At 60.7% G+C, this 109,295-nt stretch carries 121 protein-coding genes (1 of these 121 running past the window's edge); 65 read left to right on the top strand and 56 right to left on the bottom strand.

Annotation, left to right across the window (positions count from 1 at the left end; genetic code table 11):
* Window positions 1–632, top strand: a 632-nt coding sequence (locus QQJ98_RS03525; RefSeq protein ID WP_284323948.1) for a uracil-DNA glycosylase, incomplete at its 5' end; no start/stop codon positions are given.
* Window positions 633–830: 198 nt separating this feature from the next.
* On the opposite strand, the gene QQJ98_RS03530 is transcribed toward QQJ98_RS03525, so the two are convergent.
* Window positions 831–1,616 (bottom strand): protein-disulfide reductase DsbD domain-containing protein, encoded by a 786-nt coding sequence (locus tag QQJ98_RS03530; protein WP_284323949.1) that lies wholly within the window; start codon window positions 1,614–1,616, stop codon window positions 831–833.
* Window positions 1,617–1,748: 132 nt separating this feature from the next.
* On the opposite strand from QQJ98_RS03530, the gene QQJ98_RS03535 reads away from it, so the two are divergent.
* Window positions 1,749–2,303, top strand: coding sequence for a YqgE/AlgH family protein (locus QQJ98_RS03535; protein ID WP_284323950.1), 555 nt, complete (start codon window positions 1,749–1,751; stop codon window positions 2,301–2,303).
* Window positions 2,304–2,394: 91 nt separating this feature from the next.
* Here QQJ98_RS03535 and ccoS read toward each other — a convergent pair whose 3' ends face one another.
* The 5 genes from ccoS to QQJ98_RS03560 form a co-directional block, all read right to left on the bottom strand.
* The gene (gene ccoS / locus QQJ98_RS03540; RefSeq protein WP_284324586.1) at window positions 2,395–2,553 is read right to left on the bottom strand and encodes a cbb3-type cytochrome oxidase assembly protein CcoS; all 159 of its coding nucleotides are present in this window, start codon (window positions 2,551–2,553) and stop codon (window positions 2,395–2,397) included.
* Window positions 2,553–4,736, bottom strand: a complete 2,184-nt coding sequence (locus tag QQJ98_RS03545; protein WP_284323951.1) for a heavy metal translocating P-type ATPase — start codon at window positions 4,734–4,736, stop codon at window positions 2,553–2,555. Before QQJ98_RS03545 ends, ccoS begins: the two co-directional genes overlap by 1 nt.
* A 3-nt stretch (window positions 4,737–4,739) precedes the next feature.
* Window positions 4,740–5,207: a FixH family protein gene (locus QQJ98_RS03550; protein ID WP_284323952.1), complete on the bottom strand. Its 468-nt coding sequence runs from the start codon at window positions 5,205–5,207 to the stop codon at window positions 4,740–4,742.
* Entirely contained in the window at window positions 5,208–6,659 is a 1,452-nt protein-coding gene (gene ccoG, locus QQJ98_RS03555; protein WP_284323953.1) for a cytochrome c oxidase accessory protein CcoG, read from the bottom strand.
* A gap of 90 nt (window positions 6,660–6,749) precedes the next feature.
* Window positions 6,750–7,637, bottom strand: coding sequence for a LysR family transcriptional regulator (locus tag QQJ98_RS03560; RefSeq protein ID WP_284323954.1), 888 nt, complete (start codon window positions 7,635–7,637; stop codon window positions 6,750–6,752).
* A 94-nt stretch (window positions 7,638–7,731) separates the two neighbouring features.
* Here QQJ98_RS03560 and QQJ98_RS03565 point away from each other — a divergent pair, with 94 nt between their 5' ends.
* Window positions 7,732–7,881: a hypothetical protein gene (locus tag QQJ98_RS03565; RefSeq protein WP_284323955.1), complete on the top strand. Its 150-nt coding sequence runs from the start codon at window positions 7,732–7,734 to the stop codon at window positions 7,879–7,881.
* Window positions 7,882–8,055: 174 nt separating this feature from the next.
* Here the strand turns inward: QQJ98_RS03565 and ccoP are convergent, their stop codons facing one another.
* From ccoP to ccoN, 4 genes are read right to left on the bottom strand one after another with little or no spacing between them, the layout of a single operon-like run.
* Entirely contained in the window at window positions 8,056–8,934 is an 879-nt protein-coding gene (gene ccoP / locus QQJ98_RS03570) for a cytochrome-c oxidase, cbb3-type subunit III (protein WP_284323956.1), read from the bottom strand.
* Between the two features lie 3 nt (window positions 8,935–8,937).
* Window positions 8,938–9,129: a cbb3-type cytochrome c oxidase subunit 3 gene (locus tag QQJ98_RS03575; RefSeq protein ID WP_284323957.1), complete on the bottom strand. Its 192-nt coding sequence runs from the start codon at window positions 9,127–9,129 to the stop codon at window positions 8,938–8,940.
* 9 nt (window positions 9,130–9,138) lie between these two features.
* Complete coding sequence (ccoO, locus tag QQJ98_RS03580; RefSeq protein ID WP_284323958.1) at window positions 9,139–9,864, bottom strand: cytochrome-c oxidase, cbb3-type subunit II; 726 nt, start codon at window positions 9,862–9,864, stop codon at window positions 9,139–9,141.
* Window positions 9,865–9,873: 9 nt separating this feature from the next.
* Window positions 9,874–11,481, bottom strand: a complete 1,608-nt coding sequence (ccoN, locus tag QQJ98_RS03585) for a cytochrome-c oxidase, cbb3-type subunit I (protein WP_284323959.1) — start codon at window positions 11,479–11,481, stop codon at window positions 9,874–9,876.
* Window positions 11,482–11,722: 241 nt separating this feature from the next.
* On the opposite strand from ccoN, the gene QQJ98_RS03590 reads away from it, so the two are divergent.
* Entirely contained in the window at window positions 11,723–12,571 is an 849-nt protein-coding gene (locus QQJ98_RS03590) for a universal stress protein (protein WP_284323960.1), read from the top strand.
* A gap of 135 nt (window positions 12,572–12,706) precedes the next feature.
* Here the strand turns inward: QQJ98_RS03590 and QQJ98_RS03595 are convergent, their stop codons facing one another.
* Complete coding sequence (locus QQJ98_RS03595; protein ID WP_284323961.1) at window positions 12,707–13,459, bottom strand: DUF1013 domain-containing protein; 753 nt, start codon at window positions 13,457–13,459, stop codon at window positions 12,707–12,709.
* Between the two features lie 179 nt (window positions 13,460–13,638).
* Here QQJ98_RS03595 and QQJ98_RS03600 point away from each other — a divergent pair, with 179 nt between their 5' ends.
* Entirely contained in the window at window positions 13,639–14,277 is a 639-nt protein-coding gene (locus QQJ98_RS03600; protein ID WP_284323962.1) for a ribonuclease T2 family protein, read from the top strand.
* A gap of 105 nt (window positions 14,278–14,382) precedes the next feature.
* Here QQJ98_RS03600 and QQJ98_RS03605 read toward each other — a convergent pair whose 3' ends face one another.
* The 3 genes from QQJ98_RS03605 to nth all read right to left on the bottom strand — a co-directional run bounded on the left by QQJ98_RS03605 (window position 14,383) and on the right by nth (window position 16,539).
* Window positions 14,383–14,550: a hypothetical protein gene (locus tag QQJ98_RS03605; protein WP_284323963.1), complete on the bottom strand. Its 168-nt coding sequence runs from the start codon at window positions 14,548–14,550 to the stop codon at window positions 14,383–14,385.
* 364 nt (window positions 14,551–14,914) lie between these two features.
* Complete coding sequence (locus tag QQJ98_RS03610) at window positions 14,915–15,898, bottom strand: adenosine kinase (protein WP_284323964.1); 984 nt, start codon at window positions 15,896–15,898, stop codon at window positions 14,915–14,917.
* Window positions 15,895–16,539 (bottom strand): endonuclease III, encoded by a 645-nt coding sequence (gene nth, locus QQJ98_RS03615; RefSeq protein ID WP_284324587.1) that lies wholly within the window; start codon window positions 16,537–16,539, stop codon window positions 15,895–15,897. Before nth ends, QQJ98_RS03610 begins: the two co-directional genes overlap by 4 nt.
* A 287-nt stretch (window positions 16,540–16,826) precedes the next feature.
* Between nth and QQJ98_RS03620 the strand changes: the two genes are divergently transcribed.
* From QQJ98_RS03620 to QQJ98_RS03630, 3 genes are all read left to right on the top strand, one after another.
* Window positions 16,827–17,657 carry a methylated-DNA--[protein]-cysteine S-methyltransferase gene (locus tag QQJ98_RS03620; RefSeq protein ID WP_284323965.1) on the top strand — a complete coding sequence of 277 codons (831 nt, stop codon included), beginning with the start codon at window positions 16,827–16,829 and terminating at the stop codon, window positions 17,655–17,657.
* A gap of 135 nt (window positions 17,658–17,792) precedes the next feature.
* The gene (locus QQJ98_RS03625) at window positions 17,793–18,446 is read left to right on the top strand and encodes a YiaD family glycine zipper/OmpA-like lipoprotein (protein WP_284323966.1); all 654 of its coding nucleotides are present in this window, start codon (window positions 17,793–17,795) and stop codon (window positions 18,444–18,446) included.
* A 117-nt stretch (window positions 18,447–18,563) separates the two neighbouring features.
* On the top strand, window positions 18,564–19,331 hold the full coding sequence (locus tag QQJ98_RS03630; RefSeq protein ID WP_284323967.1) for a FadR/GntR family transcriptional regulator: 768 nt from the start codon (window positions 18,564–18,566) through the stop codon (window positions 19,329–19,331).
* Window positions 19,332–19,380: 49 nt separating this feature from the next.
* On the opposite strand, the gene QQJ98_RS03635 is transcribed toward QQJ98_RS03630, so the two are convergent.
* The 5 genes from QQJ98_RS03635 to QQJ98_RS03655 form a co-directional block, all read right to left on the bottom strand.
* The gene (locus tag QQJ98_RS03635) at window positions 19,381–19,938 is read right to left on the bottom strand and encodes a F0F1 ATP synthase subunit B (protein WP_284323968.1); all 558 of its coding nucleotides are present in this window, start codon (window positions 19,936–19,938) and stop codon (window positions 19,381–19,383) included.
* Window positions 19,939–19,942: 4 nt separating this feature from the next.
* The gene (locus QQJ98_RS03640; protein WP_284323969.1) at window positions 19,943–20,488 is read right to left on the bottom strand and encodes a F0F1 ATP synthase subunit B'; all 546 of its coding nucleotides are present in this window, start codon (window positions 20,486–20,488) and stop codon (window positions 19,943–19,945) included.
* An 83-nt stretch (window positions 20,489–20,571) separates the two neighbouring features.
* Complete coding sequence (locus QQJ98_RS03645; RefSeq protein WP_284323970.1) at window positions 20,572–20,808, bottom strand: F0F1 ATP synthase subunit C; 237 nt, start codon at window positions 20,806–20,808, stop codon at window positions 20,572–20,574.
* Window positions 20,809–20,858: 50 nt separating this feature from the next.
* Complete coding sequence (locus tag QQJ98_RS03650; protein WP_284323971.1) at window positions 20,859–21,611, bottom strand: F0F1 ATP synthase subunit A; 753 nt, start codon at window positions 21,609–21,611, stop codon at window positions 20,859–20,861.
* A gap of 1 nt (window position 21,612) precedes the next feature.
* Window positions 21,613–21,942, bottom strand: coding sequence for an AtpZ/AtpI family protein (locus QQJ98_RS03655; RefSeq protein WP_284323972.1), 330 nt, complete (start codon window positions 21,940–21,942; stop codon window positions 21,613–21,615).
* Between the two features lie 207 nt (window positions 21,943–22,149).
* On the opposite strand from QQJ98_RS03655, the gene QQJ98_RS03660 reads away from it, so the two are divergent.
* A complete protein-coding gene (locus tag QQJ98_RS03660; protein ID WP_284324588.1) occupies window positions 22,150–22,500 on the top strand; it encodes an ArsR/SmtB family transcription factor in 351 nt (116 codons plus the stop codon).
* 176 nt (window positions 22,501–22,676) lie between these two features.
* On the opposite strand, the gene tal is transcribed toward QQJ98_RS03660, so the two are convergent.
* Both tal and QQJ98_RS03670 read right to left on the bottom strand, forming a co-directional pair.
* Window positions 22,677–23,621, bottom strand: a complete 945-nt coding sequence (gene tal, locus QQJ98_RS03665; protein WP_284323973.1) for a transaldolase — start codon at window positions 23,619–23,621, stop codon at window positions 22,677–22,679.
* A gap of 136 nt (window positions 23,622–23,757) precedes the next feature.
* Window positions 23,758–25,266, bottom strand: a complete 1,509-nt coding sequence (locus QQJ98_RS03670; RefSeq protein WP_284323974.1) for a malonate--CoA ligase — start codon at window positions 25,264–25,266, stop codon at window positions 23,758–23,760.
* A gap of 183 nt (window positions 25,267–25,449) precedes the next feature.
* On the opposite strand from QQJ98_RS03670, the gene QQJ98_RS03675 reads away from it, so the two are divergent.
* The gene (locus QQJ98_RS03675) at window positions 25,450–25,617 is read left to right on the top strand and encodes a hypothetical protein (RefSeq protein WP_284323975.1); all 168 of its coding nucleotides are present in this window, start codon (window positions 25,450–25,452) and stop codon (window positions 25,615–25,617) included.
* Here QQJ98_RS03675 and QQJ98_RS03680 read toward each other — a convergent pair.
* The 3 genes from QQJ98_RS03680 to rplS all read right to left on the bottom strand — a co-directional run bounded on the left by QQJ98_RS03680 (window position 25,586) and on the right by rplS (window position 27,130).
* On the bottom strand, window positions 25,586–26,395 hold the full coding sequence (locus QQJ98_RS03680; RefSeq protein WP_284323976.1) for a division plane positioning ATPase MipZ: 810 nt from the start codon (window positions 26,393–26,395) through the stop codon (window positions 25,586–25,588). The genes QQJ98_RS03675 and QQJ98_RS03680 overlap by 32 nt on opposite strands.
* A 127-nt stretch (window positions 26,396–26,522) precedes the next feature.
* On the bottom strand, window positions 26,523–26,744 hold the full coding sequence (gene rpmE, locus QQJ98_RS03685) for a 50S ribosomal protein L31 (RefSeq protein ID WP_284323977.1): 222 nt from the start codon (window positions 26,742–26,744) through the stop codon (window positions 26,523–26,525).
* An 11-nt stretch (window positions 26,745–26,755) separates the two neighbouring features.
* The gene (gene rplS, locus QQJ98_RS03690) at window positions 26,756–27,130 is read right to left on the bottom strand and encodes a 50S ribosomal protein L19 (protein ID WP_284323978.1); all 375 of its coding nucleotides are present in this window, start codon (window positions 27,128–27,130) and stop codon (window positions 26,756–26,758) included.
* A gap of 504 nt (window positions 27,131–27,634) precedes the next feature.
* Between rplS and QQJ98_RS03695 the strand changes: the two genes are divergently transcribed.
* Entirely contained in the window at window positions 27,635–28,129 is a 495-nt protein-coding gene (locus QQJ98_RS03695) for a hypothetical protein (RefSeq protein WP_284323979.1), read from the top strand.
* A 111-nt stretch (window positions 28,130–28,240) separates the two neighbouring features.
* Here the strand turns inward: QQJ98_RS03695 and trmD are convergent, their stop codons facing one another.
* From trmD to ffh, 7 genes are all read right to left on the bottom strand, one after another.
* Complete coding sequence (gene trmD / locus QQJ98_RS03700) at window positions 28,241–29,059, bottom strand: tRNA (guanosine(37)-N1)-methyltransferase TrmD (protein WP_284323980.1); 819 nt, start codon at window positions 29,057–29,059, stop codon at window positions 28,241–28,243.
* A gap of 31 nt (window positions 29,060–29,090) precedes the next feature.
* Window positions 29,091–29,993 (bottom strand): hypothetical protein, encoded by a 903-nt coding sequence (locus QQJ98_RS03705; protein WP_284323981.1) that lies wholly within the window; start codon window positions 29,991–29,993, stop codon window positions 29,091–29,093.
* Window positions 29,994–30,190: 197 nt separating this feature from the next.
* Window positions 30,191–30,700, bottom strand: a complete 510-nt coding sequence (gene rimM / locus QQJ98_RS03710; RefSeq protein WP_284323982.1) for a ribosome maturation factor RimM — start codon at window positions 30,698–30,700, stop codon at window positions 30,191–30,193.
* Between the two features lie 53 nt (window positions 30,701–30,753).
* Entirely contained in the window at window positions 30,754–31,107 is a 354-nt protein-coding gene (rpsP, locus tag QQJ98_RS03715; protein WP_284323983.1) for a 30S ribosomal protein S16, read from the bottom strand.
* Between the two features lie 42 nt (window positions 31,108–31,149).
* Window positions 31,150–31,446 (bottom strand): chorismate mutase, encoded by a 297-nt coding sequence (locus QQJ98_RS03720; RefSeq protein WP_284323984.1) that lies wholly within the window; start codon window positions 31,444–31,446, stop codon window positions 31,150–31,152.
* Complete coding sequence (locus QQJ98_RS03725) at window positions 31,443–31,973, bottom strand: GNAT family N-acetyltransferase (RefSeq protein WP_284323985.1); 531 nt, start codon at window positions 31,971–31,973, stop codon at window positions 31,443–31,445. The genes QQJ98_RS03720 and QQJ98_RS03725 overlap by 4 nt, the downstream gene beginning before the upstream one ends.
* The gene (gene ffh / locus QQJ98_RS03730; RefSeq protein ID WP_284323986.1) at window positions 31,970–33,478 is read right to left on the bottom strand and encodes a signal recognition particle protein; all 1,509 of its coding nucleotides are present in this window, start codon (window positions 33,476–33,478) and stop codon (window positions 31,970–31,972) included. Before ffh ends, QQJ98_RS03725 begins: the two co-directional genes overlap by 4 nt.
* A gap of 396 nt (window positions 33,479–33,874) precedes the next feature.
* On the opposite strand from ffh, the gene QQJ98_RS03735 reads away from it, so the two are divergent.
* The 14 genes from QQJ98_RS03735 to ureG all read left to right on the top strand — a co-directional run bounded on the left by QQJ98_RS03735 (window position 33,875) and on the right by ureG (window position 45,348).
* A complete protein-coding gene (locus tag QQJ98_RS03735) occupies window positions 33,875–34,756 on the top strand; it encodes a LysR family transcriptional regulator (protein ID WP_284323987.1) in 882 nt (293 codons plus the stop codon).
* A 60-nt stretch (window positions 34,757–34,816) separates the two neighbouring features.
* A complete protein-coding gene (locus QQJ98_RS03740; protein ID WP_431307796.1) occupies window positions 34,817–35,689 on the top strand; it encodes a DMT family transporter in 873 nt (290 codons plus the stop codon).
* 63 nt (window positions 35,690–35,752) lie between these two features.
* Window positions 35,753–37,189 (top strand): xylulokinase, encoded by a 1,437-nt coding sequence (gene xylB, locus QQJ98_RS03745; RefSeq protein ID WP_284323988.1) that lies wholly within the window; start codon window positions 35,753–35,755, stop codon window positions 37,187–37,189.
* Window positions 37,186–38,487 (top strand): xylose isomerase, encoded by a 1,302-nt coding sequence (xylA, locus tag QQJ98_RS03750; RefSeq protein WP_284323989.1) that lies wholly within the window; start codon window positions 37,186–37,188, stop codon window positions 38,485–38,487. Before xylB ends, xylA begins: the two co-directional genes overlap by 4 nt.
* Before the next feature lie 269 nt (window positions 38,488–38,756).
* Complete coding sequence (locus QQJ98_RS03755) at window positions 38,757–39,572, top strand: urease accessory protein UreD (protein ID WP_284323990.1); 816 nt, start codon at window positions 38,757–38,759, stop codon at window positions 39,570–39,572.
* A 9-nt stretch (window positions 39,573–39,581) separates the two neighbouring features.
* Entirely contained in the window at window positions 39,582–39,884 is a 303-nt protein-coding gene (locus QQJ98_RS03760; RefSeq protein WP_284323991.1) for an urease subunit gamma, read from the top strand.
* A gap of 9 nt (window positions 39,885–39,893) precedes the next feature.
* Window positions 39,894–40,451, top strand: a complete 558-nt coding sequence (locus QQJ98_RS03765) for a HupE/UreJ family protein (RefSeq protein WP_284323992.1) — start codon at window positions 39,894–39,896, stop codon at window positions 40,449–40,451.
* A 9-nt stretch (window positions 40,452–40,460) separates the two neighbouring features.
* Window positions 40,461–40,766, top strand: a complete 306-nt coding sequence (locus QQJ98_RS03770; protein WP_284323993.1) for an urease subunit beta — start codon at window positions 40,461–40,463, stop codon at window positions 40,764–40,766.
* On the top strand, window positions 40,767–42,473 hold the full coding sequence (gene ureC / locus QQJ98_RS03775; protein ID WP_284323994.1) for an urease subunit alpha: 1,707 nt from the start codon (window positions 40,767–40,769) through the stop codon (window positions 42,471–42,473).
* Window positions 42,474–42,596: 123 nt separating this feature from the next.
* Window positions 42,597–42,821, top strand: a complete 225-nt coding sequence (locus QQJ98_RS03780) for a DUF1127 domain-containing protein (protein ID WP_284323995.1) — start codon at window positions 42,597–42,599, stop codon at window positions 42,819–42,821.
* A gap of 118 nt (window positions 42,822–42,939) precedes the next feature.
* A complete protein-coding gene (locus QQJ98_RS03785; protein WP_284323996.1) occupies window positions 42,940–43,581 on the top strand; it encodes a hypothetical protein in 642 nt (213 codons plus the stop codon).
* Between the two features lie 3 nt (window positions 43,582–43,584).
* Complete coding sequence (locus tag QQJ98_RS03790; protein WP_284323997.1) at window positions 43,585–44,067, top strand: urease accessory protein UreE; 483 nt, start codon at window positions 43,585–43,587, stop codon at window positions 44,065–44,067.
* The gene (locus QQJ98_RS03795) at window positions 44,060–44,701 is read left to right on the top strand and encodes an urease accessory protein UreF (RefSeq protein WP_284323998.1); all 642 of its coding nucleotides are present in this window, start codon (window positions 44,060–44,062) and stop codon (window positions 44,699–44,701) included. The genes QQJ98_RS03790 and QQJ98_RS03795 overlap by 8 nt, the downstream gene beginning before the upstream one ends.
* Before the next feature lie 26 nt (window positions 44,702–44,727).
* A complete protein-coding gene (gene ureG / locus QQJ98_RS03800; protein ID WP_284323999.1) occupies window positions 44,728–45,348 on the top strand; it encodes an urease accessory protein UreG in 621 nt (206 codons plus the stop codon).
* Window positions 45,349–45,439: 91 nt separating this feature from the next.
* Here the strand turns inward: ureG and QQJ98_RS03805 are convergent, their stop codons facing one another.
* From QQJ98_RS03805 to ade, 3 genes are all read right to left on the bottom strand, one after another.
* Window positions 45,440–46,207 (bottom strand): pyrroline-5-carboxylate reductase dimerization domain-containing protein, encoded by a 768-nt coding sequence (locus QQJ98_RS03805; protein ID WP_284324000.1) that lies wholly within the window; start codon window positions 46,205–46,207, stop codon window positions 45,440–45,442.
* Entirely contained in the window at window positions 46,204–47,523 is a 1,320-nt protein-coding gene (locus QQJ98_RS03810) for an aspartate aminotransferase family protein (RefSeq protein WP_284324001.1), read from the bottom strand. Before QQJ98_RS03810 ends, QQJ98_RS03805 begins: the two co-directional genes overlap by 4 nt.
* Before the next feature lie 274 nt (window positions 47,524–47,797).
* A complete protein-coding gene (gene ade / locus QQJ98_RS03815) occupies window positions 47,798–49,498 on the bottom strand; it encodes an adenine deaminase (RefSeq protein ID WP_284324002.1) in 1,701 nt (566 codons plus the stop codon).
* An 84-nt stretch (window positions 49,499–49,582) separates the two neighbouring features.
* Here ade and QQJ98_RS03820 point away from each other — a divergent pair, with 84 nt between their 5' ends.
* Complete coding sequence (locus tag QQJ98_RS03820; protein ID WP_284324003.1) at window positions 49,583–50,530, top strand: DMT family transporter; 948 nt, start codon at window positions 49,583–49,585, stop codon at window positions 50,528–50,530.
* A 230-nt stretch (window positions 50,531–50,760) separates the two neighbouring features.
* Here the strand turns inward: QQJ98_RS03820 and QQJ98_RS03825 are convergent, their stop codons facing one another.
* From QQJ98_RS03825 to QQJ98_RS03840, 4 genes are all read right to left on the bottom strand, one after another.
* Window positions 50,761–51,369: a nucleoside triphosphate hydrolase gene (locus QQJ98_RS03825; RefSeq protein ID WP_284324004.1), complete on the bottom strand. Its 609-nt coding sequence runs from the start codon at window positions 51,367–51,369 to the stop codon at window positions 50,761–50,763.
* The gene (locus QQJ98_RS03830; protein WP_284324005.1) at window positions 51,366–52,151 is read right to left on the bottom strand and encodes an ATP-binding cassette domain-containing protein; all 786 of its coding nucleotides are present in this window, start codon (window positions 52,149–52,151) and stop codon (window positions 51,366–51,368) included. The genes QQJ98_RS03825 and QQJ98_RS03830 overlap by 4 nt, the downstream gene beginning before the upstream one ends.
* Window positions 52,148–53,224, bottom strand: a complete 1,077-nt coding sequence (locus QQJ98_RS03835) for an ABC transporter permease (RefSeq protein WP_284324006.1) — start codon at window positions 53,222–53,224, stop codon at window positions 52,148–52,150. Before QQJ98_RS03835 ends, QQJ98_RS03830 begins: the two co-directional genes overlap by 4 nt.
* A 116-nt stretch (window positions 53,225–53,340) precedes the next feature.
* Window positions 53,341–54,354: a substrate-binding domain-containing protein gene (locus tag QQJ98_RS03840; protein ID WP_284324007.1), complete on the bottom strand. Its 1,014-nt coding sequence runs from the start codon at window positions 54,352–54,354 to the stop codon at window positions 53,341–53,343.
* 220 nt (window positions 54,355–54,574) lie between these two features.
* On the opposite strand from QQJ98_RS03840, the gene QQJ98_RS03845 reads away from it, so the two are divergent.
* The 12 genes from QQJ98_RS03845 (at window position 54,575) to QQJ98_RS03900 (ending at window position 67,173) form a co-directional block, all read left to right on the top strand.
* Entirely contained in the window at window positions 54,575–55,000 is a 426-nt protein-coding gene (locus tag QQJ98_RS03845) for an RbsD/FucU family protein (RefSeq protein WP_284324008.1), read from the top strand.
* An 8-nt stretch (window positions 55,001–55,008) separates the two neighbouring features.
* Window positions 55,009–56,232, top strand: coding sequence for an ROK family transcriptional regulator (locus QQJ98_RS03850; RefSeq protein WP_284324009.1), 1,224 nt, complete (start codon window positions 55,009–55,011; stop codon window positions 56,230–56,232).
* 577 nt (window positions 56,233–56,809) lie between these two features.
* The gene (locus tag QQJ98_RS03855; RefSeq protein WP_284324010.1) at window positions 56,810–59,596 is read left to right on the top strand and encodes a monovalent cation/H+ antiporter subunit A; all 2,787 of its coding nucleotides are present in this window, start codon (window positions 56,810–56,812) and stop codon (window positions 59,594–59,596) included.
* Complete coding sequence (locus tag QQJ98_RS03860; RefSeq protein WP_284324011.1) at window positions 59,596–59,970, top strand: Na+/H+ antiporter subunit C; 375 nt, start codon at window positions 59,596–59,598, stop codon at window positions 59,968–59,970. The genes QQJ98_RS03855 and QQJ98_RS03860 overlap by 1 nt, the downstream gene beginning before the upstream one ends.
* Complete coding sequence (locus QQJ98_RS03865) at window positions 59,967–61,391, top strand: monovalent cation/H+ antiporter subunit D (RefSeq protein ID WP_284324012.1); 1,425 nt, start codon at window positions 59,967–59,969, stop codon at window positions 61,389–61,391. Before QQJ98_RS03860 ends, QQJ98_RS03865 begins: the two co-directional genes overlap by 4 nt.
* Window positions 61,388–61,879, top strand: coding sequence for a Na+/H+ antiporter subunit E (locus QQJ98_RS03870; protein WP_284324013.1), 492 nt, complete (start codon window positions 61,388–61,390; stop codon window positions 61,877–61,879). The genes QQJ98_RS03865 and QQJ98_RS03870 overlap by 4 nt, the downstream gene beginning before the upstream one ends.
* Entirely contained in the window at window positions 61,879–62,148 is a 270-nt protein-coding gene (locus QQJ98_RS03875) for a K+/H+ antiporter subunit F (protein WP_284324014.1), read from the top strand. The genes QQJ98_RS03870 and QQJ98_RS03875 overlap by 1 nt, the downstream gene beginning before the upstream one ends.
* Window positions 62,145–62,498, top strand: coding sequence for a Na+/H+ antiporter subunit G (locus QQJ98_RS03880; protein WP_284324015.1), 354 nt, complete (start codon window positions 62,145–62,147; stop codon window positions 62,496–62,498). The genes QQJ98_RS03875 and QQJ98_RS03880 overlap by 4 nt, the downstream gene beginning before the upstream one ends.
* Before the next feature lie 181 nt (window positions 62,499–62,679).
* Complete coding sequence (gene deoC / locus QQJ98_RS03885; RefSeq protein WP_284324016.1) at window positions 62,680–63,666, top strand: deoxyribose-phosphate aldolase; 987 nt, start codon at window positions 62,680–62,682, stop codon at window positions 63,664–63,666.
* 123 nt (window positions 63,667–63,789) lie between these two features.
* Window positions 63,790–66,135 carry an aldehyde dehydrogenase family protein gene (locus tag QQJ98_RS03890; protein WP_284324017.1) on the top strand — a complete coding sequence of 782 codons (2,346 nt, stop codon included), beginning with the start codon at window positions 63,790–63,792 and terminating at the stop codon, window positions 66,133–66,135.
* Between the two features lie 179 nt (window positions 66,136–66,314).
* Complete coding sequence (gene mscL, locus QQJ98_RS03895) at window positions 66,315–66,725, top strand: large conductance mechanosensitive channel protein MscL (RefSeq protein ID WP_284324018.1); 411 nt, start codon at window positions 66,315–66,317, stop codon at window positions 66,723–66,725.
* 130 nt (window positions 66,726–66,855) lie between these two features.
* On the top strand, window positions 66,856–67,173 hold the full coding sequence (locus QQJ98_RS03900; protein ID WP_284324019.1) for a DUF8617 domain-containing protein: 318 nt from the start codon (window positions 66,856–66,858) through the stop codon (window positions 67,171–67,173).
* A 94-nt stretch (window positions 67,174–67,267) separates the two neighbouring features.
* Here the strand turns inward: QQJ98_RS03900 and ald are convergent, their stop codons facing one another.
* Window positions 67,268–68,386 carry an alanine dehydrogenase gene (ald, locus tag QQJ98_RS03905; protein WP_284324020.1) on the bottom strand — a complete coding sequence of 373 codons (1,119 nt, stop codon included), beginning with the start codon at window positions 68,384–68,386 and terminating at the stop codon, window positions 67,268–67,270.
* Window positions 68,387–68,528: 142 nt separating this feature from the next.
* Here ald and QQJ98_RS03910 point away from each other — a divergent pair, with 142 nt between their 5' ends.
* Entirely contained in the window at window positions 68,529–68,993 is a 465-nt protein-coding gene (locus QQJ98_RS03910) for an Lrp/AsnC family transcriptional regulator (protein WP_284324021.1), read from the top strand.
* Here the strand turns inward: QQJ98_RS03910 and QQJ98_RS03915 are convergent.
* Both QQJ98_RS03915 and rpsU read right to left on the bottom strand, forming a co-directional pair.
* Window positions 68,990–69,793 (bottom strand): transglutaminase-like domain-containing protein, encoded by an 804-nt coding sequence (locus QQJ98_RS03915; protein ID WP_284324022.1) that lies wholly within the window; start codon window positions 69,791–69,793, stop codon window positions 68,990–68,992. The two genes, QQJ98_RS03910 and QQJ98_RS03915, sit on opposite strands and share 4 nt — an antisense overlap.
* A 256-nt stretch (window positions 69,794–70,049) precedes the next feature.
* Complete coding sequence (gene rpsU, locus QQJ98_RS03920; RefSeq protein WP_054008279.1) at window positions 70,050–70,256, bottom strand: 30S ribosomal protein S21; 207 nt, start codon at window positions 70,254–70,256, stop codon at window positions 70,050–70,052.
* Window positions 70,257–70,363: 107 nt separating this feature from the next.
* Here rpsU and QQJ98_RS03925 point away from each other — a divergent pair, with 107 nt between their 5' ends.
* Window positions 70,364–71,062, top strand: coding sequence for a COQ9 family protein (locus QQJ98_RS03925; protein ID WP_284324023.1), 699 nt, complete (start codon window positions 70,364–70,366; stop codon window positions 71,060–71,062).
* A 12-nt stretch (window positions 71,063–71,074) separates the two neighbouring features.
* A complete protein-coding gene (locus QQJ98_RS03930) occupies window positions 71,075–72,079 on the top strand; it encodes an NAD(P)H-quinone oxidoreductase (RefSeq protein WP_284324024.1) in 1,005 nt (334 codons plus the stop codon).
* Between the two features lie 110 nt (window positions 72,080–72,189).
* Here QQJ98_RS03930 and QQJ98_RS03935 read toward each other — a convergent pair whose 3' ends face one another.
* Window positions 72,190–73,008, bottom strand: a complete 819-nt coding sequence (locus tag QQJ98_RS03935) for a sulfotransferase family protein (protein ID WP_284324025.1) — start codon at window positions 73,006–73,008, stop codon at window positions 72,190–72,192.
* A 140-nt stretch (window positions 73,009–73,148) separates the two neighbouring features.
* Between QQJ98_RS03935 and QQJ98_RS03940 the strand changes: the two genes are divergently transcribed.
* From QQJ98_RS03940 to QQJ98_RS03950, 3 genes are all read left to right on the top strand, one after another.
* Entirely contained in the window at window positions 73,149–74,726 is a 1,578-nt protein-coding gene (locus tag QQJ98_RS03940; protein ID WP_284324026.1) for a DUF5928 domain-containing protein, read from the top strand.
* A 3-nt stretch (window positions 74,727–74,729) separates the two neighbouring features.
* Complete coding sequence (locus tag QQJ98_RS03945) at window positions 74,730–75,098, top strand: HIT domain-containing protein (RefSeq protein WP_284324027.1); 369 nt, start codon at window positions 74,730–74,732, stop codon at window positions 75,096–75,098.
* A 156-nt stretch (window positions 75,099–75,254) separates the two neighbouring features.
* Window positions 75,255–75,716: a DUF1203 domain-containing protein gene (locus QQJ98_RS03950; RefSeq protein WP_284324028.1), complete on the top strand. Its 462-nt coding sequence runs from the start codon at window positions 75,255–75,257 to the stop codon at window positions 75,714–75,716.
* An 86-nt stretch (window positions 75,717–75,802) separates the two neighbouring features.
* Here QQJ98_RS03950 and QQJ98_RS03955 read toward each other — a convergent pair whose 3' ends face one another.
* From QQJ98_RS03955 to QQJ98_RS03975, 5 genes are all read right to left on the bottom strand, one after another.
* Window positions 75,803–76,366, bottom strand: a complete 564-nt coding sequence (locus QQJ98_RS03955; RefSeq protein ID WP_284324029.1) for a YdeI/OmpD-associated family protein — start codon at window positions 76,364–76,366, stop codon at window positions 75,803–75,805.
* Window positions 76,363–76,710, bottom strand: coding sequence for an MmcQ/YjbR family DNA-binding protein (locus QQJ98_RS03960; RefSeq protein WP_284324030.1), 348 nt, complete (start codon window positions 76,708–76,710; stop codon window positions 76,363–76,365). The genes QQJ98_RS03955 and QQJ98_RS03960 overlap by 4 nt, the downstream gene beginning before the upstream one ends.
* A gap of 61 nt (window positions 76,711–76,771) precedes the next feature.
* The gene (gene polA, locus QQJ98_RS03965; protein WP_284324031.1) at window positions 76,772–79,567 is read right to left on the bottom strand and encodes a DNA polymerase I; all 2,796 of its coding nucleotides are present in this window, start codon (window positions 79,565–79,567) and stop codon (window positions 76,772–76,774) included.
* Window positions 79,568–79,763: 196 nt separating this feature from the next.
* Window positions 79,764–80,438, bottom strand: coding sequence for a TIGR02117 family protein (locus QQJ98_RS03970; protein ID WP_284324032.1), 675 nt, complete (start codon window positions 80,436–80,438; stop codon window positions 79,764–79,766).
* A 3-nt stretch (window positions 80,439–80,441) separates the two neighbouring features.
* Window positions 80,442–80,627 carry a zinc-finger domain-containing protein gene (locus tag QQJ98_RS03975; protein WP_284324033.1) on the bottom strand — a complete coding sequence of 62 codons (186 nt, stop codon included), beginning with the start codon at window positions 80,625–80,627 and terminating at the stop codon, window positions 80,442–80,444.
* A 339-nt stretch (window positions 80,628–80,966) separates the two neighbouring features.
* On the opposite strand from QQJ98_RS03975, the gene QQJ98_RS03980 reads away from it, so the two are divergent.
* Entirely contained in the window at window positions 80,967–81,569 is a 603-nt protein-coding gene (locus QQJ98_RS03980; RefSeq protein WP_284324034.1) for a LolA family protein, read from the top strand.
* Here the strand turns inward: QQJ98_RS03980 and QQJ98_RS03985 are convergent.
* A complete protein-coding gene (locus QQJ98_RS03985; protein ID WP_284324035.1) occupies window positions 81,566–82,147 on the bottom strand; it encodes a transglycosylase SLT domain-containing protein in 582 nt (193 codons plus the stop codon). The two genes, QQJ98_RS03980 and QQJ98_RS03985, sit on opposite strands and share 4 nt — an antisense overlap.
* Window positions 82,148–82,390: 243 nt before the next feature.
* On the opposite strand from QQJ98_RS03985, the gene hspQ reads away from it, so the two are divergent.
* From hspQ to QQJ98_RS04040, 11 genes are all read left to right on the top strand, one after another.
* Complete coding sequence (hspQ, locus tag QQJ98_RS03990) at window positions 82,391–82,717, top strand: heat shock protein HspQ (protein WP_284324036.1); 327 nt, start codon at window positions 82,391–82,393, stop codon at window positions 82,715–82,717.
* 91 nt (window positions 82,718–82,808) lie between these two features.
* Window positions 82,809–83,144, top strand: a complete 336-nt coding sequence (locus tag QQJ98_RS03995) for an STAS domain-containing protein (RefSeq protein ID WP_284324037.1) — start codon at window positions 82,809–82,811, stop codon at window positions 83,142–83,144.
* A gap of 4 nt (window positions 83,145–83,148) precedes the next feature.
* A complete protein-coding gene (locus tag QQJ98_RS04000; RefSeq protein WP_284324038.1) occupies window positions 83,149–83,601 on the top strand; it encodes an ATP-binding protein in 453 nt (150 codons plus the stop codon).
* 233 nt (window positions 83,602–83,834) lie between these two features.
* Entirely contained in the window at window positions 83,835–85,406 is a 1,572-nt protein-coding gene (locus tag QQJ98_RS04005) for a gamma-glutamyltransferase family protein (RefSeq protein ID WP_284324039.1), read from the top strand.
* Between the two features lies 1 nt (window position 85,407).
* A complete protein-coding gene (locus tag QQJ98_RS04010; RefSeq protein ID WP_431307790.1) occupies window positions 85,408–85,854 on the top strand; it encodes a GAF domain-containing protein in 447 nt (148 codons plus the stop codon).
* Entirely contained in the window at window positions 85,851–86,210 is a 360-nt protein-coding gene (locus tag QQJ98_RS04015; protein ID WP_284324040.1) for a GFA family protein, read from the top strand. Before QQJ98_RS04010 ends, QQJ98_RS04015 begins: the two co-directional genes overlap by 4 nt.
* A 21-nt stretch (window positions 86,211–86,231) precedes the next feature.
* Window positions 86,232–86,855, top strand: coding sequence for a LysE family translocator (locus tag QQJ98_RS04020; protein WP_284324041.1), 624 nt, complete (start codon window positions 86,232–86,234; stop codon window positions 86,853–86,855).
* Window positions 86,856–86,858: 3 nt separating this feature from the next.
* On the top strand, window positions 86,859–87,752 hold the full coding sequence (locus QQJ98_RS04025; RefSeq protein ID WP_348523124.1) for a homocysteine S-methyltransferase family protein: 894 nt from the start codon (window positions 86,859–86,861) through the stop codon (window positions 87,750–87,752).
* Window positions 87,749–88,402 carry an RluA family pseudouridine synthase gene (locus QQJ98_RS04030; protein ID WP_284324043.1) on the top strand — a complete coding sequence of 218 codons (654 nt, stop codon included), beginning with the start codon at window positions 87,749–87,751 and terminating at the stop codon, window positions 88,400–88,402. Before QQJ98_RS04025 ends, QQJ98_RS04030 begins: the two co-directional genes overlap by 4 nt.
* An 88-nt stretch (window positions 88,403–88,490) precedes the next feature.
* Window positions 88,491–90,119, top strand: coding sequence for an FMN-binding glutamate synthase family protein (locus QQJ98_RS04035; RefSeq protein WP_284324044.1), 1,629 nt, complete (start codon window positions 88,491–88,493; stop codon window positions 90,117–90,119).
* Window positions 90,120–90,243: 124 nt separating this feature from the next.
* A complete protein-coding gene (locus QQJ98_RS04040) occupies window positions 90,244–91,122 on the top strand; it encodes a MurR/RpiR family transcriptional regulator (RefSeq protein ID WP_284324045.1) in 879 nt (292 codons plus the stop codon).
* 3 nt (window positions 91,123–91,125) lie between these two features.
* Here QQJ98_RS04040 and QQJ98_RS04045 read toward each other — a convergent pair whose 3' ends face one another.
* From QQJ98_RS04045 to iolD, 3 genes are read right to left on the bottom strand one after another with little or no spacing between them, the layout of a single operon-like run.
* Window positions 91,126–91,947: an SDR family oxidoreductase gene (locus QQJ98_RS04045; RefSeq protein WP_284324046.1), complete on the bottom strand. Its 822-nt coding sequence runs from the start codon at window positions 91,945–91,947 to the stop codon at window positions 91,126–91,128.
* Window positions 91,944–92,837: a myo-inosose-2 dehydratase gene (gene iolE, locus QQJ98_RS04050; RefSeq protein ID WP_284324047.1), complete on the bottom strand. Its 894-nt coding sequence runs from the start codon at window positions 92,835–92,837 to the stop codon at window positions 91,944–91,946. Before iolE ends, QQJ98_RS04045 begins: the two co-directional genes overlap by 4 nt.
* A 4-nt stretch (window positions 92,838–92,841) precedes the next feature.
* On the bottom strand, window positions 92,842–94,728 hold the full coding sequence (gene iolD, locus QQJ98_RS04055) for a 3D-(3,5/4)-trihydroxycyclohexane-1,2-dione acylhydrolase (decyclizing) (RefSeq protein ID WP_284324048.1): 1,887 nt from the start codon (window positions 94,726–94,728) through the stop codon (window positions 92,842–92,844).
* 126 nt (window positions 94,729–94,854) lie between these two features.
* Here iolD and iolG point away from each other — a divergent pair, with 126 nt between their 5' ends.
* From iolG to QQJ98_RS04095, 8 genes are all read left to right on the top strand, one after another.
* On the top strand, window positions 94,855–95,862 hold the full coding sequence (iolG, locus tag QQJ98_RS04060) for an inositol 2-dehydrogenase (RefSeq protein ID WP_284324049.1): 1,008 nt from the start codon (window positions 94,855–94,857) through the stop codon (window positions 95,860–95,862).
* Window positions 95,863–95,865: 3 nt separating this feature from the next.
* A complete protein-coding gene (locus QQJ98_RS04065) occupies window positions 95,866–97,302 on the top strand; it encodes an NAD-dependent succinate-semialdehyde dehydrogenase (RefSeq protein ID WP_284324050.1) in 1,437 nt (478 codons plus the stop codon).
* A gap of 10 nt (window positions 97,303–97,312) precedes the next feature.
* The gene (locus QQJ98_RS04070) at window positions 97,313–98,125 is read left to right on the top strand and encodes an HpcH/HpaI aldolase family protein (protein WP_284324051.1); all 813 of its coding nucleotides are present in this window, start codon (window positions 97,313–97,315) and stop codon (window positions 98,123–98,125) included.
* Complete coding sequence (locus QQJ98_RS04075) at window positions 98,125–99,108, top strand: hydroxyacid dehydrogenase (protein ID WP_284324052.1); 984 nt, start codon at window positions 98,125–98,127, stop codon at window positions 99,106–99,108. The genes QQJ98_RS04070 and QQJ98_RS04075 overlap by 1 nt, the downstream gene beginning before the upstream one ends.
* The gene (locus tag QQJ98_RS04080; protein ID WP_284324053.1) at window positions 99,105–100,214 is read left to right on the top strand and encodes a phytanoyl-CoA dioxygenase family protein; all 1,110 of its coding nucleotides are present in this window, start codon (window positions 99,105–99,107) and stop codon (window positions 100,212–100,214) included. The genes QQJ98_RS04075 and QQJ98_RS04080 overlap by 4 nt, the downstream gene beginning before the upstream one ends.
* 63 nt (window positions 100,215–100,277) lie before the next feature.
* Window positions 100,278–101,234 (top strand): sugar ABC transporter substrate-binding protein, encoded by a 957-nt coding sequence (locus QQJ98_RS04085; protein WP_284324054.1) that lies wholly within the window; start codon window positions 100,278–100,280, stop codon window positions 101,232–101,234.
* A 73-nt stretch (window positions 101,235–101,307) separates the two neighbouring features.
* Window positions 101,308–102,429: an ABC transporter permease gene (locus QQJ98_RS04090; protein WP_284324055.1), complete on the top strand. Its 1,122-nt coding sequence runs from the start codon at window positions 101,308–101,310 to the stop codon at window positions 102,427–102,429.
* Window positions 102,429–103,208: an ATP-binding cassette domain-containing protein gene (locus QQJ98_RS04095; protein ID WP_284324056.1), complete on the top strand. Its 780-nt coding sequence runs from the start codon at window positions 102,429–102,431 to the stop codon at window positions 103,206–103,208. Before QQJ98_RS04090 ends, QQJ98_RS04095 begins: the two co-directional genes overlap by 1 nt.
* Before the next feature lie 113 nt (window positions 103,209–103,321).
* Here the strand turns inward: QQJ98_RS04095 and QQJ98_RS04100 are convergent, their stop codons facing one another.
* The 3 genes from QQJ98_RS04100 to QQJ98_RS04110 form a co-directional block, all read right to left on the bottom strand.
* Complete coding sequence (locus QQJ98_RS04100; protein WP_284324057.1) at window positions 103,322–104,296, bottom strand: Gfo/Idh/MocA family protein; 975 nt, start codon at window positions 104,294–104,296, stop codon at window positions 103,322–103,324.
* A gap of 118 nt (window positions 104,297–104,414) precedes the next feature.
* Window positions 104,415–104,726, bottom strand: coding sequence for a MocE family 2Fe-2S type ferredoxin (locus QQJ98_RS04105; protein WP_284324058.1), 312 nt, complete (start codon window positions 104,724–104,726; stop codon window positions 104,415–104,417).
* A gap of 33 nt (window positions 104,727–104,759) precedes the next feature.
* Window positions 104,760–105,884, bottom strand: a complete 1,125-nt coding sequence (locus QQJ98_RS04110; protein WP_284324059.1) for a fatty acid desaturase family protein — start codon at window positions 105,882–105,884, stop codon at window positions 104,760–104,762.
* A gap of 145 nt (window positions 105,885–106,029) precedes the next feature.
* Between QQJ98_RS04110 and QQJ98_RS04115 the strand changes: the two genes are divergently transcribed.
* A complete protein-coding gene (locus QQJ98_RS04115; RefSeq protein ID WP_284324060.1) occupies window positions 106,030–107,061 on the top strand; it encodes a LacI family DNA-binding transcriptional regulator in 1,032 nt (343 codons plus the stop codon).
* 96 nt (window positions 107,062–107,157) lie between these two features.
* Here the strand turns inward: QQJ98_RS04115 and QQJ98_RS04120 are convergent, their stop codons facing one another.
* Together QQJ98_RS04120 and QQJ98_RS04125 are read right to left on the bottom strand one after the other, a co-directional pair.
* Window positions 107,158–107,940, bottom strand: coding sequence for a 3-methyl-2-oxobutanoate hydroxymethyltransferase (locus QQJ98_RS04120; protein WP_284324061.1), 783 nt, complete (start codon window positions 107,938–107,940; stop codon window positions 107,158–107,160).
* Window positions 107,941–108,212: 272 nt separating this feature from the next.
* Window positions 108,213–109,295: the 3' portion of an oxidoreductase gene (locus QQJ98_RS04125; RefSeq protein ID WP_284324062.1), read on the bottom strand. Its footprint extends 894 nt past the window's final position; only the last 1,083 of its 1,977 coding nucleotides appear in the window; its start codon lies beyond the right edge, outside the window; its stop codon occupies window positions 108,213–108,215.

Genomic DNA, 109,295 nt, shown 5'->3' on the forward strand with positions numbered 1-109,295 from the left:
CGCCCCCAGAACCCGAAGCCCCCAACCCCGACGCCGCAATCTTTGAGGCCCGCGCGGCAGCCAGCCAATGTGAAACCCTTGAAGCCCTGCGCGAAGCCATCGCAGCGTTCGAGCATTGCGATCTCAAGCGCGGCGCGCGCAATCTGGTCTTCGCCGACGGCAACCCCAAGGCCCGCGTGCTGATCCTCGGCGAAGCACCGGGCGTCGAAGAAGACCGCGAAGGCCGCCCCTTCGTCGGTCGCGCCGGGCAACTTCTGGACAAAATGTTCGCCGCCATCGGCCTGTCGCGCAGCGCGCCCGACCCCGAAGCCGCGCTTTATATCACCAACACCCTGCCATGGCGTCCACCGCAAAACCGCGACCCCTCGCCCGCGGAAATCGCCATGATGCGCCCGTTTGTGGAACGCCACATCGCCCTGATCAATCCCGATGTGATCGTCTTGGTCGGCAATACCCCGTTGCAAACCATCCTGAACACCAAAGGCATCTTGCGGGCGCGCGGCACTTGGGCCGAAGCACTCGGCAAGCCTGTGCTGCCAATGACCCACCCGGCATACCTGCTGCGCAACCCGGTCGCCAAGCGCGAGGCTTGGGCCGACCTGCTGTCGCTGCAGGCCAAACTGCGCAGCTAAACCAGCCAGCGCATCAACCTATTGTGGCCCGAAAATGCAAATCCACATCCTACAGAAATTTGTCCCAGCTGGGACAAAATTAGGCCCAAGTACAGCCCTGAAACCGCGCCAACCAAAAGCGCCCTTCGGTCATCCTCTCTGCAAAAATATCCCCGCCGGAGGCATCCCGCAGCCCCACCAAAACGGGCCCCTCAAGCCTCACGGCGCAGGGCAGCCTGCAATCTCGACAGACCCACCCGCGCCCAACACGGTCACCACCACGCCCGAACGGTCCAGCGCGAATGGCGCACCACTCTGCGCCACCAGATCCACCGCCGCCGTCAGCCGCCCGCCCTTGCGCACAGCAACAGCCTCACCCACCCAGACGCTGGCATCGGCGGTTTCAAACACCACCGTCTCGGCCCCGCGCTGCGGCAAATCCAGCACCGCCGTCAGCCGCAAGCCATCGTCAATCGGCGTGACTTCACAAGAAATCGCCCGCAACCCCGCCGCCTTGGCGCCCGCAGGCTGCGCCTTCAACGCGGCTTTGATCGACGCATCCGGCCCGCCCTGATCCAAAACCGCCGACAATTGCACCGCCGCAGGCATGCAGATCTGATTGCACACCCCCAGATCGACGCCCGCGCGCAACTTCACAGGCTTGGACGCATCCAACGGCACCACCTCTAACGGCAATACCACGCCGTCATGATAGCCAATCGTCTGCATGCCATTGGTGTGAAACACCACCGGGCTCGGCCAATGCACCCGCACCGATTTCACATTCACCGATCCCGCCCAGTTGAGCAGCGGTGGAATCCCGGCCTCACCGGGGCTGCGCCAATAGGTTTTCCAATCGGGGGCCAACTGCAACCGCAACCCCGCCATGTGATGCCCGTTCTGCATCTGCCAACCGGGAAGCAGATCGGCCTGCAAGACATCATCTTGCGTGGTCGCCCAAGCGGGCGCTGCGAAACTAAGGGCGGCGATCAGAATTTTCCACATGCCCCCGTCATAAGCAAAGCCTCGCCTCTGGGGAAATCACGATGCGGCGAGAGGCTTGTAACCAAATCCCGCTTTGCCCATCTTGAAGCCAAGCGGCAGCAAAGGGCGCGATTCGATAAGGGGCGCGATTCGATGGATCTGTGTGGAAAGCTATTGGTGGCGATGCCCGGCATGGGGGATTCCCGGTTCGAGCATAGCGTTATTCTGGTCTGCGCCCATACGCCCGAAGGGGCGATGGGCCTGATCATCAACAAAACGCTGCCCGATATGTCGTTCTCTGGCCTGCTCGAACATCTGAAAATCCCGCTGGGCGAAGACAGCCGCAAGATCGCGGTGCATTTCGGCGGCCCGGTCGAACGCGGTCGCGGCTTTGTGCTGCACTCGCCCGATTACATCGGCGGCCCGGCGACCCTGCAGATCGAGGGCGGCTACGGCATGACCGCGACGCTGGATGTGCTGGAAGCGATGGCGCAAGGCCAAGGCCCTGACAAAGCGCTGCTGGCCTTGGGGTATTCCGGCTGGGGTCCGGGTCAGCTAGAGGCCGAGATCACCCGCAACGACTGGCTGACCGTCGATCCCAGCGCGGCGCTGATCTTCGCCGAAGATGCCAGCACCAAATGGTCCGCCGCCCTGCGCGGCATGGGGATAGAGCCGCTCAGCCTCTCGGCCACATCGGGCCGCGCCTGAACCGCCCCCCCCCGGCCGCGTCTGATACGACCACACAGCGCAACCGATTTTCGCCCCGAAAATCGTGCACGAATTCCGCTGCGGAATTCGCTTACCGCTTGGGCCGCTCGTCCCAATCCTTCATCAAGATCCGATTGGCATCGCCCGACGGATCCTCAAACTGCCTGCTGCTCAGCGCCCAGAGAAACCCGATCAGCCCGGCCCCGCCCAAAGCCAATGACACCGGAATAAGCACCGACAATATCTGCATCACTTCAACCTCATCGCATTCAGCGACACCGAAATCGACGACAAAGACATCGCCAAAGCCGCAGCCAAGGGCGTCGCCGACCCAATCAACGCCAAAGGCACCGCGATCACGTTATAGCCCGCCGAGATCGCAAAATTCTCGACCATCCGCCGCGTCGCTTGCCGCGCGATCCGCACCGCATCGCCAATCGCCGCCATATCCTGCCCCAGCAGCACAATGTCCGACGCCACGCGCGCCGCATCCAACGCCGTCGCGGGTGAGATGCTGACATGCGCCACCGCCAGCGCCGCCGTGTCGTTCAACCCATCGCCAACCATCAGCACGCGCTGCCCCGCCTCGGTCAAGTCCCGCACCAGTGCCAGCTTTTGCGCAGGCAAAGCCCCCGCCACCCAATCGGCAATCCCCAGCCGCGCCGCCAGCTCCGCCACAGCCGCCTCAACATCGCCCGAGATCAGCTTGATCCGCAGCCCCTGCGCTTTCAGCGCCGCAATCGCCGCCTCTGCCCCCGGTCGCAGATGGTCGGCAAACCCAAAACCACGCACCGCATCCCCCACCCGCAGATAGGTCGCCGTCACCGCCAGCGGCTCGGCCCCGCACCAATCCGCGCGGCCCAACCGCACCACCTCGCCCCGCCAGATGCCCTCGATGCCGTAACCCGGCACCTCACGCAGGTCCGAAATCTCGGCCGCAGCAATGCCCTGCGCACGCGCCGCCGCAGCCAATCCCTGCGCCAACGGATGCGACGATGCTGCCGCCAGCCCTGCCGCCACCGCCACCAACCCCACCGGATGCGCCGCCAGATCCACCACCTCGGGCGCGCCCAAAGTCAGCGTGCCGGTCTTGTCAAACACCACCGTGTCAACCTCGGCCAACCGCTCCAAAGCCGTGCCGTGCTTGATCAGCAGCCCCTTGCGAAACAGCCGCCCAGAGGCCGAAGTGACCACCGCAGGCACCGCCAATCCCAAGGCGCAGGGGCAGGTGATGATCAGCACCGCAGCCGAGATATTGACCGCAAAGCGCAGATCACCCGCCGTCGCCCACATCCAATACCCAAAGGCAGAGGCCGACAGCAGATGCACCAAGGGCGAATAATATCGCGCCGCCCGTTCCGCCAGCGTCGTGTATTTCGTCTTGGCACCTTCAGCCACCGCCACCAGATCAGCCATCCGGTGCAGACTGGAATCACGCCCCGCCGCCGTCACCCGCAGCGTCAAGGGCCCGGTCAGATTGACCTCTCCCGCCGCCACCGTGCTGCCCGCCCCCACAAATACCGGCAGGCTTTCCCCGGTCAGCAAACTGCGATCCACCTCTGATGCACCCGCCTCCACCACCCCATCCACCGGCATCCGCCCCCCCGGACGCACCCGCACCAGATCGCCCGCCGCCACCTCGGAAATCGCCCGCACCACCTCGACGCCCTCCACCAGCACCATAGCCCGAGGCACCTCCAACGCCGCCAATTCCTCGGCAGCCGACCGCGCCACCGCCCGCGTGCGATGATCCAGATAGCGCCCCAGCAGCAGGAAAAAGCACAGCATCACGGCGGCATCGAAATAGGCGTGATGGCCCGATTTGATCGTCTCAAACACCGAAATCATCGACGCCAACACCAAAGCCAGCGAGATCGGAAAATCCATCCCAAACCGCCCGACACGCAGCCCCGCGGCAGCCGAGCGGAAAAACGGCTGGCCACAGAACACCACTGTCGGCACCGCAATCGCCGCCGAGATCCAGTGGAACATATCGCGCGTCGCCCCCTCTGCCCCCGACCACACCGCGACCGATAGCAGCATCACGTTCATCATCGCAAAAAACGCCACCCCCAGCCGCATCAGCAGGTCGCGGCCCTGCCGATCGGTCTCGGTGGCAGACAAAAGCCCGGCGTCCAGCTCATGCGCCTCAAAGCCCACCCGCGCCAAGGCCGCGACCAGATCGGCGGCGCTGACGCCAGCGGCCTCGACCGACACCCGCTTCATCGTCAGATTGACCCGCGACGATGCCACCCCCGGCACCGCCGCCAATGCGCCCTCGACGGTTGAAATACAGGCCGCGCAATGCGCCGCAGGCAGCGACAACATCAGCCGCCCCGCCGCCGCCACCGCAGCCAAATCCCGCGCTGCAGGCACCACAACGCAGGCCGGGCACGCCACCAAGCCGCCATGTTCAAACTCGACCACCGCCATCGCCTAGCCCTTCACAAACAGGTTCAAGCGCTGCTGAAACAGCACGCCATCGCCGGAGCGCGCCGTGACATGCAGCATCCATTTGCCAGGTTGCAGCTGCACTGCGGCGACATAGGCCCCGGCCTTGTAGGCAAATTGCGGCGTCTGATCCTCGCGCGCCTCGGTCACGCGCCCCAGCAGCACCGTCAGCGCCTCTACCACCACCGGCTTGGCCGCCGCGTCGGTGAAGGCCAAGCTCAACGCCCCTGCAGCGCCGTCATAGCGGGGCGCAACCTGCCAGCCCAAGGCCAGCTGCGCGCGCCGATCCGCGTCAAAGCTTTGGCTTGCGACGTAAGAATTCGCCACCTCCAACCCCGGAAATGTGCTGATCGCCTTGTATGCCATCAGCACATTCACCGCGATGATCAGCCCAAACGCTGCTAAGGTAAAGGCCAGCACATGCCGCCCAGTGATTTCATGCGCTTCTGCCATCTATTCGGCCTTTCCTTCAATATCGCCCCGGCCATTGAACACACTGTCATAATGCACGCGGTCGTTGCTTGGGTTGGCTTGTGTTCCCAGATCCTGCACCCAGAACCGCAGATCAGTCCTTGCGGCCTGCGCAGCACTTGACCCTGCAGCAGCCGTCACAAACAGCCGCTGGGTCTTGGTTTCATTGGCAGGCACCAAGACCTTCAGCCCTGCCGCACCCTCCAGCGCCAACCCGAACGCCGCATCCGAGGTGGCAGCAAAGGTGAACCAACGATCCTCGCCATGCTTGTTGCGCAACCGCAGCTCGTAAGTGTTGCGGATCGCACCATCCGACAGCGTCACAAACAGCGGATTGCGCAGCGGCGTCACATTCACATCAATCGAGGCGCGCAGGAACAAAGCCGCGACCAGCGCCACTCCGATCCCAGCCCATAGCACCGCGTAAAGCATGGTTCTGGGCCGGAACACATGGCTCCAGATCGACTTGGGCGCTGCTCCGGCACGCTCGCGCACCTCATCGGTCAAAGCCATATAGCTGATCAGGTTCAGCGGCTTGTCGATCTTGGCCATCACATCGTTGCAGGCATCAATGCACAAACCGCAAGTGATGCAGGCCATCTGCTGCCCGTCCCGAATATCAATCCCCATCGGGCAGACGTTGACGCAGGCCATACAATCAATGCAATCGCCGTGGCCTTCGACACTGGCCTTGCCCCGAGGCTCGCCACGCCAGTCGCGGTAGCCAATCGTCAGCGTATCCTCATCAACCATCGCCGCCTGAATCCGTGGCCACGGGCAGGCGTAAATGCAGATCTGCTCGCGCGCAAAGCCGCCAAACACAAAGGTCGTCGCGGTCAGAATAGCCATCGTGGTATAGGCCACCGGATGCGCTGTGCCCTGAATCAGATTGGCCGCCAAAGTCGGCGCATCGGTGAAATAGAAGACCCAAGCCCCGCCGGTGGCCAAACCAATCAGCAACCAGACCGCCCATTTCAACAGCCGCTTGCGCGCCTTTTCCAGATCCCAAGCTTGCCGATGCAGCCGCAGCCGCGCATTGCGGTCGCCCTCAATCCAACGCTCCACCAGAATGTAAAGATCAGTCCAGACCGTCTGCGGACAGGCATAACCGCACCAAACCCGCCCTGCGGCGCTGGTGAACAAGAACAGCCCCAACCCCGCCATGATCAAAAGGCCCGCGACGAAATAGAATTCGTAGGGCCAAATCTCGATCATGAAGAAAAAGAACCGCCGATGCGCCAGATCGACCAGCACCGCCTGATCCGGCAGGCTTGGCCCACGATCCCAGCGCAGCCACGGCGTGACGTAGTAGATCGCCAGCATCAGCCCCATCAACGCCCATTTCAAGCTGCGAAACGTGCCTTTCACCCGGCGCGGAAAGATCGGCTCGCGGGCGGCATACAGGCTGGGCGGTGGGACATCAGGGCTTTGCACGGGGTTCTCGGATGGCTGGCGTTGCGCCCGCTATGCGCCGATCCTGCGCGTCAGACTTTGACCTGTATCAATAAACCCTGCGACAGTTTGTCAGCCAACAGCCCCGCGCCCGCTTGCCTGCTTCAAGACCCAATCGCAAAACAGCTGCAAGGATGGCCGCAGCATCCCCGACCGCGTCACCATGAAATAGCCCTCGCGGCCATGATCCTCATGCAGCAAGCGCAGCCGTCCAGCGGCCAGATCGGCCTCCATAAAGGTGCGCACTGCGATGGCCACGCCATGCCCATCCCGCGCCGCATCCAACAGCAAAGTGCCCGGCATCGTGGTCATGCCCACACCCTGATCGCGCTGTAGCCCATGCCGCTGCAAGAACGCCGTCGCTTCCGACGTGCCCAACTCTTGCAACCACGGCAGTTTCGCCAGATCAGCCAACGAGGATGGCGCGCCATCAGGCACCAGTTTGGGCGCAGCCACCACCACAACCCCGGCCCGCAACACCAGCTTTGCCACCAGCCCCGGCCAATCGCCATTGCCATAGCGGATGCCCAGATCCGCCTCGCGGCCAATATCGCGCGACTCAGAGGTCGGGTCGATCACCAGATCAATCGCCGGATGCCGCGCCCGGAAATCCGCCAAACGCGGCAACAGCCAGCCACTGGCAAAGGTCGAAGTGGTGGTGATCCGCAACACCCGCGCCGCATCCGCCCCGGTCAATTCAGCGATCGTGCTGGCAATCGCGGCAAAACTGCCCTGCAAGGTTTCCGCCAACCGCCGCCCCTCGGCTGTCAGACTTAACCGCCGCCCGCCACGTTCCACCAAAACCAAGCCCAGATGCGCCTCAAGCCCCCGGATCTGCTGACTGATCGCGGCATGGGTCACGCCAATCCGCGCGCCCGCTTCCTCTACCCCGCCCGCCTGCGCAAAAGCCGAGAACGCCCGCAGTGCCGAAAGCGGAGGCATATGCCGCCATTCGTTCATGAAACCCCACCTTACATGGAAAAAAGCTTGCTGTGTGGAAACCTGCGCAATCATGGCAGATATTACCAGCATCAAGCAACATCAGGAGATCATCATGTTAGGAATTCTTGCCGCCGCCTTCGGCTATGCCACCCGCACCGACACCCGCAGCAGCCGTGAAAGAATCGCCGCTCAGCGCCGTTGGGAGGAAGAGTATTTCTGGCAAGGCCGCACCACCCTGCCCCGCGACGGGTCTGGGGATTGAAGGGGCGCTTGGTCATCCTCTCTGTCTAAATATCCCCGCCGGAGGCTCACTACGCATAGGGAGGATGCCTCCGGCGGGGATATTTAGACAGAGAGGATGACCAAAACAGCCAAAAGCCCGTGGCGCGATCTGCCACGGGCTTTTGAGATTTCGGGATGTGTCGTGCCGATAGGGTTACTCTCCACCGCCCAGACTGTGCACATAGACCGCCACCGCGCGGATTTCATCCTCGGACAGCTTATCCCCCCAAGCGGGCATCACGCCGAAGCGGGCTTTGCTGACGGTTTCCGTCAAGGTCGCCACATCGCCGCCATAAAGCCAGATCGCATCGGTCAGATCAGGGGCACCCTGTGTGCGGTCGCCCTTGCCCGCCTCGCCATGACATGACGCGCAGTTATCGGCGAAGACCGTGACCCCCGACGCAGCCAACGCGGCGTCAAAATCCTGACCCGAGATGCGCCGCACAAATTGCACCACTTCGGCGATCTGCGGCTTTTCCAGAATCCCATCCACGCCAAACGCTGGCATCTGGCTATAGCGCGCATCTTCGTCGGCGCTGTTCCTGATGCCATGCGTCACCGTTGCATGGATCGCCGCCATATCACCGCCCCACAGCCAATCATTGTCCAGAAGGTTTGGATAGCCCTTGCCCTGCACCCCCGCCGCCCCCGCACCATGACATTGCGCGCAGTTATTCTTGAACACCGACGCCCCGGCGGAAACCGCGAAGGTTTTCAGCTCGTCCTGCGTGGGAATAGCCGCCAGATCTGCCGCCACCAGCTTGGCCTTGATCCCGGCATTGGCATCATCAAACCGCTGAATCTCTGCCGCCACATCGGCCCGCTGATCCGATCCGATCAAACCTTGGGTATGCCCCGAGATCAACGGCCAAGCCGGATAGGCGATGGTATAAGCCACACCCCAGAGGATCGTCAGATACAACACCCACAGCCACCAGCGCGGCATCGGATTGTCATATTCCTGAATACCGTCCCAGACATGCCCTGTCGTCGGCACATCTTTGGCCGCCGGTTTCACTTGCTTGGCGCACATGGCTTACGCCTCCTTGGTTTGCGACGCGACGGCCGCAGGTTTCAGATCATGGCGAAAGATGGACTGGGCGATATCATCATGCGTGGCCCGCGATCCGGGCCGCCACGCCCAGACAAACACCGCCAGAAACACCAAGGTCAGGAACAACAGCACCCAGCTGTCGGCAAATTCGCGCAGCAAAGAATAGGTATCCATGCCCACCCCCTAGCGCTTCGGGTCGGGAATAAAGGTCGAGAAATCGACCATCGTGCCCAACACTTGCAAATAGGCCACCAGCGCATCCATCTCGGTCAGTGCAGGCTGGCCATCGAAATTCGACACCACAACCTTGCCATAGCGCTCTTCCAGCCCCGCGCTATCGGCGTTCGGGTCGGCTTGCGCTGCGAAATCCGCCTTTGCATTGGCCATGTCATCATCGGTGTAAGGCACGCCGACCATCCGATGCACCGCCATGATGTCGGCGATATAGCGGCCATCAATCTCGGCATCTGACAGGAAATTATACTTCGGCATCACCGATTCCGGCACCACCGCCTGCGGGTCGATCAAGTGATCCACATGCCAGGCGTCAGAGTATTTGCCGCCCACCCGCGCCAGATCCGGCCCGGTGCGCTTTGATCCCCATTGAAACGGGTGGTCATACATGGACTCGGCGGCGAGGCTGTAATGGCCGTAACGCTCCACTTCGTCGCGCATCGGGCGGATCATCTGGCTGTGGCAGTTGTAACAGCCCTCGCGGATGTAGATATCCCGCCCCGCAAGTTCCAGCGGCGTGTAGGGTCGCACGCCTTCCACCTTTTCAATCGTGTTCTGCAGATAGAACAACGGGGCGATTTCCACGATGCCGCCGATGCTGACCACCAGCAGGCTGAGAACCAACAGCAGCGTTGCATGGGTTTCGATCTTCTTGTGTTTGTCCAGAAAAGCCATCGCTGCCCCCTATTCCGCCGGAACCAAATTATTGGCGTTCTGTGGGGCCCGCGCCTCTTGGCCGCGCACCGTCATCCACAAATTGTAAGCCATGATCAGCGCGCCCAGCAGGAACATGCCACCGCCCAAGCCGCGCACCACATACATCGGGAACTTCGCCGCCACCGTGTCGGAGAACGCGTTGACCAAGAAGCCGTTGGCGTCAACCTCGCGCCACATCAGCCCTTCCATGATGCCCGACACCCACATCGAGGCCGCGTAAAGCACGATGCCAATTGTCGCGAGCCAGAAGTGCCAGCTGACCAGCTTGAGGCTGTAAAGACCGCTGCGGTTCCAAAGCCTTGGCGTCAGGAAATACAAAGCGCCAAAGGTGATCATGCCGTTCCAGCCCAAAGCGCCGGAGTGAACATGGCCAATGGTCCAATCGGTGTAATGGCTTAGGCTGTTGACCGCCTTGATGCTCATCACCGGGCCTTCAAAGGTCGACATGCCGTAGAACCCGATCGACACAACCATCATCCGCACCACAGGATCGGTGCGCAGCTTGTCCCAAGCGCCTGAAAGCGTCATCAGCCCGTTGATCATGCCGCCCCAGCTGGGCATCCACAGGATGATTGAGAACACCATGCCCAACGTCCCCGCCCATTCCGGCAAAGCCGTGTAGTGCAAATGGTGCGGCCCGGCCCAGATATACAGGAAGATCAGTGCCCAAAAGTGAATGATCGACAGCTTGTAGCTGTAGACCGGACGCTCCACCTGTTTGGGGACGAAGTAATACATCATGCCCAGAAAGCCCGCCGTCAGGAAAAAGCCGACCGCATTATGGCCATACCACCATTGCGTCATCGCATCTTGCACGCCGGAAAACACCGGCACTGATTGCGAAGACAGGATGCTGACAGGGATCGCCATGTTGTTGACCAGATGCAGCATGGCCACGGTGATGATCATGCTGAGCAGGAACCAGTTGGCGACATAGATATGCGGTTCGCGGCGCTGCCAAAGCGTGCCGATGAACACAAGAAGGAACGCCACCCAAACCACCGTTATCACGATGTCGATGTACCACACCGTCTCGGCATATTCTTTGCCCTGCGTGCCGCCGGTGACATAAGACGTCGCTGCCAGCACGATCATCAACTGCCAGCCCCAGAACACGAACCACGCCAGATTGCCGCCCCACAGCCTTGTGCCACAGGTGCGCTGCACGATGTAGAAGGCTGACATGATCAACGCGTTGCCGCCAAAGGCAAAGATCACGGCGCTGGTGTGCAGCGGGCGCAGGCGGCCAAAGTTCAGCACACCATCGGTGATATTGCCCAGGTTCAGCGCCGGAAACGCCAGCTGAAACGCGATCACCACGCCAACCAGAAAGCCGACAATCCCCCAGAACGTCGTCGCAATCACCCCGGCGCGCACCACGCCATCCATATATTCATCCGCCGGATGCAATCTGGGCTCTCCGACATGACGGATCTCCCAGACAAAGGCCGCCGCAGCCGCCAGCATCACCACCCAGGCATTGACCATATAGGCCAGATCATGCGCGAAATTGGCTGCAATCGCCGCCAGAACCGCGCTGATCCCCAGCACAATCAGTTTAATATAATCCCACATTCCGCACCCTTTCGGCTGTGCCCCGCAGCACCGCAGCGCATGCGACAAATCAGGCGCACAGCGCCCTCGACTGCGCTCTTTTGCCCAAGCGCGCGGCAAGCGGCCTTGATCCATGTCAAGAACCCGGGGGCAAAAGCAGGGAACCAGAGTTTTGTTGGCGCGTTTGATCAGGGTCAAAGCGGCGCACGCGCGCCACAGTGCATCGTCGCACCGGAACACCACCGCAAAGGGAGATTCTGTGATGGGCTACAAAACCATTCTGACCGTTCTCACCAACCCCGCACAAGCCAAGCTGTCGATCAGTGCGGCGGCGAAACTCGCCCGCCAGCAAGACGCCCATCTTGATGTGCTGGTGCTGGGGGTCGACCGCACCCAAATGGGCTATTCCTACATCGGCACCGGCGCCGTGATCATGCAGGTCGGCATCGACACCGCCGAGGCAGATTCCGCGGCATTGGAGCTTGAGGCCCGCGCCGCCCTTGCCGTCGAAGGCGCCGACCTGCGCTATGGCTTGGAAACCGTGATCACCCAACTGGGTGCTTTGACCGATGTTGTTGCCGCACGCGCCCGCTTTGCCGATCTGGTGGTGCAGCCGCTTCCTTACGGCGACGCCGTTGGTGCGGAAGCCGAAGCTGCAGTCGAAGCGGCCCTGTTTGAGGCCAAAGCCCCGGTTCTTGTGCTGCCCGCCACGGGTCTGGCCGAGAACATCCAGCCCAAACGCATAATCATCGCATGGAACCGCAGCACCGAAGCCCTGACCGCCGTGCGCCGCGCCTTGCCGTTCCTGAAAGCCGCCGACAGCGTCACCATCACGTTGATCGACCCGCCAAGCCAATCCGAAACCCGGCCCGAGCCCGGCACCATGCTGTGCCAGATGCTGACCCGCCACGGTGTCCATGCCGAAATCTCGGTTCTGGCGCGCAGCTTGCCGCAGGTTTCTGATGTGTTGAACCAGCAGGCCCGCGATCTGAATGCCGATCTCTTGGTGATGGGGGCTTACGGCCATTCGCGCCTGCGCGAGGCGATCTTGGGCGGTGCCACCCGCAGCATGCTGGAAGCCGCAGCGGTGCCGGTGCTGATGGCGCATTGACGCCAGCTTCACCCCTGATTTCACGCCCCCGATTTTACCCCCGGCGCTTCACGCCCGGCGGCAAAACAAAACCCCGGCCTATTAAGGGCCGGGGTTTTCATTTCTGTGCCGTTTCAGGCTGCTTGCGCCAAAAGCTCAACGACGGATATCGTCGTCCTCTTCCTCGTCATCATCGCCATGCGGCAAGTTGAAAAAGCTGTCAGCATCCGAGAAATCTGCCGGCTTTTCTTCCTGCTCATCGCGGCTGAACTGTGCCAGCGCGCCCAGACCCGACGGCATCTTGGCCTCGGTATCCATGCCCAAGGATTGCTCGGTCGAGACCAGCTTGCGCCGCTCATCATCCGACATCACCCCGCCTTCCGCCGCTTTCTTGCGCACAGCGATCTGCACCGCAGCGTCCAGTTCGGATTGCTTGCACAGCCCCAAAGCCACCGGATCAATCGCGGTGATGTTGTTGATGTTCCAATGCGTCCGCTCACGGATCGCGGCAATCGTCGGCTTGGTGGTGCCGACCAGCTTGCCAATCGCGCCGTCCGACAATTCCGGGTGGAACTTGACGAGCCACAGGATGGAGGCCGGACGATCCTGACGCTTGGACAAAGGCGTATAACGCGGCCCGCGGCGCTTTTCCTCGCCGACGGCGCTGGCGTTGAACTTCAACTTCAGCTTGTACAGCGGATCTTTCTGGCCGCGCTCAATCTCGATCGCATCCAGCTGGTTGTTGCCAACCGGATCGAATCCCTTCACCCCGGTCGCCACATCGCCATCGGCAATGCCCTGCACTTCCAATTCGTGCATCCCGCAGAACTCTGCCACCTGACGGAAGGTCAGCGTGGTATTGTCCACCAGCCAAACGGCGGTCGCTTTGGACATCAAAGGCTTCGACATCGGAAATCCTTTCAGCATCTGCCCGTCTACACGGGCGGGTCAACATTTGCCCGCAGACAGACGGGACTTTACAAATCTTCCCCGAGCCGGGAAAACGGCTGCGACCGAGGCCGCGAAGTTTTCGTTTTCAGGGAAATCTTGGCCCATATACTGCGGTTTGTCGTAAAGGGAAAGTGGTAATGCGTCTGGCTTGGTTGGTGTTCACAGCAATATTTATAGGCTCTGCCGCACAAGCCCAAGGCGAAAAGGCCGGTGATTTTGATTATTATGTGATGTCGTTGGGCTGGTCATCAAACTGGTGCGCGCTGACCGGGGACGCCCGCCGCGACCCGCAATGCGACGCAGGGCGCGGTCTGACCTGGACGCTGCACGGGCTTTGGCCGCAATATGAACGCGGCTACCCGTCCGATTGCCGAACCGTGCACACCGACCCAAACCGCAGCGATTCCGCGCAGATGGCCGATATCATGGGCGGCGCAGGGCTGGCGTTCTACGAGTGGAAAAAGCATGGCCGCTGCTCGGGGCTGTCGGCAAAATCCTACTACAGCACCATGCGCAAAGCCTACCAAGCCGTGGTGATCCCGCCGATTTTCGCCAAGATCAGCAAGGATTTGCGTGTCCCTGCTGCGGTGATCGAGGATGCGTTTTTCGAATCGAACCCCGGCATCGCCCGCGATCAAATGACCGTCACCTGCAAATCCGGCATGATCCAGGAACTGCGGATCTGCTTGACCAAAGACCTGGAGCCGCGCCGCTGCGGTGCCGACACGATCAAAGACTGCAGCCTGAAAGACGCGGGCCTGGACGCTGTGCGTTGACACCCACTTGCCGCCCCGGACTTGATCCGAGGCCCGTTCCCGCAGCCCAGAGGCCCCGGATCAAGTCCGGGGCGGCGTGCGAGCGGGTTCGGCCTACAGCGACGCTTATTTGACCGCCTTGGCCGCCGCCGCTGCCTTCATGCGTGCCACCAATTCTTCCTTGCTGGCCTTGCCGCCCGTCGCCGAACGCTCGGCACCAAGCCCCTTCTTGCCAACCTTGCGCTGCGGCTCGTTCTTGTCGGCTTTGGGATTGCCCGATTTGCCATAATCCATCGTAAATCCTCACATTCCGGCGGTCATAGCCCGCCATCCATAATCCGCCGTCATGCCCCAATCCGCGCCCGCCTGCAAGTCACGCCACCCGGATCACCACCGTGATGGTGCAAACAGGAGTAAAATTTGCGTCCCGCCCCAGCAGCCTCGCCCCTTCGGGTCTTGGCTGCTGAAGGGGTTTCATACTGGCTTAAATACTCCCGCCGGAGGCTCTTGCGGCCCATGCAGTGAGCCTCCGGCGGGAGTATTTAAGCCAGTATGAAATGCCGGTGCCCTTTAACGTCAACGTGTAACGGAAGGTGAAAGGCTGCCGTTAGCGCATCGATTTTACAGACGACCAGTATCTGTCCAGGGTGGAGGCTCGTCAGATCAGCCCTTCAGCGGCAAACAGATCCGCCAAATTCGCCTCTGGCCGCGCCCCGAAATGGCCGATCACCTCAGCCGCCGCCACGCAGCCCATCCGGCCCGAAATCTCCAATGACCGCCCCGTGGCTATGCCATAGAGGAATCCTGCCGCGAACTGATCGCCGGCCCCGGTGGCATCAACGGGCACGACGCGGCGCACCGGGACCACGGCGCGTTCTTCGCCGCGGATCACGATCACCTCATCGCCAGACCGTGTGCAGGCCACCAGCCCGACCTCGGCTGCGGCCTGTTTCAAGGCAGAGTTCAGATCGGTCTGGTACAGGCTGGACCATTCGTGTTCGTTGCCGATCACGTAATCCAGATCCTTGACCAAACGGCGGAAGTCGTCGCGGTGGCGGTCTACGCAGAACGGGTCTGACAGGGCGATTCCCGCCTGCCCGCCAGCGGCCTGACACAGCTTGGCCGCGCGTTCAAACGCCTGCATCCCCTTTGGTTTGTCGTAAAGATAGCCTTCAAGAAACAGCACCGCCGCATCGCCTGCGACCGCGTCCGAGACATCCTCTGGCCCGAGTTCCGAGGAAATCCCCAGATAGGTGTTCATCGACCGCTCGCCATCCGGGGCCACGAAAATCATCGAGCGCGAGGTCGGAAGCTCGCCCCCCGGCACCGGCGCGTTGACAAAATCGGTGCCGCCAGCCGCCATCGTCGTCGCGTAGAACCGCCCCAAGGCATCGTCATGCACCCGGCCAATGAATGCCGTGGTCAGCCCCAGATTGCCCAGACCGGCCAGCGTGTTCGCAACCGAGCCGCCCGGCGCCTGCACGCGGTCTTTCATCGCCGCATAGAGCAATTCGCCACGCTCGCGCTCGACCAGCTGCATGATGCCTTTCTCGATGCCCATAAGTTCGAGAAAGCTGTCATCGGCTTGGGCGAACACGTCGACAATCGCATTGCCGATGCCGACAACCTGATAGCGTTTCATTGAGTCTTTTCCTCGAACAGGCAGTCATCAGCGATCGGGCAGATGCCGCATTTGGGTTTGCGCGCGATGCAGATATACCGCCCGTGCAGAATTAGCCAGTGATGCGCGTGGCGTTGAAATTCGGCGGGAACGTTGTCTTCGATGGCACGCTCTACCGCTGTCTCGTCTTTCCCCGGAGCAATCCCCGAACGATTTCCCAACCGGAAGATATGGGTGTCGACCGCTTGCGAGGGTTGGCCGAACCACATGTTCAGTACCACATTCGCGGTTTTGCGCCCCACGCCCGGCAACGACACCAAGGCGGCGCGACTGGAGGGCACCTCGCCGCCGAAATTGTCGATCAAAAGCTGGCTCAGCTTGATCACATTCTTGGCCTTGTTGCGGTAAAGCCCGATCGTCTTGATGTGTTCGATCACGCCGTCCTCGCCCAAGGCCAGCATCTTGGCGGGCGTATCGGCGATTTCAAACAACTTGCGCGTCGCCTTGTTCACGCCGACGTCGGTCGCCTGCGCCGACAGCGCCACGGCCACCACCAGCGTGAAAGCATTGGTATGATCCAGTTCGCCCTTCGGCTCGGCTTCCAGTGCCTGAAACCGAGAGAAAATGCGCTGCATGGCGGGGTAGTCGAGCTGGCGTGTCATGGCTTGGATATGCCCGATTGCCCGAGAGCGGGCAAGCATCTCGGTTTCGCGTCTTGAGGTCAAACTTTTGTCCCAGCGGGGACAGACTTGTGTTTTTTGGCGCATTTTGGCCATAATTACACAACATGTAGTGGTTTTTGCGAAATATCGCAAATATTGGCTTTGCCGATCTTGGTTATCGCAGCACATAGGGCCCACAAACTTACCCCCCGCTTTGCGATGTAAGCCGCAGGATCCGGGTCGATTGCAGCGTCCTTCCGGCCTATGATCCCGGCAAGGAGACCGACATGACCGACCAGACCAGCTATCATTACGCCGTCATTGCCCGCGCCCTGAAGATCATTGACGCGGGTGGCCCCGGGCAAAGCCTTGATGATCTGGCCGCCCAGATGGGGATGAGCACTGCGCATTTCCAGCGCACGTTTTCGCAATGGGTCGGGGTCAGCCCGAAACGCTATCAGCAATATCTGACGCTGGATCACGCCCGCCGCCTGCTTGCCGACCGTTTTACCGTGCTGGACACCGCGCTTGCTTCGGGCCTGTCAGGGGGGGGCCGCCTGCACGATCTGTTTCTGACTTGGGAGGCGATGAGCCCCGGCGAATATGCCACGGGCGGCGCAGGCCTGCTGATCCGCTGGGGCTATTTCCAGACCCCGTTTGGCGAAGCTTTGGTGATGGCGACCGATCGCGGCATCTGCGGTTTGGGCTTTACCGAGGAGTTTGGCCGCGATTGGTCGATGCACGATTTGACGCGCCGCTGGCCCAACGCCACCTATATCGAGGATCACAGCATCGCGCCTTTGGTCGAGGATGCGATGGCCGGGCGGGCTGCCCGCCTGCATCTGATCGGTGCGCCGTTTCAGCTGAAAGTGTGGGAGGCCTTGCTGCAAGTGCCGTCGGGCCATGTCACCACCTATTCCGAACTTGGCAAGGTCGTGGGCCACCCCACGGCACAGCGGGCGGTTGGCACGGCAGTGGGGCGTAATCCGATCAGCTTTCTGGTGCCATGCCACCGGGCGTTGCGCAAATCCGGCGGGCTTGGCGGCTATCACTGGGGGCTTCCGGTCAAGCGCGCGATCCTTGCATGGGAATCCGCGCGCGAGGATGCAGGGGGTTAGGCGGACGGTTCTGACAGCGTTTCACAACTGCGCGATAAATTGCCAATCTTGCGCGGGAACCATCCCGCGCGATCTGCGTTACTGTATAGAGAGGTTGAGGCCAAAGCGGCCCAATCAGACATTTCAGAGGCAGTCATGAAGTTCAAAACCCCGGTTATCATCTCCACCGCCGCACTTATGGCGCTGACCGCTTGCGTCAATCCCGATGCCTACCCGAATGATCCGAACGCCCGCGCCAAGAATGGCGCTATCGTGGGCGGTTTGCTGGGTGCTGTGGCTGGTGGCACCAGCAAAGGCGATGACCGTCTGGCGAAAGCTGTGATCGGCGGCGCTTTGGGTGCAGCTGTTGGTGGCGCGATTGGCTCTAGCCTTGACGCACAGGCGGCTGATCTGCGCGGTTCGCTGTCGTCGAACATCGGTGTGACCAACAACGGCTCTTATCTGACCGTCAACATGCCGCAGGATCTGCTGTTTGCGTCTGACAGCGCCAACCTGCGCTCGGATCTGACGTCGGATCTGCGCGCCGTTGCGGCATCGCTGAACCGTTACCCGAATTCGACCATCGAGGTGATCGGCCATACCGACAACACCGCCTCGGCAGCCTATAACCAAGACCTGTCGCAGCGTCGCGCTTCGGCTGTGGCCAACGTGCTGCGTGACAGCGGCGTGCCGGGCGGTCGTATCTCGGCCTATGGTCGCGGCGAGGATCAACCGATTGCGTCGAACCAGACCACTTCGGGCCGCGCACAGAACCGTCGGGTTGAGATCATCATTCGCCCGACGCGGTAAGCTTTCAACATCGCGCAAAGGGCCGGGGGAAACCTCGGCCCTTTTGCTATTCGGGCTTTGTCGTTTGCGGCACCTCGCGATTGGTCATATATTCACACCAATCAGCCGGAGCCGCCCATGCCTTTCCTGAAAATAGACGCCGAAAAACTGTCGCAATCGGTGGTGCAGCAGATCGAATTGTTGATCCTGCGCGGCATCCTGCGCCCCGGAGAACGCCTGCCGTCCGAGCGCGAGCTGTCCGAGCGTATGGGCGTGTCGCGGCCCAGTTTGCGCGAGGCTGTGGCCGATTTGCAAAGCCGTGGGCTGCTCAGCAGTCGTCCCAATGCCGGGATCTTCGTGGCGGATGTGTTGGGTTCGGCTTTCTCGCCTGCGCTGATCGGGCTGTTTTCGGCCCATGACGAGGCGGTGTTTGATTACCTGGACTTTCGCCGCGATATGGAAGGTTTGGCGGCCGAGCGGGCGGCGCGGCTGGGATCTGACACCGATCTTGCGGTGATCGCCGCGATCTTCACCAAGATGGAGGCCGCCCATTCCAAGCGTGACCCATCGGACGAGGCCGAGCTTGATGCCAATTTCCACATGGCGATCATCGAGGCCAGCCATAACGTGGTGATGCTGCATATGATGCGCTCGATGTATGATCTGTTGCGGCAAGGCGTGTTCTACAATCGGCAGGTGATGTTCAAGAACCGGCTGACCCGCGATCACTTGCTGGACCAACACCGCGCGATCAATGCCGCGATCCAAAGCCGCGATCCGGTGGCTGCGCGCGAGGCTGTGACCGCACATCTGGGCTTTGTCGAAACGGCGATGGCGGATCAGATCAAAGCCAACCGGAATGAAGCGATAGCCCGCCAGCGGCTGCAACACGAACAGTCAAAATGAAAAGGCCCGGCGCAGCGCACCGGGCCTTTTTCCGAAGAGTGTCACAGCCTTAGTGGAACTTCGCATCCACCGTGGCAATCGCCGCGTCAATCGAAGCCGACGCGGATTCCGCTGTGGCTTGCTTGGCCAGAACTTCACCAGCTGCGGCTACTGCCACCGAAATCGCGCTTTCGCGGACTTGGCGCAAAGCCGAGGCTTCTGCCGAAGCAATCTGATCCTCTGCCGCAGCCAGACGGCGCGCGATCGAGTCTTTCAGATCAGCCTTGGCTTGCTTTGCAGCGGCCTCGGCCTCTTCCTTGGCGGAAGCGATGATGCGGGCAGATTGCTCGATCACTTCCTGATGCTTGGCATCGTAAGATGCCAGCAGGGCGCGGGCTTCGTCGCGCAATGCTTTCGCTTCGGCCAGATCAGCTTTGATCTGCGCCGCGCGCGCATCAAGCATGCTTGCGATTTTGCCGGGCACGCCGAATTTCAGCAGGATGCCAACAAACAGCAGGAACGCCAGCAACACGATGAAGTTGGTGTTGTGCAGCGAAAAGAACGCGCCGCCTGCGGCCAAAGCCGGGGTAGCCGACAGCATAAGGATGGTTGCGATCAGTTTTTTCATCGCTTTACCCTTTCAACCGAGCGGTTACAGCAGCGGTGATGGTGCGGGCATCTGCCTTGCCACCCAACGCTGCCACCAGTTCTTTGGCAGTGTCTTTTGCCACTTCCGCGATGGCCTCTTGAGCGCCAGCCCGGATTTCATCAATGCGCCCAGCCGATTCAGTCGCTTTGGCGGCGATCTGCGCATCTGCCTTGGCAATCGCTTTGTTCAGGTCAGCCTGAATGTCAGCCTTGGCAGCGGCGGCGATCTTGCCAGCCTCTGCGCGGGCAGAAGTCAGTGCGTCTGCGTAAGCTTTCTCAGCCGCCACGACTTTCAGCTTCAGCTCTTCAGCTGCGGCAAGGTCGTTGGTGATGGTGCCGCGCCGCGTTGCAAGCGTGCCACCAATGCGCGGCAAAGCGATCAGCTTCAGCGCGAGAAAGATCACCAGCAAAGTGACGACAAGCCAGAAAATCTGGTTCGGGAAGTGCGAGAATTCCAGCTGCGGCATCCCTGCCTTAGCGGTCTCGTGTGCGCCAGTTACGGCGGCTTCAGTGGTGGTCGTGGTCGCCATTTTGCCCTCCGCCGGACCCTTTTGAAAGTTCAGGGACGCCGCACTGTGGCGCCGTCCCTGACCGTAAGGATGCGAACGTCAGATCAGACTGCGAACATCAACAGCAGAGCGACGAGGAACGAGAAGATCCCCAGAGCTTCTGCGAATGCCAGACCGATGAACAGGGTCGCGGTTTGCGAGCCAGCTGCCGACGGGTTGCGCAGAGCGCCAGCCAGGAAGTTGGAGGCCACGTTGCCCACGCCGACAGCCGCGATGCCCGAACCGATTGCAGCGAGACCAGCGCCAAGGAACTGGCCGAGTTCTGCGATATTGCCTTGCATGGTATTCTCCTTAAGGTGGTATGAGTTAGGGTGATTTACAGACGTGCGGATCAGTGACCCGGATGCAGCGCATCCTTGAGGTAAACGCAGGTCAGCATGGTGAACACATAGGCTTGGATAAAGGCGACAAGCACCTCAAGCCCATACATAGCGGTGATTGCGACGATGGCGGCGGGCGAGATCGCAGCAATCGCGGCAAAGCCTGCGAACACTTTGATCACGGCATGGCCTGCCATGATGTTGCCAGCCAAACGAATGGAATGGGTCACAGGACGCACGAAGTAAGAGATCACTTCGATGATCGCGATGACCGGGCGCAGCGCCAAGGGCGCGTCTTTCATCCAGAACAGGCCGAGGAAGCCGAAGCCGTGTTTGAACAGGCCCAACAGGGTGACAAACAGGAACACGCCAAAGCCCAGCACCGCCGTGACAGCGATATGCGAGGTGGTGGTGAACGACATCGGCAGCAGGCCAAGCATGTTTGCCGACAGGATGAACAGGAACAGGGTCATCACAACGGGGAAGTATTTCGCGCCGTCATGGCCCGCCACATCTTCAACCATCTTGTAGATGAAATCGTAAGCAAGCTCGCCAACCGACTGAATACGCGAAGGAATAAGTTTGCGGCCCGACGAACCAATCACGAAAACCGCGATGATCAGCAGCGCTGCAAGGCCAAGCCACAGGGTGACGTTGGTGATTGTGTACCAATGCACCGGGCCGTCGCCGAACAGCGGATAGACGTTAAACTGGTCGAACGGGTGAAAAACCAATCCGCCTTCGCTGTGTTCTTCGGTTGCCACGTCAGTCTTCCTTTTGCTGGTCGACCACCACGGCGGCCGCTTTTTCCTGCATCTCTTTTGCCGACAACAGCATGGTTTTCACCCCTGCCGCAAAGCCAGCCAACACGAACAGCACCAGAAAGATCGGCATGGTCCCAAACAGGGTATCCAGACCGTATCCGATGCCGAAACCGATCATCAGACCGGCCACAAGCTCTAACACCATCCGCCAAGCCAACTGGGCCTGAAAATGGCGATCATCCTGAGTGCGCTCACGCGGCGCATACGCGCCTTTTGCCTGATCAATCCGCTTTTCCAGCGCCGCAAGGCGGTCTCGATCTGCGTCCGACACTGCGGCAAAGCCCCCAGATGGTTCGAGCGATACCTACGGATTGGGGGCCACTGAGTCAAGCGGGGAAAGCTGTCGGTAAATCACTGAAATTACAGCCATTTCCTGCAAGGCGACACAGTGCCGCGCCTGAAATTAGCTGATCTGACGGGGCTTTGCATATTCAACCATTTGGTTGACGATCTTGTGATGCAGCCCGATACTGTCGCCATGACAGCAAATCTCGACACGGTTTTCTCGGCACTGGCCGACCCGACGCGGCGGAGCATTCTGGCGATGTTGCTGGAAGATGATATGGCCGTGACCGATGTGGCAGAGCCGTTTCAGATGAGTTTGACGGCGATTTCAAAGCATCTTGGGATTTTGGCCGAGGCCGGTTTGATCAGCCGCGAAAAGCGGGGGCGGGTGATCTGGTGCAAGCTGGAGCCGGATGCGATGCGCGCGGCTTCGGTCTGGATGCAGGGATTTGGCCAGTTTGAACCCGTCGATCTGGACGCGTTCGAGCGGTTTTTGGAGGGCGAGTTGACAGACTCCGAAACCCCCGTTGAAACGCAGGGTTAACCTTTGAAAATACTGGGATTTTGTCTGTCTGGAAAACGGCCATAAACCGTAAGGAAAGCGGCCATACGCGCGACGGGGGAAATCGGCGTTAACCTTGCTGCCAGAAATCGTGAGGTTACCGCAAGAAAGGTGGTGGTCAGCGCAGCCAAAGCCGCGCTGACCCGGTTCAAATCAGCTTAGGCCAGCTTTTGACGCACGATGTCGCGCAGCTTGCCCAGATCTTTGGCAAAGCCACGGATGCCAGATGCCAGCATTTCGGTCGCCATCGGGTCTTCGTTCATCGCCCAGCGGAAAGCGCGCTCGTCCATTTTGACTTTGGGCTCTGCGGTGAAGCTTTCGGGTGAGAGTTTGCGCGCCAAGGTGCCTTCGGCCTCACCCAGCTGTTGCAGCAAGGCGGGGCTGATGGTCAGACGGTCGCACCCTGCCAAAGCCTCGAGTTGGCCGGTGGAGCGGAACGAGGCCCCCATCACCACAGTCTTGATGCCGTGGGCTTTGTAATAATTGTAGATCTCGCGCACCGATTGCACACCCGGGTCTTCATCCGGGGTGAAAGTGCGGTTTTGGGCTTTGCTGTACCAATCGGTGATCCGGCCCACGAAAGGCGAGATCAGGAACACGCCCGCATCGGCGCAAGCGATGGCTTGGGCTTTGGCGAAAATCAGCGTCAGGTTGCAATCAATGCCATCTTTTTGCAGCACTTCGGCGGCACGGATACCTTCCCAAGTGGCGGCGAGCTTCACCAGAATACGCTCGCGCCCGATGCCGCGATCGGCATAGGCTTGGATCATCTTGCGCGCGCTGGCGATCGAGGCTTCGGTGTCAAACGACAGATCGGCGTCCACTTCGGTCGAAACCCGGCCCGGCACCAGACCCGCCAAAGCCGCACCAACCGAAACCGCCAGACGGTCAGCGATCTGCTGTTCGCGGTCGCCCGACTGTTTGGCGCCCCAAGCGACCGCTTCGGTCATCGCTTCGGCGAAATCGGGTGATTCGAGGGCCTTGAGAACAATGGACGGGTTGGTGGTGCAATCGACCGGCTTCAGGCGGCGAACAGCCTCGATATCGCCGGTATCGGCCACCACGGTGGTCATGCTGCGCAATTGGTCTAGTTTCGATGACATTTGAATCTCGTCTCCCATAACAATCAGTCATTCCGGTGGCATGTGCGCGCGGGTGGTTCCCGCCCGTTGCTGCCGTGGCCCGCAAACAGTCTGGCATTTTTCAGCGCCAGATCACAGACCGCTTTTCGGGTTGCGCTCAGCTTTGCTGAAACCAATCCGCATATTCAGCGCGCAGCAGGTTCTTTTGCACCTTGCCCATGGTGTTGCGCGGCAGGTCGGCAACAACAACGGCGGCTTTCGGGTGTTTGAAGCGGGCAAGGCTGGGGGCGATGGCGGCCAAGACCGCGGCGGGATCAAGGCGCGCCCCCTTGCGCGGGGTTAGCACGGCAAAGACCGCCTCGCCGAAATCGGGGTGCGGCAGGCCGATCACGGCAGATTCCAGCACGCCGGGGACGTCGTCCAGCAACAGTTCCAACTCTTTGGGATAGACGTTGTAGCCGCCGGTGATGATCAGATCCTTGGCGCGTCCAACGATGCTGATATAGCCATCGGCGTCGCGGGTGGCGAGATCGCCGGTCAGGAACCAGCCGTCGGGGGTCAGTTCCTCGGCGGTTTTCTCGGGCATTTGCCAATAGCCTGCGAACACATTCGGGCCGCGCACCTCGATCATGCCGACCTCGCCTTGTGCGACCTCGGCCCCTTGGGCGGTGATGCGGATGTCAACGCCGGGCAAGGGCAAGCCAACGGTGCCAGCGCGGCGGTCGCCATCATAGGGGTTCGAGGTGTTCATGTTGGTTTCGGTCATGCCGTAGCGTTCAAGGATACGGTGGCCGGTTTGCGACTGAAACGCGGTGTGGGTTTCGGCCAACAGCGGGGCCGAGCCAGAGATGAACAGGCGCATGTGCCGGGCGGCCTGCGCCAGACCGGGGCTGTCGAGCAGCCGGGTGTAAAAGGTCGGCACCCCCATCAGCACCGTGGCTTTCGGCAGCAGGCGCAGGGTGGTTTCGGCATCGAACCCCGGCAGAAAGATCATCTGCGCGCCCGAAAGCAGGCTGACATTCGAGGCGACGAACAGGCCATGGGTGTGGAAGATCGGCAAGGCGTGCAGCAAAGTGTCATTGGCGGTGAAGCGCCAGAGCTGCGCAAGGCTTTCGGCGTTGGACAAAAGGTTGCGATGGCTGAGCATCGCGCCTTTCGAGCGGCCCGTGGTCCCCGAGGTATACAGGATCGCCGCGAGATCATCCGGGGCGCAATCGGTAGGCGTGAAGCTGGGGCTGTGCTGGGTGGCAAGATCGGGCAAGTTGCCCTCGCCCTTGGCACCCAAAGTCAGCAGTTGCGCGTCATGGTCGGTTGCAATGGTGGCAAGCGCTGCGGCATGGGCGGGATCACACAGGAACACCCGCGGCGTGGCATTGCCGATGAAATATGCCAGCTCGGCTGCGGTATAGGCGGTGTTCAGGGGCAGAAAGACCGCGCCGATGCTGACAGTTGCCGCATAGACTGCCAAAGCGGCGGGGGATTTGGCGATCTGCACCGCGACACGATCCCCCGGCCGCACGCCAAGCTGGCGCAAGGCATGGGCAAAGCGGGCGATGTCTGCGTGAAACGCCGCCCCGCTGATCTGGCTGCCATCCGCCAGCAACAAAAGCGGGCCGCTGCGCTGCTGCAAGGCGGCGAAAAGCGCGTCATAAAGCGGGTTTGCCATGGTCTGTCCTCGGCTGATTTGCGGCATTTATCGCCCAAGCGCCGCGCCAAAGCCAAGGCCGAAACCGGGTGTGTGGTTTTCCCTCACCGTGAAAAGGGCCCGAAACCACCCTAGAGCGGCCTTTTTGCTGCCGCGATTCAACTCCAGATTGGGCGTATCGAAATGAGATCGCAGGAGATCGCCATGAAATTCGGATACGCCCTGTTCGCCCGCTTTGGCCTGTTCACTGGCAAAGCAGAGGCTGGCCCGGATATGTTTGAGATGCGGCTGGAGCGTACACGCACCCGCGAAGCGCGCCGGGAAGCCATCCCGATGCTGTTCAAAACGAGACTGTCACCCCTGGAAGCCTAAGCTCTTTCATCAGATCGCGCAGCTCTTGCCGCGCGGCGATGTTCGACAGGTTCAGCTGATCGACACCGGTATCTTTCAGATCCAGCAGGGTCAGGCCACGCGGAAACAGCTCGCGGAAGATCACCCGTTCCGAAAAACCGGGCGAGACGCGGAAGCCGATGCGCTTGGAAAGCTCTTCCAAGGCAGCCCCCACCTTCTTTTTGTTGTGCATCTGTTGCGCGCCCAAACGATTGCGCAGCACGATCCAGTCGATGGGCTTCAGCCCCGCCTGCGCGCGCAACTGCCGCGCATTCCACACCATTTCCGAATAGATCGACGGACCTTTGACCTTTCCGGTTTCAGCATCGACGCGGGCCAGCAGGTCAAAGTCGATAAAGCTGTCGTTCAGCGGCGTGATCAGCGTATCGGCCAAGGAGTGTGCCACCTGCGACAGCCGGGTATGGCTGCCGGGGCAGTCGATCAGGATGAAATCCGACACAGACTCCAGCTGCGCCACAGCCGCCGACAGGCGGGCGTCAAAGGCGTTTTCGCCCTGCGCCAGCGATCCGGCTTCTACCTCGGGCAGATCGCGGTAATCGGGGGTGGGCAGATCAAGACCGGCGCGGGCAAGGAATGCTCGGCGGTTTTCGACATAGCGACCGAAGGATTTCTGCCGCAGATCAAGGTCCAACGCCCCCACCCGATGCCCCATGCGGCACAGCGCTGTCGCGACATGCATGCAGGTGGTCGATTTGCCCGAGCCGCCCTTTTCATTGCCGACAACGATGATATGCGCCATGCCACGTCCCCTTTGGTCTTTGGTGCTTCCTATACGGATAGCGGCGGAGAGGGGAAGTGGGTTTGCAGGCGGCAATGAAAAAGGGCGCATCCGAAGATGCGCCCCAATCCTTGCCAGTGGTCTAAGATCAGAAACCCAGACCGGCGTATTTGTTTTTGAACTTCGACACGCGGCCGCCGGTGTCCATCAGTTTGGCCGAGCCGCCGGTCCATGCCGGGTGTGCCAGCGGGTCGATGTCCAGCGCCATTTGGTCGCCTTCTTTGCCCCAGGTGGTTTTGGTCTGGAACAGGGTGCCATCGGTCATTTTGACGTTGATGGTGTGATAGTCGGGGTGAATTCCGTCTTTCATCGCTCTGCTCCTTACTCGGACTTGGGTTTGTAGTTGGTATCTTCGACGATCCGGGCCGATTTGCCGCGACGATCGCGCAGGTAATACAGCTTGGCGCGACGCACGCGGCCACGACGGACCACTTCGATGCTGTCGATGTTGGTCGAATACAGCGGGAACACACGCTCCACACCTTCGCCAAACGAAATTTTGCGGACGGTGAACGAAGCCGCGATGGTCGAGCCGCCTTTACGGGCGATGCACACACCTTCGTAGTTCTGCACGCGCGAGCGGGTGCCTTCGGTCACTTTGAAACCGACTTTCACGGTATCACCGGCTTTGAAATCCGGGATTTTCTTGCCAAGCGCAGCGATCTGCTCGGCTTCGATGATGGCGATCAAGTTCATCGCAGTTCCTTTATATGCAGGGTTTTCCCTGACGTGATGCAGCCGTAGAGCTTCTGGTCTTCGATCGGGTCGCTACCTGTCCGGCCTAAACCCGGATGTGATAACCCCGCCAGAGATGCGGCTTGCGTTTATAGTCCGCGCCTTTGTCCAGGCTTGCAGAAGAAGGCAAGCATTGCGGCAAAAGGAATCGGGCCCGATGGGCTTTTGACCCCGGACAGGCGGCGTATAGGCGGCGGCCAAGGGGGTGTCAAGGTAAGGTCAGCCGGACCCTGCTGCGGCGTTCAAATTGCACGCAATGCTTGTGTGAAAATCAGCTCTGCCGTATGTTTATGGCAATTATTCAGCGCCAATGCGCGCCTATTCTGTTTGCACTTGACCGATCTGCACCTTGCCCACGGCCTTTGCGCCGAACTTTGTAACCGCCTGTTTTCGATTTCTGGCAGAGCCAGAGTGACCGCACTTTACATATCCATTGGATAAAATTGCATAAAAAGGAGTTTTCTTATGGCGACTTATCGACATGACTGGGAGCTTGGACCCGTCTCTCCCACCGTTACGGCGCTGCGCGCGATGGCCATTCTGCAAGCGCGCCCGAACGATATTTTTCCGTTTACTGTCTCGGGGCGTGGCGGGGTTTCGTCGATTCGGTTGGGGATCATCTATGATTTGATTGATACGGTCGGGCCGTTCAACAACATGGGCACCGGGTCAGATCCGGTTCAGGTCAGCGTTGTGACAAGCCTGATGTTCACCTTCAATACCTTGGCCGGGCATCACCGTGGCGCGGGGCAGACGATTTCGTTTGAATGTGCCGAGGTTGGCGGCAACGTCCAGCTGTCGCAATACGGCACCTATGTCAGCACCTTGGCGCATCCGCTGACGTCGCTGTTCAATCTGGGGGCCAATGCGGGGGCATCGGGGGCTTGGGCCTTGCAGGCCCATAATCTGCGGCTGGCCTTGGGCATTGCGACGGTGCCGGTGCGCTTTACGGTCTGGTAACGGCCGCTGGCGGCGCTGCCGAAGCCTTTCGTGGGGATATCCTTACACAGAGGATGACCGAAGGATTTGCTCTTTTTGAAATACTCGCCGCGGAGCGTTCAACAGCAGCCGTCAGGCCTTGCGCCGCAAGTAGGCTTGCCACAGATCGGGGCGGCGGGTCTTCGTAATCTCCTCGGCCTGAGCCTGCCGCCATTTCGCGATGGCGGCGTGGTTGCCCGATTGCAGAACCTCGGGGATCGGCAGATCGTTCCAGATGGCAGGGCGGGTGTATTGAGGGTGCTCTAGCAGGCCATCCGAGAACGATTCCTCGACCGTCGATTCGTGGTTGCCCAGCACCTTTGGCAGCAGCCGCACGGTGGCGTCGATCAGCGCCGAGGCCGCAATTTCGCCCCCGGTCAGCACGAAATCACCCAAAGAGACTTCTTCGATGTCGTGGTGATCAAGCAGGCGTTGATCGACACCTTCAAACCGACCACACAGCAGCGTCACGCCATCGCAGGCGGCAAAGCGGCGGGCCATCGCCTGATTGAACGGCTTGCCGCGCGGCGACAGGTAAATCACTGGCCAGCGGTTGCGGTCGCGCGGCGTGTGCTGGGCCGCTTCACCCAGCGCCGCGTCCAGCACATCGGCGCGCAAAACCATGCCCGCGCCACCGCCTGCCGGGGTGTCATCGACGTTCAGGTGCTTGCCCTGCCCAAAGCTGCGCAGATTGATCACATCCAGCGCCCACAGGCCCAGATCAAGCGCCTTGCCGGTCAGCGAAATGCCCAGAATACCGGGAAAGGCATCGGGCATCAGGGTGATGATCTTGGCCCGCCACGCATTTTTGACATGCAACGGATCTTCCATCAGATCGCGTGGCTTGAGGCTGGCGCGGATCGAGATGCGGCCATGCGATTTGTTCGGCGGGGTTTCAAAGCTGTCGGTCATGGGGGCTTTTAGCCTTTGGCTCGCAAGATCGCTAGGCCAATCCATCTTCGGGCTCGGCGGCATTGGTGGCATTGATCAGATCGCGGAGCGGGGCTTCGGCCTCGGAATTGTCAAAGCGGGCGGCAAGCTCGGTCAGATAATCGACGCTGGGCGATTTGCCCCAAAGATCGGCATCCTGTTGCAACGCGGCGGTCAGGCGGGTGGCGAACAAGGCAATCAGGCCGGGGTCTTCGGGCAGCAGCCTCAACACCATGGTCGGGCCATCGCCGGGCACAATTTCGGCCAAACGGCCATCGGTGGCATGCAGGATCAGCGCGATCGTCTCGGCGCGGCTGGGGTTCGCATCGCGCATCCGCTCGAACAAGGCGCTGCGGATATGGTCGGGATGCGCATGGGCGGACAAGGCCACCAGATGCTGCGCGATCACACCGGGGTCGGTCTCATCGGGCAGATCCGCCAGCGGCGCGATCATCCGGCGGGCGGTCTCAAGCCCCGCGCCCCCGGTCGAGGTTTCGGGATGCGAGATTTTGCGGATCGCGTCATCGAGGAAATTGTTCATCTCAATGGCTTGCCACGGATTCCAGATCATCCGCGCCAAAGGGATCGACAGAAAGGAAATCGCGACAGGCAGCATTTCAGGATAGGGCGGGATAAAGCCCAAGGCCCCGCCGATGCCACGACCAACCCCGAACAGCAGCGCCACGAACAGCGTCTGGATTGCGGCATTGCTGCCAAGGGTGGCCCAAGCCTGATACTGCGTCCATTCGTGAAAGGTGCGCGGCCATTGATGCGGGCGCAGGATGAATTGCCACAGCACGAACAGCACCACGAACACCGGCACCAAGGGCCAGCCATAGCCGCCCAAACCCGCCAACAGCGGGCCGATATACAGCAGGGCCGTGGCTCCCATCAGCCAGCGCAAGCGGTTGTGCATGTGATCCCCTTTTTCAGCGCAGAGTGGCGCGGCGGCTTGCTTTAGTCCAGCCCCTGCGGGTGCAGCGCCGCCCAAACTCGGCGGCACAGAAACACGCAAAGAGGGCTGCGCACGAGAAAGGAGAGGCACCCATTTGGCGTCTGCTTCCGCAATCGCCTTTGTCTATGGACCAAGCGAAAAAGGATTGGCCCGAGCGCTTACTCAAGCCCTTCTGGCGGGTCGATGATGATGCGCCCGGCGGTCAGATCGACGGTCGGCACAGCGGCCAGCGTGAACGGCAGCAATAGCGAGGTTTTCAGGCCCGGCCCTGCGACTTCGATCAGATCGCCCGCGCCATGATTATGCACCGCCTGCACACGGCCCAATTCCGCGCCGCCAGTATCGAACACCGCAAGGCCGATCAGATCGGCATGGTAGAATTCATCATCGGGCAGGTTCGGCAGCTTTTTCTTGTCAACATAAAGGCTTACGCCTTTGAGGGCATCGGCCTGTTCTTTGGTCTCAACGCCGCTGATGCGCGCGCCAAGGCCGCCTGCGACTGGCTTTGTCAGTTTGATTTTATAGCTGGTCTGGCCATCTTCGGTGAACAAGGGGCCGTAAGAGGCAATCGCCTCGGGGTCGGTGCAAAAGCTTTTCAGCCGCACTTCGCCCTGCACGCCGAAAGAGCCTGCGATGGCGCCGACGCAGATATGGTCTGGGTTGGGCATAGGCTTCTCCGGGGTGAAGGGTGGCGGCCTTGTTACCAAGGCCGCCGACAGGATTATTCTGCAGCCGGTGCTTCAGCGCGCGCGGCTTTCTTCTTCGCCAGCTCGGCCATACGCTTGCCGGGGACTGCCGATTTCGGGTTCGAGCGGACCTTTTTGGTCAGCACGCCAGCGGCTTCCAGCATACGCGAAATACGGTCGGTCGGCTGTGCGCCTTGGCCCAGCCAGTACTGCACGCGCTCCATGTTCATTTTCACGCGCTCTTCGCTGTCTTTGGCCAGCAGCGGGTTATAGGTGCCCAGCTTTTCCAGAAAGCGGCCATCGCGCGGGTTGCGGCTGTCGGTGGCGACGATCGAGTAGTGCGGGCGCTTTTTGGAACCACCACGGGCGAGGCGAATTTTCATGGACATAGTGTAGTCTCCTTCAGGTTTTGGTTGGAACCGGATGTCCGGTTATTTCTGTAGTTGTTCGTGATGCCTGATGACTTCCGAGATGATGAAGGTCAGGAATTTCTTGGCAAATTCGGGGTCGAGTTCGGCTTCTTTGGAAAGCCACTCCAGCCGCTCGATCTGGCGCGCTTCGCGGGTCGGATCGGACGGGGGAAGATCGTGTTCCGCTTTCAGGCGGCCCACAGCTTGGGTGCGCTTGAAGCGTTCGGCCAGCGTATAGACCAGAATAGCATCCAGACGGTCGATGCTTTCGCGGTGGTCTTTCAGCACTTCGGCGGCGATGGCGGTGGCGTCGGTCATTGCAGATACTCCGGGGCTGGGTGACGCCAGATCTGGCTGGCACCGAAGGTTTCGTGGCTAAAGCTGCCGTCGCGGGTGCAGCCCAAGCGGCGGGCAAGCGCTTGGCTGCGCAGGTTGTCGTCGGCGATCAAGCTGATCGCGGTTTTCCAGCCAAGCGCGTCATAGGCATGGGCGCGGGCGGCAACGGCTGCCTCATGCGCAAGGCCGTGGCCTTCGCTGTCAGCGTCCCAGATCGACCAGCCGAGTTCGGGTTCGGGCCAGCCTTCGGGGAACCAAGGGCCCGCCATGCCAAGCGCGGCATCGGTGGATTTGTCAGCCAGAATGAACATTGAATAGCCGCGATGCAGCCAATGCCCGGTCAGATGGCAAAAGCTGCGCCATGCCTGCCCCGAAGATACTGGGCCGCCGACAAAAGCGCTGCGGGGAGAGCCGAGGAACGCCGCCATCGCGTCAAAATCAGACGTTTTCGGTCCGCGCAAGCGCAGCCGATCCGTCTCAATCTCTGGGATGCCGACGAGGGTGATCATTTCTTTTTCATCAACCCCGACAGGCCAGCCGGCAGCTGCAATCCGCGCGGCATGCCGGGGAAACCGCCGCCCATGCCAGAGCCGATGCCAAGACCTTGCTTCATGCCCTTGGCGGCTTCTTCCATTTGTTCGGGCGACAGGTTGGCAAGATCAGCGGCGCCTTTGCCGCCGATCATCTGCTTGATGGCATTTTTCATCATGCCACCTTTGCCCATTTTCTTCATCATATCGGCCATTTGCTTGTGCTGTTTCAAAAGCTTGTTCACTTCGGAAACCTCAAGCCCCGCCCCTGCCGCGATGCGCTTTTTGCGGCTGGCGGCCAGCAGATCGGGATTGGCGCGTTCTTTCTTGGTCATCGAGTTGACCAAGGCAATCTGATGCACCAGCATTTTGTCATTGAAACCAGCGGCTTCGGCTTTCTTGGCCATGCCGCCCATGCCCGGCATCATGCCCATCAGGCCCTGCATGCCGCCCATTTTCTGCATCTGTTCCAGCTGCGATTTCAGGTCGTTCATGTTGAACAAACCCTTGGCAAAGCGCTTGGCCATGCGTTCGGCCTGTTCGGCCTCAAACGTCTCGCGGGCCTTTTCGACCAGCGCCACAATATCGCCCATGCCAAGGATGCGGCCTGCGACACGTTCAGCCTCGAACGTCTCGAGCGCGTCCATCTTTTCGCCAAGACCGACAAAGCGGATCGGTTTGCCGGTGACAGCGCGCATCGACAGCGCCGCACCGCCGCGACCGTCGCCGTCCATCCGGGTGAGGACGACGCCGGAAATCCCGACTTTGGCGTTGAACTCCGACGCCACGTTGACCGCGTCTTGCCCGGTCAGACCATCAACGACCAGCAGGGTTTCGCGCGGCTGCGCAATATCGCGCACCGCCTGAATTTCGTCCATCAACACTTCGTCGATGTGCAGACGGCCCGCGGTGTCAAAGAACACCACATCATAGCCACCCATCGCAGCCTGCGTTTTCGCGCGTTTGGCGATCTGCACCGCGCTTTCGCCCTTGACGATCGGCAGGCTGTCGACACCGACTTGCGCCGCCAAAATCGCCAACTGTTCCATAGCTGCCGGGCGGTTGGTGTCCAGAGACGCCAGCAACACGCGCTTGCCGTTGCGGTCTTTCAGGCGTTTCGCAAGCTTGGCCGTCGTCGTCGTCTTACCCGACCCTTGCAGACCCACCATCAGGATGGCGGAGGGCGGGTTGTCGATCTTCAGCGCTTCGGGCTCGCCGTCGCCCGCCAGCACCCGCACCAATTCATCATGCACGATCTTGACGACCTGCTGACCCGGCGTGATCGACTTGGTGACAGCTTGGCCAATGGCGCGGACTTTGACCGCCTTGACGAAGTTGCGCGCAACCTCCAGCGACACGTCGGCTTCCAGCAGGGCGACGCGCACTTCGCGCAGCGCGGTATCGACATCGGCTTCGGACAGCGCACCGGCTTTGGTCAAGCGGTCGAAGACGCCACCAAGGCGTTCTGACAGGCTTTCAAACATCGCGCTCTCCTAGATCAAAACCCCAAGATGGGGGGCTACGGCGGGTTTCCCAAGGCCAATGCGAAACGGCACCTGTGGGCGCAACGCGCTGACAGGTGGCGATCCCAGGCTATGGCCTAAGGGACCGGAAGCGTTTGCCTCCGGGGGAATTGGGTCGGGCGATACGCGCTTGGGGGGTGAGAGTCAAGCAGGGTTGGTCGTGGCGACGGGTTCTTAGGCATTTGCGAACAGTGCGGGTCTGGCGACCTTGGCTGCTGCCCGGATGCGGAGCCCTGTGCTTGTTAGCGCAAACCTAACCATTGCTTCGGGCAACCCTAAGCTCAAATTCGACAAATCCCTTGCTATATCGCCGCTATTTTCCGATTTATGTGCGCAAATGCACAAGGGGTCTGCAAGATGGACAACTGGGACGAGATCAGGACTGCCTTTCAGGTTGCGCGGATGGGCACGGTTTCGGGCGCAGCCGAGGTGATGGGTGTCCACCATGCGACCGTGATCCGCCATATCGACAGCCTTGAGAAACGCTTGGGGGCCAAGCTGTTTCAGCGCCATGCACGCGGCTATACCCCCACCGAATCTGGCCGCGATCTTTTGTCTGTGGCGCAGACCACCGATGATCAGTTCGGCCAGCTGGCCAGCCGCATCAAGGGTCAGGGCGAAACCGTGGCGGGCGAATTGGTGGTCACGTCAATCACCGGCATCGCGCATCTGCTTGCGCCCGTGTTCGCCACGTTTCAGGAAGCGCATCCGGCGGTGGTGATCCGTTTTCTGACCGATATGCGGCTGTTCCGGCTGGATTACGGCGAGGCGCATGTGGCGATCCGCGCCGGGGCTGCACCGCAGGAACCCGACAACGTGGCGCTGCCCTTGGTGAAATTGCAAACCGGGCTTTATGCGGCGAAATCCTACATCGCCCAGCACGGCATGCCGAACAACGAGGCCGAACTGATGCAGCACCGCTTCATCGGGCTGGATAACCCCGACAACCGCGCGCCGTTCTATCGCTGGCTGCGCGAAAGGGTGCCGCAAGACCGCATGACCTTCCGCGTCAACGAACCTGCCGCGTCAGAAGCCGCGTTGAAAGCCGGGATGGGTCTGGGCTTTATGCGGGCGCACGAAGCCCAGCTTGATCCCGATCTGATCGAGGTGATGGCCCCGATCCCGGAATGGGACGCGCCTTTGTGGATCGTCACCCATGTCGATTTGCACCGCACCTTGAAGGTGCAGAGCTTTCTGAACTGTCTGCGCCATGCTGCGGCAAGCTGGTGCAGTGCTTAGGGCGGCAGGCATGACGGACGGATTGCAGCCGTGAAACTTTGGGCGCAGCTGAGCCAGCCGATGCGCGGCCATGTGGCGATGCTGGCGTTTTCGGCACTGGTGGCGGGCAGCTTTAGCCTTGGGGCTGCCGCGGCGCGCTATGTCTCGCCCTCGGCATTGACGGTGGCGCGGTTTGCCTTGGCGGGCGCGCTGGTGGGCTTAGCTGCGTTTGTCACGGTGGGCGTGCCGCGCAAAACCTGGGTCGCCCCTTGGCGCTATGTCATCTTGGGCGGGCTGCTCGCCTGCTATTTCGTGCTGATGTTCTGGGGCCTGCAAACCGCAACAGCCGTGCCAATGGCCGCCGTCTTCACCCTGACGCCACTGATGGCCGCAGGATTTGGCTGGCTGCTGCTGGGCCAGATCACCACGGCGCGGATGGCCTTGGCCTTGGGGCTTGGCGCGACGGGGGCGTTGTGGGTGATCTTTCGCGGTGATCTTGCCGCCCTGACGCGGCTAGAGGTTGGTCGGGGCGAGATTATCTATTTCTTCGGCTGCGTCGCGCACGCCGTCTACGCCCCGATGGTGCGCAAACTGAACCGAGGCGAACCTGCCTTGGTGTTCACCTTTGGCATGATGCTGGCTGGCTTTGGTATTCTGTGCCTTTGGGGTTGGCGCGATGTTTTGGCCACCGATTGGGCGGCCCTGCCCGCGATCGTTTGGGTTTGCCTGATCTATGTCTCGGTTGCGGCCAGTGCGATGACCTTCGTTTTGCTGCAATTCGCCACGCTGCGGCTGCCATCGGCCAAGGTGATGGCCTACACCTATCTGGTGCCAGCTTGGGTTATCCTGTGGGAAATCGCCAGCGGCAGACCCGCGCCGCCGATAAATGTTCTGGGTGGCGTAATTCTAACCGCTTTGGCACTATTCCTGCTGTTGAAGGATGAAACGGCATAGCGTAAACGTTTTCATGGCTGACATGTTAGCGCAAACTGCGGCCAGGTTCTGGGGAGGACATATATGTATATCGGGCTTGATCTGGGCACATCCGGGCTGAAAGGCATCTTGATGGATGACCGTCAGCAGGTGCTGGCCGAAGCCACCGCCCCCCTGACGGTTGAGCGCCCTGCCGAGGGGTGGTCTGAACAAGCCCCGGCCAGTTGGATTGCCGCTGCTGAGATTGTGATGGGCAAACTCGCCGCCCATGGTTTGGGCGCGGTGAAGGGCATTGGGCTGTCGGGCCACATGCACGGCGCGACCTTGCTGGACGCCTCTGACGCCGTGCTGCGCCCCTGCATCCTGTGGAACGATACCCGCAGCTTTGCCGAAGCCGCCAGTTTGGACGCCCGCCCGGAATTCCGCCGCCTGTCTGGCAATATCGTGTTTCCCGGCTTTACCGCGCCGAAACTCGACTGGCTGCGCAAGCACGAGCCGAGCTTGTGGGACAAGGTGGCGATGGTCTTGCTGCCGAAAGATTACCTGCGGCTGTGGTTGACCGGCGAGCATGTATCCGAGATGTCGGATGCCGCAGGCACCGCGTGGCTGGATACCGGCAAGCGCGATTGGTCGGAACAGTTGCTGGCTGATTGTGGACTAAGCCGCGCGCAGATGCCGCGTCTGGTCGAAGGGTCCGAGGTTTCCGGCCAACTGCGCCCCGAGCTTGCCAGCCGTTTCGGCATGGCGGCGAGCGTGGTGGTGGCAGGCGGCGGCGGGGACAATGCGGCCTCGGGCGTCGGTGTCGGTGTGGTGCGCGCGGGCGAGGCGTTTGTGTCTTTGGGCACTTCGGGCGTGCTCTTCGCCGCCAATGACGGCTATCAGCCCGACCCTGCGACGGCGGTGCATACCTTCTGCCACGCGCTGCCGAACACATGGCATCAGATGGGCGTGATTTTGGCCGCCACTGATGCGCTGAACTGGTATTCCAAACTGGTGGGTGCCGATGCAGCCACCCTGACCGGCGAATTGGGCGCGCTGCAAGCCCCCGGCAAAACCACCTTCCTGCCCTATCTGGGCGGCGAGCGCACACCGTTGAACTCTGCCTCGATCCGGGGTGCGTTCACCGGGCTGGAACATGCCACCGACCGCGCCGCAGGCACCCGCGCCGTGCTGGAGGGCGTGACCTTTGCCTTCCGCGACAGCCGCGACGCCTTGGCCGCAACCGGGACCAAACTGCAACATCTGCTGGCGGTGGGCGGTGGCTCGCGCTCTGACTACTGGCTGCGCGCGATTGCGACGGCGCTGGATTGCCCGGTCAGCCTGCCCGTCGCGGGCGACTTTGGCGGTGCTTTCGGTGCCGCCCGGCTTGGCCTGATGGCCGCCACCGGGGCGGGTGCCGAAATCGCCAGCCTGCCTGCAATCGCGCGGGAAATCCTGCCCGACCCTGCCCTGAAAGACGCCTTTGATGCGGGCTACGCCCGTTATCGCGCTGCACAAACTGCGATTAGGAGCCTCGCATGACCGATTTCTTCAAGAACATCCCTCAGATCAAATACGAGGGCGAAAACAGCACCAATGAATTCGCCTTCCGCCACTACGACCCCGAGGAAATCATCCTTGGCAAGCGGATGGAGGACCATCTGCGCTTTGCAGTCGCCTATTGGCACTCTTTCGCATGGCCGGGCGGCGACCCGTTTGGCGGGCAGACCTTTGACCGCCCGTGGTTCGGCGACACTATGGCGCTGGCCAAACTGAAGGCCGATGTGGCGTTTGAGATGTTCGATATTCTAGGCGCGCCGTTCTATGCCTTCCACGATGCCGATGCGCGGCCCGAGGGCGCGACTTTCGCGGAATCCCTGCGCAATCTGGAAGAAATCGTCGACTACCTTGGCGAAAAGCAAGCAACCCATAAGGCCAAGCTGCTGTGGGGCACCGCCAACATGTTCAGCCACAAGCGCTGGATGTCGGGCGCTGCCACCAACCCCGACCCGGAAGTCTACGCCTATGCCGCCGCCACGGTGAAATCCTGCATGGATGCCACGCATAAACTCGGCGGCGCGAACTATGTGCTCTGGGGTGGCCGTGAGGGCTATGAGACGCTGCTGAACACCGACCTGAAAGCCGAGCGCGCCCATGCTGGCCGCTTCCTGCAATCGGTGGTCGAGTATAAGTATAAAATCGGCTTCAAAGGCGCGATCCTGATTGAACCGAAACCGCAAGAGCCGTCAAAGCACCAGTATGATTACGACGTGGCGACGGTTTACGGTTTCCTGAAAGATTTCGGGCTGGAGAAAGAAGTTCAGACCAATATCGAGCAGGGCCATGCGATCTTGGCGGGCCATAGTTTCGAGCATGAAATCGCCACCGCTGCGGCCTTGGGGATTTTCGGCTCGATCGACATGAACCGCAATGATTACCAATCCGGCTGGGACACCGACCAGTTCCCGAACAACCACGCCGAGAAAGCCGTGGCGTTCTATGAGATTTTGCGCGCGGGCGGCTATACCACGGGCGGCACCAACTTTGACGCCAAGGTGCGGCGTCAATCGCTGGACCCGGAAGATCTGATCCTCGCGCATGTCGGCGGCATGGACACCTGCGCGCGGGCGCTGAAAGCGGCGGCCTATCTGTTGGAAGACGACACGATGGAAGCCGCCCGTCGCGCGCGGTATGCAGGGTGGGAGAAGGATGGCGCGAAGGCCATGCTGACGCAGCCGTTGGAGGTGATTGCCGAAGCGGTGATTGCGAACAACATCAACCCGCAGCCGCGCTCGGGCCGTCAGGAACGGTTGGAGAACTTGTGGAACCACTACATCTGAGGTGCTTCTTGCCACGGCTGGGGGTTTCACCCCCCCCCCAGACCCCCGTGGGATATTTAGAAACAGATGAAAACTTTTAGATAAGTTTTAGGCAAATTGAAGCGGGCGTCGGGAAACGGGCGCCCGTTTTCGTTTTGCCTATCGGTTGGGCGTTACGCGCGAAAATCGTGCGATTTTCGGGCGGATTGCGGTAATTTTGGGCGGTTCTGGGGGCGGAGCATTTCGGCTTGGCCGGGGCAGGTGTTGAAGTTGCGGGCAAGGAGACTCTGATGCTCGCCAGCCAAGCTACCCCAATGCAGCGCAGCCGTGGCTCGGCTTTCGCCAGCTTTCGCTGTCTGGATGGGCGCGCGCGGTTGGTGGATCTGGCACAGAGCGGCTCGGCCAAGGCGATGCTGCCACGGGTGTCGGGCGTGCCAGAGGTGGTGTTTCTGAATACTTCTGGCGGGCTTACTGATGGCGATGCCTTGTCTTATGGCTTGGATTTGGCGGCGGGGTGCCGGATTACCGCAACAACGCAAACCGCCGAGCGGGTCTATGCCAGCAGGGGTGCCCCCGCGCGCGCAGAGGTGCGCTGCGTTGTCGGTGCGGGCGGCCATCTTGATTGGTTGCCGCAAGAGACAATCTTGTTTGAAAACAGCTATTTGGCTCGTGACACCCAGATTGATATGGCCGCCGATGCCAGCTGTCTGTTGTCGGAAACCGTCACTCTGGGTCGTCACGCGATGGGCGAAACCCTGAGTGATGCGCGGCTGACAGATGCCCGCATGGTGCGGTGCGCAGGCGTTCCGGTCTGGGCCGAGACCTTTCATCTTGACCCCAATGTGCTTGCCGATGCGCAGGCGGCTTTGCTGGGCGGGGCCCGCGCCTTTGCGGTGATCGCCTTGGTGGCACAGGGGGCCGAGGATGCCTTGCCGCGTCTGCGCGCCGCTTTGACGGTGGTGGGCTGCGAGGCTGCGGCCTCGGGTTGGGATGGAAAATGTATTGCCCGGATTGTGGCCCGTGATGGCTGGCCACTGAAACAACAAATAGCGCTGGCACTGGCGGCTTTGCGGGCTGGCCCGCTGCCCCGCGTCTGGCAGATGTAGGAGAAGCCGATGAACCTGACCCCGCGAGAGCGTGAGAAACTGCTGATCTCTGTTGCCGCTATGGTCGCGCGGGGACGATTGGCGCGGGGGGTGAAGCTGAACCACCCCGAGGCGATTGCTTTGATCACCGATTTCGTCGTCGAAGGCGCGCGCGATGGCCGCACGGTGGCTGACCTCATGCAGGCGGGCGCGCATGTGATCACCGCCGAGCAATGCATGGATGGCATCCCGTCGATGATCCATTCGGTGCAGGTTGAGGCGACCTTTCCTGATGGGACAAAGCTTGTCACCGTCCACCACCCCATTCGCTAAGAGGTTCAGATGAAACGTATTCTTTCGATAGTGCCACTTCTGCTGATCCCTACGACAGCCCTCGCGCATCCGGGCCATGGCGTCGGATTTGAGGCCGGATTCCTGCACCCTTTCACCGGGGCAGATCACTTGCTGGCGATGGTCGGAGTTGGGCTTTGGGCGGCGATTCTGGGCGGGCGGGCGCGGATGGCGCTGCCCGCAACTTTCCTGACCGCGATGGCGATAGGTGGCGCATCTGCGGTGAATATCGGCCTTGGCGCAGGCGCTGTGGCGGTGGAGCCTGCCATTCTGGCCTCGGTGATCCTGCTGGGGGCCGTGGTGGCGCTGGCCCTGCGCGCGCCTTTGGGCTTGGCCGTGCCGCTGGTCGGGCTGTTCGGTCTGGCGCATGGTGCGGCGCACGGGGCCGAGATGGTTGGCAATGGCTTGGCGTTTGGCGCGGCGATGCTGACGGCGACGGCGCTGCTGCACGCTGCGGGGCTGGGCTTGGGTCTGGCGCTGAATGGAAAGATCGCCCGCGTTTTCGGTGGGGTTTCTGCACTGGCGGGCCTTGCGCTCGCGCTTGCATAGGGGGCCGCGATGATCCCCGGAGAAATCTTCCCCGCCGAAGGCACGATAGAGTTGAACGCAGGCCAGCCCAGCATCACGCTGATGGTCGCCAACACTGGTGACCGTCCGGTGCAGGTGGGCAGTCACTACCACTTTGCCGAAACCAACCCCGGCCTGAGTTTTGACCGCACCGCCGCGCGCGGCATGCGTCTGGACATCGCCGCAGGCACGGCTGTGCGGTTCGAGCCGGGGCAAAGCCGCGAAGTCCGCCTGACGCCTTATGGCGGTTTGCGCCGGGTGTTCGGCTTTAACTCTGCCGTGATGGGAGATCTGTAAATGGCCACACGCATCGCCCGCGCCGATTATGCCGCCATGTATGGGCCGACCACCGGAGATCGCATCCGGTTGGGCGACACTGATCTGATCATCGAGGTGGAACGCGATCTGACCACCTACGGCGAGGAAGTGAAGTTCGGTGGCGGCAAGGTGATCCGCGATGGCATGGGGCAATCGCAGATTCCACGCGCTGGCGGGGCGGTCGATACCGTGATCACCAATGCGCTGATCCTGGATCACTCCGGCATCTACAAGGCTGACGTCGGCCTGCGCGATGGCTTGATCCACAAGATCGGCAAGGCGGGCAACCCCGACACCCAGCCGAATGTTGATATCATCATCGGCCCGTCCACCGAGATCATCGCAGGCGAGGGCCGCATCCTGACCCCCGGCGGCATGGATGCACATATTCATTTCATTTGCCCGCAGCAGGCCGAGGATGCGCTGCACTCCGGCGTCACCACCTTGTTCGGCGGCGGCACTGGCCCGGCGCATGGCACGCTTGCCACCACCTGCACCCCCGGCCCGTGGCATATCGGGCGGATGCTGATGGCGCTGGACAGCATCCCGATGAACTTCGGGATTTCTGGCAAGGGCAATGCCAGCCAGCCCGCTGGCCTGATCGAGATGGTCAAGGCGGGCGCGTCTGCCCTGAAGCTGCACGAGGATTGGGGCACTACCCCCGCCGCCATCGACTGCTGCCTGTCGGTGGCGGATGATATGGATGTGCAGGTGATGATCCACACCGACACACTTAATGAGTCGGGCTTTGTCGAGAACACCTTGGCGGCGATCAAGGGCCGCACCATCCACGCCTTTCACACCGAGGGCGCGGGCGGCGGTCATGCCCCGGATATTCTGCGGGTGGTCGGCCACGCCAATATCATCCCGTCCTCGACCAACCCCACCATGCCCTACACCCGCAACACGGTGGAAGAGCATCTGGATATGCTGATGGTCTGCCATCATCTGGATAAATCCATCCCCGAGGATGTGGCTTTTGCTGAATCCCGCATCCGGCGTGAGACGATTGCGGCAGAAGATATCCTGCACGACATGGGGGCGCTTTCGATCCTGTCGTCGGACAGTCAGGCGATGGGGCGGATTGGCGAGGTGATCATCCGCACCTGGCAAACCGCGCATAAGATGAAAGTCCAGCGCGGTCGCCTCGCCGATGAAACCGGGCAAAACGACAATATCCGCGCCCGCCGCTATGTGGCTAAATACACGATCAACCCGGCGATCACCCATGGGGTTTCCGCGCATATCGGCAGCATCGCCGAAGGCAAACGCGCCGATCTGGTGCTGTGGAACCCGGCGTTTTTTGGGGCCAAGCCGGAAATGGTGCTGATGGGCGGCATGATTGTGGTTGCACAAATGGGCGACCCCAATGGCTCGATCCCGGTGCAGCCGATGTATTCACGGCCGATGTTCGGGGCCTTGGGCCGCGCCATGCACGCCAGTTCCGCGACCTTCGTCAGCCAAGCTGCTTTGGCCGATGATGTCGGCAGCAAATTGGGACTTGGCAAGACGGTGCTGGCGGTGAAGAACACCCGCACGATTGGCAAGGCCGACATGATCCTGAACAACGCCCGCCCCGAGATCACCGTGAATCCCGAAACCTACGAAGTCCGCGCCGATGGCGAGTTGCTGACCTGCGAGCCCGCCAGCGAACTCCCCCTCGCCCAGCGCTATTTCCTGTTCTGATGCACGCCCGTAGCCATGCAAATGCTGCAACGCAGCAATACCCAATAGGGCGTTGTTTCATCACGCATTTGCCCCCAACTTATAGCCAGGGAGGAAGCACTCCGATCATATCAGAGGTTTCCAATGACACAGACAGCAACACTGACCACAAGCCCCAGATCGCTGCGCCTCATTCTGGCAGCACCCTTTGCAGGCTTTGCAAAGAGCTTGGCGAAATTGGTCGCGGCCAATCCGCGCCTGCAACAAGCCGAGCGTCTGAGCGCCACGACCGACGCGCAGCTTGCAACCATCGGCAAGACCCGCGCCAGCGAGATTTACCGGATTTTCGGGCCGCAAATGTATATCTAAACTTTGGTGAAAACCCAAAGCAGACTGGTGGCTTTCCGCCCGCCCCCACCCCTGCGTTGCGTTGCAGCGCGGGCTATTCCGGCATAGGTTTTCGGCATTTCCGCTTAAAGGAACTGCCATGAAACACCTCGCCCTCTGCGCTTTGCTGCTGACAGCCCTGCCCGCCGCTGCCGAATGTGTCACCCCGGCAAACCTTGCCAAGGGCGTGAGCTTCACGCGCGATGACGGTCGCCAAGGTCTGATCCGCAGCGAAGATAAGCGCTTTGCCATTGATTATGCCGTGAATTCCAACACCGCTTGGGCTGACAAGCGCCAGTCGTGGCTGGGGATTTACGATGCCGAATGGACATGGGTGCCCACTGACACCTATCAGGCCGAGGGCGGCCCCGGCGGCACCTACAGCTACCGCTTCGCCACCAAACCGCCGATGCCTGCCGCTGGCACCACATGGGACACCACCGTCACCGAGCGTGGCGCGCAAGCGGTGCGCTTCAAGCTTGGCCCCGTCGCGATCTCACAACGTGACCGCACCAGCTATACCGTGAACTACCGCTTCATGGCCGAAACGGCGGCGAAAATCTCGGGCTGCACCTATCGCGTCATGCCCATCGAGGCGATTTTCAAGAACCAGACCACCGACCTCACCCGCCGCTGGATCTACTTCCCCGATCTGGGCTTTGGTCTGGAAACCCAAGTCACCGACCGCAAAGGCGCGACCAGCCGCGCGCTGGGTCTGACCTCGCTTACCCCGAAAGGCTAAACCATGCTGCCAGCCCGATCCCTTTTGCGAAATGCCTCTGTTGGCGCGATAGATCGGGTGATCCTGTCCTATGACGAACGCTTCCTGCGCCGCAAACGTCTGACTTGCGAGAGTGGCGCCAGTTTCATGGTCGATCTGGCCGAGACGATTTCGGTCGAGGATGGCGATGCCTTCCTGCTGGACGATGGCCGCAAGGTGGCGGTGGTGGCCGCCGAAGAACCCGTGGTGCGGGTAGAGGGCAATCTGCCGCGTTTGGCATGGCATATCGGCAACCGCCACACCCCCTGTCAGGTGGCCACGGGCCATCTGGTGATCCGCCGCGACCCGGTCATCGAGTCGATGTTGAAGGGCCTTGGCGCGAACCTGACCCTGCACATCGCACCCTTCCGCCCCGAAGGCGGCGCCTATGGCCACGGCCGCACCATGGGCCACGACCACGGCCCCGCAGGCCATTTCGCGCTGAACTTTGGGGGCGCGCATGGTTGATGCAACCGACCGCTTGCGGCTTGTGCAATGGCTTTCGCCCGCCTTCCCAATCGGCGCTTTCGCCTATTCGCAGGGGCTAGAGGTCGCCATAACCGACGGTGACATCAAAACTGCCACCGACCTAGAGGCTTGGATCGCCGCCATCCTGCGCCACGGATCAGGCCGCATCGACGCGATCCTGCTGGCCCATGCCCGCAAACCCGGTGCCGATCTGGCGGGCCTGACTGCCCTGATCCTCGCCCTCGCCCCCAGCGCCGAGCGGTTGACCGAACTGCAAGAACAAGGCCGCGCTTTCGCTTTGGCGATTTCAGCGATCACAGGCACCGATCACCCCGCCCGCCCCTACCCCATCGCCGTCGGTGCCGCCACCGCCGCCCTGAACGTGACCACCGCCGAAGTCCTCACCCTTTGGCTGCAGGGGCTCGCGGCCCAACTCACCTCCGCCGCCGTCCGCTTTGTGCCTTTGGGTCAAACCGATGGTCAAAAGGTGCTGGCGCGCCTTGCCCCCCGCATCACCGCCCTTGCCGCCGAATATGCCGAAGCCCCGCTCTCAGCCCTCCATTCCAGCGCCATCCGCGCCGACATCGCCGCGATGCGCCACGAAACCCTTCCCGTGCGGATTTTCCGCACATGAACGCCACACCACAGGATTTTCCACACATGACAAACCCAAACGGCCCCCTGCGCGTCGGCATCGGCGGCCCGGTCGGCGCGGGCAAAACCACGCTGACCGAACATCTCTGCCGCGCTTTGGCCAACCGCTGCTCGATGGCCGCGATCACCAATGACATCTACACCCGCGAAGACGCCGACTACCTGACCCGCGCCCAAGTCTTGCCCGCCGCCCGCATCCGTGGGGTGGAAACTGGCGGCTGCCCGCACACCGCGATCCGCGAGGATGCCAGCATCAACCTCGCCGCCATCGCCGATCTGCGAGCGAACTTCCCCGATCTGGACCTGATCCTGATCGAATCCGGCGGCGATAACCTTGCCGCCACCTTCAGCCCCGAACTCGCCGACATCACCATCTACGTCATCGACACTGCCGCAGGCCAAGACATCCCGCGCAAACGCGGCCCCGGCGTGACGCGCTCTGATCTGCTGGTCGTCAACAAAACCGACCTCGCGCCCTATGTTGGCGTCGATCTTGCCCTGCTGGAGTCCGACACCAAAACCGCCCGGCAGCACCGCCCCTATGTGTTGGCACAGTTGCGCAACGGCAAAGGCATCGAACAAGTGGTGGCATTTTTGGAACGCGAAGGCGGGCTGGTGCTGAGCTGACACCCGCGCCCCGCCGCGCCGGACTTGATCCGGGGCGGCGGGGCGTGATCAGATGCCCCGGATCAAGTCCGGGGCGGCTTGGGGATTGCTTTCAACGCCCCGGCACCATCCGCGACAGCACCGCATCCATCGCCTGATCCCAAGCCAGCAGCGCCCCCCGGCTGTCCAAAATGCCCACCAACTGTTCGGTAATCCCACCCGGAGTCGTCACCCCCACCGCGATTGCGTCCAGCCCCAGATCAGACTGCAACAACACCTCGGCATTGCCGCGCAAAGTCTCGGCCACCAAGGCGCGCGCCATCCCGGGCTCCAAGCCTTGCCGCTCATACCAGCGCACCAGATGCCGCAGGAAATAGATCGACGCCCCGGACATCGCGCCAAACACCGCCGCCGTCTCGAACGCCTCTGCCTCGGCAAAGCAATGCACCGGGCCAAGCAGCGCCAAAAATGCCTGCCATTCCACATCGCCGGGATAAAGCAAACTTGGCCCTGCCGAGAACGCATTGGCAAACCCCGGCATCATCGCGCAAAACGCCTGCGCCGGGGCCACCGCCGCCCGCAGCGGCGCAATCAAAGCCCCCGCCATTGCCGAACACACCGATTGACCATCGCGAAACCGCAATCCCTGCAACACCGACAGCCCCTCTGCCGCTGGCAGGCAGACCAGCACCAGATCGCACTGATCGACCACCGCCTGATTGCTTTCCGCCACCGCACAGCGATAGGTTTCGGCCAGTCGCGCCGCCTTTGCGCCCGAGCGCGGGCTCAGCACAAACTCCACCGCGGCAGGATCTGCCCGACTGGCACCTTGCACCAGATATTCCGCCAGATGCCCGACGCCAAGGAGACCGATCTTCACGGCATCTCCTCCAACACCTGCGCAATCGCCACGCCCGTCGCCGCAATATCCGCCTCGGTATGCACCACCGACGACAGCGAGTGCAAAGTGGCAGACGGGTTCATGTAAATCCCCTTGTCCATCAGCCGCAGCGCGAAATCGCGGAACTTCGCCCGATCCACATGGCCGCAGAAATCGCGGTAGTCCGTCACCTCATCCAGATCGGTGAAGAAAATCTGGAACATCGAATTCACCCCCTGCACCACGATCTTGTGCCGGTTGGAGTGTTTGGCGACCTTGCGCACCTCATCCGCCATTGCCTTGCCAAGGTTTTTGATGCGCCGGAACCCGGCCTGATCATCGGCCAGCATCGTCTGCAACATCACCTTGGTCACATGCAACGCCAGCCGCCCGGCATTATGGGTGCCAAAGTGCAAAACCTTGCCCCACTCCAGCCCCGCCATCACATCAGCCCGCCCGCCGATCATCGCCATAGGCAAACCGCCCCCCAAAGCCTTGCCATAAGTGACAATATCGGGGGTCAGCCCGTACAACTCGGCACAGCCCCCCGCCGCCAGACGGAAGCCCGTCACCGTTTCATCCAGATAGAACAGCGCGCCATACTGCTGGCACAGCTCTTGCATCCGCATCAGATAGCCCGGCGCGGGCGGGATCACCCCCATGTTTGACATCACCCCTTCGGTGACAACACAGGCCGCTTGCGCCCCGTGCAGCGCCATCACCCGCTCCAGCGCTTCCACATCATTCCAGCGGCAAACGATGGTATCCGCCTGCGCCTCTGGTGGGATACCTGACGAGTCACAAATACGAATAGGATCATTCGGATGCCCCAAAGCCGCAATCGGCATCGGGTTGGTGTTCAGCAGGATATTGTCGGCCCAGCCGTGATAATGCCCCTCAAACTTGATGATCTTGCGCCGCCCGGTATGGCCGCGCGCAAGGCGAAACGCCGCCATACAGGCCTCGGTCCCGGTGTTGGCAAAACGCACCTTGTCAACATGCGGCAGCATGCCGACAAGGATCTCGGCCACCTCCACCTCAACCTCCAGCGCTGTGGCGAAATGACTGCCGCGCAGGATTTCGCGGCTGACCACCTCGACAATCGCCGGATGCGCATGGCCCAAAGGCAGCGCGCCAAATGCCATCATCCAATCAATATATTCCCGGCCATCGACATCATACAGCCGCGCCCCCGCACCATGGCTCATATAGCGCGGGGCCCCGCCAAAGGTCGCAGGCCCCCGCGACGCCGAGGATACCCCCTCGACCAAAACTTTCATCCCGCGCTCGAACAGGCTTTGCGATGTATTGGCCATATCTATCTCTCCAGATTTTTGCGCAACTATCGCGCCGCAGACAGGGATAAATCAACACCACCAGCGACGGCGGACGCGCCGCATTTGAGTATTTAAGAAAGAGCAAATCCCAGAACGCAGCACGCTTTCTTGTCGTTGCTCTTTTGGAAATACTCCGGGGTCCGGGGCTGGCCCCGGCGGCCTCAAGCGGGCGCAAAGGTTAACAATGTGTTACTGACACCATGCTAACCCATTGATTTCATATACATCCGGTCCCTGTCCACGCGTGGACATCTTACGGCATCACCTCAAACCGGTCCACGTCCACCATGCCATGATCGGTGATTTTCAGATGCGGGATCACTGGCAGGCACAGGAAAGCCAGCTGCAAAAACGGCTCTTCCAGCGTCACCCCCAACGATGCCGCCGCCGCCCGCAGCGCCACCAGATCCGCCCGCACGTCCTCAAAGCTTTTCAGGCTCATCAGCCCCGCCACAGGCAGCGCCAGTTCAGCCAGCACGCGGCCATTTTCAACCACCACAAAGCCGCCCTCAATCTCACCCAAACGCTGCACCGCCAGCGCCATATCGCCATAATCCGCCCCCACCACCGCGATATTGTGGTGATCGTGGCAGACCGTCGATCCAATCGCGCCCCGTTGCAGACCAAAGCCTTTCACGAAACCAGTGGCGCGGTTCCCATTCACCCCGTGGCGTTCAATCACCGCGATTTTCACCAGATCGCGGGCAATATCGGGCCGCTTGTCGCCATCTTCGGGGGCAATCTGATAGGTCAAATGTTCGGTGATGATCTTGCCGGGCAATATCCCGATCACCGGGGTTTCCACCCGATTGCCGCCGGTGCGGAAGTGGTGCGGCTCGATCTTGGGGGCCTTGACCGAGTGGCGGGCAACAGGCGCAATCTCTTGCCGCCCCGCAAACGCCGCCTCATTGATCTCAACGCCCCCGGTAAACACGCGCGCCACACGGCAGCTTTCCAGACTGTCGATCACCGCAATATCGGCGCGTTTGCCGGGCGCGATCAGGCCACGATCTTTCAACCCGAACGCCTCGGCTGCAGACAGGCTGGCCGCGCGATAGACCGCCAAAGGCGGCGCGCCCAAAGTAATTGCGGTGCGGATCAGGTAATCCATATGGCCATGCTCGGCAATATCAAGGGGGTTGCGATCATCGGTGCAGAAGCACAGATAGGGCGCGTGCCGCTCGGTCAGCAGGCCAACCAGCGCATGCAGATCCTTGGAAACCGAGCCTTCCCGGATCAGCACCCGCATGCCCTTGCGCAGCTTTTCCAAACCCTCGTCATACGAGGTCGCCTCGTGCTCGGTCCTGATCCCAGCCGCGATATAGCCGTTCAGATCGCGGCCCCGCAACAACGGCGCATGGCCGTCGATATGCCTGCCCTGAAACGCCTCTAGCTTGGCCATGCAGCCGGGGTCTTTGAACAGAACACCGGGGTAGTTCATGAATTCTGCCAGCCCGATCACCCGCGGATGATCCATCAGCGGCACCAGATCGGCAGCCTCCAGCCGCGCCCCGGTCGTCTCCATATGGGTCGAGGGCACGCAGGACGACAGGTTGACGCGAATATCCATCAGAGTGCGCGCAGAAGCTTCAAGGAAATAGGTGATCCCGGTCAGCCCGCAAACATTGGCGATCTCATGCGGATCGCAAATCGCCGTGGTCACGCCATGCGGCGACACGCAGCGGTCAAACTCAAAGGGCGTCACAAGACTGGATTCGATGTGCAGATGGGTGTCGATAAACCCCGGAACCAGCACTTGGCCCGAGACATCAATCTCAACCCGGCCCGCGTAGTCGCCAAACACGCCCACAATGGTATCGCCGCAGATCGCCACATCTGACGCTACCAACTCGCCGCTGATCAAGTCATAGACAAGGCCACCTTTCAGCACGATATCGGCGGGCGCGACGCCTCGGCCCTGATCAATTCTGTCGGCAAGCGCTGCTTTCGGCATGGTAATCCCCTTTCGGATAGGGAAGCTTAAGCCACAGGCTTCGTCCAGTGCCGATTTGCCGATATGCCAAAACCCGAGGCTGCCATGACCCAACCCGCCCCACCGCCAAGCCGCCCTTTGCATGGTATCGCACTGAAACTTGGCTCGGTGCTGGTGTTCATCGTGATGTCGTCGTTGATCAAGGTGACCGCCCAGCATGTGCCGCCGGGGCAAACCGTGTTCTTTCGGTCGTTCTTTGCGATGCCGGTGATCGTGGCCTGGCTGGCGATGCGGCATGAACTGGCCACCGGCTTTCGCGCGCATAATCTGTTTGGCCATTTCTGGCGCGGGCTGATGGGGACGATGGCGATGGGGCTTGGCTTTGCCGGGCTGGCCTATCTGCCGCTGCCCGAGGTGACGGCCATCGGCTATGCCTCCCCCCTGTTGGTGGTGGTGTTCGCGGCGATGTTTCTGGGCGAGGATGTCCGGCTGTTTCGCATCGCCTCGGTGGCTTTGGGGCTGACCGGGGTGATGGTGGTTTTGTCGCCGCGGCTGACGATGGTGTCGGGCGATGCGGCCTCTACGCGCGAGGCTTTTGGCGCGATGCTGGTGTTGTGCGGCGCGTTTTGCGCGGCTTTGGCGCAGGTGTTTGTGCGCAAGCTGGTGCAGAACGAAAAGACCGCCGCGATCGTGTTTTACTTCTCACTGTCGTCATCCCTGCTGGCGCTGCTGACAATTCCGTTCGGCTGGGTGATGCCAACGCCGTTGGAGTCGGCGCTGCTGATTTCTTGCGGGCTTTTGGGCGGGGTCGGGCAGATCTTGCTGACATCCAGCTACCGCGAGGCGGATGCATCGCTGGTGGCACCGTTTGATTATGCCTCGATGCTGTTCGCGCTGCTGATCGGCTATTTCGCCTTTGACGAGGTGCCAACGCAGACCATGCTGCTGGGCGCGGGGCTGGTGATCTTCGCCGGAATTCTGATCATCTGGCGCGAGCGTAAACTGGGGCTGGAACGCGCCAAGGGCCGCAAGGCGATGACGCCGCAGGGATGAGGCTCTGTTTCGAGCCGAAAGAAAACTCTGCGGGGCAGAGTTTTCCGGTTCGTCGCGCGTAAGGCCGCAGGCCGTCGTGCAAGGGGAGTTGCCACGCAAACCATCGCCTGCCAATCTGGCCGCGCCTGACTGGGCTGGCGCAATCGCGCCTGCCTCAGGGCAGGCAGGCGCGGCCAGATTTGTCTGCGGCCAATTCTGGCAAGACAAAAAGCGTCGTGATTAATGTCCGCTCAACCCCAGCGGATATTCAAATCAGCCGCCCGACTGTTCTGAGTTACCCGGCGGATATTCGGCATGTCATTGCTGTCGATCCACGCCCGCGCTTCGGCAGGGGTCTTGCCGTAATGCGCCCAGCGGGCTTGCAGGCGGCGGTCGAGTTCATGCTCGGCCACGTCGATCCACACCGTCAGATCGAACAGCGGGGCGGCTTCGGGCCACGGCGCTTCGTTCAGCAACAAATAGTTGCCTTCGACCACCAGCAGACGATCCGCCGCCGTGACGATATCCGCGCCGGCGCGGCTGATTTCCAGATCGCGGTCGAACAGCGGGATCGCCACTTCATCCTCTACCCGCAACCGCCGCAGCAAATGGAAAAAGCCCTGCGCATCAAAGGTATCGGGGGCACCCTTGCGATCTCGGGCCCCACGCGCAAGCAAAACGGCATCGTCATAATGAAAGCCATCCATCGGCACGGCCTTGGCACCCTGCCCCAAGGCCGCCACCAGCTCTGCCGCCAAAGTCGATTTCCCCGCACCCGGCGGGCCAGCAAGGGCGGTCAAAAACCGCCCCTGCCCTTGGGCCTTGGCCCGGATCACCTCTGCCAGTTCTGCCGGAGTCATGCCTGTTCGGTCACGCCTTCGGGCAGCTTTGCCCCGGTCATGAACGCCACCGCATCAGACATCGAATAGTCCTTCGGGCTGATCTCGCACAGCCGTCGCCCCAGACGGTGGATGTGGATACGGTCCGCCACCTCGAACACATGCGGCATGTTGTGGCTGATCAAGATGATCGGAATGCCGCGCGCCCGCACGTCGCGGATCAACTCCAACACCCGGCGGCTTTCCTTGACGCCCAGTGCAGCCGTCGGCTCATCCAGGATCACGACTTTCGAGCCAAACGCCGCCGCACGCGCCACCGCCACGCCCTGACGCTGACCACCGGACAGGGTTTCCACCGCCTGATGGATGTTCTGAATCGTCATCAGCCCCAGTTCAGACAGCTTGTCACGGGCGAATTTCTCCATCCGGGGGCGGTCCATCTGGCGGAACACCGATCCCATGATGCCGGGCTTGCGCCATTCGCGGCCCAGAAACATGTTGTCGGCAATCGACAGCGCCGGCGACATCGCAAGGTTCTGATACACGGTCTCGATGCCTTCGGCGCGCGCATCCTCTGGCCCACGGAAATGCACCGGGCGGCCATCCAGCTCAATCGTGCCGTGGTCCGGGGTGACGGCCCCCGACAAAGCCTTGATCAGGGTCGATTTGCCCGCGCCGTTGTCACCGATCACGGCGACAATCTCGCCCGCGTTCAGATCAAAGTCGGCCCCGTTCATGGCGACAACCGTGCCATAGCGCTTCATCAGCCCGCGTGCGCGCAGGATAGGAGTTCCAGTCGTCATTGCGAAGCCCTCCGCAGCCATTGATCCAAAGCAACGGCGATGATCACAAGGCAACCTGCCGCGAACATCTGCCAGTAGTCATCGACGCCCGCAAGCGACAGGCCAGTGTTGAACACGCCCACAATGAACGCCCCCAGAACCGAGCCGATGATCGAGCCACGCCCGCCGAACAACGAGGTGCCGCCAATCACCACAGCGGTGATCGAGCCCAGATTTACCGTCTCAAACGCGATGGGCGAGATGGAGCCCACCCGGCCAATCGCAATCCACGCCGCAAAGCCGCAGATCAGACCAGCCGCAGCATAGACCGAAATCAGGGTGCGGTTGACGTTGATACCCGACAGCATCGCAGCATCCTGATCATCGCCGATGGCATGAACATGACGCCCCCAAGCGGTGTGGTTCAACACATACCACAGCACCGCAGCCAGCAGGATCAACGTGATACCGCCGTAGGAAATCGACGCCCCGCTGACGTTGAACCCATTGCCGAACCACAAAAGCCCCGGTGCGGATTTTTCAATATCGACGTTGCGGATCGATTCAGACTGCGAATACCACAGCTTCAACGCATTGAAGATCGACAAAGTGCCAAGCGTCACGATGAACGGCGGCAGCTTGACCTTTGCCACCAGCACGCCATTCACAAAGCCCATCAAGGCACCAAAGAACAGGCCGATCAGCACTGCGATTGCCACCGGCAGCCCCGAGACCACCGCCATGTTGCCCATGATCAGCGAACAGACCACAAGGATCGCGCCTACCGACAGATCAATGCCAGCCGTCAGGATGATCAAGGTCTGCGCCAAGGCAACAAAACCCGTGACCGTCACCTGTTTCAGCACGATGGACAGCGCACCCACACCCAGAAAACGCGGCGCGATGATGCTGAAACCGATCACCGAAACCAGCAGCACAAGCGCCGGGATCATGGTGGGATAGTTGCGCAGATAGCCGCGCAGCATTGGAATGAAAGATCTGTCGTCCCGCTCGAAGGCCGCGACAGCCGTATCGGCTTTGGTCAGCGTCGCCTCGTAGTCCGAGATGGTTTTGGTCGGTTTATCTGTGCTCATCGCTTCGGCTTCCCCTCCGGTGATGATCTCCGAAACCTGCTGACAGGTTTCGCTTAAGAAGAGGGGCGACTGTAAAGCCGCCCCGCTTTTAATCAACTTATATCAGCCGATGTGGCTTAGCCCCAGCACAGCTCGGTGCCTTTGGTGCTGTCGATCGACTCGACACCTTCAACCGGCTTGTCGGTGACAAGGTTCACGCCGGTGTTGAAGAAGGTCAGCCCGTCGGTCGCCGCCGGTTTGGTGCCGTCTTTGGCGAAAGCCACGATAGCCTCAATGCCTTTCGACGCCATCAACAGCGGGTATTGCTGCGAGGTCGCGCCAATCGTGCCAGCCTTGACCGAAGCGATGCCCGGGCAGCCGCCGTCAACCGAAACGATGATCGCCTGGTTTTCTTTGCCAGCGTTTTTCAGCGCTTGATAAGCGCCTTCAGCGGTCGGCTCGTTGATGGTGTAGACCACGTTGATATCCGGGTCTTTCGCCAGCAGGGTTTCCATGCCGCGCAGACCGCCCTCGGGGCTTGCATCGGTCGATTCGTGGCCGATGACGCGCGGATCGGTTTCCGACGCCAGCACGGTCAGATCCGGCACTTCAACGCCAAAGCCCTGCAAGAAGCCGGTGTCGCGCTGCACGTCAACCGACACGTTGTCTTTGTTGATGTCGAGCATGGCGATCTTGGCGGTTGCCGCGCCTTCGCCCATCGTGGCTTTGGCCCACTGACCGATCAGGATACCGGCTTGAAAGTTGTCGGTCGCAAAGGTCATGTCTTGCGCATCGGCATCACCCAAAGCGGTGTCCAAAGCAATCACCAGCACGCCAGCCGCGCGGGCGTCTTTCAGTGCCGGACCAACCGAGTCGTTCGATGCGGTGATCAGGATACCTTTGGCACCAGCCGCCACGCAGTTTTCAATCGCGTTGATCTGGGTTGCCGAGTCGCCGTCTTTTTCGCCAGCAAACGCTTGGAAATCAAGGCCAGCGTCCGCAGCGGCTTTCTCAGCGCCTTCTTTCATCTTCACGAAGAAGGGGTTGGTGTTGTTCTTGGTGATCAGGCAAGCCAGATCAGCCGCAGATGCCGAACCCGCGATCAGCGCGATGGCAGCAGCACCCAGCAAAGCTTTGGTGTTGAATTTCATTGGTCGTCCTCCCAAGGATTTCGGGGTTTATTCCCCTGTCGCAAACAGTCGCCAAGAGCCTCTCCTGCCCGGCGATGGCGCTAGATGGCCTGATTCCCCCCCCTGCGTCAAGATAAATAAATCAGAGTGATTTATTATTGACAGAGCCGCTGACAGGCCGCAGTCTCGCGACCAAGAGCGGGATAAATACCCGTGGAATCGCTTGGGAGGCGGCCTTGTTATGTTGATCGGAATTTCTCCTCTGTTGGGGCCGGAACTGCTGCACACATTGCGCGCGATGGGGCACGGCGACGAGATCGCTTTGGTCGATGGCAACTACCCGGCGGCGGAACATGCGCGCCGGCTGATCCGCGCCGATGGTATCCTGCTGATGCCAATGCTGCGCGCGATGCTGAAAATTCTGCCGGTCGAGGCCGGCTTCCGCGCCAGCCTGCACAATGATGCCGCCCAGCGCGGCGTGATCCATCAGGCGGTCGATGATCTGTGCCACACCTGCGGGCAGAAATTCACCATGACACCGCTGAATGGCGATCAGCTTTACCCGCGCATCAAATCCGCCTACGCGATTGTTGCCACCTCTGAAGCCGAGTTTTTCGCCAACGTCATCCTGCGCAAGGCAGCCTTGCCTCCCTCTGTTACAGAATAGGGTCCAAAATGCCCTCGGGCGCTGACATCCTCTCTGACCGCACCAGCGACGATTTAGGTCTGCGTGGCTCCAATCAATCGGGGATGCGCGACCATAATGAACGCTTGGTGTTGTCCTTGGTGCGCCAGCAGGGCGGGCTTGCGAAATCCGATATTGCGCGGATCACCGGGCTGTCGGCGCAAACCGTGTCGGTGATCATGCGCGCGCTGGAACAAGACGGGCTGTTGCTGCGCGGCGAGCCTTTGCGTGGCCGCATCGGCCAGCCCTCGGTGCCGATGTTTCTGAACCCCGAGGGCGCTTTCTTCGTGGGGCTGAAGATCGGGCGACGCTCGGCTGATCTGACTTTGGTGGATTTCATGGGCCGGGTGCGCGCCAGCAAACGTCTGGTCTACCGCTATCCCGCGCCCAGCGCCGTGGTCGATTTCGTCGCCCAAAGCCTGCCCGAGATCATCGCGACCCTGTCGCCGCCCGAACGCGCCCGCGTCAGCGGCATGGGCGTGGCGATGCCATTTCAGCTATGGTCATGGGTGCAACTGATCGGTGCGCCCAAAGCAGATATGGAGGCGTGGCGGCACGTCGATATTCAGGCAGAGCTTGCCGCTGTCACCCGCCTGCCGGTCTATGTGCAAAACGACGCCACCTCGGCTTGCGGGGCCGAGTTGGTGTTCGGCACCGGGGATCGCCCGAAAGATTTCATGTATTTCTACTTCGGCTATTTTGTCGGCGGTGGCTTGGTGCTGAACGGTCAGCTTTTCCTTGGCCGATCCGGCAATGCCGCAGGCGTCGGCCCGATGCCGGTGCCGGGCCGCGATGGCAAGATGGATCGCCTGATTTCGGCGGCCTCGATGTCCACGCTTGCCGCCGCGATGGAGGCCGCAGGCGAATCCTCGGATCATCTGTTCCAGCAACATGAACATTGGAACGTCTCGCCGCAGATCCTGTCCGATTGGTTGGATCAGGCCGCAAACGGTCTGGCTTGGGCCGCCCTGACCGCCGCCTCGTTGCTAGAGATCGAGGCCGTGATGATCGACGGCTGGATGCCCACCGAGATCCGGGCTGAGATCACCCGCCGCACCCATGCCGCTTTGCATGCGCTGGATCTTGATGGCATCGACCCGCCCGCGATCCGCGAAGGCAGTCTCGGCGCGCAGGCCCGCGCCTTGGGCGCAGCCGCGATCCCACTGTCACAGCGCTACCTGATCGACCAAAACGCCGCAGGCCGCGAAAGCTGATCCAGCCCCAAACCGCAGGCTGTTGCGACATTGATTCGGCAAACACGGTTAACCGCGAAATCCTGCTGCAAAACGTGACACAGCTATGGCCGCTTTCCAGATCAAAAATGGCCGCTTTCTGGGTCATTAACCTTCGCTTAATCTGCCAATTAACAATGCGTTCTCAAGCTGTTAGCGTATAGCTGCAAGCCATCCCCAAAATAACCCTGTCACACCCACAAGACCGCCTGTCACCCTCCACCGCCGCAAACCCCAAACCTTCAAAAACACCCCTCCTCTCTGCACAAATATCCCACGGGGAACGGCCAGATTTGCCCTGCCAAAATCAGGCCTCGGCGGTGTGAAACCCCCATGCAACCGCACGACCAAAGCACGGCCTTCCCGCTTTAGCCTTGATCCCCAATTCAAAATCCCTATCTTTGAACCCGCAGACATCCTGCGTCCAGCGCCCATCTCGCTACGCAAATATCGCATAAGTCCAAGGGCTTGGCATTTTCTAACCTGATAGCGGCCTCATCCCCGCCATCGCCCGAACCGACACCAAGCGGCCCGCCGCACCAACGCCGAAGGGCAAAACATGTCACTCGCGTTGATCGCAAGCCTGCCCTTCGTCGCAGCCCTGACCCCGGCGCTGACCCAGCGCTTTGGCCGCAAGATAGCCACCCTGATCGTCGCGGCCTTCACCGCATCAGCCTTGGCCCTGATCCTACAACACCTGCCCGCGATCATGGCCGGAGAGGTCGTCACCACCCAGATCAACTGGCTGCCAAATCTGGGGCTGAACGCCAACTTCCGCCTTGACGGCCTGACCCTGCTGTTCGCCCTTCTGATCCTTGGCATTGGCCTTCTGATCCAGACTTACGCCTGCTTTTATCTCGATAAATCCGAGCCTTACGCCCGCTTCCTGATATACCTCATGCTGTTCCAAGGGGCGATGTTGGGCATCATCCTGTCCGATAATATCCTGCTTTTGCTGGTGTTCTGGGAGCTGACCTCGCTCTCATCTTTCCTGCTGATCGGGTTCTGGAGCCACCTGCCCCAAGCCCGGCAAGGTGCCAGAATGGCGCTGGCCACCACAGGCGCAGGCGGCCTTGCAATGATCGCGGGCATGATGATTTTGGGCGATATTGCAGACAGTTACGACATCTCAACCATCCTCACCCAGAAAGCCGCGATCCAAGCCAGCCCGCTCTACCTGCCCGCTCTCATCCTGATCCTGCTGGGCGCTTTCACCAAATCCGCGCAATTCCCGTTTCATTTCTGGCTGCCCCACGCCATGGCCGCCCCCACCCCGGTCTCGGCCTATCTGCACTCGGCAACGATGGTAAAAGCCGGGCTTTTCCTGCTTGCGCGGCTGTGGCCGGTGCTGTCGGGCACGCCGGAGTGGTTCTGGATCGTCACCAGCGCAGGGCTGATCACCATGGCTTTTGCCGCCAAAGTGGCCCTGTTCAAGGATGATCTCAAAGCAATCCTTGCCTATTCCACCGTCAGCCATCTGGGCCTGATCACCTTCCTTTTCGGCCTTGGAACGAAGGCCGCAGCCACCGCCGCGATCTTCCATATCCTCTGCCACGCCACGTTCAAAGCGGCCCTGTTCATGCTGGCAGGCATCGTTGATCATGCGACCCATACGCGCGATATCAAACACTTAGGCGGATTGCGCCGCGCCATGCCTATCACCTTTGCGCTGGCAAGCATCACCAGTTTGTCGATGGCAGGCATCCCGCCGCTGAACGGGTTTTTGTCGAAAGAGATGATGCTGGAAGAAGCCGCCCATAGCGCGCCGTGGATCATTCCGCTTCTGGCCACCCTTGCGGCCCTGCTGTCGGTTGCCTATTCGCTGCGGTTCCTAAGCTACACATTCCTTGGCGCCGCCCCCGCCTATGCCCATGCGCCGCACGACCCCGGCCCCGGCCTGTGGGCACCGCCTGCGCTGCTTGCCGCATTGGTGGTGGCGATCGGACTTGCGCCGATGCCAATGGCCGCTTGGCTGGTCGATGCCGCCGCGTCTGCGACCACAGCCCAGCCAGTTCACGCCCATATCGCGCTGTGGCATGGCCTGACATCCCCTGCGCTGTGGATGTCGCTGGCGGCGGTGGGTGGCGGTCTTGCCGCGCTCGGTCTTTACCCTGCATTGCGCCGGATCTGGGATGCCTCCCCGAAACCGCAAGCCAAACCGATCTTTGACAACTGCCTGAGTGCGCTGACAAAAATCGCGCAGGGTATCACCGCTGTCCATAATGGCAGCCTGTCGCGCGGCTTTGTGCTTGCGCTGCTGAGCGTGCTTGGCCTTGGGCTTTATGCCTTTCAAACCGCCCCTCACCTGCCCGGCAGCCGTGCCCTGACCCCCATCGCCCTTGCCCCCGCCACAGGCTTTGCCCTGTTGATGGCCGCAACACTTGCCGCCACGATCCTGCACCGCCAACGTCTGCTGGCGCTGCTGCTGGTCGGCATTGTCGGTCTGATCCTGTCAGCAAGTTTTGCTTATCTTTCTGCCCCCGACCTTGCCCTGACTCAGATCACGGTCGAGGTGGTGACCGTCGCCCTGATGCTGCTTTGCCTGAACTTCCTGCCGAAAACCTCGCCACGCGAAACCGTCGCGCTGCGCAAAATCCGAGACGGCGCCATTGCCGCAAGTCTGGGGATCGCCACCGCAGCGCTGGCCTATGCGCTGATGCTGCGCGATGCGGTTTTCCCGCCGATCTCGGCCTTTCATCTGGCGCAATCGCTGCCGGGTGCGGGGGGACATAATGCGGTCAACACCATCATTGTCGATTTCCGCGGCTATGACACCTATGGCGAGATTATCGTGCTGGGCATCGCCGCGCTGTTGATCTTTGCGCTGACCGAAAGTCTGCTGGCCAGCAAATGGGCGGTCGGCCCCGATCATGTGACTGGCGATGCCGGCGACCCGCATCCGATCATGTTGCAAACCGCCACCCGGCTGATCCTGCCGATGGCGATGCTGGTCGGCACCTATCTCTTTTTGCGCGGTCACAACGCGCCGGGTGGCGGCTTTGTCGCCGGGTTGGTGTTCGCCATCGGTCTGGTGATGCAATATATCGCCAGCGGGCAGGACTGGGCAGCCGCCCGCCGCCGCATCCCTTTTCATGCGATGATTGGCGCGGGCGTGCTGATCGCCAGCGCCACTGGGATCGGATCTTTCATCGCGGGCCGCCCCTTCCTGACCTCAAACTACACCCATGTCCACTTGCCGCCATTTGAGGATTTTGAGCTTGCCACCGCCGCCTTGTTCGATCTTGGCGTGTTCCTCTGCGTGTTTGGTGCGGTAATGCTGGCACTGGATGCGCTGGCCCGGTTGGCCAAATCCAATGCCCAAGCCCAGCGCACGGAGACCACCTGATGGAGGTTTTGATCGCCATTGCCATCGGCACTCTGACCGCTTGCGGCATCTATCTGATGCTGCGCGCCCGCACATTCCCGGTGATCTTGGGATTGTCACTGCTGTCTTACGCGGTGAACCTGTTCATCTTCATCTCGAGCCGGATCAGGCTAAACGCAGCCCCCTTGATCACCGAGGGCGGCCAGTATTCCGACCCGTTGCCGCAAGCCTTGGTGCTGACCGCCATCGTGATATCCTTTGGCATGACGGCGGTGTTGGTGATCATGGCGCTGGGCGGCTATCTGACCTCTGGCCACGACCGGATTGATACCGAAGATCAGCACGCGGATCGGCCCGAAGACCCGATTGCCCGCCAGATCGGGGATCAGCCATGAGCCAGCTGCTGATCCTTCCCGTAGTCTTGCCCGCCGTGCTTGCCGGGGTGATTATTCTGTTTGCGGGCAAAACATTGGCGGTGCAGCGCGGCATCTCGGTGCTGGGCACTTTGGCGCTGCTGGCTTTGGCAATCACCCTGATCCAGGCCCCGACCCAAGCCTATTTCCTTGGCAATTGGCCCGCACCATTCGGCATCGTTCTGATGTTGGACGGGTTGTCGGCGCTGATGCTGCTGCTGACTGCAAGCCTTGCGCTGATCATCCTGATCCACACGATCCGCACCGGATGGGACGCCAAGGGCCGCCACTTTCACGCGCTTTATCTGTTCCAGTTGATGGGGCTGAACGGCGCTTTCCTGACCGGCGACGCCTTCAACCTGTTCGTCTTCTTCGAGGTGCTGCTGATCGCCTCATACGGGCTGATGGTGCATGGCGGCGGGCAGGCCCGCATCCGCGTCGGGGTGCAATATGTGGCGTTCAACCTGCTGGGATCGACTCTGTTCCTGTTCGCGCTGGCGACGATTTACAGCACCACGGGCACGCTGAACATGGCCGACCTTGCGCTGAAATTGCCGCAAATTCCCGCCGAGGATAGCGCGCTGATCCGCGTGGCAGCGGTGCTGCTGATGCTGGTTTTTGCGATCAAGGCAGCGCTCGTGCCCCTGCAATTCTGGCTGCCCGGCACCTATGCCAACGCCCCCGGCCCGGTCGCGGCATTGTTCGCAGTGATGACCAAAGTGGGGGCCTATGCTCTGATCCGCTTTGGCACATTGGTGTTCCCGACCGACCTGCCCGCCACCACCACCCTGCTCGCCAACCTGATCTATCCGGCAGCGCTTGCCACCATCGCGGTCGGCGCGTTTGGCACGCTTGCCAGCCGCAACCTGCCGCGCCAGATCGCCTTTGCCGCCATCGGGTCGATGGGCACGCTGCTGCTGGCTGTGTCGGCCTTTACCCCACCTGCAACCAGCGCGGCGCTTTACTACCTGATCCACTCCACCCTCGCCACGGCGGCGCTGTTCCTGATCTCGGACCTTGCCCGCACCCGCCGCGACGGGCTAACTGCGGCCCTGTTCATGATCGCCGTCATCGCCATGGCTGGGATGCCACCCCTTTCAGGTTTTGTCGGCAAGCTGCTGATCTTAGATGCCCTGCGCACCGATCCGCTGGCTTGGGCCGCAATCCTGCTGGCATCGTTGCTGACGATGATCGGCTTTGCCCGCGCAGGCTCTGATCTGTTCTGGAAATCGCCCGATACCGAGGCCCCCGCCCAAAGCCAAGCCGCAGTGCTTTTGTGCCTGACCGCGCTGATTGCCCTGACCCTTGCCGCTGGCCCCGTCACAACCGCGCTGGATCAGACCGCACAAGCACTGCACAACCCAACCGCCTATATTGCGGCAAACCAGCTTGGAGGCCGATGATGCGCCATCTGTTTCCGCATCCGATGCTGTCTGCGACGCTGCTGCTGGCGTGGCTGCTGCTGGCGGGCAGCCTGTCGCTGAACTCTGTGCTGATGGCCGCCATGCTCGCCATGCTGATTCCGCTGCTCACCCGCGCCTATTGGCCAAATCGCCCGCAGATCCGCCATCCGTTGCGGATGGTCAGCTATCTGGCATTGGTGCTTTGGGATGTCATCATCGCCAACATTCAGGTCGCCCGCATCATCTTGTTCATGCCCGCCGCCCAGATCAAATCTGCATGGATCACTGTTCCGGTAGATCTGCCCTGCCCCGAAGCGCTGACCCTGCTGGCAGGCACCATCACCCTGACCCCCGGCACCCTGACGGCCGAGTTTTCCGCCGATAACAAGGCATTGCTGATCCACGCTCTGCATGCCCCCGACCCCGACGCCACCCGCGATGAGATCAAATCCCGCTACGAAAGCCGCTTGCAAAGGATATTCCGCTGATGCTGAGCTATGCGCTGACCTTCGCCATTGCCTGCTTTGCGATGGCTTTGATCCTCAACCTGATCCGGCTTGCCACCGCCCCGACCAAGCCCGACCGCATCCTGACCATTGATACAATGGTGATCAACGTCATCGCCTTGATCGTGCTTTATGGCGTGCAAACCCAGTCTTCGGTCAACCTTGATGCCGCGCTTTTGCTGGCGATGACCGGGTTCATCTCGACAATCGCCTTCTGCAAATTCCTACTGCGCGGAGGTATCATCGAATGAGCCTTGGCATTGAAATCCTGATCTCGGCCCTGCTGGTGATTGGCGGCAGCTTCGGGTTGATCGGCAGCCTTGGCCTGCTGAAACTGCCCGAACCGATGCAGCGCCTGCACGCGCCCACCAAAGCCACGACCGTGGGCGTCGGCGCATCGCTGATCGCAGCCGCGCTGACCTTGGCTTGGCAAACCGGAGAGGCCAGCTGGCAAAGCGTGATGATCGCGGTGTTTCTGTTTTTGACCTCGCCACTGTCTGGCCTGATGCTGGCGAAAGCCCACCGCCACCTGTCGCGTCCTGCCGTGCCACCGACGGGAACCGAGGCACCTTGGGCCGGCGATACGCCACCAAAAGCCTGATCCGGGGCTGGTATCATCTTGGCATGGTTTCGGTCCGATGCGCCACCGCCACGGATTCGCCCAGTGCCTAAAAACCCGTCAGTCTGCGCCATCGCCCCCCTTGCCACCCCGCCCCTCGCGGCGCACTCTGCCCAAAACCCATCCCGTGCCAAAGGCGCAAAATCCACAAGGTTGAGGCCCAATGCAAACCCTGACCGAGACCAAAACCCAGCTGCCCACACTGACCTACACCCGCAATCCCGGCATGGCGCTGGATCTCGATTGGGTCGCCTCAGTGCAAGCGAATACCTCGGCGATAGAGCGCCGCGCGGCCAGCCTGGGCGGCCGCCGCTCGGTGAAAAAGGATTTTCAGGCCGCATGGCTGTTGAAAGCCATCAGCCTGATTGATCTGACGACGCTGTCAGGCGATGACACCGAAGGCCGCGTCAAGCGGCTTTGCGCCAAAGCCCGGCAACCCGTCGCCCCTTGGATGCTGGACAGGCTTGGCCTGCAGGGCCTGACAACCGGAGCAGTCTGCGTTTATCACGACATGGTCGGCACAGCGGTTCGCGCGCTGGAAGGCAGCAATATCCCCGTCGCCGCCGTCTCAACCGGCTTTCCTGCTGGCCTGTCCCCCTACCGCCTGCGCATCGCCGAAATCGGCGAAAGCGTGCGTGCCGGGGCGAAAGAAATCGACATCGTGATCTCGCGCCGCCATGTGCTGACCGGCAACTGGCAAGCGCTTTACGATGAGATGCGCGAGATGCGCGCCGAATGTGGCGACGCCCATGTCAAAGCGATCCTTGCAACCGGCGAACTCGCCACGCTGCGCAACGTCGCCCGCGCGTCACTGGTTTGCATGATGGCCGGGGCCGATTTCATCAAAACCTCGACCGGCAAAGAAAACGTCAACGCCACCCTGCCCGTCACCTTGACCATGATCCGCTGCATCCGCGACTATCAAGACCGCACAGGCATCAAGGTCGGCTACAAACCCGCAGGCGGCATCGCAAAGGCGAAAGACGCGCTGCTGTATCTCGCCCTGATGAAAGACGAACTCGGCCATCCATGGCTGCAACCCGACCTGTTCCGCTTTGGCGCGTCCTCGTTGCTGGGCGACATCGAGCGCCAGTTGGAACACCATCTGACCGGCCAATACTCTGCCGCCAACCGCCACGCTATGGGCTGAATATGTTTGGTTTTGATTCAATCCAAACCATACGCCCGCTAAGACTGCCAATTTCACATTGGTAAAAATATCTCCGCCGGAGGCGCACCTCTGCCCCGGCGATCCCGCCAAAAGGACAAAGCCATGACCACCCCAACCGTCCGCGATATCTTCGACAGCATGGCTTACGGCCCCGCCCCCGAAAGCAATGCCGAGGTGCTGGCTTGGCTGTCCAAACACAAATCCTTCGGCCACTGGATCGACGGGGCCTTTACCAAACCCGGCAACACCTTCGAATCCCGCAACCCCGCCAGCGCCAAACCGCTCGCGCTTGTCACCCAAGGCAGCGCCTCAGACGTCGATGCCGCGGTGAAAGCCGCGCGGCGTGCGCAGCCGAAATGGGCGAAGCTGCCCGGCCATGCCCGCGCAAAATATCTCTACGCCCTTGCCCGGCTTGTGCAGAAACACGCCCGCTTGTTGTCGGTTCTGGAAACCATGGACAACGGCAAACCGATCCGCGAATCCCGCGACATCGACATTCCGCTGGTGGCCCGCCACTTCTACTATCACGCAGGCCTCGCGCAATTGATCGACACCGAACTGCCCGGCCAAGCCCCACTCGGCGTCTGCGGCGCGGTGATCCCGTGGAACTTCCCGCTGTTGATGCTGGCATGGAAAGTCGCCCCGGCCCTCGCCGCAGGCAATACGGTGGTGCTGAAGCCCGCCGAATACACCCCACTGACCGCGCTGCTGTTCGCCGAACTGACCCGTGAAGCTGGCCTGCCGAAAGGTGTGCTGAACATCGTGACCGGAGACGGCGATACGGGGGCCGCTCTCGTCAACCACCCCGACGTGAACAAAATCGCCTTCACCGGATCGACCGCAGTGGGTCGCAAAATCCGCGAAGCCACAGCAGGTTCGGGCAAAGCCCTGACGTTGGAACTGGGCGGAAAATCACCCTATATCGTGTTCGACGACGCCGACATCGACAGCGCCATCGAGGGCCTCGTCGATGCGATCTGGTTCAACCAAGGCCAGGTCTGCTGCGCCGGAAGCCGTCTGCTGGTGCAAGAAGGCATTGCAGACCGCTTTTACGAGAAACTCAAACGCCGGATGGATGGCCTGCGCTTGGGCGACCCATTGGACAAATGCATCGACGTGGGCGCCATCGTTGACCCCGTGCAACTCGCCACCATCCGTGGGCTGGTGGACACCAACAAAGACGGCGAGACCTACCACGCCGCCTGCGATCTCCCCGAGGGCTGCTTTTACCCGCCGACCCTGATCACCGGGCTTTCTGCCGCCTCGACACTGATGCAAGAAGAAATCTTCGGCCCGGTGCTGGTCGCCATGACCTTCCGCACCCCGGTCGAGGCCGTCGATCTGGCCAACAACACCAAATACGGACTTGCTGCGACGATCTGGACCGAGAATATCAACCTCGCCCTCGACATCGCCCCCAAGGTCAAAGCCGGCGTGGTCTGGATCAATGCCACCAACCTGTTCGACGCCGCCGCAGGCTTCGGCGGCATGCGCGAAAGCGGCTTTGGCCGTGAGGGCGGATGGGAAGGGCTGATGGCCTATCTCAAACCCAGCCACGCGGCCAAAGCCATCGCGCAGATAAAACCATTCGAGGCCCCCGCCAACCCCGAAGCCTCCAGCATCGACCGCACCGCCAAACTTTATATCGCTGGCAAGCAAGCCCGCCCTGATGGCGGCTATTCACTGCCGATCTGGTCGCCGAAAGGCAAGCTGCTCGGCCATGCAGGCATCGGCAACCGCAAAGACATCCGCAACGCGGTCGAGGCCGCGCATGCCGCCAAATCCTGGGCCAAAACCACCGCCCATACCCGCGCGCAGATCCTGTATTACATCGCCGAAAACCTCTCGGCGCGCGCCGCTGAATTCGCGACCCGCCTGCGCGATCTGACCGGTAAATCCGGCGAGGCCGAGGTTGAAGCCGCAATTTCCCGGCTGTTCACCTACGCCGCTTGGGCCGATAAATTCGACGGCGCAGTGAAATCTGTACCGATCCGCGGCGTGGCTTTGGCAATGAACGAACCCTGCGGCGTGATCGGCGCGCTTTGCCCCGATGATGCGCCGCTGCTCGGTCTGATCTCGGTGATGGCCCCCGCCATCGCGATGGGCAACACTTGCATCCTTGTGCCGTCCGAAGCCTTCCCGCTGGCCGCCACCGATTTCTACCAGGTGCTCGACACCTCTGACCTGCCCGCAGGTGTGGTCAATATCGTCACCGGTCCGCATACCGAACTTGCCAAAACCCTCGCCGGTCACCGCGATGTCGATGCCGTCTGGAGCTTTTCCGCAGCCCCGCTCTCGGCCCTGATCGAGAAGGAATCCGCCGGAAATATCAAGCGCACATGGGTCAACAACGGCCAATCCCGCGATTGGCTGGCACATCCAGACACCCACGCCTTCCTGCGCGCCGCGACCGAGGTGAAAACGATCTGGGTGCCCTACGGCGAATGAACTTTGGCGGATAAACCGCAGCTAAACCGGGCCAATCCCCCGATTTAGCTATGAATTGTGCAGCCTGCGTCAAAAATTCCCCCTGAACAGGGTGTAAAACCTGTGACATACTGCCGCCACGATGCGCTCACGCAGGCACAATCACGCCGAAACGGCGGAAACAGACAAGGGACAGAACCATGATCAACGAATTTAAGGCCTTCATCATGAAGGGCAATGTGATGGACCTCGCCGTAGGTATCATCATCGGCGCGGCCTTCACCGCCATCGTCAGCAGCCTTGTCGGCGATCTGATCAACCCGATCATCGGCCTGATCTTGGGCGGTGTGAACTTCTCGGACATGTTCATCGACCTGTCGGGAACCAACCCACCGACCATGGCCGCTGCCAAAGAATCCGGTGCCGCGGTGTTTGCGTATGGCGCCTTCATCACAGCCGTGATCAACTTTTTGATCATCGCTTTCGTGGTGTTCATGCTGGTGAAATCCATGAACAAACTGATGCGGAAAAAGGTCGAAACCCCGGCCCCGGCTGGCCCAACCGAGTTGGACGTGCTGCAAGAAATCCTGACCACCCTGCGCAGCAAATAAGGCGTCAGACAGGCACAGACAGCCTGCTGCTGCACTGGCCAATGGCGCGGCAGCAGGCATATTTGACCGGATGGGTCGCGGGGGCGCTGGACAGCACACTGCGGCCATCGGTTTCAACGATGGGGGCCAGATGAAGATTAACTGCGCTTGCGGTGCAATCATCGTGGATCAAAGCGATAAGTTGCCACACAAGGCCCATATCATCGGCGACAAGGATTATCTGGATTTTCTCGACAGCATCGACGCCGCGATCGAGGATACCAGCGCAGACAAGGCGCGGGTTGCGATGCAGATCAGGCGCGCCGAAACAAGTCGATTGGCTTGGGAATGTAGCACCTGCGGCAGGCTCTACCTGAACGATGCGAACAACAAGCTGGTCGCATATCTTCCTGAAAATCGCCAAGCCAACAGGATCTTTGATCGCCCCCGCAACAGTCGCAAAGACTAGGGCCAGCCATTGGGCGGGATAACCGACGCGCGGCACAGCAAACCCGGCAGCGCGTTTGTGGCGGGCTCGATGCCCGCCACAAACGCATCCCCGATCAGATCGTCAAAGCCTCGGCCCCGGTGATGACAGGCAAGCCCAAAGCATCGCCCACCGCCGCATAGGTCAGCTTGCCCGCATGCACGTTCAGTCCGGCCAGCAAATGCTTGTCCTCGGCGCAAGCCCGCTTCCAGCCCTTGTTCGCCAAGGCCATCATAAAGGGCAACGTCGCATTGCCCAAAGCTTGGGTCGAGGTCCGCGCCACCGCGCCCGGCATGTTCGCCACGCAGTAATGCATGATGCCATCCACCTCATAAATCGGGTCCTGATGCGTGGTCGCGCGTGATGTCTCAAAGCAGCCGCCCTGATCAATCGCCACATCCACCAAGGCCGCCCCCGGCTTCAACTCGGCCAATTGCGCGCGGCTGATCAGCTTGGGCGCCGCCGCACCGGGGATCAGCACCGCACCGATGATCAGATCGGCCTGCCGTGCCAGCTCAATCGTCGTCGCCGCATCGGCATAACCGCATTTGAATTGCCCGCCGAACACATCATCCAGATAACGCAGCCGGTTGACGGACCGATCCAGCACCGTCACATCCGCGCCCATGCCCGCCGCGATCTTGCCCGCATGGGTGCCGACCACGCCGCCCCCAATCACCAGCACTTTTGCAGGCAACACGCCGGGCACGCCACCCATCAACACGCCGCGCCCGCCATTGGCCTTTTGCAAGGTCCACGCGCCAACCTGCGGTGCCAACCGACCCGCCACTTCCGACATCGGTGCCAACAACGGCAAGCCGCCGCGATCATCCGTTACCGTCTCATACGCGATGCAGGTCGCCCCCGAGGCCAGCAAATCCCGCGTCTGATCCGGGTCTGGTGCCAGATGCAGATAGGTGAACAAAACCTGCCCCGGACGCAGCCGAGCCCGCTCCACCGGTTGCGGCTCTTTCACCTTTACGATCATATCGGCAGCCGCAAACACCTCATCTGCCGTGCCAACAATCGCAGCCCCCGCCGCGATGTAATCGCCATCGCTAAAGCCAGCGCCCAGCCCCGCGCCAGTTTCGATCATCACGGCATGACCCGCCAGCACCGCCTCGCGCGCCGCATTGGGGGTCATGCCGACGCGGAATTCTTGCGGTTTGATTTCCCTTGGACATCCGATTTTCATAGGCTCTCTCCCTGATAACAGTCTCTTCCCTGTCAGCCAGCTTGAACCCGAACTCCCAGAAATTCTTTGAAACTTTGATGACCTCGCAGCGCATCCGTGATAGATTCTGCGAAAAATAGCGCGCAACAGGAAGATTTTCACCATGGCCTCCGATCTTGACGCCACCGACCGCCGCATCTTGGGTGTGCTGCAAAAAGACGGCCGCATCACCAACGCCGATCTGTCAGAACGGGTGAACCTGTCGCCCTCGGCCTGTCACCGCCGCGTGCAATTGCTGGAAGAAGCGGGCTATATCGACGGCTATGTGGCGCTGCTAAACACCCGGCGCATGGGCAAACCAACGACGGTATTTGTCGAGATCACCCTGCAATCCCAAGCCGAAGATCTGCTCGACGCTTTTGAACGCGAAGTCGCCAAAGTCCCCGACATCCTCGAATGTCACCTGATGGCAGGCACCGCCGATTACCTGATCAAGATCATGGCCGAGGATACCGAAGATTTCGCCCGTATCCACCGCCAGCACCTAAGCCGCCTGCCCGGCGTGCGGCAGATGCAATCCAGCTTCGCCCTGCGTACCGTCGTCAAAACGACTGCATTGGCGGTTTAAACCACCTCATCCGCCCAAACGGTAAACTTCTGCAAAATATGGGGCCCGAATGAGTGGATCAGCGGCACATCCGCCGCGTCGCGCCCGTAAGCGACCTCAACCCGGCCAATCCGCGGCACATTGTTGCGTGGGTCAAACGTGTGCCAGCTGCCGTCCAGATACACCTGCATCCACGCACAAAAATCCATCGGCCCAGTGATCGGCACTCCAATATCCGGGATATAGCCGTTCACATAGCGCGTCGGGATGTTCATGCAGCGGCACAAAGTGATCGCCAGATGCGCGAAATCGCGGCACACGCCAGTGCCCTCCTGCCACGCCTCATACGCCGTCCGCGTCACCCGCGCGTTCATGTAGTTAAAGTAGATATGGTTGTGAACATAATCACAAATCGCCTGCACCTGAGCGTACCCCGGCGCAATATGGCCAAACATATCCCAAGCAATCTGACTCAGACGATCGGTCTCGCAATAGCGGCTGCCGACCAGATACATCAACACCTCATCCGGCAAATCGGCCAGCGGCGTCGGTCGCAGCCAAGGCATCACCGGATCAGGCAGCCCGCTTAGCTCAATCGTGCAATCATTGCGCAGGCTGAAGGTGCCAGGCTGCGCCACCATCCGCCGGCACATATTGCCAAACATATCGCGATAGACCGAAGTTGGCACCTCTGGCGTCGTCACCATCGCCGACTGCACCCGCAGGGACTCGCGCAGCTCGTCGCGCACCGACATCATACAGATCATCGGCATCTCTTGCGTGCACGACACCGTAATGTCGTAGCCAAACCTCATAAGCATAAACGGCCCCTTCGCCCCAAAGTCGTAACACCGCACGCGGTTCTCAACCTAGAACGCGGCCAGTGGCTTTTGGTTGCCGCAAACGGGGCAATAAGCCGCGATCTGGGTGAATGGCGGGCCCACGCATAAATATAAGCCGCTACGCCCAAATATGATGCGAAATGAAAAACCCCCGTCCTTGCGGGCGGGGGTCAATCGGGTGAGGATTGCTCCTCCAGTGTCGCTAACGTCTAGCAATCATGGCCTGAGGCCAAAATCACATACCGCCTTCGCGCTGAAGCTTCTTCCGAGCGAGCTTGCGCGCACGGCGCACGGCTTCGGCGGATTCGCGAGCTTTCTTGACGGAGGGTTTCTCGAAATGCTGTTTGAGTTTCATTTCGCGGAACACGCCTTCGCGCTGAAGCTTCTTCTTGAGGGCGCGGAGCGCTTGCTCAACGTTATTATCGCGGACGCTGACCTGCATGTGGTTGTCACCACCTTCCTAAGTTAGAGTTGCACTGAATGTGCAGGCATGGCGCGCATAGCAAAGCCCCGCGGCTTTGTCTACCGTGCGCAAAGAAGGGGATCACAATGGATACCGAAAACACCTCGGAAGACACGATGACAGCAGCGAAAACCCTTATTCTGAAGGCAAGCTTGCCGCATGCGGCCTTTGATGGCTGGTCGCAGACCACGTTGCAAGCCGCCGTCGCTGATTCGGGCGCAGCCCCAGCATTGGCACAGGCTTTGTTCCCGCGCGGCGGCATAGATCTTGCAGTGGCCTATCATCAGGCGGGTGACCGCGCGATGCAGGACGCCCTCGCCAGCACCGATCTGACAGCGCTGCGCTATACCAATCGTGTCGCCCTTGCGATCAAACTGCGCCTTGCAGATGCCGATAAAGAGCTTGTCCGGCGTGGCTCCACCCTGTTCAGCCTGCCGCAAAATGCCCCCGAAGGCGCCAAACTGATCTGGTCCACTGCCGATGCGATCTGGACCAGCCTTGGCGACACCTCGACCGATCTGAACTGGTATTCCAAACGCGCCACGCTTTCGGCAGTCTATTCGGCCACGGTGCTGTTCTGGCTCGGCGATCAGTCCGACGACAATGCCGAGACTTGGGCGTTTCTGGATCGCCGCCTTGCCAATATCATGCAGTTTGAGAAGACCAAGGCGGCGATCCGCGAAAACCCCTTGGCCAAGGCCCTGCTCAGCGGCCCGCTGAAACTTCTGGAAAAGATCCGCGCGCCACAACCCGCCACCGATCTTCCCGGCCACCATAAACCATAAAAGGCGTCCAGCATGTCCCTGCCCCCAACTTTGGCCTCGTCGATGCTGGCGATGGAAATCTCTGCTCCCGGCGGCCCGGATGTCTTGATCCCGGCATCGCTGCCAATCCCGGTGCCCGGCCATGGCCAAATCATCATCCATCTCGCCTATGCCGGGGTGAACCGCCCTGATGCGCTGCAACGCGCAGGCGCCTACGCGCCCCCCGCCAATGCCTCGCCGCTGCCGGGGCTGGAAGGCGCGGGGACAGTGGTCGCAATGGGGCCGGGCGTCAGCCGCTGGCAAATCGGCGACAAAGTCTGCGCCCTGCTGCCCGGCGGCGGTTATGCCGAATACGCCGCCTGCCATGAATCCCACGCCTTGCCGATCCCCGAGGGTCTGACATTGCGCCAAGCCGCCTGCCTGCCGGAAACCTGCTTCACCGTCTGGTCCAACATGGTGATGCGCGGCCGCTTGAAAGCAGGCGAGCGCGTGCTGATCCACGGCGGCTCGTCTGGTATCGGCACCACGGCGGTGCAAATCGCCGCCGCCTTGGGCGCGCGCGTCTTTGCCACCGCAGGCACAGATGAGAAATGCCGCGCGGTTCAGGCATTGGGGGCAGAGCAATGCTTCAACTACAAAACCGATGACTTCAGCGAAGAGGCCAAAAAACTGGGCGGCTTCGATCTGATCCTCGATATGGTCGGCGGCCCCTACCTGCCGCGCAATGTCCGCGCCTTGGCCGATGATGGCCGCCTCGTGCAGATCGCATTCCTGCAAGGCCCCAAGGTCGAGTTGAACTTCGCCGAGATGATGATGCGCCGCCTCACCCTGACCGGATCAACCCTGCGCCCGCAGTCAGACGCCGCCAAGGCGACGATTGCAGAACAGGTCGAAACCCACATCTGGCCAATGATCGCGCAGGGTAAATTCCGCGTGGTGATCGACAGCGAATATCCCCTGACCGACGCCCCCGCTGCCCATTGGCGCATGGAAAGCTCGGGGCATATCGGCAAGATCGTGATGAAGCTGCCGGAATAAATCCCGAACAATTTATCTTAAATTTTTCATCTGCTCAAAAATATCCCACGGGGGAGGCTGGCTTGGCACAAGCCAGCCTGGGGGTGTGAAACCCCCATACCCGGCCCGCCTCAATCGCCCAGCTTGGCATGCACCTCATCCAGATCAATCTCGCCAATCGGCATCTTGTTACCCGGATTGTCGAAATCATATTTGAACAGCTGGAAATCGCGCTTGTAGATTTCCCAGACCAAGTGCCGCGACAGATCGTCAAAGTAGTCCTCAACCGGGTGCAAACGCTTGGGACCATGGCCTTCGCTTTCGTTGAACTTCGGGATCTTCTTCAGATCAACCTTATGCTTTACCTTGATTTTCTTCAGCACAGCACCCATGCCGTCATCGAATTTTTCGGTGAAGAAAATCTTGTCATAGCGCCCGCCGTTGACGATATAGGTCGACACATGCCCCGCCATCGCAGACCAGTGAATATCCGGCTCCATCGGCTTTTTGAACCGGATGGTGTCACGCGCGAACAGCAAAAAGCGGCGGAAACTGGCGATCTGATCGAACTCGCCCTGCCCATCATCGCCGCCCACCTCGATGCCGTATTTCTGCACCAACAGCGGCACCAGATTGCCACGATAGCGCTTACCGTTACGCTGAATCCCGCAAATCTTATCGAAAAAGGATGACAGAATCCGTGTGTAGGGGTTGCGCACACAGGTAAAGGCATAAGATTTATGGGTCTTCACGTTGCGCTCAATCAGCGGCTGGCTCGCCTCAATCGCCCATTTGTGCATGCCACCCGTGGCGTCATGGATGTCGCCATCGAAAAACTTGCCATGATCGGAGTAAAACATGATCTGCCCGATGGTCGAGCAGGCGCATTTCGGCACCACCCGATAGACCACCGATTCCGACTCTGTCATCCAAGTTCCGGGGAAACCCATGCCGCACTCCTTCACCGCCCGCGCCTCTCACTGGCACAAGCTCAATCAGCCACAAAAAAGCAAACAAACTCTGTCTTTTCAATGTCCCTTTAAGCTATTCAAGGAAACAATGATGCGTTCAAGGGTATAATGTTCACCAAATGGCCAAAATCGCCTACCTCCTGCTCTGCCACAAAGACCCCGAAGGGATCATCGCTCAGGCCCAGCGTCTGACAGCGGTTGGTGATTTTGTCGCCATCCACTTCGACGGCCGCGCCAAAGCCGCCGATTTTGACAAGATCCACAGCAGCCTTGCCGCAAACCCGAATGTGGTCTTCACCAAGCGCCGGGCCAAATGCGGCTGGGGCGAATGGTCCTTGGTCGAAGCCACGCTGATGGCCGTCGAAGCCGCGGTTGACGCTTTCCCTCGCGCCACCCATTTTTACATGCTGTCCGGCGATTGCATGCCGATCAAATCCGCCGAATTCGCCCAGAAATTCCTTGACCGCGAAGAAGTCGATTACATCGAGAGCTTCGACTACTTCAACTCGGATTGGATCAAGACCGGCATCAAGGAAGAACGCCTGATCTACCGGCATTACTTCAATGAACGCACCCACAAAAAGCTGTTCTACGCCTCGATGCACTGGCAAGACAAACTGGGCCTGACCCGCAAAGTGCCAGCCGACATCGCCATGCAAATTGGCAGTCAATGGTGGTGCCTGCGCCGCCGCACCGTCGAATCCGTGCTGGAATTCACCAAGAAACGCCGCGATGTGATGCGGTTTTTTCGCACCACATGGATCCCGGATGAGACGTTCTTTCAAACCATCGTCCGCCATATCGTGCCCGAGCATGAACTGCGCACGCGCACCCTGACCTTCCTGATGTTCACCGATTACGGCATGCCGGTGACGTTCTATAACGACAACTACGACCTTTTGATCAGTCAGGATTACCTGTTCGCCCGCAAGATCAGCCCCGATGCGAAAGATCTCAAAGACCGTTTGGGCAAACTTTACGCGGCCAAAGGCGTGCGCTTTGCGATCTCCAACGAAGGCCGCTCGCTGTTCAAATTCATCTCGGGCCGGGGCCGCGTGGGTCGCCGTTTTGCCCCCCGCTTCTGGGAAACCGAAAGCTCGCTTGGCCGCCACCGCACCCTGATGATGGTCACCTGCAAGAAATGGCACGTCGCCAAACGTCTGGTGGAACGTGTGCGCCAAGTCACCAACCTGCCCGCGCTGGACTATCTGTTCAACGAGGCATCGACCCCGCTGCCCGACCTTGGCGGCATCCAATCGACGCTGGAAAAGCGCACCCGCCACCGCCGCGCCTTGATGCGCGTGCTGTTTGATTATTGGCAAACCGATCAGCTGGTGGTCTGCATCGACCCCGCCAATGTCGATCTGATGCAGGATTTCTACAACGACAAAGCCAAGGTCCGCCTGCTTGAGATCGAGTGCGACTTTACCGACGACTATCTGATTGGCCATGCGATCCGCGTCGGTCTTGCCAGCGAATCCACCCCCAAAGACACGATTGAGCGTCTGCTGCCCACCATCCGCTATGATGTGAAATTTGAGGGCGACCGCATCCGTGACGCGGGTTTCCCCAACCTTTTGCGCGTGCGCCAAAGCGCCAGCATCGACGAAAACACCGTGCCTCTGGCCGAATTTCTTGACATAAGCCCCGAGAAGGCCCGCGAAATCGCTGCCACCGAATATCTGTTTGTGGATTGACCCATGCCCTATGCTTACGACCCCCAAAACATCTTCGCCCGTATCCTGCGCGGTGAAATCCCCAACAAAACCGTGCTGGAGACCGAGCATACCCTCGCCTTCCACGACATCGCCCCGCATGCCCCGGTGCATGTGCTGGTGATCCCGAAAGGCCCCTACGCGACGTTTGATCACTTCGCAGCCATGGCATCCGCCGAGGAAATCGTGGATTTCCACCGCGCCTGCGCCAAGGTGTGTGAGATTGTCGGCGTGGCACCAGGTCAAGGCTACCGTGCCATCACCAACGCGGGCGCACATGGCATGCAGGAAGTGCCGCATTACCACCTGCATATCTTGGGCGGCAAAGTCATGGGGCCGCTGATCCAGCGTTAGGGTGGTTTAGGCTTCAATCTCATAGCGCGCCTCAGAATTGGGCCGCTTTGGAGTGGGTTCCGCCTAAAGATAACGCCAAAGCGTTAACCGCAGGTTTCGGGTCGCCTGCGCGCTGATCGCGGCGCTATCTGGGGGCATCGCAACCCAGAGGCCCCCATGATCCGCTTCACCGCCATCCCCACCGAAACCGCGCGCGCCTATCAGGCGGGCAGCCCCGACGCCAATGGCCAAGCGCCCGAGCGTCACATCGCAACAGGCGCGGGCAATCCCTGCCGCCATTGCCTGAAAATGATCGCCGAGGGCGCAGAAATGCTGATCCTCGCCCACCGCCCTTTTCCCGAACCACAGCCTTATGCGGAAATCGGACCGATCTTTCTATGCGCTGACGCTTGTGCAGCAGGTGGAGGCACCGAAACCCCAGCGATCCTCGCCTCGCCCAACTTCATCATCAGGGGCTACTCTGCCGAAAACCGCATCGTCTACGGCACAGGCGCGGTCGTGCCAACCAACAGCATCGCCGCCGAGGCCGCAGCCCGCCTGAACGACCCACGCATCGCCTATGTCCACATCCGCTCGGCGCGCAACAACTGCTACCAATTACGCATCGACCGCGCATAACCGACCCCGCGCCGGACTTGATCCGGGGCCTCATGCTTGCGGAGAAGGGCCCCGGGCCAAGTCCCGGGCGGCGCCGGGATTGGGGTTCAAAACAGCGCCTCGCCTTTCTCCAACTTTGCCAGACACTCCGCCATCCGTTTGGCGCGGGTTTCTGGCCGCTTCGCCGTCGTCAAACGATAGTAAATTGCAAAGCGGCCCTTGGCATCCAGACGGGCAAACTGGTCGCGCGCTGTCTGCGGGCCCGCCGCCAAAGCATCCAGAAAATCCTGCGGCAGATCGGCACCCTTGCCGCCCGAATAGGTGGCCTCCCAACGGCCATTCGCTTGAGCCACCGCAACCGCCGCCAAGCCCGCCGCCTGCATCCGCCCCTCGGTTATCAACCGTTCAACATGGGCGCGGTTGATCTGGCTCCAGGCGGAACCCGCCTTGCGCGGCGTAAAGCGCTGAATCCATTGGGTTTCAGATTGCGTCTTACGGATGCCATCAATCCAGCCCCAGATCAACGCCTCGACCACCGCCTGTTGCCAGTCGATCGAGGCCACGCCCGACCCCTTCTTGTGATACAAAACCCAAACCTCACTGGCGCTGTCATGATGGGCGGCCAACCAATCGTGCCAATCGGAAGGCGTCGCAAAAGCCAGCGGCGTCATCGTGCATCCCATTCCTGCAAAAACCGCTTCGGTGCCGCATCACGCCATTGTCGCACCAGCCGCACCTTGGCCCAAGCCGGATCAATCCGCCCGCCGCGCACCAAAACCAGATCATATTTCGCATAATGCGGATGCAGGAAAAACGTATCAGGCGCGGCCGCCATCAACATTTCGCGCTCATCCCGGCTGGCCTTAAACACCGCGCCATTCTCGTAATACGACCAATAACACCACATCTTGCCAAACACCTTCAACGCCTCATGCTCCCAAGGCGTTGCCAGCGTGATCTCGGGCAATTCCAGCCCTAAAGCAAACGCCTTTAGTTCCGGCCAGTCTTCGATCACTCTTGGTCATCCTCTCTGCTCAAATATCCTGGGGGTGCGGGGGCTAGCCCCCGCTGTCGGCTCAATGCGCCGCAGCCCAAGTCGCCCCCACGCCCGCCTCGACCGTCAAAGGCACCTTCAGATGCACGCCGGGATGTGAGGCCCCCTCCATCACATCCTTCGCAACCTTGATCAGTGCCTCGGACGCGCCTTCTTCCACCTCGAACAAGAGTTCATCATGCACCTGCAACAGCATGGTCGCAGGCAGCGCTTCAATCGCCGCGGGCATCCTGATCATCGCGCGCCTGATCACATCCGCCGCAGTGCCCTGAATTGGCGCGTTGATCGCCGCTCGTTTGGCAAACCCTGCCCCCGGCCCCTTGGCATTGATCTCGGGCGTGTGGATTTTCCGACCAAACAGAGTTTGCACAAAACCGTTCTTCTGCGCAAAAGCCACGGTATCCGACATATATTCCTTGATGCCCGGAAACCGCTCAAAATAACGATCAATAAAGCCCTGCGCCTCGGCCCGCGGAATCCGCAGGTTCCGCGCCAGACCAAAGCCGGAAATCCCATAGATCACGCCGAAATTGATCGCCTTCGCGCGGCGGCGAATGTCAGAAGTCATCTCAGACAAAGGCACGTTGAACATCTCTGACGCCGTCAGTGCGTGAATATCAATGCCGTCCTTGAACGCCTGCTGCAGCGAGGCAATATCCGCCACATGCGCCAGAATCCGCAGCTCGATCTGGCTATAGTCCAGCGACACCAGCACCTTGCCCTTTGGCGCCACAAACGCCTCGCGGATACGCCGCCCCTCCTCGGACCGGATCGGGATGTTCTGCAAATTCGGATCGGTCGAGGCCAAGCGCCCCGTCACCGCCCCGGTGATCGAATACGACGTATGCACCCGCCCCGTCTCAGGATTGATATGATCCTGCAACGCATCCGTATAGGTCGATTTCAGCTTGGCCAACTGCCGCCAATCCAGCACCAACCCCGGCAGTTTATGCTCGGTCGCCAGATCCTCCAGAATATCCGCCCCGGTCGCATAGGCGCCAGTCTTGCCTTTTTCACCCCCCGGCAAGCCCAGCTTATCAAACAAAATTTCGCCCAACTGCTTGGGGCTGCCTACATTGAACGGCTGCCCCGCCGCCTCTTGGATCTCGGCCTCCAGCCCCAACATCTTTTGCGCAAACGCCCCCGACATCCGCGCCAGCGTTTGCCGATCCACCTGCACCCCGGCCATCTCCATCCGGGCCAACACGGGCACCAAAGGCCGCTCCAACGTCTCATACACCGTCGTCACGCGGGCGCGGTGCAGTTGCGGCTTGAACATCGCCCACAAGCGCAAAGTCACATCGGCATCCTCGGCCGCGTATTTCACCGCATCGTCGATCCCAACACGATCAAACGTGACCTGAGCTTTCCCCGACCCCAGCAAGCTTTTGATCGGAATACAGGTGTGCCCCAAATACTTCTCGGACAACGCATCCATGCCATGCCCGTTCAGGCCCGCCTGCATCGCGGAACTCATCAACATGGTGTCGTCAAACGGGCCAACCTCGACGCCGTAGCGTTTGAAAATCTTCCAGTCGTATTTCATGTTCTGGCCGATTTTCAGCACCGAAGCATCCTCCAGCACCGGCTTCAAGGCTGCCAACACCTGATCAAGCCCCAACTGCCCCGCCACCAATTCAGCACCGCCAAACAGATCGCCACCGCCCTGCTTATGCCCCAGCGGGATATAGGCAGCGCGCCCGGCGTCGACGCAAAGCGAAATCCCCACCAGTTCCGCCTGCACCTCGTCAAGTGAGGTCGTCTCGGTATCCACCGCAACATGACCCACCTCGACAATCCGCGCGATCCAAGCGTCAAGCGCGGCCATCGTGTCGATCTTCTCGTAACCTGCCACATCGAACGGCACCTGCACCGCCTCGGCCAGCTCATCTGCTTCGACCAGTTTGGCGGTATCGGCCACAGGGGCGGCCACTTTCAACCGTTCCGAAACCCGCTTGGTCAGCGTGGTGAATTCCATCTCTTGCAAGAAGCCCATCACCACCTCGGCCTCAACGGGCTTGACCTCCAATTCATCCAAACCAATGTCCAGCGGCATATCGCCGTCCAACTGCACCAAGCGCTTGGAAATGCGGATCAGGTCGGCGTTGTCGACCAATGCCTCGCGCCGCTTGGGTTGCTTGATCTCGCCCGCGCGCTCCAGCAGGGTTTCCAGATCGCCATATTCCTGAATTAGCAAAGCCGCCGTCTTGATGCCGATCCCCGGCGCGCCCGGCACGTTATCGACCGAATCCCCGGCCAAAGCCTGCACATCAACCACCCGGTTGGGGGCCACGCCAAACTTTTCAAACACCTCTTCCAGACCCAACCGCTTGTTCTTCATCGGGTCCAGCATATCGACGCCGTCGCCGATCAACTGCATCAGGTCTTTGTCTGATGATATGATCGTCACCGTGCCGCCGGCTTCCCGCGCGCGCCGCGCAAAGGTGGCGATGATATCGTCGGCCTCATAGCCGTCTTGTTCAATACAGGCGACGTTGAACGCTTTGGTGGCCTTGCGGGTATATACAAACTGAGGCCGCAAATCCTCGGGCAACTCGGGCCGGTTCGCCTTATATTTATCATAAATCTCATTGCGGAAGGTGATCGACCCCGCATCGAAAATCACCGCCAGATGCGTCGGCGCGGTTTCCTTGCGGGTTGAGGTCAGCTCGCTCCACAAAAGGTTGCAAAACCCCGCAACCGCCCCCACCGGCATGCCATCGGATTTGCGCGTCAGCGGTGGCAAGGCGTGATAGGCCCGGAAAATAAACGCCGAGCCGTCGATCAGATGCAGGTGATTGCCCTTGCCGAATGTCATGATCCGCCACGCCCCTTCGCTATTTCAGAGGCAAGTATTGCCACGAAGCCGCCCCGCGTTCCAGCCTTGATGCCACGCGCAGGATCGCAACCTGCGCCCCGCCGCCCCGGACTTGATCCGGGGCCTCTTTGCTGACCATGAGGCCCCGGATCAAGTCCGGGGCGGCTTGGCGCTATTGGCAGGTGTCACCGCGCGATCACTGGCCATACCAGCGCAAAGACAGCTCCACCGCTTGCGGCGTCGGCGTCCAGATGCCAAATGGCACGCCCGCGCTGCGCAACGTCTCACCCAGCCAGGCATTGCAGGGATGAAGGATGCTGAAATCGCCCTTGGCTTCAAAAAACGCATCGTGATCGTTGAAATGTGCCCCCAGCGGCAGCGGCGCGCCGGTCTGATCGCGGCGGAAATTTGCATCCAAGCTGTTCAGCAAGGCCTGATATTGCGCATCCGATAGCGTGAAATAGCTGATGCCATCCAAGCCCGAGACATCGCCCGCCACATCCAGATGCAGCACCGCGCTGTCGCCGCTGATCGCCGTCCACACCGCCCCCGGCTTCATATCGCCGTAGCTGCCAGCCGAGGTGTAAAACGCCTCTGACCCCCAACCCACCAGCAACCATTCCGCCTGCGGCGCATCCATCGGCACGCCTGCGTTGCTGGCAAAACCATAGCGCGCGCGCAGTTCCGGCGACATTGGCAACAGAAAATCATAGTGGATCGGCGCACGCGCCAGCCCAATCAGCACATCCGTGCCTGCGGGCAAATCCGCATGTTTGCCGGGGATCAGTGCGCCCGCAAACCCCGCCGCAAAGTAAAGCAATGGCAGGCAAATCAGCGCCGTCGCGGCCCGGATCAAAAACCGCGCGCGCAAAGCCTAGTGATCGTCATGCGCATGGGCGCGGTCGATCTCAAACCGTTTGTCGCAATAGCCACATTCGACAAACCCGCTGTCTTCCGGGATGGTCAGCCAGACGCGCGGATGCCCCAAAGCGCCCTCACCGCCATCGCAGGCGATTTTCCAATGGGTGACAATCTGGGTTTCCGGGGCTTTGATCGACATGGATGTGTCCTTGGCTAGGGTCGCCCGCATTGTAACCGCAATGGCCCCACGGGCAAGGGGCGCGCAACTTGAAACTGTGGAACGCTCCGCGGGGGATATTTAAGCCAGTATGAAACGCAAGGCGTTTACATTGGTAAAAAATGCTTTTGCAGAAGGCTTCCGCCGCGGCTCAAGCGAAAAGTGTTAAATCTTCGTTAAATCGACCATGTCATCTATCTGTTTTCACAAGATAAAATTTGGTCCCGCGTTGGGACCGCTCACGAAAACTATCTCGGCATCTCTCCGCCAAGTGATCGCAAAGGGGATGCAGGCCCCGCTGTGCTGCATTATATGAGGCCTATGAAACCAATTCGCGCCCTGATAGCCCCGCTCGCCCTGATCCTGCTTGCAGCCCCCGCCTGGGCCGACAAAATCGGCTTGAAAGAGCTTTCGGGCTATCTGAACGGTCTGACCACGGCAGAAACCGAATTCACCCAAGTCAACGCCGATGGCTCGATCGCCACGGGCAAGCTGATCATCAAGCGCCCCGGCCGGATCCGGTTTGAATACGCCCCACCCGACAAATCGCTGGTGCTGGCTTCCAGCGGCAACGTCGCGATTTTCGACGCCAAATCAAATCAGGCGCCCGAGCAATACCCGCTGAAGCGCACGCCGCTGAACCTGATCCTCGCCGCGAATGTCGATCTTGGCCGCGCCAAAACCGTGGTCGGCCATACCGAGGTGAAGAACGCCACTCAGGTTGTTGCCCAAGATCCAGCACATCCCGAATACGGCCAGATCGCGCTGATGTTCACCGCCAACCCGACCACCCTGCGGCAGTGGGTGATCACCGATGATCTGGGTCAGCAAACGACAGTGATCTTGGGCAATCTGAAAACCGGCAGCAATTACAGCGCCAGCCTGTTCAACATCACCGACGAAATCGAACGCCGCGGCCGCTAGCGCCGACAATAGCTCAGCTGTTCGGCATACATCTGCGACCGCCGCCCAATCGCGGCGGCGACATCCACCAGCCACGGCTTTTCAAGATAGGATTGGTTGGCATAGCCGGTCCGCCCTTCATGGTAGGCCAGATACTGCGACTCGGCGTCGTTCATCGAGATGCCCAGCCGCTGGTTGCTCTGGCTCATGTACCAGCCCATGAAGTCGGTGGCATCGCCGATCCGGTCGCGCTTGGCCCCAAAGCGGCGCTGTTCTTGCTGATATTCATCCCAAGTGCCATCCAGCGCCTGACTGTAGCCATAGGCCGAAGATTGCCGCCCCATCGGGATCACGCCCAAGGCAAATTGATGCGGTGTGCGCGCATTGCCGATGAATTTGCTTTCCTGATAAATCGCGGCCATCTGGACATGCACAGGCACGCCCCACTTGCGTTCGGTGGCTTTCATCGCCTTGAAGTAGGTCGGCCGCTGGCGCAAAATCTCGCAAGCGTCGTCCATATTTTTCGGCGCCGAACCGCTTCCACCCCCGCAAGACGCAAGGGCCAACAGCAATATCGACGCACGGAGAAGTCTGCTCATTTGCCCCTCACGTTTTTATTTTGTGGCAATAATACGAGAAAAATCCTGCCGATGAAATGGGCATCTCTTCGATTTGACATGACAATCCCGTGCAAAGCCCCCGGATCGGCGGATTTCAGGTGCGCCAAACTCCGCCACGACTAGGCCACTGCCCAACACAGACTGTTTCCCCCACAGCGCGCCTGTGGAATAGACACTGCCCATGCAAGCGATTATCAAGGCTGCATGGAGAGCAAACAGACCATGCTAAAGACCGCAGCCAAATACCACATCGGGCAGGTGCTGCGTCATCGCAAGCACCCGTTTCGCGGCGTGGTTTTTGACGTAGATGCGATGTTTTCCAACACCGAGGAATGGTATTACGCCATCCCCGAAGACGCCCGCCCCTCGCGCAATCAGCCGTTCTATCACCTGCTGGCCGAGAACGACCAAAGCTACTATGTCGCCTATGTCTCTGAGCAAAATCTTGTGCCGGATGAAACCGGTGAGCCCGTCAGCCACCCCGATCTGCCCGATCTGTTTGGCGATTTTGAGAATGGCCGCTACCCGCTGCAATTCCAACTGAACTGATCCAATTCTCTGCAAATATTTGACGCCGCTTACCAAACGGTAACGAGTTGTCCTTACCCTGATAAAAGTTAGTCAGGAAAGGGCCGGGCAGATGGAGCTTGTGGCAGAACAACGTGGCGAAATGATCGTGGTCACCGCCTTCGGCGACCGCATCGACGCGGCGGGGGCAATTCATTTCAAAGACCGCATGCGCGAATTGACGCAAGCCCCGTCTTTACGGGTGGTGTTGGATATGTCGCGGGTGGCATTTCTGGACAGCAGCGGCTTGGGCGCTGTGGTGGCGGTGATGAAAGCCTTGGGGCCGGATCGTAAGCTGGAACTGTCTGGGCTGACCGCCACTGTGCAAAAAGTGTTTCGCCTGACCCGGATGGACAGCATTTTTACCATCCACGACCAACTTCCCGATGGGTTGCGGCAGGTGGGGTAGCCCGATGAACGCCAAGGCGCGCGACCTCAGTTCCACTATTCGGCTGACAATTCCGGGCCGTCAAACGGCGGTGCGCGATGGCTTGCGTGACTTGCTCGACACGCTTTTGCTGCAAAGCTTGCCAGAAGATGGCCGCGGCACCGCCGAAATTGTGCTGGCAGAGGCGCTGAACAATATCGTTGAACACGCCTATGCTCACCACGACGGTGAAATCGAAATCACCCTGCAGCTGCGGCAGAACGAATTGCTGTGCCGGATATCGGACACCGGGCTGCCAATGCCCGACGGCAAGCTGCCCAGCGGCGTGCTGGCACCATTGGGGGCTTTTGAAGATCTGCCAGAAGGCGGCTTTGGCTGGCACTTGATTCGCAGCCTGACAAAAGACCTGACTTACAGCCGCGACAACGGTCGCAATTTGTTAAGCTTTCGGCTGGACACACAACAATCGCCCGCTTGAAGCGGAATTGTTTCAAATTCGTCAGAACTGCCGCCTGATCGCCAAATTTTCCCCCTAAAACCACCCTCAACACTGCTGATATTAGGAGGATAGCTGCATAAAGCTTCCCTCGGCGCTGCGGATAAAGCCCCCACCCAGTTCGTGGCGCCGAGGTTCAACTTGCTGCTGGAATTCCCCCCTCTTGGAAATCCCCCCGCAACTCCCTAGGCTCCGGCCAACAGGAGGATATTCGCATGCGCAACTTTCAGGCCCCCGGCCGCTCAGCGATCTATGCCAGCAACGGCATCTGCGCCACATCTCACCCTTTGGCCGCCAAGGTCGCGATTGAGACGCTCGAGGCAGGCGGCAATGCCGTAGATGCCGCCATCGCCGGTGCGGTTCTGCTGGGGATCTGCGAGCCGCAAATGACCGGGATCGGCGGTGATTGCTTTGTGTTGATCAAGCCTGCGGGTGAAGAGCGTGTCATCGCCCTGAACGGCTCGGGTCGCGCACCAAAGGCCTATTCGGCTGATGCGCTGCGCGCGCGTGGCCTGTCCAGTGTGCCGGTGCGCGGCGTGGATCCGGTGACGGTGCCGGGGGCGATTGACGCATTTTGCCGCTTGTCGGCCGATTGGGGCAAACTGGGCCTTGACCGCGTGCTGGCTCCGGCAATTCGCTACGCCGATGAAGGCGTGCCCGTGGCCCCGCGCGTGGCCTTTGACTGGGCCGAGGATGGCCCCGATCTGCAAGGAGATGCGCGCAAATTCTACCTGCTTGACGGCGCTATCCCCAAGGTCGGCCAAGTTTTCCGCGCCCCCGGCCAAGCCGAAGTGCTGCGTCGTGTGGCCCGCGAAGGCCGCGCAGGTTTTTATGAGGGCGAAGTTGCCGAAGACATGGTCACGTCGCTGCAAGCCATGGGTGGCAGCCACACGCTCGAAGATTTTGCTGCAACTGCATGCACTTACACCGATCCGATTGCGGGCGACTACAAAGGCACCGAATTGGTCGAGCATCCGCCAAATGGTCAGGGTGCGACCGCAATTTTGATGCTGAATATCCTGAAGCATTTCGATCTGGCCGCGATGGACCCTTTCGGCACCCAGCGCGCGCATATCGAGGCAGAGGCCGCAAAACTGGCCTATGACGCCCGCAACCGCTTCATTGCCGAAGCGACGCCGCGGCTGGATCACATGCTTTCGCCTGAAACCGCTGCCAAATTGGCGGCGCTCATTGACCCCAACCGCGCGATGGCCGCAGCCGAACCTTTGTCGGAATCCGTGCATAAAGACACAATCTACATCACCGTGGTTGATAAGGATCGCATGGCGGTGTCGTTGATTTACTCGATTTTCTGGGGCTTCGGGGCCGGGATTGCCTCGCAGAAATTTGGCATCAACTTCCAGAACCGGGGTGCTGGCTTCAGCCTGAAATCCGGCCACCCCAACGAGGCAGGCGGTGGCAAACGGCCGATGCACACGATCATTCCGGGGATGTTGCGTAAAAATGGAAAGGTTATCATGCCCTTCGGCGTAATGGGTGGCGCGTATCAGCCCTGCGGACATGCGCGTTTTGTCACCAACATGGTCGATTTCGGGCTGGATGCGCAAACCGCGATCGACGCGCCACGTTGCTTCTCCGGTGAAGATGGCATGCGCGTGGAAAGCGGCTACACCGAGAAGGTGCGCGCCGAACTGGCGCAGATGGGTCACGCGGTGTCGCTCTCGCCCGAGCCGATCGGCGGCGCACAAAGCATTTTGATTGACGACACCGGCATCCTGATCGGCGCGTCGGATCCGCGCAAAGATGGCTGCGCTTTGGGGTATTGAAATGCAAGACATCATTGAATCCATCCGCGCGCTGACCCATGGCGAAACCGATACGGTGGCACTGATGGCCACCGTGGCCTGCGAGTTGCACCACGCGCATCCTTTCGCCGACTGGACGGGGTTTTACCGGGTCACTGCACCTAACATGCTGAAAATAGGCCCTTACCAAGGCGGTCACGGCTGTCTTGTCATCCCGTTTTCGCGCGGCGTTTGCGGAGCTTGCGCGCGCACGGGCCAAGTCCAGAATGTGCCGGATGTTGATGCGTTTCCCGGCCATATCGCCTGCTCGTCTTCAACAAAATCCGAACTGGTGCTGCCGGTCTGGAACGGTGCTGGTCAATTGCTGGGCGTGCTTGATCTGGACAGCAACACCCCTGCGGCCTTCACCAAAACTGATGAAGATTGGTTGGTGCCTTTGCTGGCCGAAGTGTTCAAGGACGCGGCATGAAAGGCGGTTGTCTGTGCGGCCAAGTGCGGTTTGAGGCCGACGCCCCTTTGCGCGACGTTTTTGCCTGCCATTGCTCGCAGTGCCGGAAAACCTCGGGGCATTTCTGGGCGGCAACGGCGGTTCCGTTGGATCGATTCAGGCTGGTTGAAAGCACTGGTCTGCGCTGGTTTCAATCTTCGGACAAAGCGCGGCGCGGCTTTTGTGGCATTTGCGGTTCCAGCCTGTTCTGGGAACCCGTCGGCGAAAACCGGATCAGCATAGCCGCAGGCAGTCTCGACGGCGCGACAGGGCTTCAGATCACCCAGAATTGGTGCATCGAAGACAAGGGCGATTACTATAATATTACAACGGCTTAAGATCGAAGGGCCGATGGCTTTATGTGGCAGATCATCACTGACATCGGCCCCGGCAACCTGGCAACTTTCATCGCCGGTGGTCTGTTGGTAAACCTCACACCCGGTCAGGATGTGTTTTTCGCAACCGCCTCGGGTCTAAAAGGCGGCCCGCGTGCGGGGGTGATGGCAGGTCTTGGTGTGGGCATCGGCGCGCTGTGGCATGTTGCACTTTCGGCGTTTGGGTTGTCGGCATTGATCGCGGCGAACCCGATGGCGTTGCATGCAATCAAATATGCCGGTGCCGCCTATCTGCTTTATATCGCTTGGAAATCCTGGCGGGATACTGGCGAGGTAACCGGCCGCAATGGTCAAAATTCCGGCTGGTCTGCGTTGCGCAAAGGCGCGCTGACCAATATGCTGAACCCCAAACCGATCCTGTTCATGCTGGCCTTCTTGCCGCAATTCGTAAATTCTGACGGCGGCCCAGTCTGGATGCAGATTTTGCTGCTCGGCACGATATTTGGCATCACCGGCACGCTGATCACAGTCGGCTATGGCTATTTGGCAGGGCGCGCGGGTCATGCTATTGCCGCGAGGATGGGCATGCTGAACAAGGTTGCGGCGGTGCTGTTTGCGGCTTTGGCTGCGCGATTGATCACGGAGTGAATGATGCAGATTACCCTTCTCGACGGTGGCATGGGCCAGGAATTGGTCGCGCGCTCGGGCGATGATCCGACGCCGCTTTGGGCGACTCGGGTGATGATCGACCACCCCGGTTTGGTCCGCGCGATTCACGATGATTATTTTGCTGCCGGGGCCTCGGTGGCCACCACCAACACCTATAATATCCTGCATGATCGCCTGGAAGGGGTTGGGCTGGACGCGCTGTATCACGCTTTGCACCTGCGCGCGTTGATGGAAGCGCATGAGTCGAAAGCCAAGGCAGGCCGGGGGATTATCGCCGGGTCCATGGGGCCGTTGGGCGAATCCTATCGCCCTGACCTGACGCCGCCCGTCGCGGTTTCTGCGCCGCTTTACGCCGAAAAGGCCCGCATCCTTGCGCCACATGTCGATGTGATTCTGCTGGAAACCATGTCATCGCTTGACCTCGCCCGGGGGGCCCTGCAGGGCGCTCAGGCTGCGGGTCTTCCGGTTTGGTTGTCGGTTTCTGTCGATGATCGTGACGGCAGCCGCCTGCGTTCGGGCGAGCCGATTGCTGGCCTGCGCGATCTGATCGCGGCGCATCCCACCGCAGCCGTGCTGGCAAATTGCTCGATGCCCGAGGCGATGCTGGCCGCCCTGAGCGAGCTGTCACAGATGGGCCTGCCGTTCGGCGCCTACGCCAATGGCTTTAGCGAAATCTCAAGCCTGCCATTGCCCGATGCTGTTGCTGCGCCAGACTACACCCACCGCCACGACCTATCCCCCGAGAAATACACAGCTTTCGCGATGGAATGGGTCAAACTTGGCGCAACCATCGTCGGCGGCTGTTGCGAAGTTGGCCCCGCCCATATCCGCCACCTTGCCGCCAGCCTGAAAGCAGCAGGCCACAGCATCGTATGATCCCGGATTTTATCTACAATCCGCCCGATCTGCCGTTGGACATCCTATACAAAGATGCGCAAATCATCGTGGTGAACAAACCAGCGGGTCTGCTGTCGGTGCCGGGCAAACTGGCAGGCCGCGAGGATTGCCTGACCTCTCGCCTGCAAAAGGCGCATTGGGATACCTTGTTGGTGCATCGGCTGGATTGTGACACCTCTGGCGTGATGATTTTTGCCCGCACCAAACAAGCACAAGGCTTTCTGGGACAGGAGTTTGAAAAGCGACGCGCCAAGAAAGCTTATATCGCAGAGGTTTACGGCCAGTTAACGCCGGATCATGGCCATATCGACCTGCCACTTTGCACCGATTGGCCAAATCGACCGCGCCAGATGGTCGATCACGCCAACGGCCGCGCGGCACAGACTGACTGGCAGGTGATCTCGCGCAACGCCCAGACCACCCGCGTGCGGCTGTTTCCGTTGACCGGGCGCAGCCATCAGTTGCGGGTGCACATGCTAGAGCAGGGTTGCCCGATCTTGGGCGATCCGATCTATGCCACGGGAAAGGCCAGGGAATTTCCACGCCTGATGCTGCATGCCGAAAGCCTGTCGCTGCATCATCCGCAAAGCGGCGATTGGGTCAGCTTTGCCGCACCGCTGCCGTTTTAATCTGACAAGACTTTGTGACGTTCTGACGTTAACCTCAACGCAACAACTGGGCTTTAGATGGTTACGCAGGGCACTGCGTCAAAGGATCATGATGTCGTTTCTGCGTTACCCGTTTGAACCGCGCTATATGGCGCTGACGTCCTGTGTGGTGCTGACATTGGTATTTGCGGCGCTTAGCCTGCGTTGGCTGCCCTATGCTGATATGCTGGAACTGCTGGCGGTCATCATGGCGGGGCTAGTGGCGCTTGGCATTCATGATCTGCTGCAAACGCGCCATGCGATCCTGCGCAACTATCCAATTGTGGCGCATATGCGCTTCTTGCTTGAGGATATTCGACCAGAACTGCGGCAGTATTTCTTTGAAGGTGACAAAGACGGCGCGCCGTTTCCGCGCGACAAACGCGCCATCGTTTACCAACGCGCGAAGAAAGAGCTTGATAAGCGCCCGTTTGGCACGATGTATGACGTCTATCAGGAGCAATATGAGTGGCTGCACCACTCCATCGCGCCACAAGCGGCCGCACCGATCGAGGCTATGCGTGTTGAAATCGGCATCGGTCCGCAGGCCCATTCAGCGTCACTTCTGAACATTTCAGCGATGAGTTATGGTGCCTTGTCGGCCAATGCGATCCGTTCATTGAACAAAGGTGCCAAAGCCGGGCGGTTTTTTCATGACACGGGCGAGGGCGGCGTTTCCCCCTATCACCGCGAATTTGGCGGTGATCTGGTGTGGGAATTGGGCTCGGGCTACTTTGGCGCGCGCAATCTGGCTGGCGGCTTTGATGCGACGTTGTTTGCCGAAGCGGCGGCTGATCCACAGATTAAAATGGTCGAGCTGAAGCTGTCGCAGGGCGCAAAACCCGGTCACGGCGGCGTGCTGCCCGCCGCGAAAGTGACCGAGGAAATCTCGCGCATACGTGGTGTACCCATGGGGCAGGATTGCGTCTCACCCGCCAGCCATTCCGAGTTTTCTACACCGGGCGGCTTGCTGGAGTTCGTTGCGCGCATGCGCGAATTGTCGGGCGGCAAGCCTGCTGGTTTCAAGCTGTGCATCGGCCATCCGTGGGAATTTATGGCGATCTGCAAGGCGATGCTAGAGACCGGCATCACCCCGGATTTTATCGTGATCGACGGCAAAGAGGGCGGCACAGGAGCAGCCCCGCTGGAATTCATGGATCATGTCGGGATGCCGCTACGCGACGGATTGTCGTTTGCGCATAATGCTTTGGTCGGCGTCGGGTTGCGCGACAAAATCAAGATCGGGGCTTCGGGCAAGATCACCTCGGCTTTCGATATGGCAAAAGTCATGGCACTGGGGGCGGATTGGTGCAATGCCGCGCGCGGCTTCATGTTTGCGGTGGGCTGTATTCAGGCGCAATCTTGTCACACCGGGCTGTGCCCAACGGGTGTAACGTCGCAAGATCCGGCACGGCAACGTGCAATTGTGGTTCCCGACAAGGCCGAGCGGGTGGCGAACTTCCACCACAACACCTTGCACGCTTTGGCAGAGCTTGTGGCTGCCGCTGGTCTGTCGCATCCGCAAGACCTGCGCCCCCATCATTTCCAACGGCGCGCGTCGTCGGACAGGGTGATCTCGTTTGCCGAGCAATATGAGCAGGTTAAATCCGGCCAACTGCTGGCCGACCCCGCATCATCGCCGCATTTCCGAGAGGCTTGGGCCTTGTCTTCCGCCAGCAGCTTTGCCCGCGTGGGCTAAGATAAGCCAGATCGCTTAGCCGCGTGTTCGTGCCGTCACCTTGTGCTGCAACAGCCCATTGACGAACAGCTAGACAACGGCGCAGCCGCCTGCAACAAACATTGCAGAAGCTGGAGAGCCGTAGATGATGCCGAACACCGCGCCCGTGCCAAAGACCTACGAGGATCTGATCCGGCTGATCCACGAGCGCTACGATGATATGAGCAAGACCTATCAAAGGATTTCGGTTTATCTGACGCAGAATCCGAATGATGTGGCTGTGCAATCCGTCAATGCCATCGGCGAGAAAAGCGGCATCCATGCCTCAAGCTTTGTGCGCTATGGTCAGGCGCTTGGCTATAAAGGCTTCAAGGATCTGCAGGTGTTGTTTCAGGTTCGGCTGACCACGGCGGCCCCCGGCTTTGATGCCCGCGTCAAAGCGTTGGATGACGAGTTGGGCGACCGCGCCGATGACAGCGACTCCAGCTTTTTGCGGGATCTGGTGGTGCGCGACATCGCATCTCTGCAAGCCTTGATGAGCGCGATTTCAGCCACCGATCTGGGCAAGGCCGCCGATCTGATGCAGGCGGCGGATACGATCTATCTGGTGGGGCAGTTGCGATCGGCCCCTGTCGTGGAACTGCTGCGCTATATCCTGACCATGCTGTCCAAGCGCACGGTTTTGCTGGATTCGGCGGGCGGGCTGGCCACCCATATTGCCAAAACCATGAAGCCAACCGATCTGCTGATCGCGGTTTCGTTCCGCTTTTACGCGGTCGAGGTGGTGAACATCGTCGAAGAAGCCCATGCGCGGGCAGTGCCGATCATCGCTTTGTCTGACAGCACCTTGTCGCCCTTGGCGAAATCTGCAGCGGTGCTGTTTGCGGTGCCCGAGCATGAATACACTTTCTCACGCTCGCTTGCCGCGCCGATGTGTCTGGCGCAAGCGCTGACGGTTGCGCTGGCGGCCCGGTTGCAGCCGGACCGCCAAACCCCTAGAATCCCTGTGGTGACAGAGCCTTAGGTCTTACAGCGTCATCGGACCATCCGGCACAGGCATCCCGCCCGCCACCGCGCCCCAGACCGATTGGTCATAATTCACAATCGCCCCGGTCATCATCCCGGCATCATCCGAGACCAGAAAATTCACCGCGCGCGCAGCTTCAGCAGGGTCAACCAAGCGCCCAAACGGCAGTGTTGCCGTGGCCTTGGCCTCCCAATCGGGATCGCCAGAGGCCGCTTGCAAGGCGCGCTCATGATCCGACGCCATCCAGCCGACGTTCAGTTGATTGACCCGGATGCGGTTGGCGGCGACCGAAAACGCGGTATTGCCGGTCAGGGTGCTCAGCGCGCCCTTCGACGCACAATAAGCGTTGATGAACGGCTGACCAGACAACGCCGAAATCGAGCCGATGTTGCAAATTGCCCCATGAATCCCATCACGGATCATCAGTTTCAGCGCATGCTGCATCATGAAATACGGCCCGCGCACATTGATCGCGAACATCGCGTCGAACAACTCCGGCGTGGTATCAAGGATGGTGCCACGGTCGGTCAACGCTCCTGCATTAACCAAGACATCGACGCGGCCAAACGCAGCATCAACTTCGGCAAACACTTTCGCGCAATCCTCGGGGCTGCCCAGATCGGCCTGAACAAAACGCGCAGGCGTGGTGGCGGAAATCTCGACTGCCACCGCGTCGCCGCGCGCCGCATTGCGCCCGGTGATCACGATGCCCGCCGCACCAGCGGCCGCCAGTCTGCGGGCAATCGCTGCCCCCAGACCTTGGGTCGCCCCGGCGATCACACAGATTTTGCCGTCCATGCGGTTGCCAGAGAACGTGGTCATTGCACGACCTCATACCCCGCAGCAGCCATCACGCGCATCAGCTCTTTATGGCCTTTGATCGCCATATCCAGTGGCGGCGAGACCTTGGGATCTTGCTCGGCTTCAACCACGAACCAGCCTTCATAGCCATGATGCGCGCAACGCTGCACGATGGCCTCAAAGTCCAGGCTGCCGTCGCCGGGCACGGTGAACGCGCCTTTGACAACCGCATCCAAGAACGACTCGCGGCTGCGATCCAGACCGTCAATCACCGACGCCCGCACGTCTTTGGTGTGAACATGGGTGATCCGCTTGTGGTGATTGTCGAGCACCCGCAGCACATCGCCGCCAGCGAAGGCCATATGGCCCGCATCATAAAGCAGCGGCACGGTCGAGTGCTTCATGAATAGATCAAGCTCTGCCTCGGTTTCAATCGCAGCGGCCATGTGGTGGTGATAGCTGATCGGCATGCCTTCACCCGCGCACCAATCAGCAAAGTCGCTGATCTTGCGGCCATAAGCGGCGATCTCTGCCTCGGTCAGTTTCGGCTTGCTCGCCAAAGGTGCGGATTTCACCCCTTGCACCGAACGCGCGGTCTCACCGTAAACGATGCAAGGTGCATGGGCGGCCTTGAAGAACGCCAACTGCTGCGCGACGCGCTCTTTTTCAACCTCAAGATCGCCATCCAGCAGCAGGCCCGAGAACCACCCACCGCAGACCGAGATGCCGTATTTGTTCAGGATCGGCCCCAGCTCGGCCATATCCATCGGAAAACGCCGACCGGTTTCCATGCCGGTAAAGCCCGCAACCGAGGCCTGCCGTAGACACTCCTCAAGGCTGACATCATCGGAAAGCTCGGCCAGATCGTCGTTCCACCATGCGATCGGCGCAATACCCAGTTTAGCCTTCATATCTTCACACTCCGACGCGCTGTTTAGCGCGGATTTCTTGTTGATGCGCGCGGGCATCAGCCACGCCGTCGCGGTTTGAAACTTCCGGCACGCCAACGTCCCAATCAGCATCGCCCGGCACCCAAGCGTAGGCATCAGTCACAATGGTAATCACCGTGGTGCGGTCGTTGGATTTAGCCCATTCCAGTGCAGGGGCCAGATCAGCAAGGCTGTCACACTTGCGGCTGGCTGCGCCCATAGAGGCGGCATGCGCGGCAAAGTCAACGTGCAAAGGCTGCGCGCGGTCGGTGATCCGGCAATCTTTCAGCAGGTTGTTAAACCCCGGTACGCCCTTGGCCTGTTGCAGGCGGCTGATCACCGCATAGCCGCCGTTGTCGCAGACAATCACGATCATCTTGTGGCCAGAAAGCACCGTCGAATAGATGTCGGAATTCATCATCATATAGGTGCCGTCACCCACCATCACGATGGGGGTGCCACCGGGTGCGCCGGGGCCTTCCTGTGCCATAGCACAGCCCCAACCGGCGGCGATTTCATAACCCATACAGGAAAAGCCGAACTCCAGATCAAAGGTGTTCGGCGCTTTCACCCGCCAGCCTTTCGCCACTTCGCCCGGAATCCCCCCAGCGGCAGCAATCAGCGTGTCGTTTTCAGCTGCCGCCGCGTTCACGACATTGACCACCTGCGCATAGGTTGGCACCGGGCTGTTGGTGGGCGCTTGATGGCTGTCAAGCAAGGCATCCCATGTGGCGAACAGCGCCTTGGCATGAGAGAAATGGCTTGCCGGTGCCGCCCAATCGCCAAGGCCCTCATCCAGCTCTTGAACCGATTCCAGCGCATCCCCCACAACCGCAACCGAGCGATGCTTGATCGCATCATAGCGCGCCGCGTTGATCGCAATGAACCGCGCCGCTTTGTCAAAGGCGGTCCAAGATCCAGTGGTGAAATCCATCAGCCTTGTGCCGATGGCGATGATCACATCCGCCTCGCCCGCCAGCGCATTGGCAGAAGTCGAGCCGATGATCCCGATTGGCCCAGCATGCACCGGATGATAATGCGTAAGCCCCCCCTTGCCCGCGATGGTTTCCACCACCGGGATGCCACGCTTGGCGGCAAATGCGGCGACGGCTTCTTCTGCCCCCGAATAGCGCACGCCACCGCCCGAGATAATCAACGGCTTTTTCGCGGTTTTCAGCAGGGCCACCGCCTCGGCCAGCTTGGTGCGATCCGGGCGTGGGCGCGGCACTTGCCACATGCGGGGTTCAAAGAATTCAATGGGATAGTCGAAGGCAAGCTCTTGGGTATCCTGCGGCAACGACAGGAAAGCCGGGCCGCAATCGGCAGGGTCCAACATCGCCGCCACCGCCTGCGGCAGCGATGAGATGATCTGCGATGGATGCGTGATGCGATCCCAGTAGCGGGTCACCGCCTTGAACGCATCGCTGACCGTCACCGTCGGATCACCAAAATGCTCAACCTGTTGCATCACCGGATCAGGCAAGCGGTTGGTAAAGCTATCGCCCGCCAGCAGCAAAACCGGCAGCCGATTGGCATGCGCCGTCCCCGCCGCCGTCACCATATTCAACGCCCCCGGCCCAATAGAAGACGTCGCCACCATCAACTGCCGCCGCCGTTTCGCCTTGGCAAAACCAACCGCCGCAAGCGCCATCGACTGCTCATTTTGACCACGCCAAGTCGGCAGCACATCCTGCACCGCCTCTAGCGCTTCGGACAGGCAAGTGACGTTGCCATGGCCAAAAATGCCAAACACCCCCGCAAACAGCGGCACCGTCTGGCCATCAATCACGGTGCTTTGCATGGTCAACCAGCGCACCAGCGCCTGCGTCATGGTCAAGCGCACCGTATGCGCCTGCTCTGTCGTCCGGGTCATCTCGCCTCCTCCTGCGAATGTCGCGTCCGTTAAACTTGAAAAATGTATATTGACAGATTTTCATATCTGCAATGTAAATTGAAGAACGTTGCAATGTAAGTTGCAGACGTGGCGGAGGGGAATCAAATGTTGAAGATCGGTGTGCTCGGCTGTGGCCGGATTGGTGTCATGCATGCGGCGAATATCGCAGCGCATGGTCGCGCCGCATTGGCGGGCTTGTATGACGTAAACGGCGCAGCGGCGGATGCACTGGGGGCCAAGCTGGGCGCCAAAGTGTTCAACACCGCAGAAGCGATGATCACCAGCCCCGATGTCGATACAGTGCTGATTGCGACCTCAACCGCCACCCATTCCGATTACATCGAAGCGGCGATTGCAGCGGGCAAGGCTGTGCTCTGCGAAAAGCCGATTGATCTGGATTTGCAGCGGGTGAACCTGTGCCAAAGCCGCATCAAGGATACGAAACTGCCCGTCATGATCGGCTTTGTGCGCCGCTTTGACGCTGGCCACCGCGCCGCGCGTCAGGCGATGCTGGATGGCGAAATTGGCACCCTGCACCAAGTGGTGATCACCTCGCGCGATCCCGGAATGGCACCTGATGCTTATATGCAGGTTTCGGGCGGCATCTTCCGCGACATGACCATCCACGACTTTGACCTTGCCCGCTATATGCTGGGCGAAGAGGTTGAAACCGTTACCGCCACAGGCTCGCGTTTGGTCAACCCCACACTGATGGCACGCCTTGGCGATTATGACTCCGTGGTCGTCACCATGACAACGTCCAGCGGCAAACAGGCGGTGATCATCAATTCGCGGCAAGCACTCTATGGCTACGATCAGCGGTTAGAGCTTTTCGGCGACAAGGGCATGGTGATTTCCGAAAACCGCCGCGCCCATAACATGACCCGCCATCTGGCGGGCGGCACCAACACCGCCGCCCCGCTCTTGGATTTCTTCATCGAGCGCTATGCCGACGCTTTCAACGCCGAGATCGGATCATTCGTCGACGCGGTTGAAGGCAAGGCGGCGGTTGAGGTCGGATTTGACGATGGCCGCTTGGCGCTTGTGCTGGCCGAAGCCGCGATGAAATCGGTGGCCGAGGCGCGCACCGTCCGCGTCAGCGAGATCGGATAGATCATGTATCAGGATTACGGCCTGTTTATCGGCGGCAAGTGGCGTCAATCCAACGGCGGTGGGCTGTCCGAAGTGGCCTCTCCCGTCACAGAAAAACCCTTGGGCCAAGTGCCGCTTGCCAATGCCGCCGACACTGCCGAGGCGATAGACGCTGCCGAAATCGGGCTTGCGACGTGGCGCCGCGCTGCGGCCTTTGCGCGTGCCGATACTTTGCACGCGATTGCCGATCAGATGATCCAGCGCAAATCCGACGGCGCGCGGATGATCGCATTGGAGACCGGCAAACCCTTGGTGCAGGGCGAACGCGAATGGGCTTTAAGCATCGACCAATTCCGCTGGTATGCCGAAGAAGCCCGCCGCGTTTACGGTCGCATCATCGAAAGCCGCGTGCCGGGTGGCCGCTTTGAGGTCAGCCGCGAACCCGTCGGCATTGTCGCGGCCTTCACCGCTTGGAACTTTCCCGCCGCCTTGGTTGCGCGCAAGGTGGCCCCGGCGCTGGCAGCGGGTTGTGCGGTGGTGCTGCGACCCTCCAGCCAGACCCCCGGCGTGGCGATGCTCATTGTGGCTTGCTGTCACGCGGCGGGCTTGCCGGATGGCGTGGTCAACCTTGTGGTCGGCCCCACCGCTGCCACTTACACGCCACTGATGGCCGACAAACGGGTGCGCAAGGTTTCCCTCACCGGATCGACCCGCGTGGGTCAGCAGATGATCCGCGATGCCGCCGATACGGTGAAAAAGGTCTCGATGGAACTGGGCGGCAATGCCCCCCTGATCATTTACGACGATGCTGATCTTGAACTGGCGCTTAACGTCTCGGTCGGGGTGAAATATGCCAATGCGGGGCAAGTCTGTGTCACCGCCGACCGCTTTTTCGTGCACGAAAGCCTGCATGATGCCTTTGTCGAAGGCTTCGTGGCCCGCGCCCGCGCGATCACACTCGGCGACGGTCTGGATGCGGCCACCACCATGGGGCCGCTGATCAACGCGGGCCGTGTGGCCGAGATGGAAGCGATTGTTGCCGATGCGCTCAAGGCAGGTGCGACGCTGGCCTTGGGCGGCACCCGCGCTGCAGGCTTCAACGCTGGGCACTTCTACGCGCCAACAGTTCTAACCGATGTCTCTGATAACATGCGGGTTTTCGCCGAGGAAAACTTTGGCCCCATCGCCGCCATCACCCGCTTTTCCAGCGAGGACGAGGTTTTGTCCCGCGCCAATGCCTCTGACATGGGCCTGTCTGCCTATGCATTCACCCGCGACCCCGCCCGCGCGCGCCGCACCGTTGCCGCGCTGAAAGCTGGCATGGTTGGCATCAACAGCTTTGCCATGGCCGCATCCGAAGCCCCCTTCGGTGGCACCAATCAATCCGGCATGGGCCGCGAGGGCGGGCTAGAGGGTATCGGCGATTACCTCGACACCAAACTTGCGCAGATCGTGTTTTAAGGGAACTGCAATGATCAAAAATCGCCTCAAACAGCTGTGGTCCGAGGGTAAACCTACGATCAATGGGTGGTGCTCGATCGGCAATTCCTTCACCGCCGAGATCATGGCCGCCCAGCCCTACGACAGCATCACCATCGACGTGCAGCATGGTGCGCTGGACTATGGCGATGTGCTGCCGATGTTTCAGGCGATGCGGGCCAGTGGCATCACCCTGATGGCCCGCGCGCCGTGGCTGGATCCCGCGATCATCATGAAACTGCTGGATGCGGGCGCTTATGGCATCATCTGCCCGATGGTAAACACCGCCGAGGATGCCGCACGCTTTGTCAGCTATGTCCGCTATCCGCCCCATGGCGAGCGCAGTTTTGGCCCCACCCGCGCCGCCTTTGCAGTGGGCGCCAATTACGCCGCCGAAGCCAATGATGAGATCCTCGCCTTTGCCATGGTCGAAACCGCCACCGCGATGGATAACCTTGACGCCATCGCCGCCACCCCCGGTCTCGACGGCATCTATGTCGGCCCCGCCGATCTGTCGTTTTCACTGTCCAAGGGCCGCTTGACCCCTGCCTTTGACCGCGAAGAATCCGAGGTGATCGCCGCGCTGCAACGCATCGTCGCCGCCTGCAAAGCAAATGGCATCAAAGCCGCCCTGCATTGTGGCACGCCGGAATATGCCGCGCGCGCCATCGCTTGGGGGTTCAACATGACCACTGTGGGCGGCGACTCGCGGTTTCTGGCCGCAGCCGCAGGTGCTTCGGTCACCAAATTCCGCGAACTGACCAAGGGCGATCACGCCGCGCCCGTGCAAAAAGGCGGCTACTGATGCCGCATATTCTAGTAGCCGGAAAGCTGCACCCCTCTGGCGTTGCCCTGCTGCACGATGCCACCAGGCGCGGGTTCACCTTTGACTATATCGAGGAAGTATCAGAGCCTTCCTATGCCCCGCTGATCCACCGCGCCGATGCTTTGGTGATCCGCACGCAACCGCTTTCTGCGGCAACCGTGGCATTGGCCAATCGCCTGCGCGTCGTCTCGCGCCACGGCGTGGGCTATGATGCGGTTGATCTGCCCGCCCTGAATACCCGCGACATCACGCTGACGATTGTGGGCGATGTGAACTCGGTTTCCGTCGCCGAGCATACGATGATGCTCCTGCTGTCTGCTGCCAAACGCGTGCTGCGCGGCGACAATTCCGTGCGCAACCCCGCGCACTGGGGCTGGCGCAATCAGCTTGAGGCATCCGAACTTTCGGGCAAGAATTTCCTGATCATCGGCTATGGCCGCATCGGTCGGCAGGTCGCACGGCTTGCCTTGGCCTTTGACATGAACGTGCGCGCCCTTGACCCCTATCTTGCGTCAAAAGGCTGGCCCGAAGGCCCCGTCGCCCCGGTGACCAATCTGGCCGAGGGTCTGGCTTGGGCCGATGCGATCACCCTCAACGTGCCGCGCGCTGATCAGCCGTTGATCGGTGCCGCCGAACTTGCCGCCATGCGCCCCGGTGCCATCCTCATCAACACCGCCCGCGGCGGTATCGTGGACGAAGCAGCCCTCGCCGACGCTTTGCGCTCTGGCCATATCGCCGCCGCCGGGTTGGATGTGTTCGACGTGGAACCGCCGACTGCGGCCAATCCTTTCATCGGCCTCGATCAGGTCGTGCTGTCACCGCATATCGCCGGACTGACCGCCGAATGTGCCGAACGCATGGCAATCATGTCGGTGCAAAATGTCATCGACTATTTCGATGGCACGCTCGACAGCGCGCTTGTCATCAACACCTTCCGCCCGACAACGGAGAAATCAGCATGACCCGCCTTGCAGAGACCATCAGCCTTGCCGACTTCCGCGCAGACGTAGAGCGTGAAACCCGGCTTGCCGATTACCCCGGTGCCGTGCGCATCGAAAAGGGCATCCCGATTTACGATGCGCGCACCGTCACTCCCGCCATCGCCCCGGAATGGGCGCGGGTGATCGGCGACGGCCCCGGCGTATTCGTCGTAAAGGCCGCCTTTGCCGATACCAGCGCCATCGACGCCGCCTCGGATGTTTTCCGCGCCATCATTGCCGATGAACGTGCTGCGGGCGTGGCGGCTGGCGATCACTTTGCCAAGGCGGGCGCGAATGACCGGATCTGGAACAGCCTGCAAAAGCTGTGCCTGCGTGCCCCAGACGTCTATGCGCGCTACATGGCGAACCCGGTGATTGATCTGGCCTGCCGCGCTTGGCTTGGGCCGGGCTATCAGATTGCCACCCAGGTCAACCAAGTCCGCCCCGGCGGCAAGGCACAAGCACCGCACCGCGACTATCATCTGGGCTTTATGTCCGCCGATCAGATGGCTGAATATCCCGACCATATTCACCTGACCGGGCCGACGCTGATCCTGCAAGGCGGCGTCGCGCATGTTGATATGTCGCCCGAAAGCGGCACCACCAAACTGCTGCCACACTCGCAGCGCTACAAACCCGGCTATATCGCCGCGACCCAACCCGAATTTGCCGCTTATTTTGAGGAAAACCACGTCCAGCTGCCACTGGCCAAGGGCGATGCGATCTTCTTCAGCCCAGCCTTGTTCCACGCGGGCGGCGAGAACAAGACAACCGACGTGGTGCGCATGGTCAACCTGATCCAAACCGCCTCTGCTTTCGCCCGCCATATGGAGGAAATCGACCGCAAAGCCATGGTGCGCGCGGTTTACCCCCATCTTGCCGCTTTGACACAAGCCGAGCGCGCTGCCGTCATTGCGGCCACGGCGGATGGCTACCCCTTCCCCACCAATCTTGACACCGACCCGCCGCTGGGGGGCCTCGCGCCTGAAACCCAGCAAGCCCTTGTGGCGCGGGCGGTCGAAGCGGGTTGGGATCAAGCCACGCTGGACGCGGCGCTAGAGACGCAGACCAACAAGCGCCGCGCCTGACAGTTACCGCAAAGGCTTCCGGCGGGAGAGCAACGGGAAGCCAATTCTGGGAGGAATAAAGACATGAAGAATTTCGTAAAACGCGCGCTCATCAGCGCCATTTTGGCCACCTCGGCCCTGACAGGCGCCATGACCAGCGCCGCCCATGCCGAAGGTGAACAATTCGTCTGGATCAGCCACGGCCCAGACAGCGACAGCTGGTTCAACGTCATCAAGAACGCCATCAAAATCACCTCTGAACAAATGGGGGTGACCACCGAATACCGCAACCCGCCGACAGGTGATCTGGCCGATATGGCACGCCTTGTGCAGCAGGCTTCGGCGGCGGGCGTCGACGGTATCATCGTCACCATCGCCGATTACAACGTGCTGGAAGGCCCGATCAAAGACGCCATCGCCAAGGGCATCCCGGTGATCACCGTCAACTCTGGCACCATCGAAGAAAGCCAAAAGCTGGGTGCGATGATGCATGTCGGCCAGCCTGAATATGAGGCAGGCTTGGGTGCTGGCAAGCGCGCGAAAGAAGCAGGCGTGACCTCGTTCGTCTGCGTCAACCACTACATCACCAACCCGCAATCGGTCGAGCGCTGCCGGGGCTATGCGGACGGTATCGGCGTGGAACTGGGCAACCAGATGATCGATTCCGGCATGGACCCGTCCGAGGTGCAGAACAAAGTCAAAGCCTATCTGACAGCAAATCCCGAAACCAACGGCATCCTGACGCTTGGCCCGAACTCTGCGGAACCCTCGATCCGCGCGGTCAAAGATATGGGTCTTGATGGCCAGATCTACTTCGGCACTTTCGATCTTTCCGCCGAAATTTCGGCTGCGATCAAAGACGGCACGATCAATTTTGCGATCGACCAGCAACCCTTCCTGCAAGGCTCCATCCCGGTGCAGGTGCTGACCAACTTTGTCCGCTACGGCGTCGCTCCGACCAACTCGATCCTCACCGGGCCGGGCTTTGTGACGAAAGACAATATCGAACTGGTCGAGAAACTGGCGGGCGAATACCGCTAAGCTGACACCAGTGCGGGGCGGCAGTTGGCATCGCCGATTGCCGCCCCCTATCGCCGCCAAGGGGAGAGAATTGATGAGCGAGACCACAACCGCACCGCGCCCGGACGAGCGCATGAAACAAGTCGCCCCGTGGCGGCGCGCGCTGATCCGGCCCGAGCTTGGTGGCATCTGCGGCACAATCTTGGTGTTCCTGCTGTTCGGTGCCATCGCAGGCGACAGCGGCATGTTCGCCGCCGAAGGTGTGCTGAACTGGACCGTGGTTTCCGCGCAATTCATGGTGATCGCGGTTGGAGCCTGCCTGTTGATGATCGCGGGCGAGTTTGACCTTTCCGTCGGCTCGATGATTGGCTTTGCAGGTGTGATGATGGCGATTTTGTCGGTGCAGATGGGCTGGCCAATGTGGGCCGCCATCACTGCAACCTTCGCCTTTTGTATTCTGCTGGGCGCGATCAACGGCTGGCTGGTGATCCGCACGGGGCTGCCATCTTTCATCGTAACCCTTGCCTTCCTCTATATTCTGCGCGGCCTGACCATCTGGGGTTCGGTGTATTTCACCCGCCAAACCATCATCGGTGGCGTCGCTGAACGCGCGCAAGGCGACTGGTTGGCGGCGCTGTTCGGCGGCAAAATCCTTGGCGGATTGTTCACTTGGATGGGCGACGCGGGCTGGATCGCCACCTTCACCAAGGGCAACCGCGCAGGCCAACCGGTGATCGACGGCGTGCCGATGCTGGTGGTCTGGGCCATTGGCCTTGCGATCTTCGGCCACTGGCTGCTAACCCGCACCAAATTCGGCAACTGGGTGTTTGCCGCAGGCGGCGACGCCCAAGCCGCGCGCTATGTCGGCGTGCCCGTGAACCGGGTGAAAATCCTGATGTTCATGTTCTCGGCCTTCTGCGCCTGCGTCTTTGCAAGCTGTCAGGTGATGGAATTTGGCTCTGCCGCAGCCGACCGTGGCCTGTTGAAAGAGTTCGAGGCGATCATCTGCGTCGTCATCGGCGGCGCCTTGCTGACGGGGGGCTACGGCTCGGTGATCGGGGCGGCCCTCGGCGCGATCATCTTTGGCGTGGTGCAGCAGGGCTTGTTCTTTGCCAATGCGGAAAGCTCTCTCTTCCGGGTGTTTCTTGGCATGATCCTGCTGATCGCCGTGATCATGAACACCTACATCCGCCGCATCATTACCGGAGAACGCTAATGTCCGCTGCAATCCTCGAAATGAAGAACATCACCAAGCATTTCGGCCCGGTGATTGCCTTGAACGGTGTGTCCTTTGATGTGCGCGCGGGCGAGTGTCATTGCCTGCTGGGCGACAATGGCGCGGGCAAGTCCACCTTCATCAAAACCATGTCCGGGGTGTATCGTCCGACCGAAGGCCAGATGCTTGTCGATGGTCAAACCGTGGCCTTCGCCAGCCCACGCGACGCGATGGCTGCAGGCATTGCCACCGTTTATCAAGACCTTGCGATGATCCCTTTGATGAGCGTCAGCCGCAACTTCTGGATGGGCCGCGAGCCGGAAAAGGGCATCTGGCCATTCCGCACGATGAATTCCAAATTTGCCGATGACATCACCGTGGCCGAGATGCGCAAAATGGGCATCAATCTGCGCGGCCCTGATCAGGCCGTAGGCACCCTGTCGGGCGGCGAGCGTCAAACCGTCGCCATCGCCCGCGCAGTCTATTTCGGCGCGAAAGTGCTGATCCTGGATGAACCGACCTCAGCGCTTGGCGTGCGCCAGACTGCCAATGTACTGTCCACCGTCGACCGCGTGCGCAAGCAGGGCATTGGCGTTGTCTTCATCACCCATAACGTCCGCCACGCCTTGGCGGTGGGCGACCGTTTCACCGTGCTGAACCGGGGCCAAACCCTTGGCACAGCCGAGCGCGGCGCGGTCGATGCAAGTGCGCTGCAAGACTTGATGGCAGGCGGGCAAGAGCTGGCCACGCTAGAATCTTCTCTCGGCGGCACCGTCTGAACATATCGCCCAAGAGCACATAACCACTGCCAAACCCAAACTGCCCGCGTGGCTTTGGGTCTGGCGGCGATTACAGTCGGCAAACACGCCAAATGCGCAAACGCGCGCGCAATCTAAAATTGGGTTGGCAAGCTCACATCAGCCCAGTCACCAGATTGCAGCGCCGCAACACCGGCCTCTGCCACCGCCATTGCGACGTAACCATCCCAAGCATTCGACCCCGCACCTTTGGTCTTGCCCGCAGCAAGCGCCGCGATCCAGTCCTGAAACTGAATCCGATACGCATCGGCAAATCGCTGGGTGAAATCTGCAGGATGGCTGATCACCTCTCCCGCTGCCGTCTGCCGGCGTGTGGCAGGCCGCGCCGCCATCATCAAAGCCCCCGCGCTGCCCAAAATCTCGGTGCGGATGTCATAGCCGTAGCGCACGTTGCCAGAGTTCTCCATCTCGACCAGAATACCCGAGGCCGTCTCGGCCACCGCAAGCAACGGATCAATCAAGCCGCCCTGCTTGGCCGCCCGCGGCGTTTGCACCCGGATGCGCAAGATCTCCTCACCGATCAGCCAGCGCAGAATATCAAACTCATGCACCATCGAATTGGTGATACCTTGGGTGCCCACCATAAACGCCGGGGCAGTCGCATTGCGGTGGATCATGCGGATCAACAGCGGATCGCCCGCGCCACCGGCCTGTAAATGCTGTTTAAGATCAACATAATCCGGGTCAAACCGCCGCATATAGCCAACCTGCACCAGACCCCGCCCAGCATCCGCCCGCAAGATCGCAGCCCCATCGGCCAAGCTGGTGGCAAGGGGCTTTTCGCACAGCACAGGCTTTCCAGCCGCCAGACAGGCCAAGACCTGTTCCGCATGCTTGGCATCAGGTGACACCACAATCACCGCATCCACCGACGGATCAGCAATCAGCGCCTCGGGCGAGAGCACCTTGGCTCCACCGGCCAAAGCCGCCGCCTGCGCCACCCTGACCGCATCCGGGTCGGACACCGCCACCACCTTTGCCCCGCCAAGCCCGGTCAAGGTGGCGACATGCGACATGCCCATCACCCCCGATCCGATGATGCCAATCATGCCAAGCCCCCTCATCTGCCGCAGCCGCGCCACAGCCCCACATCGCAACAAATACGGTATAATTTACATTTTTGTCAATTATCGTTGCAATACGTGAAAGCTGCGCCGGAACGACAGTTTACGGCAGGTCAACCATCACCCGCCCGGCCTCGACCTTAACCGGAAACGTCCGCAGATTGACGCAAACCGGAGCCCGCCGCGCCTCACCAGTGCGATAGTCGAACTGGCCGTTATGCTTGGGACATTCGATCAGATAATCCATCACAAGACCGTCAGCCAGATGCACCTTCTCATGCGTGCAGAAGCCCGCTGTGCAAAAGAAATCGCCATCCGGGCTGTGATACAGCGCATAGCTTGTGTCGCCATGATCAAAGCGGATCACATCTTCTTCGTCGATATCATCAGTGGCGCAGGCGTTAATCCAGGGCATGTTCATCCTCGTCGATTGCTGGCTTTGGTTGGGCTATTCTGCAGCAGTGGCAAGCGGATAGCCGCCAATACCGGGGGTTGGCTGGCCGGGTTCCAGATCGCCATGAAACTCGGGGCGATAGGGCTTGGCAGTGCCGGGCAGGCTGCGCTTCACGAACCAATCGGGGTTCTGAAACTGTTTGCGCAGCGCCGGAATGATCTCGGCATAGGCCGAGAAGATCGACCCATGTGCGGGCGGCATGTCGTGCTTGACCACCTCATGCAGCTTCGGCAGCGCGTGATAGGGCACCATCGGAAACATGTGATGTTCCACATGGTAATTCATGTTCCAATAGATGAATCGGCTGACCGGGTTGATATAGACCGTGCGGCTGTTCAGGCGGTGATCCAGCACATTCTCTGCCAGCCCAAGATGTTGCATCACCCCGGTCATCACCATGTGCCAGCTGCCATAGAAAATCGGCAGCCCGATCACCATGAACGGCAAGATAGACCCCATCCAGATCGCCAAAGCCGCGACGCTCAGATAGATCACCGCCCAGATCCGCGCGATCAGGAAAGCCTTGCTGCGCTCTGATTCCGGCACAAAGGTTTTCACGGTTTCCGGCATATAGCCTGCGATCAATTGCAGCGTGGTGCGCCCGTTGCCAATCAACTCATAAACGCCGAACACATTGATCAGCAACCGCGCCACATCGGCCGGCCGCATTGCGATGATCTCGGGATCATGGCCCACGACAATCGTATCTGTGTGGTGACGGGTATGGCTCCACCGCCATGTCACCGGGTTGCGCAACATGCAAAAGCACGCAACCTGATACAGCGCGTCATTCATCCAGCGGGTCTTGAAGGCGCTGCCATGGCCACATTCATGCCAACGCGAATCCATCGCCGAAGCATACATCACGCCGTAAACCGCCCAGAACGGCAGCGACCACCAGCTTGGCCACAGCGCAATGCCGCCCGACACTGCCGCAAGCATCACCCCGAACAGAATGATCGTGTCGCGGATTGCAGGCCCGTCGCTGCGCTTCATCAGCGCCTTCATCTCGGATCTTGGAATCTCGGTGTGATACCACTGCGCCGAGACAAGCCCGATCTCCTCTGCCAGTTTCGCATCGCGCCCCAAAAGCGCATAGTCGCGGTTACTCCGGCTCATCAATCCGTCCTTCATCGCTGATAACCTCTAGCAAGCCATATGAAACCCGGCGATCCGTGCAATGAAAATCATCCATGTCTGATCATATCATTGCATTTTGCCTCATATTCGATCAGGCTTTGGGATAGATAATGAAAGCCGCCCCATGACCAAGCGCCCCACCATCACTGACCTTGCCGAGGCCAGCGGAGTCTCTGTCGCCACGGTGGATCGCGTCCTCAACGGTCGCAAAACCGTGCGCGAAGGCACCGCCCTGCGGGTGTTGGAAGCGGCCCGCAGCATCGGCTTTCACGCAGCACCCTTGCTGCAAAAACGCATCCTTGATGATGTGCCAACTTTTAAAATCGGCCTGCTTTTGCTGCAGGAAAGCGATTTCTACCTGAACTTCAAAACCATGGCCGAGGCTTTGGCCTTGGAAGAGCGGCGGATGAACATTCGCCTGACCGTCGCCTTCCTGCCCTCGTCACAGCCCGCCGACATCGTGCTTGCGGTCGAAAAAATGGCCGAACGTGTGCAGGCCATCGGGCTGGTTTCCATCGACCATCCCCGCGTCACCGAGGTGGTCGAGTCTGTCAAGCAGCGCGGTATCCCAGTGTTTGCGCTGCTGTCAGATTTTGCCCAAGGTGTCCGCGAATCCTACATCGGCCCGAACAATCTCAAAGTCGGGCGCACCGCGGGTTGGATGATTTCACGCGGCCTGCAAGGGCGGCAGGGCGAGATTGCGCTGTTCGTCGGCGGTCATCGCTGGCACGGCCACGAATTGCGCGAAACCGGCTTCCGCGCCTATTTCCGCGAGAACCGCCCCGACCTCACCCTGCTGGAAACCCAAGTGAACCTCGACACTGCCAAGCTTTCTTACGAGGCCACGCTGTCGCTGCTCAAACGCCATCCCACACTCGCCGGGATCTATTGCGCAGGCGGTGGCCGCGAGGGCATTATTGATGCAATCCGCGACGAAGGCCGCGTTGGTAGCGTCGAAATCGTCGCCAACGAGTTGACAGATTTCAGCCGCCGCGCGATGGCGGATGGCGTGTTGTCACTGGTGATCGACACCCCAATCCGGGCGATCTGCACCGAATTGTTCGACCTTGCCCTGCGTGCAGTCACCCGCGGCCCCGGTCAATCATCCGGTCAGGTTTTTCTGCCGATGAATTTGGTCCTGCCCGAAAGCATCTAAGATATTTTATCGCAATAACAAAGCTTTGCTTCAGTGAACCAGCGCGACAACCGCAAGGAAACCGGGTGCCGCGCCAGCCATTTCAATGTGATTTCATCACGGCAGCTTGGCCATAAAGGCCGCAAATTCCGCATCCAAGATCGGCACAACATGCTGCGCTGCAGGATAGTCCCGGCTTTCGACATCGCTGCGGAATTCGTTGAATGCGGCGATGCGCTCGGCCTGCAAGCGATCATTTTCAGCCGCAAAATCGCGGTAGGTCTTGGCATGGCGCGGGCGATGGCCACGGGTGTAGCCCAGCACATCTTCGGCGAAAAGATACTGCGCATCCGCCCCCGGCCCCGCCCCCATTCCCAGCATGATCAGGCTGCTCCGCTTGGAAAGCTCTGCCGCAACGCGGTCCGGCACCACCTCCAACTCGGCCGCGAAAGCCCCGGCGGCTTCCAGCGCCACCGCCTGTTGCCACAGCGCCAAAGCCCCCGCGCTGGTCTTGCCGACCGCCTTGAAACCACCGGTCCAAGTGCATTTCGACGGGATCAGCCCCAGATGCCCAACCACCGGAATCCCTTCATCCGCCAGCGCCCGCACCGTCGCAAGCGACGCGGCGCAATAGACGCAATCGCCGCCTGACTGCATCGCTTTATGCGCCGCGCGCAGGTAGTCTTCGCTGGTGACAAGCTCGCGGTAAGGCAGGCCGATCTGCACAAAGCAGTCCCCCGCCGCAGCCCGCATCGCAGGCGACCAATAGCGCGCCTCGATCGACAGCATGTCGATATGTGCCGCCGCCGCGGCTGCAGCTTCTTCGGGGGTGATGACGTAAAGCATGGTGATTTGCCGCTTGCCCTTCAGGGCGCGGATATCGGCGACGGTGGGTCTCATCTATGGTCCTATGATAGCAGAAATTCAGGCGCCAGATCGCGGCACGCCCATCCCCCCGCCCGCAACGCCCAAGCGTTGCAAGTCAAGCTGGCGGATGAAGATGCACACGCTTTGACGCTGCCGCCCAATGCGGTCGTCCTTACTGTCAAATCTGCAATGTCCAACCCGCTATGGCAACTCTGGCCGATGGATCTGCAACGCTTCCGCTCAAATCCTATCAGAGGCGTAGATCATAAATGCAAGTTTATTGCATACGCCCATCCACCCTGACGCTACAGCGAAAGTGCCAGCTTGCGCCCCTCGTGAAACGCATAGGCCGCCAGCCGAGGTGCCACACAATCGCCGATCCGCAGCGTTTGTTTGCCCGCGATCACCTCGGGAAACGGATCAAACGCCCGGTTCGTCGTCGCCATCACCAGCCCCGAGGCGGCCAAAACCGTCTCCTCTCCGGTCAGCAAGTTGCGCAACGTCGCGCCATTGCCATGCCAGCCCGCGATACAAGTTTCGGTCTTGAACACCACGCCCAACTGCGCCAACCGCCGCCGCGCCGCGCCATCCGCCGCCGTCCGCGCGATTTCCTTGCCGACAAAAGCCTCGGGCGTCACAATCGTCACCGCTTTGCCCGCCTCGGCCAAAGCCCAAGCCGTGCCAACGCCGCGCCAGTTCGAGCCTTCGTCATAAACGATCACCGCATCGCCCAACCGCGCCTCGCGCCGCATCACCTCTTCGGGCGACCACACACCGCCCAACTCCAGCCCCGGCAGGCTTTCCAGATGCGGCAGCCAGCGTTGAAACGCCTTTTCGTCTGGCAGCGATCCCGTCGCCAGCACCACCACATCGGCCCCATGCGCCGCGATGTCATCGGCGTCGAGATAGGTGTTCAGCCGCAAAGTCACGCCCAGCTTTTCAAACTGCCGCTCATACCAGCCCATCAAATCCAAGATCTGCGCCCGCCGGGGCTGCATCCCAGCCAACCGGAACTGTCCGCCGATGACCGGCAAGGCCTCAACGATTTCAACGCCGTGGCCACGCTCTGCCGCAGCCCGCGCCGCCTCCAGCCCTGCGGGCCCTGCGCCGACTACCAGCACAGACTTGCCCTGCGCCGCGGTCTCAAACCGATCACCGCCCCATTCAAATTCGCGCCCCACCGACGGGTTGATCAGGCAGGAAATCCAGTAATCCCGGCTGCGCCGCCCCCAGCACATCTGATTGCACGAAATGCAGCCGCGAATATCTTCGGCGCGGCCTTCGGTTGCTTTGCGCGCCAAATGTGGATCGGCAATCTGCCCGCGCACGATCGACACCAGATCCGCCTCACCCGAAGAAATAATCGACTCGCCGTTTTCCGGCGTCCG

It is taken from the genome of Cypionkella aquatica, from assembly GCF_030161095.1.
Lineage (GTDB): Bacteria > Pseudomonadota > Alphaproteobacteria > Rhodobacterales > Rhodobacteraceae > Cypionkella > Cypionkella aquatica.

What these genes read in the sequence shown, in the direction of transcription:
- QQJ98_RS03530 (WP_284323949.1), bottom strand. Translation starts at nt 1,616, where the DNA reads ATGTGGAAAATTCTGATCGCCGCCCTTAGTTTCGCAGCGCCCGCTTGG.
- QQJ98_RS03535 (WP_284323950.1), top strand. Translation starts at nt 1,749, where the DNA reads ATGGATCTGTGTGGAAAGCTATTGGTGGCGATGCCCGGCATGGGGGAT.
- ccoS (WP_284324586.1), bottom strand. Translation starts at nt 2,553, where the DNA reads ATGCAGATATTGTCGGTGCTTATTCCGGTGTCATTGGCTTTGGGCGGG.
- QQJ98_RS03545 (WP_284323951.1), bottom strand. Translation starts at nt 4,736, where the DNA reads ATGGCGGTGGTCGAGTTTGAACATGGCGGCTTGGTGGCGTGCCCGGCC.
- QQJ98_RS03550 (WP_284323952.1), bottom strand. Translation starts at nt 5,207, where the DNA reads ATGGCAGAAGCGCATGAAATCACTGGGCGGCATGTGCTGGCCTTTACC.
- QQJ98_RS03560 (WP_284323954.1), bottom strand. Translation starts at nt 7,637, where the DNA reads ATGAACGAATGGCGGCATATGCCTCCGCTTTCGGCACTGCGGGCGTTC.
- QQJ98_RS03565 (WP_284323955.1), top strand. Translation starts at nt 7,732, where the DNA reads ATGTTAGGAATTCTTGCCGCCGCCTTCGGCTATGCCACCCGCACCGAC.
- ccoP (WP_284323956.1), bottom strand. Translation starts at nt 8,934, where the DNA reads ATGTGCGCCAAGCAAGTGAAACCGGCGGCCAAAGATGTGCCGACGACA.
- QQJ98_RS03575 (WP_284323957.1), bottom strand. Translation starts at nt 9,129, where the DNA reads ATGGATACCTATTCTTTGCTGCGCGAATTTGCCGACAGCTGGGTGCTG.
- ccoO (WP_284323958.1), bottom strand. Translation starts at nt 9,864, where the DNA reads ATGGCTTTTCTGGACAAACACAAGAAGATCGAAACCCATGCAACGCTG.
- ccoN (WP_284323959.1), bottom strand. Translation starts at nt 11,481, where the DNA reads ATGTGGGATTATATTAAACTGATTGTGCTGGGGATCAGCGCGGTTCTG.
- QQJ98_RS03590 (WP_284323960.1), top strand. Translation starts at nt 11,723, where the DNA reads ATGGGCTACAAAACCATTCTGACCGTTCTCACCAACCCCGCACAAGCC.
- QQJ98_RS03595 (WP_284323961.1), bottom strand. Translation starts at nt 13,459, where the DNA reads ATGTCGAAGCCTTTGATGTCCAAAGCGACCGCCGTTTGGCTGGTGGAC.
- QQJ98_RS03600 (WP_284323962.1), top strand. Translation starts at nt 13,639, where the DNA reads ATGCGTCTGGCTTGGTTGGTGTTCACAGCAATATTTATAGGCTCTGCC.
- QQJ98_RS03605 (WP_284323963.1), bottom strand. Translation starts at nt 14,550, where the DNA reads ATGGATTATGGCAAATCGGGCAATCCCAAAGCCGACAAGAACGAGCCG.
- QQJ98_RS03610 (WP_284323964.1), bottom strand. Translation starts at nt 15,898, where the DNA reads ATGAAACGCTATCAGGTTGTCGGCATCGGCAATGCGATTGTCGACGTG.
- nth (WP_284324587.1), bottom strand. Translation starts at nt 16,539, where the DNA reads ATGACACGCCAGCTCGACTACCCCGCCATGCAGCGCATTTTCTCTCGG.
- QQJ98_RS03620 (WP_284323965.1), top strand. Translation starts at nt 16,827, where the DNA reads ATGACCGACCAGACCAGCTATCATTACGCCGTCATTGCCCGCGCCCTG.
- QQJ98_RS03625 (WP_284323966.1), top strand. Translation starts at nt 17,793, where the DNA reads ATGAAGTTCAAAACCCCGGTTATCATCTCCACCGCCGCACTTATGGCG.
- QQJ98_RS03630 (WP_284323967.1), top strand. Translation starts at nt 18,564, where the DNA reads ATGCCTTTCCTGAAAATAGACGCCGAAAAACTGTCGCAATCGGTGGTG.
- QQJ98_RS03635 (WP_284323968.1), bottom strand. Translation starts at nt 19,938, where the DNA reads ATGAAAAAACTGATCGCAACCATCCTTATGCTGTCGGCTACCCCGGCT.
- QQJ98_RS03640 (WP_284323969.1), bottom strand. Translation starts at nt 20,488, where the DNA reads ATGGCGACCACGACCACCACTGAAGCCGCCGTAACTGGCGCACACGAG.
- QQJ98_RS03645 (WP_284323970.1), bottom strand. Translation starts at nt 20,808, where the DNA reads ATGCAAGGCAATATCGCAGAACTCGGCCAGTTCCTTGGCGCTGGTCTC.
- QQJ98_RS03660 (WP_284324588.1), top strand. Translation starts at nt 22,150, where the DNA reads ATGACAGCAAATCTCGACACGGTTTTCTCGGCACTGGCCGACCCGACG.
- tal (WP_284323973.1), bottom strand. Translation starts at nt 23,621, where the DNA reads ATGTCATCGAAACTAGACCAATTGCGCAGCATGACCACCGTGGTGGCC.
- QQJ98_RS03670 (WP_284323974.1), bottom strand. Translation starts at nt 25,266, where the DNA reads ATGGCAAACCCGCTTTATGACGCGCTTTTCGCCGCCTTGCAGCAGCGC.
- QQJ98_RS03675 (WP_284323975.1), top strand. Translation starts at nt 25,450, where the DNA reads ATGAAATTCGGATACGCCCTGTTCGCCCGCTTTGGCCTGTTCACTGGC.
- QQJ98_RS03680 (WP_284323976.1), bottom strand. Translation starts at nt 26,395, where the DNA reads ATGGCGCATATCATCGTTGTCGGCAATGAAAAGGGCGGCTCGGGCAAA.
- rpmE (WP_284323977.1), bottom strand. Translation starts at nt 26,744, where the DNA reads ATGAAAGACGGAATTCACCCCGACTATCACACCATCAACGTCAAAATG.
- rplS (WP_284323978.1), bottom strand. Translation starts at nt 27,130, where the DNA reads ATGAACTTGATCGCCATCATCGAAGCCGAGCAGATCGCTGCGCTTGGC.
- QQJ98_RS03695 (WP_284323979.1), top strand. Translation starts at nt 27,635, where the DNA reads ATGGCGACTTATCGACATGACTGGGAGCTTGGACCCGTCTCTCCCACC.
- trmD (WP_284323980.1), bottom strand. Translation starts at nt 29,059, where the DNA reads ATGACCGACAGCTTTGAAACCCCGCCGAACAAATCGCATGGCCGCATC.
- QQJ98_RS03705 (WP_284323981.1), bottom strand. Translation starts at nt 29,993, where the DNA reads ATGCACAACCGCTTGCGCTGGCTGATGGGAGCCACGGCCCTGCTGTAT.
- rimM (WP_284323982.1), bottom strand. Translation starts at nt 30,700, where the DNA reads ATGCCCAACCCAGACCATATCTGCGTCGGCGCCATCGCAGGCTCTTTC.
- rpsP (WP_284323983.1), bottom strand. Translation starts at nt 31,107, where the DNA reads ATGTCCATGAAAATTCGCCTCGCCCGTGGTGGTTCCAAAAAGCGCCCG.
- QQJ98_RS03720 (WP_284323984.1), bottom strand. Translation starts at nt 31,446, where the DNA reads ATGACCGACGCCACCGCCATCGCCGCCGAAGTGCTGAAAGACCACCGC.
- QQJ98_RS03725 (WP_284323985.1), bottom strand. Translation starts at nt 31,973, where the DNA reads ATGATCACCCTCGTCGGCATCCCAGAGATTGAGACGGATCGGCTGCGC.
- ffh (WP_284323986.1), bottom strand. Translation starts at nt 33,478, where the DNA reads ATGTTTGAAAGCCTGTCAGAACGCCTTGGTGGCGTCTTCGACCGCTTG.
- QQJ98_RS03735 (WP_284323987.1), top strand. Translation starts at nt 33,875, where the DNA reads ATGGACAACTGGGACGAGATCAGGACTGCCTTTCAGGTTGCGCGGATG.
- QQJ98_RS03740 (WP_431307796.1), top strand. Translation starts at nt 34,817, where the DNA reads ATGCGCGGCCATGTGGCGATGCTGGCGTTTTCGGCACTGGTGGCGGGC.
- xylB (WP_284323988.1), top strand. Translation starts at nt 35,753, where the DNA reads ATGTATATCGGGCTTGATCTGGGCACATCCGGGCTGAAAGGCATCTTG.
- xylA (WP_284323989.1), top strand. Translation starts at nt 37,186, where the DNA reads ATGACCGATTTCTTCAAGAACATCCCTCAGATCAAATACGAGGGCGAA.
- QQJ98_RS03755 (WP_284323990.1), top strand. Translation starts at nt 38,757, where the DNA reads ATGCTCGCCAGCCAAGCTACCCCAATGCAGCGCAGCCGTGGCTCGGCT.
- QQJ98_RS03760 (WP_284323991.1), top strand. Translation starts at nt 39,582, where the DNA reads ATGAACCTGACCCCGCGAGAGCGTGAGAAACTGCTGATCTCTGTTGCC.
- QQJ98_RS03765 (WP_284323992.1), top strand. Translation starts at nt 39,894, where the DNA reads ATGAAACGTATTCTTTCGATAGTGCCACTTCTGCTGATCCCTACGACA.
- QQJ98_RS03770 (WP_284323993.1), top strand. Translation starts at nt 40,461, where the DNA reads ATGATCCCCGGAGAAATCTTCCCCGCCGAAGGCACGATAGAGTTGAAC.
- ureC (WP_284323994.1), top strand. Translation starts at nt 40,767, where the DNA reads ATGGCCACACGCATCGCCCGCGCCGATTATGCCGCCATGTATGGGCCG.
- QQJ98_RS03780 (WP_284323995.1), top strand. Translation starts at nt 42,597, where the DNA reads ATGACACAGACAGCAACACTGACCACAAGCCCCAGATCGCTGCGCCTC.
- QQJ98_RS03785 (WP_284323996.1), top strand. Translation starts at nt 42,940, where the DNA reads ATGAAACACCTCGCCCTCTGCGCTTTGCTGCTGACAGCCCTGCCCGCC.
- QQJ98_RS03790 (WP_284323997.1), top strand. Translation starts at nt 43,585, where the DNA reads ATGCTGCCAGCCCGATCCCTTTTGCGAAATGCCTCTGTTGGCGCGATA.
- QQJ98_RS03795 (WP_284323998.1), top strand. Translation starts at nt 44,060, where the DNA reads ATGGTTGATGCAACCGACCGCTTGCGGCTTGTGCAATGGCTTTCGCCC.
- ureG (WP_284323999.1), top strand. Translation starts at nt 44,728, where the DNA reads ATGACAAACCCAAACGGCCCCCTGCGCGTCGGCATCGGCGGCCCGGTC.
- QQJ98_RS03810 (WP_284324001.1), bottom strand. Translation starts at nt 47,523, where the DNA reads ATGGCCAATACATCGCAAAGCCTGTTCGAGCGCGGGATGAAAGTTTTG.
- ade (WP_284324002.1), bottom strand. Translation starts at nt 49,498, where the DNA reads ATGCCGAAAGCAGCGCTTGCCGACAGAATTGATCAGGGCCGAGGCGTC.
- QQJ98_RS03820 (WP_284324003.1), top strand. Translation starts at nt 49,583, where the DNA reads ATGACCCAACCCGCCCCACCGCCAAGCCGCCCTTTGCATGGTATCGCA.
- QQJ98_RS03825 (WP_284324004.1), bottom strand. Translation starts at nt 51,369, where the DNA reads ATGACTCCGGCAGAACTGGCAGAGGTGATCCGGGCCAAGGCCCAAGGG.
- QQJ98_RS03830 (WP_284324005.1), bottom strand. Translation starts at nt 52,151, where the DNA reads ATGACGACTGGAACTCCTATCCTGCGCGCACGCGGGCTGATGAAGCGC.
- QQJ98_RS03835 (WP_284324006.1), bottom strand. Translation starts at nt 53,224, where the DNA reads ATGAGCACAGATAAACCGACCAAAACCATCTCGGACTACGAGGCGACG.
- QQJ98_RS03840 (WP_284324007.1), bottom strand. Translation starts at nt 54,354, where the DNA reads ATGAAATTCAACACCAAAGCTTTGCTGGGTGCTGCTGCCATCGCGCTG.
- QQJ98_RS03845 (WP_284324008.1), top strand. Translation starts at nt 54,575, where the DNA reads ATGTTGATCGGAATTTCTCCTCTGTTGGGGCCGGAACTGCTGCACACA.
- QQJ98_RS03850 (WP_284324009.1), top strand. Translation starts at nt 55,009, where the DNA reads ATGCCCTCGGGCGCTGACATCCTCTCTGACCGCACCAGCGACGATTTA.
- QQJ98_RS03855 (WP_284324010.1), top strand. Translation starts at nt 56,810, where the DNA reads ATGTCACTCGCGTTGATCGCAAGCCTGCCCTTCGTCGCAGCCCTGACC.
- QQJ98_RS03860 (WP_284324011.1), top strand. Translation starts at nt 59,596, where the DNA reads ATGGAGGTTTTGATCGCCATTGCCATCGGCACTCTGACCGCTTGCGGC.
- QQJ98_RS03865 (WP_284324012.1), top strand. Translation starts at nt 59,967, where the DNA reads ATGAGCCAGCTGCTGATCCTTCCCGTAGTCTTGCCCGCCGTGCTTGCC.
- QQJ98_RS03870 (WP_284324013.1), top strand. Translation starts at nt 61,388, where the DNA reads ATGATGCGCCATCTGTTTCCGCATCCGATGCTGTCTGCGACGCTGCTG.
- QQJ98_RS03875 (WP_284324014.1), top strand. Translation starts at nt 61,879, where the DNA reads ATGCTGAGCTATGCGCTGACCTTCGCCATTGCCTGCTTTGCGATGGCT.
- QQJ98_RS03880 (WP_284324015.1), top strand. Translation starts at nt 62,145, where the DNA reads ATGAGCCTTGGCATTGAAATCCTGATCTCGGCCCTGCTGGTGATTGGC.
- deoC (WP_284324016.1), top strand. Translation starts at nt 62,680, where the DNA reads ATGCAAACCCTGACCGAGACCAAAACCCAGCTGCCCACACTGACCTAC.
- QQJ98_RS03890 (WP_284324017.1), top strand. Translation starts at nt 63,790, where the DNA reads ATGACCACCCCAACCGTCCGCGATATCTTCGACAGCATGGCTTACGGC.
- mscL (WP_284324018.1), top strand. Translation starts at nt 66,315, where the DNA reads ATGATCAACGAATTTAAGGCCTTCATCATGAAGGGCAATGTGATGGAC.
- QQJ98_RS03900 (WP_284324019.1), top strand. Translation starts at nt 66,856, where the DNA reads ATGAAGATTAACTGCGCTTGCGGTGCAATCATCGTGGATCAAAGCGAT.
- ald (WP_284324020.1), bottom strand. Translation starts at nt 68,386, where the DNA reads ATGAAAATCGGATGTCCAAGGGAAATCAAACCGCAAGAATTCCGCGTC.
- QQJ98_RS03910 (WP_284324021.1), top strand. Translation starts at nt 68,529, where the DNA reads ATGGCCTCCGATCTTGACGCCACCGACCGCCGCATCTTGGGTGTGCTG.
- QQJ98_RS03915 (WP_284324022.1), bottom strand. Translation starts at nt 69,793, where the DNA reads ATGCTTATGAGGTTTGGCTACGACATTACGGTGTCGTGCACGCAAGAG.
- rpsU (WP_054008279.1), bottom strand. Translation starts at nt 70,256, where the DNA reads ATGCAGGTCAGCGTCCGCGATAATAACGTTGAGCAAGCGCTCCGCGCC.
- QQJ98_RS03925 (WP_284324023.1), top strand. Translation starts at nt 70,364, where the DNA reads ATGGATACCGAAAACACCTCGGAAGACACGATGACAGCAGCGAAAACC.
- QQJ98_RS03930 (WP_284324024.1), top strand. Translation starts at nt 71,075, where the DNA reads ATGTCCCTGCCCCCAACTTTGGCCTCGTCGATGCTGGCGATGGAAATC.
- QQJ98_RS03935 (WP_284324025.1), bottom strand. Translation starts at nt 73,008, where the DNA reads ATGGGTTTCCCCGGAACTTGGATGACAGAGTCGGAATCGGTGGTCTAT.
- QQJ98_RS03940 (WP_284324026.1), top strand. Translation starts at nt 73,149, where the DNA reads ATGGCCAAAATCGCCTACCTCCTGCTCTGCCACAAAGACCCCGAAGGG.
- QQJ98_RS03945 (WP_284324027.1), top strand. Translation starts at nt 74,730, where the DNA reads ATGCCCTATGCTTACGACCCCCAAAACATCTTCGCCCGTATCCTGCGC.
- QQJ98_RS03950 (WP_284324028.1), top strand. Translation starts at nt 75,255, where the DNA reads ATGATCCGCTTCACCGCCATCCCCACCGAAACCGCGCGCGCCTATCAG.
- QQJ98_RS03955 (WP_284324029.1), bottom strand. Translation starts at nt 76,366, where the DNA reads ATGACGCCGCTGGCTTTTGCGACGCCTTCCGATTGGCACGATTGGTTG.
- polA (WP_284324031.1), bottom strand. Translation starts at nt 79,567, where the DNA reads ATGACATTCGGCAAGGGCAATCACCTGCATCTGATCGACGGCTCGGCG.
- QQJ98_RS03975 (WP_284324033.1), bottom strand. Translation starts at nt 80,627, where the DNA reads ATGTCGATCAAAGCCCCGGAAACCCAGATTGTCACCCATTGGAAAATC.
- QQJ98_RS03980 (WP_284324034.1), top strand. Translation starts at nt 80,967, where the DNA reads ATGAAACCAATTCGCGCCCTGATAGCCCCGCTCGCCCTGATCCTGCTT.
- QQJ98_RS03985 (WP_284324035.1), bottom strand. Translation starts at nt 82,147, where the DNA reads ATGAGCAGACTTCTCCGTGCGTCGATATTGCTGTTGGCCCTTGCGTCT.
- hspQ (WP_284324036.1), top strand. Translation starts at nt 82,391, where the DNA reads ATGCTAAAGACCGCAGCCAAATACCACATCGGGCAGGTGCTGCGTCAT.
- QQJ98_RS03995 (WP_284324037.1), top strand. Translation starts at nt 82,809, where the DNA reads ATGGAGCTTGTGGCAGAACAACGTGGCGAAATGATCGTGGTCACCGCC.
- QQJ98_RS04000 (WP_284324038.1), top strand. Translation starts at nt 83,149, where the DNA reads ATGAACGCCAAGGCGCGCGACCTCAGTTCCACTATTCGGCTGACAATT.
- QQJ98_RS04005 (WP_284324039.1), top strand. Translation starts at nt 83,835, where the DNA reads ATGCGCAACTTTCAGGCCCCCGGCCGCTCAGCGATCTATGCCAGCAAC.
- QQJ98_RS04010 (WP_431307790.1), top strand. Translation starts at nt 85,408, where the DNA reads ATGCAAGACATCATTGAATCCATCCGCGCGCTGACCCATGGCGAAACC.
- QQJ98_RS04015 (WP_284324040.1), top strand. Translation starts at nt 85,851, where the DNA reads ATGAAAGGCGGTTGTCTGTGCGGCCAAGTGCGGTTTGAGGCCGACGCC.
- QQJ98_RS04020 (WP_284324041.1), top strand. Translation starts at nt 86,232, where the DNA reads ATGTGGCAGATCATCACTGACATCGGCCCCGGCAACCTGGCAACTTTC.
- QQJ98_RS04025 (WP_348523124.1), top strand. Translation starts at nt 86,859, where the DNA reads ATGCAGATTACCCTTCTCGACGGTGGCATGGGCCAGGAATTGGTCGCG.
- QQJ98_RS04030 (WP_284324043.1), top strand. Translation starts at nt 87,749, where the DNA reads ATGATCCCGGATTTTATCTACAATCCGCCCGATCTGCCGTTGGACATC.
- QQJ98_RS04035 (WP_284324044.1), top strand. Translation starts at nt 88,491, where the DNA reads ATGATGTCGTTTCTGCGTTACCCGTTTGAACCGCGCTATATGGCGCTG.
- QQJ98_RS04040 (WP_284324045.1), top strand. Translation starts at nt 90,244, where the DNA reads ATGATGCCGAACACCGCGCCCGTGCCAAAGACCTACGAGGATCTGATC.
- QQJ98_RS04045 (WP_284324046.1), bottom strand. Translation starts at nt 91,947, where the DNA reads ATGACCACGTTCTCTGGCAACCGCATGGACGGCAAAATCTGTGTGATC.
- iolE (WP_284324047.1), bottom strand. Translation starts at nt 92,837, where the DNA reads ATGAAGGCTAAACTGGGTATTGCGCCGATCGCATGGTGGAACGACGAT.
- iolD (WP_284324048.1), bottom strand. Translation starts at nt 94,728, where the DNA reads ATGACCCGGACGACAGAGCAGGCGCATACGGTGCGCTTGACCATGACG.
- iolG (WP_284324049.1), top strand. Translation starts at nt 94,855, where the DNA reads ATGTTGAAGATCGGTGTGCTCGGCTGTGGCCGGATTGGTGTCATGCAT.
- QQJ98_RS04065 (WP_284324050.1), top strand. Translation starts at nt 95,866, where the DNA reads ATGTATCAGGATTACGGCCTGTTTATCGGCGGCAAGTGGCGTCAATCC.
- QQJ98_RS04070 (WP_284324051.1), top strand. Translation starts at nt 97,313, where the DNA reads ATGATCAAAAATCGCCTCAAACAGCTGTGGTCCGAGGGTAAACCTACG.
- QQJ98_RS04075 (WP_284324052.1), top strand. Translation starts at nt 98,125, where the DNA reads ATGCCGCATATTCTAGTAGCCGGAAAGCTGCACCCCTCTGGCGTTGCC.
- QQJ98_RS04080 (WP_284324053.1), top strand. Translation starts at nt 99,105, where the DNA reads ATGACCCGCCTTGCAGAGACCATCAGCCTTGCCGACTTCCGCGCAGAC.
- QQJ98_RS04085 (WP_284324054.1), top strand. Translation starts at nt 100,278, where the DNA reads ATGAAGAATTTCGTAAAACGCGCGCTCATCAGCGCCATTTTGGCCACC.
- QQJ98_RS04090 (WP_284324055.1), top strand. Translation starts at nt 101,308, where the DNA reads ATGAGCGAGACCACAACCGCACCGCGCCCGGACGAGCGCATGAAACAA.
- QQJ98_RS04095 (WP_284324056.1), top strand. Translation starts at nt 102,429, where the DNA reads ATGTCCGCTGCAATCCTCGAAATGAAGAACATCACCAAGCATTTCGGC.
- QQJ98_RS04100 (WP_284324057.1), bottom strand. Translation starts at nt 104,296, where the DNA reads ATGATTGGCATCATCGGATCGGGGGTGATGGGCATGTCGCATGTCGCC.
- QQJ98_RS04105 (WP_284324058.1), bottom strand. Translation starts at nt 104,726, where the DNA reads ATGCCCTGGATTAACGCCTGCGCCACTGATGATATCGACGAAGAAGAT.
- QQJ98_RS04110 (WP_284324059.1), bottom strand. Translation starts at nt 105,884, where the DNA reads ATGAGCCGGAGTAACCGCGACTATGCGCTTTTGGGGCGCGATGCGAAA.
- QQJ98_RS04115 (WP_284324060.1), top strand. Translation starts at nt 106,030, where the DNA reads ATGACCAAGCGCCCCACCATCACTGACCTTGCCGAGGCCAGCGGAGTC.
- QQJ98_RS04120 (WP_284324061.1), bottom strand. Translation starts at nt 107,940, where the DNA reads ATGAGACCCACCGTCGCCGATATCCGCGCCCTGAAGGGCAAGCGGCAA.